Origin of the sequence: Streptomyces sp. NPDC012510 (assembly GCF_042955065.1) — a bacterium.
Classification (GTDB): domain Bacteria; phylum Actinomycetota; class Actinomycetes; order Streptomycetales; family Streptomycetaceae; genus Streptomyces.
In genome coordinates, this window is the sequence record NZ_JBIBEN010000031.1 from 1 (window position 1) to 83,624 (window position 83,624).

Consider the following 83,624-nt stretch of genomic DNA (forward strand, 5'->3'; position numbering starts at 1 on the left):
ATGTTCGGCCGTGCTGGCCTCGATCTCCTTCGCAAACGCGTTTTGCTGGCACGGTGACATCCTCCGCACCGGATCACAAGATCGTCGACAGAACCCTGATCTTGACGTTGATGGCGTCGACGAAGAGGACCGGGTAGACGCTGTCCAGCGGGCGGTTGGACCATTCCGCCATGCCGTCCATCACCTTGTCGGTGATCGTGGAGATGGTGGCCTTGGACACGCTCGCCCCGTAGACCTCAGCCAGGTGCGCGGAGATCTCTCCGCGGGTGAGCCCCTTCGCGGACAACGACAGCACCATCTCGCCCACGCCGGACAGCCTGCGCTGGCGCTTTTTGACGATGGCCGGCTCGAACGTGCCCGCCACGTCCCGGGGTACCTTGACCTCTACCGGGCCGACATCGGTCAGCACCGTCTTCGCCCTGGTGCCGTTGCGGGAGTTGCCGCTGCCCCGGCCCTCGGCGTCGTGCTTCTCATATCCGAGGTGATCCGTGATCCCGCCCTCCAGGGCGGACTCCAGCACCCGCTTGGTCAACTGCACGAGCTGGCCGATGAGTCCGGCCGTGCGGGCGAGCAGGGCGAAGGCGCGGAGCAGGTTTAGCGGAAGACCGAGGTCGGCGAGTGCGGCACCGCAGACCCCGGCGCCGTTGAGTGGCAGGGTGCTGCCCAGCACCTGGGGTGGACCCGGCGGATGGCCGCGAACAGCGACAGATGCGGGCTGAACAGCCCTTCCTCCGTGGCGAGTTGGAACAGCCTCGGAGTGCGGGGTCACCTTGTTTGTGGACGTGGTGTCCGAGGCCGGGGATGAGCCCCCGGGGTCGGCCCCGAATCCGTCCGTCGGAGAGCCGTCGATGTGAAAGGGACCGAGCACCGTCGCCGGAGTGGCCTCCGCCGAGAAGTGATGGTTCAGCTGGACGACGAGCGTGCTCAGACCGAGGACGTCGGAGGCGAGGATGAACTCCTGGCGCTTGTCGTCACTGATCCGGCCGGTCGCCGTGAGCCACTCGACGGCCGCCGCCCATTCCTCCTCCGTCAGCCGGACCTCGCGGGCGTACGCGTGCAGGTGCCGCACCAGCGCCGTCATCAGCTCGGCAACGCTGCAATGGGGTGACTAGGTCGGACTCATGTCCGCTGCCGAGAAACGAGTGGCCCGTCACCGACCGGTGACGGGCCACGGGACCGCGAGGATCGGAGAGGTCAGAACATCGTGTTGTCGTTTGCGGAGGTGGCCGGGACGTCCTGTACGACGTCCCAGTGCTCGATGATCTTGAGCTCGCCGTTCTTCTGCTTCTTGACCCGGAAGATGTCCACGACGGACTGCCCACGGTCCTCGGGACTGAGGCGGTAGTGCGCGTGGATGGCGACGTAGTCCTTGTCGGCGATGACGCGCTTGCGTTCCACGATCAGGTTCGGGAACTGGCGGAAGAAGTCGGTGAACTGCTCGCGCAGGCCGGCCGAGCCGCTGGGGATGGTCGGGTTGTGCTGGTAGTACTCCGGCGCGAGGAACCTGACGGCGTCGGGGTTCTTGTCGACGAGGAGGGTGTCGAAGTAACGGGTGGCGATCTTCTCGCTGAGAGGTGTGCTCCAGCGAGGGCCGCTGGGCTGGTTCGTGTGCGGGTTGCTGACCGTACCGAACATGTCGTTGCCGTTGACGGTGGTCGCCGGCACGTCCTGGACCGTGTCCCAGTGCTCGGCGATCATGCCGCTCCTGGGGTCGAAGCGGAAGATGTCGACCACGGCCGCGCCACGGGTGCCGGGCTCGAAGACGGGGTTGGAGTGCACCAGGACCAGGTTGCCCTGGGCGAGGACCCGCTTGACGTTGTACTGGTGGTCCGGGAAGCGCGCGGTCCAGTCGCGGATGAAGTTCTTGATCGCTTCCCGGCCGTTGGGGGCGGCCGGGTTGTGCTGGATGTAGTCCGCGCGGATGTTCCGGTCGGCGACCTTGAGGTTGCCCTCCTCGAAGAGCTGGGTGAGAACGTGGACGGCGACGCGCTTGTTGCGCTCCTGCGTGGCGGGGCTCGTGTGCGGGGCGTCGAGGCCGAGGGGCAGACCGCTGTGGGACGGCGCGGAGGCGGTGGCCGTGGCGGCAGGTGCGAAGCCGGCCACGGCTCCTACGGTCGCCGCGGCCAGGAGGGTGGCTATGGCCTTACGGGTCAGCCTGGTGGCGCTGTTCGACCGGGTGGTGCTGTACATGGAGGATCTCCAATGCGTGCGGACGGCGGTGAAACGCGTCGTTGGGCGTCTGGTGAGAGAGATGGGGCGGGAGTGAGGGGGCCCGTGTGGCCCTCCGGCCCGTATGGGTTCAGGCGCGCTCGAAGGTGAGGAGGAACTCGATGTCTCCCTCGTCCTCCACCGCGATCCCGCCGAAGTTGGGTGCGTCGATGCCGTAGTCGGCGAAGGTGACCGGAATGGAGCCATTGACCCGGAAGCCGTCGGCGGTGCGCTGGGCGTCGAGGTCGAAGGAGACGGGGTTGGTCTCGCCGTGGATGGTCAGCTCGCCCGTGGCCTCGGCGCTGACCTGCTCGCCCACCTCCGGCGTCGACCCGAAGTCGACGGGCTCGGTGAGCTCGAAGGTGGCCTCGGGGTACCGCTCGGTGTTCATGACCCGGCCGCGGAACTGGCCGTCGCGCTGGTCGGAGTCGCTCTTCACCGAGGCCAGGTCGACGGTGAAGGATCCGCTGACGGCCCGGTTGCCCTCGATCTCCAGCCCGCCGGTGACCTCCTCGGTGCGGCCCACCGCCGTGACGTTCTGGCCGAAGAGGACCTCGTCGACCCGGTAACCGGCCTGCGAGCCGCTGCCCACCCGCCAGGCGCCCTCGACACCCTCCTGCCCGGCCTGCTTCCCGGAACCTGAGGAACCCCCGGAGGAGTCCGAGTCTGGCGGGTTGTCGAGCGAGAGGGCGGCCGGTGGCTCGTCCTGGACGTAGTTGATGTAGATGTAGGGGCCCGCCGTGCCCAGCACGGCGGCGGTGGCCACACCGGCGATGAGCCAGCGCTTCCAGTGCCTGCGGATGCTGCCTGCCATGGTGTCTCCCTGAGTATCTGAAGATTTCAACTGAAGTTTCAAGTATTTGGTCGGGGGGCGGCCTGGGTGTAAGGGCTGGAAGGGCTGCTACGGGGTTTCCGCGGGCTCGGTCGAGGTCGGCGAGCGGCGTGAGGTCAGTTCAGGAGCTGCTCGGAGACCTGCCAGAGTCGCTCGGCCGCCTCCGGGTCCAGGGCGTGCGGCGCGACCCCGGTGTGGGTGCCCGGCTGGTGCGGTGGGGCCTCGTCGCAGTCCTCGAAGTACCGGCCGCTGATGCCGTCGAGCAAGGGTGAGGTGGCCAGCAGGACGGAGGTCGCGGCGCCCTGTTCGACCGATTTGAAAGACATCTCGGGCAGGGGCGTTCCTTCACCGAGGAGGGCTTGCAGGTGGGTCATGAACAGGCCCATCTGCTCCTCGTCCATATAGCGCCCCAGGTTGGTCCGGATCCCGCCGGGCATCAGCGCGTTGGCCGTGATCCCGTCGTCGGCCCATCGCCGTCCGGCCTCGACCGCGAACAGCACGTTGGCCGTCTTGGACTGTCCGTACGCCAGCCACGGGTCGTAGGGCCGCTCGGTGAAGTGGAGGTCGTCGAAGACGACGGGCGAGAACAGGTGCCCGCTGGAACTCACGGACACCACGCGGGCGCCGCCGGCCCCGGCGAGCGCGCCGTGCAGTTGGGTGGTCAGGGCGAAGTGCCCCAGGTGGTTGGTGGCGAACTGCAGCTCCCAGCCCTGGGGTGTGCGGCTCTCCGGGGCCGCCATGACCCCCGCGTTGTTGACAAGGATGTGCAGCGGACCCTGCCATGCGGCCGTGAACGCGCGGACGGATGCCGGATCGGTCAGGTCCAGCGCGGCGACCCGTACGCCTTCGTTGCCGGTGGTGGCCCGGATGGCCGCGGCGGTGCGGTGGCCCGCCTCGGTGTCCCGTACGGCGAGCGTGACCTCCGCGCCGGCGCCGGCGAGCGCCCGGGCGGTCTCCACGCCGATGCCGGACGCGGCCCCGGTGACGACGGCGCGGCGGCCCGTGAGGTCGATGCCCGCGATGACGTCGGAAGCCGTGGACCGGCCGGTGAACGGAGTGGTGATGCCTGGAGTCGTGGCCATTCTCGCAATGCTCCCTGTTTGCTACGCTCGAAGCGGAGGTGCCTCCGGTTGCTCGAACCTTAAACGGAGGGCCCTCCGATTGTCCAGGAGGAAGGAAAGCTGTGACCAGCAGCACACGTGGACTGCGCGCCGACGCGAGACGCAACCGGGAACGCCTGCTCGAAGCCGCGGGGCGCGCGTTCTCCGAGGTCGGCACGGACGCGTCCCTCGAGGCCATCGCCAAGGACGCCGGCGTGGGCATCGGAACGCTCTACCGGCACTTCCCCACCCGCGAGGCCCTGCTCGAGGCCGCCTACCGCAACGAACTCGCCCGGGTCTGCGACAGTGCCACCGAACTGCTCGCACAGCTCCCTCCCGACCAGGCCATGCGGCAGTGGATGGACCTGTTCATCGACTACCTGGCCACCAAGCAGGGCATGGCGGACGCGTTGAAGGCCGTCATCGCCTCCGGCGACGAGGATCCGTTCGCCGAAAGTCTGGAACGGATCAGCACCGCCATCAGCACCCTGCTGCACGCCGGGGCCGAAGTGGGAGTCCTGCGCTCGGACGTGGACCCCCTGGACGTCGGCTTCAGCCTCGGCGGTGTTCTGCTGATCACCAGCGACAAGGGGCTGCGCGACCGCGCGGGCCGCATGCTCGACCTCCTGCTCGACGGGCTCCGCCACCGCTCCGGCTGACGCGCCCCGGCGTGAAGGGTGTCCAGGACAGGCCTCGTCGCGCGGCACACCCGTGCCGGGAGTGGTGGGGCCGTCGGGCTCCGTTCGGTGGCGAGACCCGCACCGGAGGAGACTCGGCCCGCGGTCCACGCCGGACCGGGTCACACGCCCACGTCACCGGCGTCGGCCGGTCAGGACTGACGGTGAATCACCGGCTCAGGTTCTCGAACAACACCATGCCGGCCGCCGTGTTGGACGCGGGTACGTGGTACGTCTCGTGCACGCGTCGGATCCGTGGCCCCAACGCACCGCGCATGATCAGCCACATGATGAGTTCGATGCCCTCGGAGCCGGCCTCGCGGATGTACTCCTCGCGCGTCAGTGCGGCCAGCTTCACAGGGTCGTGCTCGATGGCGTCCAGGAACATCCGGTCGAAGTCCTGGTTGATCAGTCCCGCGCGGGCGCCCGCGAGCTGGTGGGACATGCCGCCCGTACCGAAGACGGCGACCTTGAGGTCCTCGGGGAAGGACCGGATCGCCTCGCCGAGAGCGCGGCCGAGGGCCAGGCACCGTGCGGCGGTCGGCTGCGGGTACTGGATGACGTTCACCAGGAGGGGCACCACCGCGCAGGGCCAGCGTTCGCCGGGATCGGGGCAGTACACCGACAGGGGAACGGTCAGGCCGTGGTCGACGTCGAGTTCCTGATAGACGGTGAGGTCGAAGGAGGCGTCGATCAGGCTGTTGACGAGGTGGTCGGAGAACTCGGGAGCGCCCGTGACCGCGGGCACCGGGCGGCTGCCCCATCCCTCGTCGGCCACCCGGTACGACTCCGCCGTTCCGAGCGCGAAGGTCGGCGTGACGCTCATGTCCACGGCGTTGGCGTGGTCGTTGTAGACGACGACCGCGATGTCGGGCGTGTGCCGGGCCATCCACTCCCGGGCCGGCGCGTATCCGTCGAACAGCGGCTTCCAGTAGGGGTCCTCGGTCTTCCCGCGGTCCATGGCCGCACCGATCGACGGCACGTGCGATGTGGCCAGACCCCATATCACCTCAGCCAAAGCTCCGCCCTCCCGCTTTCAGTGCCTGCGCGAACTCCTCGGTGGTCATGCCCGTGAACACCCCGCCGAGGTACTGCATGGATCTCTGGTCGACCATGGCGAGCTTGAAGACGTAGAAGATGGAGCCGCCCAGCTCCATCATCCGGTTCCAGTCCCGTCGCAGGACGGCGTCCCGCTGCTGGACCGTGAGCCCGTACGTCTCGCAGTACGCCGCTTCGTCGGCTTTGAACCTTTCCCGGTTCTCGGCCTCCTTGAGGGAACCGCAGAGCCGGTTGAGGGCCCGGGCGCGTCGGCTTTCCGCGGCGTCGAAGACGTAGGTGCCTGGGACCTGGGGTGTGATGCCGTTCATTCGTTCCTCTCCTCTCCCGTGGTGTCGCCGGTCAGTGCAGGAGCCCGCCGCCGTCGCAGACGAGTGTCTGGCCGGTAACCATGACCGCGTCGGGGGACGCGAGATAGGAGACGAGGCCGGCGAAGTGCTCCGGGGTGACGAACTCCTCGATCGCCTGTCGGCGCATGGTCGCGGCGAACACCTCGTCGTCGGAGTGCGCCCGGGTGCCAGGAGTGGCCACCTGCGCGGGTGCCACCGCGTTGACGGTGATCCGGTGCTCGCCCAGCTCGCGGGCCATCACCCGGGTCATGCCGATGAGTGCGCCCTTGCTGGCCACGTAGGCGATCTGGCCCGGCGCTCCCGTGAAGAAGGTGCGGGAGGCGACATTGATCACCCGCCCTCGATACGGGCTTGCGCTCAGCCAGGGCACACAGGCCTGCACCATGAGCAGCGGGCCGACGGCGTTGACGGCGAAGAACCGGTGCAGTTCCTCCGGGGTCGTCTCCAGCAGTGGTGCCCGGCCGGAGAGCAGTCCCGCGTTGTTGACGAGTACATCGATCCGGCCACCGCCGTACGTTTCGGCGATCTCCGTCACGGCCCGGCGGGTCGCGGCCGGATCTGTGACGTCGCAACGCCAGGCCCGGACACCCGGAATCGGGTCCGTGTCGTCGGGTTCGGCGATGTCCAGGGCGGCGACCGCGAATCCGTCCCCGGCCAGTCTGCGGGCGACGGCGAGCCCCAGGCCACCGGCGGCACCTGTGACCACCGCGACCCGTGGGCTTCGACCGTCAGGGCGCACGGTCATGGCGCCTTCTCCTGCGGATGGGTGGCGAGCGCCTCGACGGTGATGTCCATCCATTTCCACATGGGCAGGGAGACCAGGGCGTCGTGCAGTTCCGCCGGATCGGCTGCTTCGTACAGGCCGATGGTCGCGTTGCGGCCCGGAACCCGCCACAGCCGCTTGAGGATTCCCGACTCCCTGAGCTGCATGGCCCGTTCGCGCTCGCCCTTGCGCAGGCTCTCGCGTACGTCGTCAGGCGTGTCCGGGGGCAGCGTGTTCTCGGTACGGACGAGGAATTCCATGGGGCGTTCCTTCACGGGTCAGGCTGCCGCGATCTCCAGCAGCAGTTCGGCCAGTCGGCCCGGGGCGGTGACCATGGCCTCGTGGCCGGTGGCGATCTCGTGGACCGGCCAGCCACGGGCGGCTGCACGCTCGGCGTGCGGGGTGAACACCCGCATCCAGTCGGTGCACTCGATGAAGGCGCCGGGTACCTGGTCGGCCTTCCCGGTGAGACGGAGGGGTTCGGTGTAGGTCAGCCAGGGGTGTGGGGTCAGCCGGGGGCCGAGCCAGTCCAGGTCCGACTGTTCCTTGACACCCAGCACACTCAGCGAGCGCACCGGGATGAGCCAGCCGAAGCCGGGGCCGGCCACGGACTCCCGGTAGTGCCCGGCGATGCGTTCGGGAAGGAGGTCGATCGCCGCGTCCTTGTCGTCGCCGACGAAGGCGTCGAGGTGCACGCGCCGGGCCAGCCGGTCGGGGATCCGGTCCGCGACCCCGGTGACGACCTGGCCGGCGTAGCTGTGCCCGACGAGGACGACGTCCCGGGCGTCGTGGGCCTCGATCAGCGCCACGACGTCCTGGATGTGGGTGCTGAGCCCGATCTGCGGGCTGAGCAGATGGGCACGGTCGCTCACCCCGGTCAGCGTGGGGGAGTGCACTTCGTGCCCGGCCGCGCGCAGCAGCGGTGTGACGTGCCGCCATACCCATCCGCCGTGCCAGGCTCCGTGGAGCAGTACGAAGACGTGGCGGCCGCTCATACGGACGCCCTGCTGTGAGCGATGCGGGCGTCCTGCTGTGCGCGCTGTTCGCGGGCGAGCATCTTCACCACCGCACGGCGTCCGCGGAGTGCGGCGAGGTCGGACCTGATGCTGGACTCGGCGGTGCCGCCCGGATCGGTGGCGTACATGATCTCCTGCGCCTCCAGGGCGTCGACGTCCTCCTGCATCACGGCGAGTTGCTGCTCGTGCTGGAACTTCGTGAGCTCCTGGTCGTCGATGAGGTAGTCGCGGCCAAGTGCGTAGAAGTCGTGCGTCTCGTTGCCGCGCCCCGGTGTCATCCCGTAGAGCACCTTCATGTGGAAGCCGTCCGGCTCCTCGGTGCCGGTGGCCGCGACGCGGATATTGAGGACGAAGATGCCCGGAGGGTAGAAGTCGCCGTCCTGCCAGCGGTCCACAGGAGAGGTCAGCCCGCAGGACTTCTCGTAGAACGGAGGGGCGTCGATGCCGATCATGCGTCGGCTGAAGCCGACCCGGTCGCCGTCCACGGTCACGTCGATCGGGGTCGCGGCGACGGCCGCGTTGCCGATGCTCGTCGGATGCAGGAACGTCTCATGGGTGAGGTCGAGCAGGTTCTCCAGGAGCAGCATGTGCCGTGCCTTCAGCGGGACGACGCCGTGCACATGGGTCCAGCTCGGGTCGGTCAGCCACGAGGTGTCGGGCAGCAGGCCCTCGTCGGCCAGTTCCGGGTCCCCGGGCCAGATCCATATGGCACCGTCCCGCTCGACCAGCGGAAACCGGCGCAGTGCCGCCTTGGGGCGGTCGGCCTGCTCGGCGACCCCGACGCACACGCCCTGGCCGTCGAAACGGTAGCCGTGGTAGTCGCACTGGAGGGTTCCCTCGTCGTCCAAGTGGCCCAGGGACAACGGGTACTTGCGGTGGGGGCAGCGGTCCTCGACGGCCGTGACGGTCTGGTCGGGCAGCCGGTAGAAGCAGACGGGAATGTCCGTGATCCAGCGCTGCTTGAGTGTTCGGCCGATCTCGTCGGACCAGGCTCCCAGGTACCAGCCGTTGCGCACGTGCTGTGTCAATGTCATCGCGGGTCCTTTCTTCGGCGTCGGCCGTCCGGCTCGGGCGTGTGCCGGGTCGGTGATGGGTACTGAGGTGCACCGGTCCGCTTGCGACCCCGACAGGGCGCTGTCCGGACCGGGTTGGGGGTGTCAGAGATCCAGGACGAGGCGTCCGCCGCGCGCCCGGGAGACGCAGATCAGCATCGTGTCGTTCGCGGCGCGCTCGTCCTCGGTGAGCAGTGAGTCGCGGTGGTCGACCTCACCCTCCAGGACGGAGGTCTCGCACGAGCCGCAGATGCCTTCCTCGCACGAGGACAGGACAGGGACGCCCGCCTCCTCCACGGCCTTGAGGACCGACAGGCCGGGCGGCACGGTCACTGTGGTCCCGGACGCCCGCAGTTCCACCTCGATCGGCTGCTCGGCCGTGTCGTCGGCGGGCTGTCGGACGGCCGCCGCGGCGAACCGTTCGATGTTCAGCGCACCGGTCGGCCAGTCGGCGCAGTGCGCTTCGACCGCGTCGATGAGCCCTGCGGGGCCGCAGCAGTACACCAGCGTGGACGGGTCGGGATCACCGAGGAAGCCGGCGAGGTCGAGCAGTCCGTGCTCGTCCTGCGGCCGCACAGTCACGCGCTCGCCGTGGCCCTCCAGTTCGGACAGGAACGCCATGGAGGAACGTGTGCGGCCACCGTAGAGCAGGGACCACTCGGCCATGGCGGCATCGGCCTCGGCGATCATCGGGAGCAAGGGGGTGATGCCGATGCCGCCGCCGACGAACAGGTATCGGGTGGCGGGCCGCAGCGGGAAGTTGTTGCGCGGGCCGCGCACCCGAAGTTCGCCGCCCTCCTCGACGTGGTTGTGGATCCACTGCGAACCGCCGCGCCCGTCGGGCTCCCGGAGCACCGCGACACGCCAACGAGCCGTGTCTCCCACAGGGCCGCACAGCGAGTACTGCCGGGTGGCGCCCGTCGGCAGGACGACGTCGATGTGCGCGCCGGGCTGCCAGACCGGCAGCGGTTCGCCCGAACTCACCGCGAGCTCCAGCGACACGACGTCGTCCGCCACCGCCTGCCGGGCCAGCACCGTGACGGTGCCTTCGAACTCGGTGCCGCGCCGGGTCCCGGACGGCGTTCCGGCCGCGGCGGAACCGAGAGGGCGCGTGTCCGGGGCGGTGGCTGAGGGGCTCGTCACGTTCGTCATCTCCTCGGTACGGTCGGCAGGGCGGGCCGCCCGGTGTCGGTGGCGGCACGACCGACGCTAGCCACCGCGGGATGCCCAGGTCATCGCTCGAATGACCGGACCGGGGCGGCGTATGGTCGTGGCCCGGACTACGTCATCCGTCGCGCGGGCCGGGCATGTCGTCGTCCCTGCCTGCCCGCGGGGCCTGGTCGAGGTGGATCCGCACCTGGCGGTCGTCCTCGTTCCAGAGGGCTTCCACGACGGCGTGCAGCCGTTCGACGCCGGTGCGCCACATCACCACGCCGTGCCGGTCGTCGCGTGTGAGTGCGTCCTCGGGGACGGCCTCGGCCAACAGACTCCGGGGGTCGTACGTTCCGGCCGTTCCGTGCACCCTGTCGGTTTCGTCCGTGAACTGCACGTACAGAGACGTGTCGAGGAAGGGAACCCAGACGTGTGTGGCCGCGCGGGCACCCGTCGCGTTGTGCGCCGTCATGCCAGGACATCCGTCGTCTGCGGGTAGAGCCGCACGTACGCCTCTCCCATGGTTCCGTGTGCGAGGCCGAGGTTGGGTCCGGCGTTGCGCTTCAGCTGAACGCCGCGCCGCTTGGCGAGGTCGGTGTAGTAGTCCCACATGTGCTGCTGTGCGGCCAGGCACTCCATGGCCTTGCGCTTCCTGTCGAAGACGGGGGTGATGTCCAGCAGGACGTTCGGCTTGAAGTCGCACTGCTCCGGCTGGTGCGGCTCGAAGAAGAACACCGGGGGAGCGCCGAGCGGTTCACCTGGCGCGTCGTAACCGACCGCCTGGGCGAGTACGCGTGCCTGGAGCGCCATGCGGGCGGCGGCCGGATGGTCGCCGTTGTAGGGGTCCGTGAGGGTGTGGGTGAGGACGACCGCGGGATCCACCTCCCGGTACACGTGCACGACGCGGTCCACCAACTCCTGGGTCTCCGGCAGCGGGTAGTCCCCGGCGTCCAGGAACTCGATCTCCGCACCCAGCGCGGCCGCGGCGTTCGTGGCCTCGGTGCGGCGGAGTTCCTTGATCTCGTCCAGGCTCAGGCCGTCCCGCCAGGCACGGGCGGACTCGCCGCGCTCGCCGAAGCTCAGGCACAGCACCTTCGCGCGCTGACCGCGTTCGGCGGCCAACGCGATGGCGCCGCCGGCCCGCCAGACGAAGTCGCCCGCGTGCGCGCTGATCACCAGCAGCGCGCCTTCGGACGTGGTGGAGGTGTCGTGGCTCATCAGTACTCCTTGGGTCGAGTGGGTTGGGTGGGTGAGTAGAGGGAAAGGCAGGTGGGCCCCGGATGCGGGCCGGAGACGGCCGGGATCGCTGTCGGCGTGCCGGGGTGGAGAACTCGGACGTCGGCCGAACTCCCATGCCTTCGCACGGACTTGACCGATGGTGCGACGAAATGGATCAGCCAAGTTGATGTCACCATATATCCAACTTTTTTGTTGACAATGGTGTTTTCTTCATGAAGTCTCCTGACACCAACCCTGAGTATTTCGGAGGAGTTATGCGCGACCGCCACGTCGTTGTGAGGAACATCGCCCGGCCCGCTGCCGACGTCGTCGCCCGGCTCGCCGAGGCGGGGGTGTCCACGGTCCACGAAGCCATCGGCCGCCGCGGCTTCGCGGGGACCGGTCTGATGCCGAATCAGCGAAACGTGCGTGTGGCCGGTCCCGCGGTGACGGTCAGCTCCCACCCGGGGGACAACCTGATGATCCACGCCGCCGTAGAGGTCTGCCGGCCCGGGGACGTCCTGGTGGTGACGACCACCTCGCCGTCCACGGACGGCATGTTCGGCGAACTGCTGGCGACCTCCCTGGCCACCCGGGGCGTCATCGGCCTGGTCACGGGAGCCGGTGTCCGCGACACCGCCGAGCTGCGGGGCATGGGCTTCCACGTCTGGGCGCGGTCGGTGTCCGCGCAGGGCACGGTGAAGGCGTCCCCGGGATCGGTCAACGTGCCCGTGACACTCGGCGGAGTGAACGTTTCCCCTGGTGATGTCGTCGTCGCCGACGACGACGGCGTGGTCGTCGTGCCCCTCGCGGAGGCGGAGGAGGCGGCCGAGCTCGCGGAGAAGCGGATCGCCAAGGAGGCGGCCACCCGCGAGGTCCTGCGCTCCGGGACTCTGGGTGTCGACTATTACCAACTGCGCGCCAAGCTGGCCGACCTGGGTGTCGTCTATCAGGACTGACCGCACGCCCACGCCCCCGCTGCTGTGCCGCCGGAGCCCGCGCTGCCGACGGCACGGCGCCGGCAGCACGAGGGTGAGTACGCACCGCGACAGCGCCTGGTCGAGGCGGACCCCTGCGAATGGTTCGGCGCCGCCCGCGCCGACGTCAGGTCGGCTCGGCGGCAGCCGGCGGCGGAGGACCCGGTGGAGATCCGGCGCAATCGTGGCGCACGCGCCCGGGAGAGCAGCTCCGCCGAGGCCGTCCGGATCACCGAGGTGCGGATGGTCGTGGAAAACCTGATGGCCGCTCTTACAGAGGGTCAGCCGAGCGCAGGCCGAGGAACTGCGCGGCATCGGCACGGACATGGCGAAGGCAGTCGCCGACGGCGAACTGATGACGTACAGCGACCTCGACGCCCGTCCGCACGGCCGTGTGCGCGACCTCGCCGGCGATGACAGGGCCGAGCAGGTCCTCGAACGGCTGCGGGCGTAGACAGTCCGACACCGTTTCGTGCTCTCCCCGGTGCCGGGGCGGGCCCATGTGTCGCTGCCCCGGCACCAGCGGATCATCGCGGCGATCGTCACCAATGACCCGGCGGCGGCCGAAGCCGTCGCGCGGGACCATGTGGCCGGTGTGGTGGAGGCACTGCGGACGCGCGGAGCCCGCCAGGAACGCGCGAGCCGAGCCCGGCCGTGGCAGCAGACCACGGCGGACCCGCGGTACCCCCAGTGGCTTCCGCCTTCCGGGAACGGGAACGAGGCCCTTGCGTCCATCGGCTCGGGACCGAGGCCGTACGCCTCCTGCGGACCGGCGCTGCCGCTGGAACGCCGCGTGGACCGCCGCGTGGACCGCCGTACGGGCCGCGCGGCGGCGTGCTGGTCGGCCATGGCTGCTCGCACCCGACTGTCACACTCTGTCGCCCGCGTCGGACTCCTGGACGGTCTTCTTGGCCCAGGCGACTTCGAGCTTTCCGGTGGGGGTTCGGGGCAGGACGTCCGTCAGGACCACGGAGCGCGGCACCTTGTAGCCGGCGAGGCTCCGCCGAGCCCAGTCGCGCAACTCCTGCCCGGTGACGGTCGTGTCCGCCCGGACCGCCACGACGGCGGCGACCCGCTCGCCCCAGGTCTCGTCAGGGACGCCGACGACGACACAGTCGGTCACACCGGGGTGGGAGAGCAGGGCGTTCTCCACTTCCTGCGGGTGCACCTTCTCGCCGCCCGTGTTGATCACGCCCGAGCCGCGTCCGAGGAACCGGATCGCGCCGTCGGCCTCAAGACGGGCGAGGTCACCGGGGATGGCGTACCGGACTCCGTCGATGGTGCGGAACGTCGTCGCGCTCTTCTCGGTGTCCTTGTAGTAACCGAGCGGCATGGGCCCGCAGTAGGCGAGCATCCCGACGTCGTCACCGCCGGGTTCGACGAACCGGTCGTCGTCGCCGATCACCCTCGTCGCGGGCACGGGGAAGAATCGGGCGGGCAGGTCTCCGAGGGAGGAGGTGATCGCGAAGGCGAAAGGCCCCCCTTCGCTCGACGCGATGGCATCGATGACCGTGATCTCGGCTCGCTCGTGCAGTCGCCGCTTGAGCACGTCGCTGAGAGCTGTGCCGGAGCTGAGGACTCTGCGCACAGAGCGCAGAGCGTGCGGCGTCCCCGCCTGCTCCGCCCGCACGAGCTCGTCGACGAGCGGTCGGCACACGGCATTGCCCGCGACGATGACCGTCGCGACCCGCTGATCGGCGACCGTGCGCCAGACGTGCTCCGGGTCGAGCCCGCCCTGCCGCGCGGTGACCGCCCTGCCGCCCACCATCAAAGCGCCCATGGTGTTGAACAGTCCGGTGGCGTGCATCAGCGGTACGACGGGCATCGTGGTCGGCGCGCTGCCTTCGCGGTGTGCCTCGACCGCGATGGCCACGGCCTCGTCGAGCGTCGCCGGCAGCTCGGTGACACCGAGCGGATGGAAGATCGGCACCACCAGGGAGTGCAGCAGATCGCTCTGTCGCCACACCACGCCCTTCGGCTTGCCGGTGGTCCCGCCCGTGTACATGAAGAGTCGGTCGGATCCGGGGCGTGGCTGCGGCCTACGCGGTTCATGCGCCGCCAGCAGTTCTTCCAGCTCGGGTACGGCAGGCCCGGCCGGGCCGCCGGCAGGCTCGGCGCCGTCCCTCACGAGCAGCTTCAGCGTGCTCACATGGGCGGCGGCATGCGTGACCCGGGCGGCCAGGGCGCCGCTGAAGACGACCACTGCCGCGTCGGCGTCGGCCAGGAGTTCGGAGAGCTCCTCGCCGGTGTAGCGGTAGTTGGCGTTCACCGGTACGGCACCGAGCTTGAAGGCGGCGAAGACCGTCTCCAGGTAGGTGGCGCCGTTGTACAGGTAGCAGGCCACGGTGTCGCCCTCGCCGACGCCGGCCTCCTCCATCGCGGTGGCCAGCCGGGACGCCCGCTCGTCGAACTCGCGGTAAGTGATCTCGCGCGCTGGCTCCGTGATGGCGACGGCATGGGGCAGCGCATGGCACACCGCCTCCCAGATCGTGCCGATGGACACGTCCACGTCTCGGACCTCCTCGTCCTCGATGGCTCGCGCGGACCACATGATCGAGCAGGCCGCTCGTGCGGCCCCACGGACCCTTTCGGGGGAGTGAAACGGTCCGCGGGGCGCCCTTCCAACCTAGGCAGCCGCCCTCAGCAGGGGGAACGCGAGCATTGACTGAACCTGATCGGCGCTTCGTCCCGCCGATGAACAGGTCGAATGACGTAGGACCGCCCGGAATCCGCCGGGCTACGATGCTGTCCACGGTCGAGGGCAGACTGCGCGAGGGCACCGACGCCGTGGACTGCCCTGAGTCGGCTTCGTCCCCAGGCCGACCGACGCCTGCCGCGGAGGCACCCGGTTCCACGCAGCGTCCGCCTGGCACGGCGGGCTCCCGGGCAGGTTCATCGTTCGTCGACCATGAGGAGATCGGTCATGTCCGCGTCGCCGCTCGTGGGGTGGGACGACATCGCCGCCGCCGCGCCGGACGGCCTCGCTGTTCTGGACTGCGTGGGCCGCTTCGTTCGGCTGAACCCGGCGGCCGTCGCGCTGCTCGAGGCGGACTCGGAGGGTGAACTGATCGGTGGGCCGTCCCCGTTCACGCCGCCGGAGGGGGTCGGCGCATGCCGGGCCGGGCTGCTGGAAGCTCGATCGGACGAGCAGGTGGCCCACTGGGAGCCCGCATCCGGGCCCCGTCGCGAGTTCGCCTACCGGACCCGCAGTCTGCCGACCGACCCGAAGTTCACGGTGGTGTCGTTCCGCGACGTCACCGACGAATGGCATCGGCAGCGCAGGATCGCGGCGATCGCCCGGACGTCGATGGCGCTGGCTTCGGAAGGCTCGCTCAGCTCGACACTGGACGCCGTGGCCCGGCAGATCGTCCAGGCGGACGGCCTGGCCGGCGTGCAGATCCTCACCCTCGACAGCAGCGGCCGAGAACTGAGGCTGATGGGTTCCGCGGGGCTGCGGCACTGGGACGGGTTCCTCGACCGTCTCCTGGAGTGTCGTGACCGGGGCGCCCGGCTGTGCATGCTGGACACCCTGAGGGAGCGCAGGCCGATCGTCGTACCGCACCGATGGGCCCAGATCCTCGAGGACCCCGCCTGGGAACCGCTGCACGCGTACCTCGGGGAGCTGAACTGGGACTCTTTCGTCAGTGTGCCGCTGATGGCGCGCGGCCGCCCCGAAGGAGTGCTGAACGCCTACTTCGCCCCCGGCCAGGAGATCGGCAGCCGGACCCTGGAGTTCCTCGCCGCCATGGCGGAACAGGCCGCCCTCGCCGTCGACCACGCCACCCTGCTCCAGACGGAGCGTGAGGGTGCCCGCCGCAACGAGCGTCAGCGCCTGGCCCGCGACCTGCACGACTCGATCGTTCAGCAGGTGTTCTCCATCGGCATGCAGGCCAACGCCGTGGGAGTGCTGGGTGCGCGGGGCGAAGCGGTTTCCGCGGTGGCGGTCCGGAACTTCGCGGACGAAGTCGGGTCCCTGTCGCGGACCGTACTCGCCGATCTCCGGGCCATGGTGCACGAACTCCGTCCGTCCGCATCCCTCCGGCTCGGGCTGGAGGACGCGGTGACCACGCTCGTCAAGAGCACCGAGAACCGGACGGGTCTCAGCATCCGGCTGGAGTGCGGGCAGGAAGTGGACGCGGTCGAACCCGAACTGGCCGAGGACATGTACCGGATCGTCGCCGAGGCCATCCACAACGTGGTCAAGCATGCGGAGGCCACCGCCGTCACCATCCGCCTCGGTATACGCGACCACACGCTGACCGCCGTGATCCGCGATGACGGCCGCGGATTCGCTGACTCCGGCGGACGACGAGACGCGCCGGACAGCAAAGGGGGCCGAAGGACCGGTCCCCACCGGCACCACGGCTATGGACTGACGACCATGCGCGAAAGGGCGGAGCGATGGGGCGGCACCATGAGGATCAGATCCGGCGCGAGGAGCGGCACGACCGTACGGGTCGTCGCGCCCCTTCCGGTACGAGTGCCCCAGATGCCGCCCGCGGACTCGGAACGCGGCCGGAACGCTCCCTCGGCAGTCCCGCTCACGGAGGCGGAGCACTCCGCCCGGTCCGGGTCCTGATCGTCGACGACCACGCCGTGGTACGCCGCGGAATCCGCGCCTACCTCGAGGTCCTGGACGACATGGAGGTGGCCGCGGAGGCCGCGGACGGCCAGGAGGCGCTCACCAGGCTGGACGCGATGGCCGCGCACCGGGAACTGCCGGACGTGGTGCTGATCGACCTGCTCATGCCCAGGATGGACGGGGCCACGGCGATCGGAGCGATCAAGCAGCGTCACCCCGGTGTCCGGGTCGTGGTCCTCACCAGCTTCGGCGAAATGGAACGCGTTCACGCGGCGCTCGCCCAGGGAGCCGCCGGCTACCTGCTCAAGGACGCCGAAGCGGGTGAGGTGGTAGCCGCGATCCGCGCGGCCGCCCGGGGCGAGGTCTTTCTCGACCCCGCGGTGGCCAGGGGGCTCACCCAGGAGATCGTTTCGCCACCGACCGGGCTCGCCTCGCTCACCGGCCGGGAACGCGACGTGCTCGTCCTGGTCGCCGAGGGGCGGTCGAACCAGCAGATCGCCGACGAGCTGGTGATCAGCGAGCGCACCGCCCGCACCCACGTGAGCAACGTCCTGCGCAAGCTCCGGCTCACCTCCCGGACCCAGGCCGCGCTGCTCGCAGTACGGCAAGGGCTGGTGCCCCCGAAGGGCTGACCTCTGCGCCGACCGCGACGGATGTCCCGGACCGGACGGGACAGAGGTCGGCCACAGGTGCCGTCATCAGCGGGATCCTCACGGGCCCCGGCGTTCCTACGCTCAGAAGGACGCCGTGTCGACCAGCTCAGGAGGACATCATGCTCGACGGCAAAGCCGCCATTGTCACAGGTGCGGGCCGAGGCCTGGGACGTGCCTACGCCCGTGCCATGGCGGCGGCGGGTGCCTCCGTCGTCGTGAACGACCTCGACGCCGACGTGGCCGAGGAGACGGTTGACCTGATCACGGACGCGGGTGGAGCGGCTGTCGCGCATGTCGGGGCGGTCGGCGGTTCCGAGTTCGCCGACGGGCTGGTGCGGCGCGCGGTCGACGAGTTCGGCCGTCTCGATGTGATGGTCACCAACGCCGGTGCGCTGCGTGACAGGACCCTGCGCAACACCACCGACGACGACTTCGACGTCGTCGTCAACAGCCATCTGCGCGGTACGTTCACCTGCGGCCGCGCGGCGGCGGCCCACTTCCGGGAACAGGGCGAGGGCGGTCGGCTCATCCTGGTGGGATCGCCGGCGGGGCAGCGCGCCAGCTTCGGCCAGACCGCGTACTCGGCCTCCAAGGGCGCGATCGTCGCGATGACACGCACCTGGGCGCTCGAACTCGCGAAGATCGATGTCACCGTCAACGCCATCGTGCCCACCGCGCTGACCCGCATGGTGGCGACCATGCCCCGGGTCGGTGACCTGGTGGCGAAGGTCGACGCTGGGGAGCCCGTTCCCGACGCCGTCCGGCGCCAGGGGCTCGGATCGCCGGACGACGTGGCACCGGTCATCGTGTATCTGGCGTCGAAGGAGTCGGCCCACATCACCGGACAGGCCATCGCGGCGGGAGGCGACCGGATCGCTCTGTGGACGCACCCCGGTGAGGTCGAGGAGCGGTTCCGGCAGGACGGCTGGACCGCCGGATCAGTCGCGGAACTCTTCTCCGGCACCTATGCGGACCGGCTTCAGGACTTCAGGCCCACGCCCCTCGACCTGGCGGCCTTCGAGGAGGCGTGACGCGCACGCGGCCCCTCGACGGCCTGGTCCGTGCAGGGGGCAGTGGCTCCTCAGGCCTGCGGCACCGCGGCGACACGGGCGAAATCCGCACTGATGTCTCCCGCCGTCTGCAACAGCGGTGGCAGATGCTCCTCGACACGTCGCTCGACCGATGTCTCGGCCGCGTGACAGTTGACATTGAGCGCCGCGATGACCTTGCCGGAGCCGTCACGCAGCGGGGCCGCGACCGACCGGATACCGGGCGCCAGTTGCTGGTCCGTCAGAGCCCATCCCCGTGCTCGCACTTCGCGCAGGACCGCGTCACGTTCGCCGAGGTCGGGCTGCCAACACGGCGTCAGCCCCGAGCGGGAAGGCTCGGCGAGCACCTGCTTCAGCTCATCGGCCCGCAAGGCTGCCAGCAGTACCTTTCCCAGAGAGGTCTGCAGAGCCGGAAACCGCGTTCCGATCTGCACCGACAGGGTCACGAGCTTGGGGACAGCCACCCGGGCCACATAGATGATGTCCGATCCGTCCAGCTGAGCCACGGAGCACGACTCGCCGGTTCGCTCCACCAGGCGCTCCATATGGGGCCGCGCGATGTCCCACAGACCCATGGAGCGTACGTAGGCGACCCCGAGTTCGAGCACCCTGGGGGTCAGCGCGAACCCCGCCTCACACGAGCGGACATAGCCCAGTTCCTCCAGGGGCAGCAGAATCCTGCGGGCGGTCGGCCTGGCGAGCCCGGTGGCGCCGGCGACCTGACCCCAAACTGTCCGCCAGGCGGACCATTGTCCGGCAGGCGTCATCGCCCCTTCCTCCTCGCGCTTCCTGGTCATCGACGTCCGGCACGCCGAGAGGCGGGGAACGGCGCAGAGGCACGGAACGGCGGGGCCCACCTGATCCTCTGGAGAGTCACATGTCCGAAAGAGCCCACACCACACCGACGGAGACCGGGGCGGCACCTGTCCGTACCGGACTGCTCATCGACGGCAAGACCGTCGAGACCGAAGACTGGACGGCCGTCCACAACCCTGCGGCCCCTGATCAGACCGTCGGTCATGCCGCGGCGGCCACCGTTGAGCAGGCCCGGGCGGCGGTGGCCGCCGCGGACGCGGCGTTCCCCAGCTGGGCGGCGATGCCCGCACGCCGGCGAGCGGAGATCATCGGCCAGGCGCTCACCCTCCTCGACGGCAGTGAGGCCGAGCGGGCGGCCCTGATGACCAGGGAGAACGGCAAGGTCTCCTTCGAGAGCCAGGTGGAGATGGGGGTTTTCGTCGCACGCACCCGGGCGGCGATCGACCTGGCCGACTCCCTCGACCAGGTACGACGCCTCGACGGCCCTCCGCTGACCTCGCACATCCATCGGCTCCCTACGGGCGTGGTCACCGTCATCGTGCCGTTCAACTGGCCGATCGCCATCCTCGGGGCGAGCCTGCCGTACGCGCTGCTCGCCGGGAACACGGCCGTGGTCAAGCCCCCGCCCACCGTGCCGCTGGCCATGGTGCGCACGCTGGAGCTGTTCGCCGCGGGGCTCCCGGCGGGGGTGCTGAACGTCGTCACGGGCAGCAACGACGCGGTCGCCCCACTGCTCACCGACCCTCGTGTCCGAAAGATCGTCTTCACCGGCAGCACGGCCGCCGGCAAGCACATCATGGCGGCCGCCGCACAGAACCTCGCCTCGGTGACGCTCGAACTCGGCGGCAACGACCCCGCGATCGTCCTCGACGACGCCGTACTCGACCAGGAGCACATCGGACGGCTCGTCCAGGGCGCTTTCCTGACCAGCGGCCAGGTCTGCATGGCGGTCAAACGGGTGTATGTCCATCGCTCCCGCTACGACGAGCTCGTCGACGCGCTGACCTCCGCCCTCGACACCCATCGGGTGGGCGCGGGAACCGATCCCGCCTCGACCATGGGCCCGCTCAACAGCGCCGCCCAGCGCGACAAAGTCACCGCCATGCTGGCCGAGGCCGCCGACGCCGGAGCCGAGGTGCGCGAACGGGGCACCCTGGCCCCCGGCGCCGCCACCTCCGCCGGCCACTTCCTGCGTCCCGCACTCGTCCTCGACCCCGACCCCCGCTTGCGGATCGTCACCGAGGAGCAGTTCGGCCCCGCCCTGCCGATCTTGCCTTTCGACGACGTCGATTCCGTGGTGGACCGGGTCAACAACGACTGGTCGGGACTGTGCTCCTCGGTCTGGAGCGGCGATCCCGCCCACGCGGGCAGGATCGCCGAAAGGCTGCGTACCGGCACCACCTGGATCAACCACGCCAACGCCGTCGCGTGCGACGACCGGGCTCCCTTCGGCGGCTTCCGCCAGAGTGGCATCGGACGGGAGATGGGCTCGGAGGGTCTGCTCTCCTTCACCGAAGCGCACACCATCACGACGCACGGCTAGAAACGGCGAGTGCGGCTGTACCCCGCCGGCCTTGAGCGGGCGGGGTACAGCCGCACTCCGGCCGTACGTCAGAGCAACGGACCCCGCCCGCTTCGAGCGGACGGGGTCCGGCCGTACTCCGGCCGTACGTCACACCAACGGCACGGACACCGCGTTGTAGGGGGTGTTCTCGTCCCGGTCCGGGGTGGTGAAGCGGGAGTTGGGCAGGTAGAGCCGACCCTTGTACGCGGCGGCCGTGGTGGGCAGGTCGAAGCGGTCGTCCCTGATCACCCCGATCGCGGTGCCCCTTGTGCCCGACCGGTTGAGCCGGATCACGTCCACCTGGTTGAGGTTGGGCTGGACCACGTAGAGAGTGTGGCCGATGAGCACCAGCCCGTCGCCGCTGGGCAGCGTCGCGTCGCCCAGGTCCACCTTGCGGGCCACGCCGGTGCGGGGGTTGACGCGCATCAGCGATCCGCCGTCCGCGGCCGCGTTGGTGACGAGCAGTGCGCTGCCGTCGGGCGTGAGCGAGATGCCGTTGGACGTGAAACCGGACTGCACCCAGTCACCGCTCAGCGTGAGGCTCTCCGGGGCGCCGATGCGGCCCTGCCTGCCCAGGGGCAGCTTGAACAGCCGCGCGCTGAACGACTCGGTGAACCAAGCGGCGTCGCGGGTGAGCAGGACGTCGTTGACGAAACTGTTCTCTCCGGCGACCACGTGGTTGGCGAGCAGCGCACCCCTGTGGGCGTCGACGACCCGCAGTTCGCCACTGCTGCCGCCGGCCAGGAACAGCCGGCCCCAGGAGTCGGCCTTCAAGCCGACCGTCATGCGCCCCAGGCCGCGGTGGACGACCTTGCCCTTGCCGCTCGCGAGGTTCACCCGGTACACGCCGCCGGTGGCGATCGATCCGAAGTAGGCGTACGGCCCGGAGCCGATCGCGACTCCCTCCGGCCCCCACCCGTTGGGCAGCGAGAACTCCCCGGGCCAGGATCCGGCCGTGCCCGGGGCGGCCTGTGCCGTACCACCGATCAGGGCCGTCGCTCCCAGGGCGATGCCCGCGCCGAGAAGCTGCCTGCGTGCGAGAGAACTTGTCATCGATCGTCCTTCCACGGAAAACAAGACGGGCCGTGCCGGTCCGGCTGGGCTCCTGGATCAATTCTTGAGAGTTCAAGTACCCGTGCACAGCGACGAATGTCCTGACTCTCCTCGGTCCATCGGACGGAAAGGTGCCGCCCGGTGGGAGCACGGACCGCGAAGGCGCGCCACTCGACAGCAGGCCGACCTGACAAGGCTGAACGTCGCGCACGAGATACGTCATTCGTCCTTACTTCCAGCGCTCGCCTCCCGGCTCTCTGTCCAGGCCGTCACCGCTGGGCCATCATCCGAAAACCTGCCGGTCGCAGAGGCGCGACCGGCGCGAGCACGGTGACGGCTGAGCGCCGCACCGGGAGGGCGAGCGGGCATGAGCGTGCAGCGACCGCACATCGAACCGGGCAGGCTGTTCATCGGCGGAGAGTGGCGGGACGCGGAGTCCAAGGAGCGGCGCGACGTCATCGACCCGTCCACCGGCAAAGTCGTCACCACGGTCGCGGAGGCCGACGGGGCCGATCTCGCCGCCGCGGTGGCCGCCGCCCGCGAGGCCTTCGACGCGGGGCCGTGGACCCGGACGCCCGCCCGCGAGCGCGCCCGTGTACTGCACCGAGTGGCCGATCTGGTGCGCGAACGGGCGGACGAGATCGCCGCCGTGGAGAGCCTCGACGTCGGCAAGCCCGTCTCACTCAGCCGAGCGGTCGACGTGGAGACCGTGGCAGAGACGTACGAGTACTACTCGGCGCTGGCGCAGTCGGTCGACGGGGCCACGCGAGAGATCCCCATACCCTCCCACGCCTACACCCGCAGGGAGCCCATCGGCGTGGTGGGAGCGATCACCCCGTTCAACTTCCCGTTGATCCTGAGCACGTCGAAGTTCGCCCCCGCCCTGGCGGCCGGCAACACCATCGTCCACAAACCGGCCGACGAGACCCCTCTCAGCGCGCTGCTGATGGCGGAGATCCTCGCCGACGCCGGCGTTCCCGCGGGTGTGGTGAACGTCGTCACCGGCAGCGGCCCCGTCCTGGGTGAGGCACTGCTGCGTCATCCGGGCGTCGACAAGATCGCCTTCACCGGGTCGACGAGGGTCGGCCGCCTGGCGGCGAGCACGGCCGGCGAGCAACTCAAGCCGGTCACCATGGAGTTGGGTGGAAACGCGCCGCACATCGTCTTCGAGGACGCCGACGTCGGGAAGGCGGTCGGCGCGATCATCAAGGCCTTTGTCTTCAACACCGGACAGTTCTGCATGGGCGGACCCCGGCTGCTGGTCCACCGGTCCCTGTACGACACCACGCTGGGCATCCTCGCCGACGCGGTTCCGGCGGTCCCCGTCGGCGACCCCTTCGACCCGGCCACCGTCGTCGGGCCGATGGCCGGCGAGCGGCACGTGGAGAACGTCGAGCGCTTCGTGAGAGCGGCCGTCGAGGACGGCGGCCGCGTCGTCGTCGGCGGCGAGCGCCTGGAACTCAACGGCGGTTACTACTTCAAGCCCACCGTCATCGCCGGCCTGGACAACGACGCCCGCACCGTCCAGGAGGAGATCTTCGGCCCGGTGCTGACGGTTCAGCCCTTCGACACCGAGGAAGAGGCGATCGCGCTGGCGAACAGCACGCCGTACGGACTCGCCGCCGGTCTGCAGACCTCCGACCTGGCGCGCGCCCACCGGGTCGCCGCACGACTGGACGCCGGCATCGTCTGGGTCAACGACTGGGCCATGCTCGATCCCGCCGTGCCCTTCGGCGGCGTCAAGCAGTCCGGCTACGGACGTGAATCCGGGCCGGAGGCGCTGCAGGCGTACACGAGGACCAAGTCGGTCGTTATTTCCCTCGCCTGATCCCTCGACACGGCCCGCTCCGAGCGCCCGGCCACTGCCGGCGGTTCTTCCCGGCCGGATCTGGCCGGGTGAACTCTCCGTCCCCGGCTCTCAAGAGCCGGAGGTGAGCCGGGGGCACGGCGGCCTGGCAGTAGGCGTTGTCGCCCGGGCCGTGGACGCCGCCGTGGAAGGTGACCCGGTACGGGCGGTTCGGCGCGAAACGGCGGGCGGTGGTGAAGCCGACCGCGTCCTCTTGTGCATGCCGTTGACGACCCGGGCGCTCAGGTACCGGCGCAGACCGTGGTCGGTGCGCAGGTCTGAGGAGGGAACGGGCGGTGAGGTCGGCGCGGGAGCAAGGCGGTGGACTGCGCCGGTGGACCGCCCTCGACGGCCTCGGCTCCTGCCTGAGCGGCGTCACTTTGCAGGAAGGTGATCCCGTAGCTATCGTCATACTCAACAATGCGACTAGGTGACTAGTTGTACAGCGATGGCCGTGTGCCACTTCCATCAGCAGCGTTGACGAGAGGCGGTCGGCCCCGTGTCGAGCAGTGGGTATCTGCGCTATGTCGCCCTGGGTGACAGTCACACCGAGGGGCTCGGGGACGGCGACGACTTCCGTGGTCTTCGGGGCTGGGCGGACCGGCTCGCCGAGCAGGTCGCCCACCACAGCCCCGGCCTGCTCTACGCCAACCTCGCGGTGCGCGGCCGCAAGGCCGGTCAGGTGCGCGCCGAGCAACTCGCTCCGGCTCTCGCGATGCGGCCCGACCTCGCCACCGTGGTGGCTGGGGTCAACGATGCGTTGCGCCCGAGCTGCGACCTCGACGAGGTGGCCGGCCACGTTGAGGCGATGTTCGCCGCCCTCACGGCGCAGGGCGCCACCGTCGCGACCCTCATGTTTCCCGACGTCGGGCGTATCACCCCGTTGGCCCGCCCGATCGGTCACCGTGTTCTCGCACTCAACGCGCGCATCCGGGAGGCCGCCGACCGCCACGGCGTGGTGGTGGCGGAGACGGCCGCGCACGCGGCGGCGACCGATCCGCGGTTGTGGAGTGCTGACCGGCTGCACGCCGGCCCGCTGGGACACGCGCGCATCGCGGCTGCCGTGGCCCAGGCGCTCGGTCTGCCGGGCAGCGACGACAAGTGGACCCTTCCCCTTCCGGCCGAGGGGACAGACAGCTCTGTCTGGAGGACCGTGGGTACCGAAGTGCGCTGGGCCGGCACCTTTCTCGGCCCCTGGGTCGGCCGCCGCCTGCGTGGCCGCTCCTCCGGCGACGGCCGCCAGGCCAAGCGGCCGGCGCTGCTTCCGGTGGCCGCGTCCGCTGGGGACACCTCCCCAACGGTGTGATGCTCTGGCTTGCGGCGACGCCGGCGGCTCCTCGTAGCGACATGGGCACGCTGCGGATCCACAGCCTGCTACTGCGGCGACCGATCTCCTGCGACGCCCAGGGCGACGCCGGACTGCCCCGAGCGTGGGCGGGGCCGCCGCAGTCAGCCGTCGGCCCGGAGCGCGGCCGTGCGCTGTTCGAGCCTGCGCAGCGCCATGTCCCCCCACTGGAGGTTCTCCCGCTCGAACGACATCCCGCGCAGCAGGGTGAGGTACGGGCCGATGCGCTCGGCCTCGGCGAAGTACGCCTCCTCAGAGCGCCCGTCGAGCAGGCGCTGCCGGAGCCTCTCGTAGCGGGCCAGCTTGGCGGTGGCCCACTCCATGCGCTCGGTGATGGCGGTCCGGACTGCTTCCATGTCGCCCGCGTCCAGGCACTGCACCTTGACCAGCAACTCGTCCCGGATCACCGCCGGTTTGCCCAAGGGCTCGGCGGTGTAGGCGTGAACGGCCTTCCGCCCGGCCTCCGTCAAGGAGAACAATCGCTTGTTGGGGCGGCGTTGCTGCTCGATGACGCGGGCCGTGACGAGTCCTTCGGCCTCCATGCGCTCCAGCTCCCGGTAGAGCTGCTGAGGCGTCGACATCCAGAAGTTGGCGACCGTCGCGTCGAACGCCTTCGCGAGGTCGTACCCGGACGCCTCGCCCTCCAGCAGCGCGGCCATCACCGCGTTCCGCAAAGCCATGGATGCAAGCTAGCAGATTAATCAACAACGTGACTAATAGTCACCTCTTCCGCTGTGGACAAGCCCTAAAGGTCCCTCTACTCTCCAACACACCTATTCACATTTCTGAGTATCAAAGGTGGGTTCATGCATCCCTTCCGCAAGGCCGTCGAGAGCGGCGACCTGGACGCTGTGGCCGCTCTGCTGGCCGACGACGTCGTCTTCACCAGCCCCGTCGCCTTCAAGCCGTACCCGGGCAAGGCCATCACCGCCGCGATCCTGCGATGCGTGCTCCGGGTCTTCGAGGACTTCACCTACATCCGTGAGATCGCCAACCCCGACGGCCGCGACCACGCCTTCGTCTTCACCGCCACCGTCGCCGGCAAGCAGCTCCAGGGATGCGACTTCCTGCACTTCGACGACGACGGGAAGATCGACGAGTTCACGGTGATGGTGCGCCCGCTCTCCGCCGCCCAGGCGCTCGGCGAGGCCATGGGCGCCCAGTTCGAGCAGATCGCCCGAGAGGCCGCCGGACAGTAGCCACGACGACGGACTTCGACGCGGTGGTCATCGGCGCGGGACAACGCCGGACTGACCGCCGCCACCCGCAACGCTGGGACCGCGCACCCTCCTGGCGGAGCGCAACAACGTCCCCGGCGGCTGCGCCACCTCCTTTCGACGAGGCCGCTTCGAGTTCGAGACGGCGCTGCACCAGATGTCCGGAGTCGGCCTGGAAGTCCAGCCGTACGCGCTGCGCGGGCTGTTCGAGAAGCTGGGCGTCGCTGACTCACCGTAGTTCGTCCAGGAGTACGACCTGTATCGCGCCGTGGTACCCGGCCGGCACGAGGTGCCCCTGCCCGCCGACTGGGCCGGCGCCGTGGACGCCCTGGAGGACGCCTTCCCCGGTAACCGCGCCCGTGTCGAGCGTTTCTTCGCGCTCGCCAGGGACGCGGCCCTGAAGACCGCAGACGTGAAGCTGGATCTGGCGTACCGGATGGCCCGCAACCACCACAACCCGATGGAGCCGGCCGGCGCCGTCGCCCGCTGGGACGGCGACCAGCTCACCCCATCGGAGAAGACGGCTCGCCGACTCCCTCATGGCGTCGGCCCCCGGGGCACTTCGGTTCGCAGACCATGGCCAGTGTCGGCTCCGCCGTTCAGGACGGCGGCGACAAACTGCGCAAGCAGGCCATCACGCTCGTGGTCAAGGACGAAGGGTCACCGCTGCACGGCGTGCCGACCCGTCGACGTCGTGGTACGCGGCGGCCGACTGCACGTCAACGCGGTCTTCAACGCCACCGGCCGCCGGATCCGTGCACTTCCCCGCACCCCCGAAGCCCTGCTCTGAACGCCTGTGCGGGCCCCCGGTTATGCCGTGAAGCTTTTCATGAAGCTATTCGTCTAGGGACCTAAGTGGAGTCGTGACAGCGACACCAGATCCCGTGGCGGCCTGGATGCAGGCGTGGCGAGCGGAGCTGCCCGAGGTCCTGTTCGCCTCCTCGGAGCTGAGCAAGCGAATCATGTTCCTGTCCGCGGCGCTGGACCGTGTAACACGGAGCGACCTGGCCGAACTCGGTCTCACGGTGGCCGAGTTGGACGTGCTGGTGACGTTGCGCAGGGCTGGTGAGCCGTACCGCATGAAGCCCAATCAGTTGGCCCGCGCCCTGATGCTCTCCACTGGTGGTACGACCAACGTCACTCACCGCCTGGTGGCCCGCGGCGCCGTCCAGCGGGAGGACGACCCGGCCGACGCCCGCAGTACGTGGATAAGGCTGACATCGGACGGTATCGCGCTCGCCGAGCGTGCGGTCCTCGCCATCTCGGCCGAACACGACGCATTCTTCGAGGGCGTGCCCCCAGAAGTCATCGAGGCGGCGACCACGGCGCTTCGAGACCTCATCGCCGCATGCCCGAGCCTGCTGCCCCGTGGCTCAACGGCGCGGGCCGCCCGAGCACAGGGCAAGGTCTGAGGTTCGTAGGGAGGGGCCCCGTGTGTTTATGAGCGAGGTCCCTCAGGCCGGACCCCGGGTATGTCGAGCGGATCGCCATCGACAAGTTCACCCAGAGCCACCCCGTCCAGATGGCCGACAACTGCAAGTTCCTCGTGCTGTCCACCGAGGACTTCGCCCTGCCCGATGCCGGCAGCATCACCTTCTCCGCCTCGATCGCGGCCGAGGCGATCAACGCGACGCCGTACGACTACCGCGACGGCTTCGCGGCCTTCGTACTCTGCGATCCAGTGGGCGGCCGGGTCTACGACCTGTGCACGAGCGGCGAGACCGTGTTTGCGATCAGTGAACACCTGGCGTACCCCGGGGTCACGTCACCCTTCACCCGTGTGGTGAGCGACCCGCTGTTCGGCCCGTCCGCGACGCCCGGTCGGTTCCACGACTGCGAGATCACCCTCGACACCGCCGCCAAGCGTGTCACCTGGAAGATGGACGGAAAGACCATCCACGAAGAGCTGGTCGCCGAGCTGCCCACGTCACTCAAGATCGGCATGGGTATCTTCACCGTGCACCCGTTGACCGATGGTGCCGGCACGTCCCTGCGCGGACAGGGACTCACCGCCGGCTGGCGCGATCTCCGTGTCCACAACTGAAACCACGCCTGCAGCGGTACCTGCTCGCACCGGAGCACACGGTGGGAGGACGGGACTCGCCCGCCGATCCAAGATGGTCGGGGCGCCCGGAGTCTGAAGTTTCCCCGTGATCTCGGACACGTGATTGTTATGCCGCGAGGGCGTGCTGATGCCGCTGCCTGGTCTGGGCCGGGGTGAGGTAGCCGAAAGTCCGGTGCTTGCGCAGGCGGCGGCGGTTGTAGAAGGTCTCGATGAAGGAGAAGACCTCGGCGCGGGCGGTGGCCCGGTCGGGCCAGGTACGGGTGCCGATCTCCTCCTTGAGCAGGGCCCAGAAGCTCTCCGCGGCAGCGTTGTCGAAGCATGATCCGGTCCGTCCGCAGCTCCGCCGCAGCCCCAACTTCCCTATTCGTTCCCGGAACTGGGCCGACGTATATTCACTGCCGCGATCGCTGTGAACCACGCAGCCGGGCTCCAGTCCGCCCCGGCCGTGGGCCATGTCGAGAGCGTCGACGACGAGTTCGGCGCGGTGGTGGTCGGCCATGGCGTAGCCGACGACCTCGCGGGTGGCCAGGTCCAGCCAGCAGGCGAGGTAGAGCCAGCCCTCGGCGGTGGGCAGGTAGGTGATGTCGCCGACCAGCTTGGCCCCGGGGCGCTCGGCATGGAAGTCGCGGCCGATCAGGTCCGGGGCCGGCTTCGCCTTCGCATCCGGGCGAGTCAACGAACGCCGCCTGCGCCGGGTGACGCCGCGGATGTCGCGCTCACGCATCACGCGGGCGACGCGCTTGCGGTTCACCCGCCGGCCCAGGCGGCGCAGTTCGGCGTGGATGCGCGGGACACCGTAGGTGTGCCGGGAAGCGATGTGCACAACGGTGATCTCGTGCGCGATCGCGTCGTCGGCGGCCTGCCGGGCACGGCGGGCGGCCTCGCCCTCGCGCCAGGCGTAGTAGGAGGAGCGGGCAACCTTCAGCACACGGCACAGCAGGACGATCGGGTAAGTCGCCTTCTCCGCATGGATCAACCGGTACAGCTCGTTCACCGGTCGTTCTCCTTCACGAAGAAGGCCGTCGCTTTTTTCAGGATCTCGATCGTCTGCTGCTGTTCGCGGACCTCCTTGCGCAGCCGCTTGAGCTCCTCACGCTCGGCGCTGGTCAGCTCACCGGACTCGCCCTCGCCCCGGTCTGCCTGCGCCCGGCGGTACCAGCCGCGCAGGGACTCGGAGCTATACCGAGTTCCCGGGCGACGGCGGTGACCGTCTTGCCCGAGGAATCGACGAGCGCGATCGCGTCCCGCTTGAACTCCTCGGTGTACCGCTTCGTGTACTTGCTTCCCACCTGGTGCTGCTTCCTCTGGAACCTCAAGATCCCAGTCTCCAGGTGTCCACGATCAAGGGGAAGCTTCACCGCACGGTGCCACCCGAGGAACGGACACAAAGGCTGTGAGAGGAGGCGGACCGTCATGCTGAGCAAGGTTCCGGTCGCCTACAAAACGACGAACGGGTCGACCGCGAGGGTCGCGGAGGCCGTCGCCGACGTCCTGCGCAGGGAGGGACTGACAGTCGAGGCGATGCCCGCCGGTCCGTGACGAGTGACGAGTCTGGAGTCCTTTGACGCCGTGGTGGTCGGCGGAGGACTGTACGCGGGGCGCTGGCACAAGGACGCTCGGCGCTTCGTCCGGCGGTACGCCTGCGGAACACGTAACGTTCGGCGGTTGCCTGGACGAGGGGCCAAGGGATTCATCGCCCGGAAAATCGTCTCCTCCGGGAAGGGCGGGGACTTCCGCGACTTCGATCGGATCGAGGTGTGGGCCGCGCGCCTCGGCGACGAACTCGTGAAGGAGTCGCACGGGAGCTGAACCGGACGAGCGGTGCCCGTTTCCGGTGGCCGCGTCCGGTGCGCCGATGGGTGGCGGCCTGAACCGTGCGGGCGCCGTCCCGACACCCGGGTCCAGTGGCCCGTGCACGTTCGGGAGGCGGCCGCCCGCGGGGCGATCAGGCCCGCTCCTCCGGAGCGGTCGTCTCCGAGCCGCCCAGGTCCAGGCGGAACGGTGGGTACGCGTCGGTCATCAGAGTGGCGTACGCGGCGACCCGCAGGACCCATCGGTTGAGGCCGAGGAGTAGGTCGAACAGATCCTTCGGATACTTCTCGGTGAAGGCCAGGATCACGGCCGCGATGACCGTCAGAACGCCGATCAAGCCGCCGGACCACCAGCCGACGTGGGAGCCACCGGTGAAGAAGGCGATGACCAGGTAGTGCGGGATGGCCAGCAACCACCACTTCACCAGCACCAGGCCGCGGGAGAGCCGTTCCGGGCGGGCGATGTCCAGCCGTGCCGGGTAATCCGGTTCCTCCCCCAGACTGAACGGCGGGTAACGGTCGGTACCCAGCGTGTCGTACGAGTAGTAGGCGACCCGCCAACTCCAGCGCATCACTCCCAGGTTGAAGTCGAACAGGGCGCGGGGGTAGCGCTCGGTGAACAGGATGGCGAAGAACGCGATCACGGTCACCACGGTGAAGGCGATCCAGAGGAAGAACAGCACCACGTAGTGAGGAATGGAGAGGATCCACTTCACGAGCCACAGCCATCGGGACAGTGGCGAGTCGATACGTGCGTACACCCGGACCGGGCGGTCCGGGAATCCCACCAGGGTCGTCATGATGATCAGCTCCTTCGCCCCGGCGTATGAGTCGCCGGGTGGGCTCATGACCAGCCTGGCCGCTTCCGCGTGACGCCGCGAGGGCGGTGCGGGCCCGCCCGGGGACGGCGGCCGGACCGGTGCACTCAGGATGTCCATGGGCCCCGCCTCCCGTGTGGGCCCGGCCTCCCGTGCGGGGCCCACGTCCGACCGTCAAGGCGCCGACCGAAGCGAGTGCCACTTCCTCCACCGGGTGGCCGCGCGACGGTCAGCAAGTCGAGTTGGCCCGGGTGAGCAGGCCCAGTCGCCATGGCAGGCTGTCGTAGTCGTCGCCGGCGTCGGCGTCGGCGTCCTCGCCCTGGTACAGGTACCGCAGCTTGCGGGCCGGGATCGTGAGCGTCTGGCCGCAGCCGGCGTCGGGCCGCGATTTCGAGCATCCCGCATGGGTCGTATGCGTGCCAGGGTCCCGTTGTGCGCCACGCCATCCGCTGTCTTCCCACCCCCGACGGTCCGGCCACCGGCTCCACCGCCGACGGGCTTGCGCATCACGCGGGCACCGTCCTGCGCCGTCCCCGGTTGAGCGGGGTGCGCCGCGGCGGGATGCTGGGTGAAGCGCCCGGGACGCAGGACGCGACGTCGTGCTGGGGCGCGGCAGCTACGAAGTCGGGATACCTGTCATGGACAACGAACCCGGCGCGACCACCGGAACAGGGGGCGCGGGGGTACCGGAGGACTTCGCGGTCGTCATCGACGCCGGCGGAGCCCTCATCGCGTGCAGCGCCGGAGCCGCGCGGCTGCTCGGGTACGAGCCCGAAGAAGTGGTGGGTCGGTCGGTAGCCCCCCTGCTCACCACGAAGCTGCCCTACGCGTTGCGGCGCCACCTGACCGCCGGTGAGCCGTGGACGAGCTATGTGGCGCTGCAGAACCGGGACGGCGACCGTGTCACCCTGCGGCTTAGGGGCACGCCGCTGGTGTGCGGGTCCGCCAGCACGTGCTGGGTCGTCACCCCGGCGGCGGTGACATACGCCGCCGGGGTGACCGACGTGGGGACGGCGGAACTGTGGAACCTCACGCTCGCGCAGCTCCCGGTGCCGGTGGCCGTCTACGACCGCGAGGCACGGTTCGTGGCCTGCAACCAGGTGATGAGCCGTGCCATGGGGCTGACGCAGGAGGAGATGAGGGGCCTGACACTCTGGGAGATCTATCCCACCGAGCCCATGGATGAGATCGATCGCCTTCAGCACCAGGTCGCGCGCACCGGTGAGATGATCTTCCGTGAGGAGCAGCCTTTCCGAGCCTCCGGTGAGGTCCGCGATCACGCGTGGTCGCTCTTCCTCTCCCCGCTGAAGGACCCGTCGGGCGCGGTGCTGGGACTGTCGGCGTTGGTGATCGACATCACCGAGCAGTACTGGGCCCGGCGTCGCCTGGCGGTGCTGAACGACGCCGGCGAGCGCATCGGCCGCACCCTGGACGTGACCCGGACGGCCGAGGAACTGGCCGAGGTGGCGGTGGCGGGGTTCGCCGACTTCGTCACCGTCGACCTGCTGGAGTCGGTCGTCCAGGGCCACGAGCCGCGACCTGTACCCTCCGACACACCCGTCGTCTTCCGCCGTACCGCGCAACGGTCGGTCCTCGCGGGGTGCCCCGAAAGCGTGGTCGCCGCGGGCGACACCGACGTCTACCCTCCCGGCTCCCCACCGGCCCAGGCGCTGATCACCGCCCAGGGCGCCTACTACGGTGTGGGCGACCCGCTCCTGCGCGCGTGGTCGACGACCTCTCCCGCCCGTGCCGAGAGCGTGAGGAGGTACAAGATCCATTCGGTGATGATGGTGCCGCTGCGCGCGCGGGGCGTCACCCTGGGGGTGATGCACCTCCTGCGGCACCGTACCGCGGACCGCTTCGGCCAGGACGATCTGGTGCTCGCCGAGCAGATCGCCGCCCGGGCGGCGGTGAGCATCGACAACGCCCGCCGCTACACCCGTGAGCGGCACACCGCGCTCACCCTCCAGCGCAGTCTGCTGCCCGAACGGTTGCCGCAGGCGCACGCGTTGGACCTCGCCCACCGGTACTTCCCCGCCGGTTCCGGCGAGGAGATCGGCGGCGACTGGTTCGACGTCATCACGTTGTCCGGGGGCCGGGTGGCGTTGGTGGTGGGAGACGTCGTGGGCCACGGCGTGCACGCCTCGGCCACGATGGGCCGCCTGCGCACCGCGGTGCGGACCCTCGCCGACGCCGATTTCACACCCGAGGAGCTGCTCACCCGGCTGGACGACCTGGTCATCCGCCTCGACCGGGAGGAAGGCCCGGAGGCGCGACGGCAGGCGGACGGTGCCTCCGGAGAGGTCGGGGCCACCTGCCTCTACGCCGTCTACGACCCCGTCGCCGGCCGATGCGACATGGCACGGGCCGGACACCCGCCGCCCGTCCTGGTCACCTCCGACGGCACCGCGCGCTTCGTGGAACTGCCCGCCGGGCCACCGCTCGGCCTGGGCGGGCTGCCCTTCGAGGCCGCCCGGATCGACGTGGACGAGGGCAGCCTGCTCGCCTTCTACACCGACGGCCTGATCGAGGCCCCCGGCCGCGACATCGACGTCGGCCTCGACCTGCTGAGCGAAGCGCTGCGCCGCCCGGCCGCCGACCTGGAGGAAACCTGCGACGAAGTGCTGCGCAAGGTACGGCCCACCCCCTCCACGGACGACATCGTCCTGCTCCTGGCCCGCCCCTCCCGTCTCGGCGCGGACCGGGTCCACACCTGGCGGCTGCCCGTGGATCCCGCGGCCGTCGCCGGGGCCCGGAAGGTGGCGAGCGAACAGTTGGCCGAGTGGGGACTGGTCGAGCTGGAGTTCACCACCGAGCTGATCGTCAGCGAGTTGGTCACCAACGCCATCCGTTACGGCACCGCCCCCGTCGAGCTACGGCTCATCCGCGCCGACGCGCTCATCTGCGAGGTCTCCGACGGCAGCAACACCGCCCCGCACCTGCGGCGGGCCCGCGTCTTCGACGAGGGCGGACGCGGACTGCTGCTCGTCGCCCAGGTCGCCGAGCGCTGGGGCAGCCGGCAGAGCACCACGGGCAAGACGATCTGGGCCGAACAGCCACTGCCGGACGAGCATCCCAACGAGGACGACGACCGCCACGGGGCGAGAGAATGAGGCGACTGACGCGACACTCGTGGATCAACTCCGGGGAACGGGCCCGGCCGGTCACCCGACGCGGAGCCTTCCCGCGTCCGATCCCGGGCGCCACGGTGGCGGAAGACCGCCGCCGACCACTCCACTGCGGCCGCGCTCGGGAGGAGTTGGTGGCATGTCACTCACCGGTGCCGCCGACGCCGACCCGCTCGGGAGTCGTAGGCATGCGAGAACTCCCGGGCGCGGTGGCCTGTCACCGGTCCATGCGACAGACCCGGTGCGACGGCGACGGCGACGGCGACGGCGTCGGCGAGGACGCGGACGTCCGGGCGCCGAGCCGCACGGGCGCACGGGCCGGGACGATGTCACCGTCCAGGGCGGCAGTCACGTCCACCGAGGCCTCCGCCGGTGGCGGGCTGCCGGCTCCGGTTGTGGCCGACGTGGCCGACGTGGCCGACGTGGGCGAGGTGGACGACATGGCCGCGCCGGCCGTCGGCGGCAAGCGGCACCGGACGGTCCCGGCGTGCGGTGTCCCGCGGACAGAGGTATGACTGACAGGAAGCCCGGAGGCGCGGGCCCAGGACGCATCCTGTGTTGCCGCTGGAAGGAGCGTCCGGTATGGCTGAGCGAGGGACCCGGGCCGGGGACGGCCGTCCGGACGGTGTCTCCGCTGCGCCTGGTGGCCTGCTCGATCTGCTGCGGGTGGCGGCCCTCGTTCTGCGCAGCGACGCCCGGATCGCGCTGTGGAGTCCCGAAGCCGAGTCGATGCTCGGCTTCTCCGCCGCCGAAGCGTTGGGCCGGGACGCGGGCGTGCTGCTGGTGGCCCCGGAGAACCGGTCCCGGGCACGCGAGCTGTTCCGGAGCGTACGCACGGGCGCTCGCTGGGCGGGAGTCTTTCCGCTGCGGCACAAGGACGGCTCGACGCGCCGGGTGGAGTTCCGCACCATGCAGTTGCGCGACGCGGACGGCGACATCCTCGCCCTGGGCCTGGGCACCGACGCCGAGACCGTACGGAACGTGGAACGGGACCTCGCCCTCTCCCACATCCTGGTCCGGCAGTCGCCGGTGGGTATCGCGGTGTTCGACGCCGACCTGCGGTGGCTGCGCGTCAATCCGTCACTGGAACGGATGAACGGAGTGCCTGAGGAGGCGGTGCTGGGGCGCCGTGTCGGCGAGGTGCTGCCGGCGCTCGATGTCGAGGCCATCGAGTCGCGGATGCGGCAGGTCCTGGAGACCGGTGAGCCCCTGCTGGACCAGCAGACGATCGGCCGGACGGCCGCGGACAGCGAAGACCACGCGTACTCGGAGTCGTATCACCGACTGGAGGACCCGAACGGACGCGTGCTGGGTCTGGCCATGGCGATACTCGATGTCTCCGAACGACAGCGCGCGGCCGCGGAGGTCGCCGAGGCGCGGGAACGTCTGGCCGTGATCGCCGAAGCCGGAGTCCGCATCGGCACCACGCTGGACCTGCGCCGGACGGCAGGGGAACTCGCGGACGTGGCCGTTCCGCAACTGGCCGACCTCGCGGCCGTAGACGTACTCGACTCGGTCGTGCGCCTCGGCGGCACGGCCGCGGTGCGGGCGGACGACTCCCTCGACTTCCAGGAACTCGCCCTCAAGGCGCGCCGACCCGGAGATGCGTTCAGCACCAGGGATCCGGTCGGCGAACCGGTCTCGTACGACTCGTCACGAGTGATCACCCAGTGCGTACGAGAGGCGCGGCCGATCCTGCTGCGGCACGTGGACTACGCGGCGCTACGCCGTATCGCCAGGGACGACGCCGCCGTCGAGGAACTGCGGCGAGCCGGAGTCCACTCCTACCTCGCCGCTCCCCTGACAGCGCGCGGCGAGGTGCTGGGCACGCTCAGTCTGTGCCGTACGGTCAATCACCGGCCCTTCGACGACCAGGACCTCACCCTCGCCGCCGAACTGGCCGCGCGCGCCGCGATCTGCATCGACAACGCCCGGCTCTACGGGCGCGAACGCACTACCGCGCTGACTCTCCAACGCAGTCTGCTGCCCCAGGAACCGCCGCACCAGGGCGGCATAGAGGTGGCCTCGCGCTATCTGCCCGCTGGCAGCGAGGTGGGCGGGGACTGGTTCGACGTGCTGCCCCTCAGGGGCGACAAGGTCGGCCTCGTCGTCGGCGATGTGATGGGCAAGGGAGTGCACGCTGCAGCGATCATGGGACAGCTTCGCACCGCCACCCGCGCCCTGGCCCGGCTCGACCTGCCTCCGGCCGAGCTGATGGACCACCTCGACGGCATCGCGGCCTCGCTCGGTGACTCCGACACGCTGGCCACCTGCCTCTACGTCGTCTGCGACCCGCGGCACGGCCGGTGCGAGGTCTCCCGCGCGGGCCACCTGCCACCGGCCATGGTGGCCCCGGACGGCCGAGCCGCGTTCCTCGACGTCGCCGCCGGAGTGCCTCTGGGGGTGGGTGGCGTGCCGTTCAGTGCCGTCGAGCGGGAGCTGCCCGAGGGCGCACTGCTCGTCCTGTTCACGGACGGCCTGGTGGAGAGCCATGACATGCCCGTCGACGCCGGACTGCGGAACCTGCTGCAGCTTCTGGACGGCACCCGTCTTCCCCTCGAGGAGACCTGCGACCTGCTGCTCGGCACCCTGAAAGGGGAACCCGACGACGACGTGGCCCTGCTCCTCGCCCGGCACAGACCGTGAGGCGCGCCGGAGCGTGCCGGAACCTCCGTCGGGGGGTGGCGGGCACGGCGCCCCGGCGGCGGGGCCGGTCAGCCGGGCCCGCCGGCGCCGATCTCCGGTCCTCGATCTCGACGGTGTGCCGCTGCCCGTCGCCGACGCCGTGCTGGACGAGTCCGCCGTCCGGGGAGTCGACGAACAGACGACCAGGCGACCAGGCGAACGGGTGAACGGGTGAATGGCGGGCCAACGTCCGTCTGGTGGGCCTGTGGTCGGACGGAGTGACGGGAAACCAGGCCGGCTCGACGACACGCTTCGAGGAGGTGCGGCCCGAGCCGGGTCGCCGGCGCCCACCCGTTGCTCGTACCGGCACGTGAAGCACGGTGGCGGCGCACGCCGGACCTGACGTACGCCTGTCTGCCACCGTACGCCCATGAGCGGTACGGCCGACCGGGCCCCGCACCGGCCGTGGTCACCCACCACCCACGGCTCACCGGCACCCTCCTGCGCTGTGTTCCCGCACGTCCGCGTCGGCGGCCGCCGCCCACACGCATCCTCCGCGCAGTGTCACGGCTCGGCCCCGGCACCGCCCGGCGCCGTACAAAGTCAGGAGACAGCTCGCCATACTGGACGGGCCAGGGTCTGTCTTGCGGATCAGGTCGGCTGCGGGCCGCGACGCCCGACGGCCGCGACCACCACCCTGATCCTCGGGACGGGCCCCAGGGGAGGGCGGGTTCGTGGGGACGGGGGCGATCGTTGGCGATGGCGGAGACCAGGCTGATCCAGGGCCGGTACCGGCTGCTCGATCTGATCGGGCGCGGAGGCATGGGCGAGGTCTGGCGCGCGAGGGACGAGTCACTGGGCCGGCAGGTCGCGGTCAAGTGCCTGAAGCCCGTCAACGCCCAGCCAGAACAGTCCTCCACCCGTGTCCTCAGGGAACGCTTCCGGCGTGAGGCGCGTGTCGCGGCCGCCCTCCAGCACCGTGGGGTGACCGTCGTCCACGACTTCGGTGAGTCGGACGGAGTGCTGTTCCTCGTCATGGAGTTGTTGGAGGGCCGCAACCTCAGCCAGCTCCTGGAGGACAACAAGCACCATCCGCTGCCCGTCCCCGACGTCGTCGAGATCGCCGACCAGGTGGCCGCAGCCCTCGCCCACACCCACCGACAGGGCATCGTCCACCGCGACCTGAAGCCCGCCAACATCATGCGGCTCACGGACGGAACCGTGAAGATCTGCGACTTCGGTATAGCGCGTCTCGGCCGTGACGCCACCTTCACCTCACGACTCACCGGCACCGGCATCACTATGGGCACCCCGCACTACATGTCGCCGGAGCAGATCAGCGGTAATCACGTCGACCGGCGCAGCGACCTCTACTCCTTCGGTTGTGTGCTCTACGAGATCACCACCGGGGTGCCGCCGTTCGACCTCGACGACGCCTGGGCGGTCCTCATGGGACACCGCGACACCGCGCCCCGCCCGCCGCGCAGTCACCGCGACGAAGTGCCCGAGTACCTGGACCGGATCATCCTGGACCTGCTAGCCAAGGAGCCCGGTGAACGTCCGTACGATGCCCGCGTGTTGGGCCACAGGCTCGTGGAGGGACGCCGGGCCGACGCCGCGGTCCCCGCCCCCGTGCCGCCCGCCGCGCCGCGATCTCGCCCGGCCCCCGGCGCCACTCCGGACAGCCCCTGGTCCTGGTCCCGGTCGCGGCCCGAGCGGCCTCTGCCGTGCGAACCCCGTCCGCCCTCCCGGACCCGTGGCACGACCACCGGCCCCAAGGCCACCGGCACCGCCGTCGGACCGGTCCTCACCCCGCCGGACGCCTCCGCCGGGCTCACGGGGGAGTGGATCGTCCGTTCCGCCACCGGGCCTGTCGAGGAACCCTTGCCCCCCTGGTGGCCCACGCCGTCGACGGAGTTGCTCAGCACGCTGGCCGGGAGGCACGACGCGGGCCTGAGTCTGGGACGGCTCGGCCGCTGGACGGAGGCCAATGAGGTGCACCGCGCGGTCGCCGCCGAACGCGAGCAGGCCCTCGGCCCCGACCATCCCGACACCCTCTCCAGCCGCTACGAGGTCGGCTTCACCCTCAGCCGTACCGGACGCCCCGCCGACGCGCTGCACGAGTTCACCCATGTCGCCCGCGCCCGCGAGCGCCTCCTCGGCCCCGAGCACGCCGACACCCTCGCCGCTCAGCAGGAAATGGCTTATGTGATGGGCCAGTTGGGCCGTCACTTCGAGGCCCACCAGGCCTACACAGCCGTCCTCGCCACCCGTGAGCGCATCATGGGGCCCGAGCACCCGGACACCTTGCGCTGCCGTCACAACCTCGCCTTCAACCTCAGCAGGCTGGGTCGTCCGGAGGACTCGTACCGCATGGCGAGCGAGGTCGCCGACGCCCGCGCCCGTGTGCTGGGCCCTCACCACCCCGACACCCTCGTCACCCGGTACGAAGTCGCCTACGCGCTCGGTCAGTCGGGCCGATGGGCCGAGGCGCTCGAGACCTACCGTCAGGTCGCCGAGTCACGCGCCCAGGCGCTCGGCCCCGACCATCCCGACACGCTCGCCGCCCGCCACGAGGTCGGGATCAGCCTCGGCAGGCTGGGCCGCAGCACCGACGCGCTGACCCTCTACCGCGCCCTCGTCCACGACCGCACCCGCGTCCACGGCCCCGTCCACCCCGAGACGCTGCGCGCCCGGCACGGTCTCGGTGTCAACCTCGGCCGCCTCGGCCGCTGGGAGGAGGCCCTCGCCGAGTCCCGCGACGTGCGCGCCCTGCGTGAACGCCTCCTCGGCCCGGATCATCCCGACACCCTCGTGAGCCGCCGCGAGGTCGCCGTCGGCCTCGGCTGGCTCGGCCGCTGGGCCGACGCGCTCACCGAATACCGCCGGGTCGCCGACGCTCGCGCACGCGTCCTCGGCGCCGATCACCCCGACGCCCTCGCCAGCCGCAACGACGAGGCTCACTGCCTCGAACAACTGGGCATGGGCCGGGAGGCGGTGGAGCTCTACCGACGAGTGGCGGCGTTACGACAACAACGGGCGCCCGGCGGCCACTGACCCCGCCGCGCACGGGGACCCGTGAGTGGCGAAGGCTCCGAGGAACGGCGACCGCACGGGGTGTCCGGCGCATGCTGAGCGGCCGGCGGGGCGGCCCCGAGTCCCCTCCCCGGGCGTTGATCCACCTGACACGCATCCCTGGCCGATCCCGATCATCGCGTGTTACCAAGAGGCATGCCTGCCACCCCCTCACCTGCCGCACAGCCCGGACGCCCGGCCGCAGTCCGCTCACGTGACACCTACGACGCCGTGATCGTCGGTGGCGGTCACAACGGACTGGTCGCCGCCGCCTATCTCGCCCGTGCCGGGCGCTCCGTGCTGGTGCTGGAGCGGCTGGACCACACCGGTGGCGCCGCCGTGTCGACCCGCCCCTTCGCCGGGGTGGACGCCCGGCTGTCGCGGTACTCGTACCTCGTCAGCCTGCTGCCCCGGAAGATCGTGCGGGACCTCGACATCGATTTCCGCGTCCGTGGCCGTACCGTCTCCTCGTACACCCCCGTCGAACGCGACGGTCAACCCACCGGCCTGCTCGTGGGCGGTGGCGAGCGCCGCACGCGGGAGGCGTTCGCACGGCTGACCGGTTCCGGCCGTGAATACGGGGCCTGGCAGCGCTTCTACGGGATGACGGGCCGTGTCGCCGAACGGGTGTTCCCTACGTTGACCGAGCCCCTGCCCACCCGGGACGAGCTGCGCCGGCGCGTCGACGACGCGGAGGCGTGGCGGGTCCTGTTCGAGGAACCGATCGGCGAGGCCGTGGAGGCGACCTTCACCGACGACCTCGTACGCGGTGTCGTCCTCACCGACGCGCTCATCGGCACCTTCGCGGACGCGCACGACCCGTCGCTGCGTCAGAACCGCTGCTTCCTCTACCACGTGATCGGCGGCGGCACGGGCGCCTGGGACGTGCCCGTCGGCGGCATGGGCGCCCTCACGGACGCGCTGGCCATGACCGCGCGCGACGCCGGTGCCGTGATCGCCACGGGACACGAGGCACGGCGGATCGCCACGGACGGCCGGTCGGCGGAGATCACCTACCGGACGACCGAAACGGAGGGCACGGTCTCCGCACGCCACGTGCTGGTGAACGCCTCGCCGCAGGAACTGGCCGCCCTGACCGGCGATGAACCGCCCGCCCCTGCCGAGGGCGCCCAGCTCAAGGTGAACATGCTGCTCAAGCGGCTCCCGAGGCTCCGCGACGAGTCCGTCGACCCACGCGAGGCGTTCTCCGGGACCTTCCACATCGCCGAGGGGTACGACCAACTGGCTGCCGCCTACGCACAGGCCGCCTCCGGAAACCTGCCCGAGGCACCGCCCTCCGAGATCTACTGCCACTCCCTCACCGACCCGACCATCCTCGGCCCCGATCTGGTCGAACAGGGCTACCAGACGCTCACCCTGTTCGGTCTGCACACCCCCGCGCGGCTCTTCGAGACCGACAACGACGCCGTACGCGAGGAACTCCTCACGGCGACCCTCGTCCAACTGGACGCCCACCTCGCCGAACCCCTCGCCGACTGCCTGGCCACCGACGCCGACGGCCGCCCCTGTGTCGAGGCCAGGACCCCCCTCGACCTCGAACGCGACCTCGGCCTCCCCGGCGGCAACATCTTCCACCGTGACCTCGCCTGGCCCCACGCGCAGGAAGGTGTCGGCCGCTGGGGCGTGGAGACCCGCCACGCCAACGTCCTGCTCTGCGGCGCGGGCGCGGTGCGCGGCGGCGGGGTGAGCGGCGTCCCCGGACACAACGCGGCGATGGCGGTCCTGGAGGAGTACGGGCTCGGCGGCGCAATGTCGTAGCCGCCGCCGGATCAGCGGGTACGGGGGTGGGGACGTCCCGACAGCGCCGCCGTCGCGAGGCGAACCCACTCCGCCCCGCGATGCCGTGACGACCTTCCTGGCCGACGGTGGCCGTCCAGCCCACCGCCGCTATCCGCCCCGCGCCGGGCAGTAGACCCGACTCGGGCAGCCCGTGCGGTGTCCCTCTGTGCTTCGTCAAGGGAAACGGGCTGCGTGACCACTGCCTGCCAGGCAGCATGACAGCGTGCCCGATCTGTTGTGGGATGACCTTGGATGGCCGGCCGGGTCGATGTTGGGGTCGGCGTCGAAATCGAAGTCCCGCGCAGGAAGTTGTTCACGGTCGTCATGGTGTGTGCGTTCCAGGCGGTGCTCATCACGTCGTCACCGTCCAGGTCGGGCTGTCGCCGCCGAGTCCTGCGCGATGGGCGGTTCTGCAAGGGCATCTCTCCCCCCGCTATGGGGAGAAGTCGCGTATGGGCAAGGGGAAACAGATGCGGCAGACGGATCAGCGGGACTACGAACAACTACTGGATCTCGCCGTGCACGTGTTGGAAACCCGGCGACCGGAGTTGATATGGCCTCGCATCGCGGAGGAGCTCGGCCGCGCTCTGGGTGGTGCGGCTGTCGTCATGAAGGACGGGGACTGGACCGAGAGCGCCGGCCACGTACGAGTCTGGCAGCCGGGTGCGTCGTCGGAGTACACGGCCACTCCCGACACCGCCCGCTGCATACGCCTGGGGTATCCCCTCGGCCAGCATTACGCCGCAACCGCCGACCGCACACCGATGACGGCGGAGCAATTCGTGGGCAGCCGCCAGTGGTTCCACAGCGAAACCGCCAGTGTGATGCGCGAAGCCTTCGGTACTCGGCACCTGCTCGGCCTGCCCCTGCGGGGCGTCGGCTCCGTACACGGCTTCGTCATCCACCGGGCAGGCCAGGGCTACACCAGCCGGGACAGCGAGTACGCCCTTCGAGCGCAACCCCTTCTCACTGCCGCCGCCGCACACCACGCGGCCCTCGAACGCCACCTCTCGCCCCGCCACGGCACGGACCGGGATGCGCCCGCCAACGTCGCGGAAGGACTCGGCCTGACGCCGAGAGAGGTGACGGTGCTCGAACTGCTTGCCGACGGCCTGTCCGCCCGCGCCATGGCCCACCGACTCACCATCTCCGTACGCACGATCCACAAACATCTGCAACAGCTGTACCGAAAGCTCGAGACGAACGACCGGCTCACCGCCGTCCTGCGGGCACAACAACTCGGCCTCCTCCCGCGCGACGACGAATAGCGTTGTGCTGGAGTGTGCCGAGGTCGATGTGCGACGAAGCCATGGTTCGTCCCGGAGCCGTGCGCGGACGAGGTCGATCCGGCAACGGGGCTGGCCGGCCCCGACGGTTTCGACCGGGCGGGCATGCGCGTGAGGGCCACCGCAGGGCGCGTGCCGAGTCCATCGGCCAGTGCCGCGGTGGCCCCCGTACAGTGTGCCGTTCGCTACGGCAACGGGCGGGTTACCACCACTCGGAGCAGCGGACGATGTTGTTGGAGTTGAGCGAACCGCACACCCGGAACTGGTAGTCAGGGTCGGTGCTGGTGCGCTTGAACGGGGTCGTCAGGCTCTGCCCGATACTCTGCACGGTGAACGGGCCGCACTGTAGCCAGGGGCGGATCGGGGTGCCGGGAGGGCCTCCCTGGTCCCAGCCGTCGGCCTTCCAGTCCATCCAGACCTTGTCACCCGGGAACGTGACACCGCTGATCTTCCCGAAGGCGATCTGTTGCCCCGCGTACACCCCCTTCTCCAGGGTGATGACGATACCGCTGCCCATGTCGATGCTGCGGGGCTTGTGCGTGTCGCCGGAGGCGTTGTCAGGGTGGTCGCGGAACCCGCGGGCGCCGCCCGTGCAGTCCGACGCTGCGGCCTGGGCGTTCCCGGCGGCGCTAGCCATGACGACACCGGCCGCGAGGGCGCTGACCGCCGTGAAGGACGCGAGTACGGAACGCAGTTGACGCATTGAGCGCATGTCGATGATGACCTTTTCCGCTGGTTGACGAGAGCGGCCTCAGCCGCGCCAGACCTTGACATGGGTGACGGCGTCGTTGAGCGTGTCGCCGACGTACCGAACGTCTCCGGTGAAGGAGTCGTTGCCGCGCGGACCGCTCATGAAGGACTTGGTGCAACCGCCCATCACCTGGAACGACGTCAGGTTGTTCGACCACCACGTACTCGGGTCGAAGGTGTAGCCGGCGGAGTCGCACGGGCCGTCGTAGCCGTAGATGCGGTCGTACACACCGCCCCAGTCGCGGTGCTCGGACCAGATCATGAGTTGGGTGGCGGCGGACGGTGCCGCTCGCTCGGCACGGTCGCCCGCGTCATGTCCCGTGAAGCAGGCACGCGAGCGGACCGTCGACTCCTGCTCGCCGTGCTCAACTCCGTTCAGCACGGTGACGCAGTGCGTCGCGCCCCCGTGCTGCTCCGCAGCGGTCGCGGTTGGCGCGAGGACGCTGAGGCAACCGGTGGCGGCGAGTGCACCGGCGAGTACCGCACCGCCGCGACGGCGATGTGACGGCGTGGCGCCAGGCACAGCTCTTCCGGCCGCTGTTCTTCGGAACATATGTGGTTTACCCCCTTGATCGGCGGACCGCAGGTCGTTGGTCCCTCGGTGACCGATCATGGCGCGGCCCGGGCATCCGGGCCATGGGGAGAAGTACGTATGGACAGCAGCGGGTTACCGCGGATCCGCACAGTCCACTCCGGGCTCTCGGGAGAAGCCTGCTTGTCCAGCCGGCTCCGCTGCGGCCCGCCGTCTCCGGCGGTCTCGCCCCGGACTGGCAAGACCCCCGCCCGGTGCCAGTACCCGCCCACCGAACCGGCGACGGCTCTGCCCCACCCACCCCCCGTCGAACACGCCGGCACACCTCGCGGGGTGAGCCCTCGGCAAAAACTGACGGTACATCAGAATACCCCTTCCCTCGTCCGGAGGACTACGGCATCCTGCGCTCCATGCAGACGGAGCTGAGCAACAAACTCGGAGTCCAGTACGCCGTCTTCGGCTTCACGCCGTTCCCCGCGGTCGCGGCTGCCATCAGCCGGGCCGGCGGCTTCGGCGTGCTCGGCGCGGTCCGCTACACGGCCCCCGACGACCTCAAGCGCGACCTGGACTGGATCGAGGCCCACGTCGACGGCAAGCCGTACGGACTGGACGTGGTGATGCCGGCCAAGAAGGTGGAAGGCCCGAAGAACCAGACACTGAGCGAGGCCGATGTCGAGGCGATGATCCCCGAGAGCCACCGGCAGTTCGTCAAGGACACCCTCGCCCGGTACGGTGTGCCCGAACTCGCCGAGGGGGAGGCCTCCGGCTGGCGCATCACCGGCTGGATGGAACAGGTCGCCCGCACCCAGCTCGACGTCGCCTTCGACTACCCGATCCGGCTGCTCGCCAACGCGCTCGGCTCGCCACCGGCCGACGTCATCGACCGCGCCCACGAGCAGGACGTGCTCGTCGCGGCGCTCGCGGGAAGTGCCCGGCACGCCCGCAAGCACGCCCAGGCGGGCATAGACATCGTCGTCGCCCAGGGTTATGAGGCAGGCGGCCACACCGGCGAGATCGCCTCCATGGTGCTCACCCCCGAAGTCGTCGACGCCGTCGATCCGTTGCCCGTCCTCGCCGCCGGAGGAATCGGCAGCGGACGGCAGGTGGCCGCCGCCCTCGCGCTCGGCGCCCAGGGCGTCTGGCTCGGCTCCCTCTGGCTGACCACCACCGAGGCCGAACTGCCCTCGCCCCGGCTGATCGAGAAGCTGCTCGCCGCCGGCTCCGGCGACACCGTCCGCTCCCGCGCCCTCACCGGCAAACCCGCACGCCAGCTCCGTACCGAATGGACCGACGCCTGGGACGACTCCGCCGGGCCCGGTGCCCTCCCCATGCCCCTGCAAGGGCTGCTCGTCGCCGAGGCGGTCTCGCGCATCCAGAAGTACGAGGTGGAGCCGCTGCTCGGCACGCCGGTCGGGCAGATCGTCGGCCGGATGAACAGCGAACGCAGCGTCCAGGCCGTCTTCGACGACCTCACCCGAGGCTTCGAGCAGGCCGTGGAGCGTGTCAACCGGATCGCCGGAAGGAGCGAGGGACAGTGAGCCAAGCCCCCCAGAGCCAAGCCCCCCAGAGCCAAGCCCCCCAGACCCAACCCCCGCAGGGCTTCTGGGCGCAGGCCACCGCCGACCCCGACCGTACGGTGCTCATCGCCCCCGACGGAGAGGAATGGACCGCGGGACGTCTGCACGTCGAGGCCAACCGGCTGGTGCACGGGCTGCGCGCGGCCGGACTGGGACGCGGCGACGCCTTCGCGGTCGTCCTGCCCAACGGCGTCGAGTTCCTCACCGCCTATCTCGCCGCCACCCAGGCCGGCTTCTACCTCGTTCCCGTCAACCACCATCTCGTCGGCCCCGAGATCGCCTGGATCGTCTCCGACTCCGGCGCCAAGGTCCTCATCGCCCACCAGCGGTTCGCCGACGCCGCACGCCACGCCGCCGACGAGGCCGAACTGCCCGGCAGCCACCGGTACGCGGTCGGCCCGGTCGACGGCTTCCGCCCGTACGCCGAACTCCTCGACGGGCAGCCCGGGTCGGCTCCGGACGACCGCACCCTCGGCTGGGTCATGAACTACACCTCGGGCACCACCGGCCGCCCCCGGGGCATCCGCCGCCCCCTGCCCGGCAAGCTGCCCGAGGAGTCCTACCTCGGCGGCTTCCTGGGCATCTTCGGCATCAGGCCGTTCGACGACAACGTCCACCTGGTGTGCTCGCCGCTGTACCACACGGCAGTCCTGCAGTTCGCCGGGGCGTCCCTGCACATCGGGCACCGGCTCGTCCTCATGGACAAGTGGACGCCGGAGGAGATGCTCCGCGTCATCGACGCCCACCGCTGCACGCACACCCACATGGTGCCCACCCAGTTCCACCGGCTCCTCGCGCTTCCCGGGGAGGTGCGCGCCCGCTACGACGTGTCGTCCATGCGGCACGCCATACACGGGGCCGCGCCCTGCCCCGACCACGTCAAACGGGCCATGATCGAGTGGTGGGGCGAATGCGTCGAGGAGTACTACGCGGCCAGTGAGGGCGGTGGCGCCTTCGCCACCGCCGAGGACTGGCTGAAGAAGCCCGGCACGGTCGGCAAGGCCTGGCCCATCAGCGAACTCGCGGTCTTCGACGACGACGGCAACCGGCTGCCGCCCGGCCAACTCGGCACCGTTTACATGAAGATGAGCACCGGTGGCTTCTCGTACCACAAGGACGAGGGCAAGACGCGCAAGAACCGCATCGGCGACTTCTTCACCGTCGGCGACCTCGGCCTCATCGACGAGGACGGCTATCTCTTCCTCCGGGACCGCAAGATCGACCTGATCATCTCCGGCGGCGTCAACATCTACCCCGCCGAGATCGAGGCCGCCCTGCTCACCCACGCCGCCGTCGCCGACGCCGCCGCCTTCGGCATCCCGCACGACGACTGGGGCGAGGAGGTCAAGGCCGTGGTCGAACCGGCCCCCGGATTCACGCCGGGACCGGCGTTGGCCGAGGAGATCCTCGCCCACTGCGCCCGCCGACTAGCCGGGTACAAGCGCCCGAGGAGCGTCGACTTCACCGAGGCGATGCCCCGCGACCCGAACGGCAAGCTCTACAAGCGCCGGCTACGGGAGCCGTACTGGGAGGGCCGGCCGAAGACCGTCTGAGGCGTCCGCCGCGGACCTCGCACTGATGTGGTTCTCCGCCGCGCGCAGACCTCAGGGCTTGCGCGCGACCCCGCCCACCGCGATCACATCGCCCGACCGGTCGGCACCGTCCGGGTCGGGGCGCCAGTCGTTCAGGGGCACGACCCCCGGCGCCAGCAGCTCCAAGCCGTCGAAGAACCGGACGAGTTCGGCCGGAGCGCGCAGGTGGTAGGGGACCGCGCCGCTCTCGTTGTAGCGCCGGGTGGCCTCGGCGTTGGCCGCGTTGGTGTCGACGCTGTCGTTGAACGCGAAGTAGCTCCCCGACGGCAGGGCGGCCATCAGTGCGCCGATGATCGAGCGCGCCTGCGCGTGGTCGGCGATGTGTCCGCTCACCTGCATCATCGTCAGCGCGACCGGCCGGGAGAGGTCCAGCGTCCTCGCCGCCTCCCGCAGAACGGTCTCGGGGTCGTGCAGGTCGGAGTCGATGTAGTCGGTCGCGCCCTCGACCGTGCTGGTGAGCAGGGCCCGCGCATGGGTCAGGACCAGCGGGTCGTTGTCCACGTAGACGACCCGCGCGTCCGGTGCCACCCGTTGGGCGATCTCGTGAGTGTTGTCCGCCGTCGGCAGACCGGTGCCGATGTCGAGGAACTGGCGTATCCCCGCCTCACCGGCGAGGAAGGTGACGGCCCGGCCGAGGAAGGCCCGGGAGTCGCGGGCGAGGTCGGTGATACCGGGGAACACCGCGCGGAAGGCGTCGCCCGCCGCGTGGTCGACCGGGTAGTTGTCCTTGCCGCCCAGCCAGTAGTTCCAGATACGGGCCGAGCGCGGCACCGTCGTGTCGATCTCGGCGGTCGTGTCCGTCTCGGGACGTAACGAGTCCTGTGCCATCGCGCGGCGGCCTCCTCAAGGGGGAACGAGTGATATGCCATGGGCATGGTGCCGCCCCGGAGGGGGCGGCACCACCACCTCTGGCTCAATCGCGCACGTGGACCACCCTCAGCTGCGGCGAGGACAGGATGTCCTTCTCACAGAAGCGGGACGTCACCCACCTCTCCGCCGAGAACAGCCGGGTCTGGTCCGCGTAGTGCGGCGAGTCGGGGTTGGAGGACTGTGAGTACGTCAGCAGTGTGCGGGCCACCGGGCAGCGGCTGCCGTCCCAGCCGACCGCCTGGACATGGCTGGATCCCATCGAGACCTCCGGGTAGCCGCCCGCGGCCGGTCGCCACGGCGCCTCGATCTTGTTCCACACGCCCAGTGACTCCGTGCCGCCGGACACCGGGACGCGTTGCCCGTCGCGTACGACGAACTGGTGGTCGCCGAGCTTGGCGTCCAGCGCCGTGCCTGCCGCCCGCAACTCCGTCACCGTGTCGGCGAGGGCCGTGGCGAAGCCGGGCGCGTCGGTGTTGAGGGTGTGCGGGGTGTGGACCGGGTCCGCCGCCGAGAACGGCACCTTCCAGAACTCCGCACGCGGCACCACGGCGTTCAGCCGCCGCCAGAACCGGTCGAAGAGCAGCGCGCCCCGACTGGCGGTGTCCATGGTCCGGTCCCACGCCGCGAACACACCGCACGCCTCCGCCACCTCGACGGCCTTGCCGTCACTGCCGGTCGCCGTACCGCCCGGCAGAGCGGCGCACGCCCGAGCCACGTCCTCGACAGCGAGGTCGGCCGCCGGCACGCGGTTCGCGAACTGCTGCCGCTGGAGGTCCCGCACGGTCAGACCGCCTCTGTCCGCCATCGCCGCCACGTCCTCGACCGCGCCCCGGGTCCGCATCGACCGCTGGGTCCCGACGGTGCCGAAGACCCGCTCGTACCCGGTCAGCGGCTGGTCGGCGTTGGCCAGCCACGCACTGTCGTTGGAGTTCTCCGCGTACGGCGCGTCCTTCAGCGTCGGCATCCTCGCGGGGCCGAAGATCCCCGGCTGCACGGCGTCGGTGTCGCTGCCGAGCGCGCAGTCACCGCGTGAGCCGTCGAGGACCGCCACGCCCGCCGCCGGATACGTGGCCCTGCCCAGCGGTGTGGAGCAGCGGGCCGCCAGGTCGTCGGTGATCCGGGGAAGAGTCTGCGACTGCGTGAACAGGGTGTGCCCGGCGGAGTCGGCCGCGACGGTGTTCACCCAGGGCAGCCCCTGGTGCCGGGCGAGCGTCTTGAGGACGTCCGCCGTGCCGCGCGCCTTGGCGAAGCCCAGCGAGGTGTCGGCGAAGCGCATGTTCACCGCGTTGAGGTCGTTGAGGGCGTACGCGGTACCGGCCGTCCAGGGCAGGGGGAGGTCGGCGCCGAGCGAGGTGACGACCGGGCCGTACCGCGTCCACCACTGGGTGCGGGTGACCGGGGCGCCGTCCTTCACCCCGACGGTCACGGTGCGCTCGGTCATCCGCTCCGGCTCGCCGTCCACGAGATACGCCGTCGGGTCGGCCGGGTCCAGCGTGAGCTGATGGATGTTCATGGGGACGCCGGTGGCGACCGTATGGCTCCAGGCGACCTTGGCGTTGAACCCGATCTGGGTGATCGGTGAACCGAGCAGCGCGCCGCCCGAGACGTTCAGTTCCCCGGGGATCGTCTGCTGCGCCTGCCAGAAGCGGCGCCCGCCCGCCCACGGGTAGTGTGGGTTGCCCAGCAGCAGACCGCGGCCGTTCGCCGTGGTGTCACCGCCGAAGGCGACCGCGTTCGACCCCATGTCCGCGTTCGCGGCGGAGAACAGCTCGCTCGCGGCCCGGGCGGCGGTCCTCGGATCCGGTGCGGCCGCCGTACCGGCCGGGGCACCGGAGGCGGGCGGCCGGGCCGTGGTGATCGCGTCCACCAGCCTCCCCTCACCGCCCAGCACGGCGAGGGCGTACGCGCGGGAGAACACGTCGAGCGTGGTGACCGGGCGCACCCAGGCGGCACCCCGGCAGGCGGGGTCGGTGATCCGGTTCTTCCTCAGCCACGCGTTGTACCCGGCCGCCCAGCCCCTCATCAGCTCCTTGACCTCACGGCTCGGCCCGAGCGGCACCGGCTGGTCGAGCAGCCGCTTCACCGTGCCCGCCTCCCGGACACCCCGGAAGTAGAGGTCGCTGGTGAGGTTCCTGGTGGCGGAGGAGAGCGAGAAGTCGGGTGCCGCGTCCGGCCCGAAGTGGCGGGAGCGCTCGCCCTTCACGGTCACGAACCCGTCGGCGAGCACACACACCTGGTCGGCGGCCTGCGCCCACCCGGTGCCGAAGCCGAGGTTCGCGTAGTCCTTGCCGACGATGTGCGGAACGCCGTACTCGGTATAGCGGATCACGGCGGACAAACCACCGTGGGACGGGCCTTGCCTACCAGCCCGCTCGCCGTCGGCGGCGGCGGTGGCCGACGGCAGTACGGCCGAGGCGGTGAACAGGGCGACGACCGAGACCACGAGCTGTCTCAGACGGGTGCGCATGGAGCCTCCCAACATCATCGGGGAAGGGACGGTTGAGCGTGTCGACACAGATGTGCGTAGTCCATGTGTGTGATGGATCTTCCCTCTGGTTGACTCGCGCCCCAGGGTCGGAGTTGAGCCACTTCACGCCATGCGTGCCGGATTCCGGCCATGCGGGTGGTGTGCTTGACCTCGCTCGCGCGACGGACCGAGGATCGCGTCAGAACGGACTGAGGAGCGGACGACATGACGGCTGGTCGCAGCGTGACGGTCGACGGGACGTTGCGGCGCAGCGCCCGACGGACGCCCGCCCGCGTCGCGATCCACTACGGCGAACGGTCCTGGACCTACGCCGAACTGGACGACGCGGTCTCCCGAGCCGCCCGCGCGCTGCGCGACACCGGGCTCCGGCCGGGGGACCGGGTCGCCGCCTACGGCCACAACTCGGACGCCTACCTCGTCGCCTTCCTGGCAGCCGCCCGCGCCGGCCTGGTCCATGTGCCGGTCAACCAGCACCTCACCGGTGCCGACCTGTCGTACCTCCTCGACCAGTCAGGCAGCACCCTCGTCCTCACCGACCCGGACCTCGCCGGGAACCTCCCGGACGGCACCCGCACCCTTCCGCTGCGCGACGCGGACGACTCGCTCCTCGCACGGCTGGCCGCCACGGAGCCGTACGACGGTGAGGAGCCCCGCGCCGAGGATCTCGTCCAACTCCTCTACACCTCGGGGACGACGGCGCTCCCCAAGGGCGCGATGATGACGCACCGCGCGCTGGTGCACGAGTACCTCAGCGCGATCACCGCCCTCGACCTCCAGGCGGGCGACCTGCCCGTGCACTCCCTCCCGCTCTACCACTCCGCGCAGATGCACGTGTTCCTCGTGCCGTACCTCGCGGTCGGCGCCACGAACACGATCCTGGAGGCACCCGACGGCGACCGGATCCTCGACCTCGTCGAAGAGGGCCGCGCGGACAGTCTGTTCGCCCCGCCCACGGTGTGGATCGCGTTCGCCGACCGCCCCGATTTCGACACCCGTGACCTCAGCGGCCTCCGAAAGGCGTACTACGGGGCGTCGATCATGCCGGTGCCCGTCCTGGAACGGCTCAAGGAGCGGTTGCCCAAGCTGGCCTTCCACAACTGCTTCGGCCAGAGCGAGATCGGCCCCCTGTCCATGGTCCTCGGCCCGTACGAGCACAAGGGCCGCATGGACTCCTGCGGACGACCGGTCATGTTCGTCGAGGCCAGGGTCGTCGACGAGAAGGGCGAGGACGTGCCCGACGGCACCCCCGGCGAGATCGTCTACCGGTCGCCGCAACTCTGCGAGGGCTACTGGGAGAAGCCTGAGGAGACCGCGGAGGCCTTCCGTGACGGCTGGTTCCACTCCGGGGACCTCGCCGTGCGTGACGCCGACGGGTTCTTCACCGTGGTCGACCGGGTGAAGGACGTCATCAACTCCGGTGGTGTACTGATCGCCTCACGTCAGGTCGAGGACGCGCTCCACACCCATGACCGGGTCGCCGACGTCGCGGTGATCGCCCTGCCCGACGACCACTGGATCGAGGCCGTGACGGCGGTCGTCGTCCCTCGCGGCGAGGTCACGGAGGACGAACTCGTCGCCCACGCCCGCGAGCGGCTCCCCCACTTCAAGGCGCCGAAGAGGGTGCTGTTCGTGGACGAACTGCCGCGCAACGCGAGCGGCAAGATCCTCAAGCGGGAGCTGCGGGACCGTTTCGCGATGACCTGACCTGACCTGACCTGGCCCTCCCGCTGGCCCGCGCGTGAGAACCGCGTTGCGGTGGGCGCGGCGCGACGCGAAGATCGACACCATGCCGACCTTCACCGCACGCGACGGGACCGAACTCGCTTACCACCTGCGCGGCGAGGGCGACCCACTGGTCGTCCTCCCCGGCGGCGCCATGCGCGCCTCCGCCTATCTGGGCGACCTGGGCGGGCTGACCACCCACCGGCGCCTCATCCTGCTCGACCTGCGTGGCACGGGTGACTCCGCGATCCCCGCCGACCCGGCGACGTACCGGTGCGACCGGCAGGTCGACGACGTGGAGGCACTTCGCGCGCACCTCGGCCTGGAGCGCATGGACCTCCTCGCGCACTCGGCGGGCGGCAACCTGGCGCTTCTCTACGCGGCCCGGCACCCCGAGCGGGTGTCCCGGCTGGCGCTGATCACGGCCACCCCCTGGGCGGTGGGCCTGCCGGTGACCGTCGAGGACCGCCTGTCCGCCGCCCGCATCCGCGCGGACGAGCCGTGGTTCGAGGAGGCGTACCCGGCCTTCGAGGCCGCCTGGACCGGCCGGGGCCCCTTCGACGACGCCATGATGCCCTTCTTCTACGGCCGTTGGGACGACACCGCCCGTGCCCACATGGCCGCCGAGGAGGACCAGACCAACGAGGAGGCGTCCGCCCTCTACGGGTCCACAGGCGCCTACGACCCTCCCGCGACCCGGGCCGCGCTTACCGGCCTGCCGGCCCCGGCCCTCGTGTTCGCGGGCGAACTCGACACCGGCCCCACCCCCGACCTCGCCCGCCGTACGGCCGAACTGCTCCCCGGCGCGCGGTTCACGGTCCAGCCCGGCGGCGGCCACTTTCCCTGGCTCGACGACCCGGAATGGTTCGTACGGCACGTCATGGCCTTCCTCACCGAACCCTGAGCCGCGCCCGCGCCCGCGCCCGCGCCCGCGCCCCGCACCCGAACCCCGCACCCGAACCCCGCACCGGGCGCGAGCCGGCTTCCCTCCCAGGAGCCCGATCAGGCTCCCGGGCGGACCCGGCCGTCCGCCGCCGACGCCACCGACCGTGCCCAGCGGTAGTCCGCCTTGCCACTGGGGGAGCGCTGGACGGTGTCGGTGAGTACCAGTTGGCGGGGGATCTTGTAGCCGGCGAGGCGGGTGCGGCAGTGGGCCTGGACGTCCTCCAGGGAGAGGCGGGCGGCGCCCTCGCGGAGCTGCACCACGGCCGCGACGTGGTTGCCCCAGCGGGCGTCCGGCACCCCGGCGACCAGCGCGTCGTACACGTCGGGGTGGGCCTTCAGGGCCTGCTCCACCTCCTCCGGGTACACCTTCTCGCCCCCGGTGTTGATGCACTGCGACCCCCGGCCGAGGACCGTGACGACACCCTCCTCGTCGATGGTCGCCATGTCGCCGAGGAGCACCCAGCGCTCGCCGTCCCGCTCGAAGAACGTCTCGGCGGTCTTCCTCGGGTCGTTGTAGTAGCCGAGGGGCACATGGCCACGCTGGGCGACCCGGCCCGGCACACCGACCGGGACGGGCTCGTACGTCGCCGGATCCACGACCTGCGTATGGGAGTGGACCCGGATGCGGAAACCGTCACCCGCGCCCGAGTCCTCGGTCGCCGTGCCGTTGAAACCGGACTCCGACGACCCGAAGTTGTTCAGCAGCATCGCGTGCGGCACCAGAGCCTGGAACTGCCGCCGGACCGTCTCCGACATGATCGCGCCCGAGGACGACACGCTGAACAGGGACGAGCAGTCGGTGCCCTTCATCGGGCCGTTCAGCGCGTCGATGAGCGGGCGCAGCATCGCGTCGCCCACCAGCGACACACTGGTGACCTTCTCCCGCTCGATGGTCCGCAGGGCCTCCTCGGGCACGAACTTGCGGTGGATCACGACCCGTTGGCCGAAGTTGAACCCGATGAACGCCGTGAGCGTGGAGGTGCCGTGCATCAGCGGGGCGGTGGGGAAGAACGTGATCCCGTCACCCCCGGCGGCGACTCGCTCGGCCAGCTCCTCCGGTGCGTTCACCGGCTCACCGGTCGGCGCGCCTCCGCCCAACCCCGAGAAGAACAGGTCCTCCTGACGCCACATCACACCTTTCGGCATGCCCGTAGTGCCGCCGGTGTAGATGATGAACTGGTCGTCGCCCGAACGTGCCGGAAAGCCCCGCTCGGGCGACGCGGAAGCCTCCGCCTCGGTGAAGCCGGCGACCTGGAGCGCGGGCGCGTCCGACGCGGGGGAGCCCACCCGCACCAGATGCCGCAGCTTCTCCGTCCGGGGCCGCGCCTTCGCCACCCGCTCGGTGAACTCCGCGTCGAAGACCAGGCCCACCAGATCCGCGTCCCGGTAGAGGTAGACCAACTCCTCCTCGACGTAGCGATAGTTGACGTTGACGGGCACGATCCGCGCCTTCAGGCAGCCGAGCGCGGTCTGTAAGTACTCGACGCCGTTGTAGAGGTGCAGCCCCACGTGCTCACCGGGCTCGATGCCGTTGTCGAGCAGATGGTGACCGATCCGGTTCGCCGCCGCGTCCAGCTCCGCATAGGTGAGCCGGCGGTCCGCGCCCGTACCGGGGATGTCGAGGTACGCGAGCGCCGCGCGGTCGGGGGCCACGTCGACCACCGACTCGAACAGGTCGGCAAGGTTGTACTCCACCGCGCTCCTCCTGACCTCGCTGCCCCTCGGTTGCCGGTCATCAGAGCAAAGGGCGGCACAACTGTGAAGAGTCTCCGCACAGAAATCTGACTGTCTGTCAGAAAACCCTTGAAGTGCCGACCCGCCTCCTGCAACCTGTTCTCGTTTCCTGTGGACGGAGGACACCGGATGGGCGGCACAGAACACCTCACCGTGCGGCGCGAAGGCGCCACACTGGTGCTCACGCTCAACAGGCCCGAGGCCAAGAACGCGCTCTCACTGCCGATGCTCGTCGGCCTGTACGACGGGTGGGTCGAGGCCGACGAGGACGACGCGGTCCGCTCGATCGTCCTCACGGGAGCCGGCGGCGCCTTCTGCGCCGGAATGGACCTCAAGGCCCTCGCGGGCGAGGGCATGGAGGGGCAGCAGTACCGCGAGCGGCTCAAGGCCGACCCGGACCTGCACTGGAAGGCGATGCTCCGTCACCACCGGCCGCGCAAACCCGTCATCGCCGCGGTCGAGGGCCACTGCGTCGCCGGCGGCACCGAGATCCTCCAGGGCACGGACATCCGCGTCGCGGGGGAGTCGGCGACGTTCGGGCTCTTCGAGGTGCGGCGGGGCCTCTTCCCGATCGGCGGGTCCACGGTCCGTCTCCAGCGGCAGATACCGCGCACCCACGCGCTGGAGATGCTGCTCACCGGGCGGCCGTACTCCGCGTCCGAGGCCGCCGGGGTCGGGCTGATCGGGCAGGTCGTGCCCGACGGCACGGCCCTGACGAAGGCGTTGGAGATCGCCGAGCGGATCAACGGCTGTGGGCCGCTCGCGGTGGAGGCCGTGAAGGCGTCCGTGTACGAGACGGCCGAGATGACCGAAGCGGAGGGGCTGGCCGCCGAGTTGAAGCGGGGGTGGCCGGTCTTCGACACGGCCGACGCGAAGGAAGGGGCCCGTGCCTTCGCCGAGAAGCGGCCGCCTGTTTACAAACGGGCGTAGGCCTTGTGTCGGGGGAGACCGGTCGTGTTCGGCTGCGGGACCGGTCGGTCGTGGCTGGTCGCGCAATTCCCCGCGCCCCTGAAGGACGGGCGCGTGTGCGTGCCCCGATACGAAGGAGACAACCCACTGTGTCCGCGATACTCAAAGCCCCCCTCACCGTCGAGTTTCCCTTCACCCGGTCCGTCGGGCCCGTGCAGAGCGCGTTTCTCACCGGGCTGCGGGAACGCGTCGTCCTCGGTGTGCGGACCGGTGACGGCAGGGTTCTGGTCCCGCCTGTCGAGTACGACCCCGTCACCGCCGAGGAGATCCGCGAACTGGTCGAGGTCGCGCCGACCGGCACCGTGACCACCTGGGCCTGGAACCACCGGCCGCGCCGCGGGCAGCCCCTCGCCACCCCCTTCGCCTGGGTGCTGGTACGGCTCGACGGCGCCGACACGGCCCTGCTGCACGCCCTCGACGCCTCCGGCCCCGATGCCGTGCACACCGGCATGCGGGTCCGGGTCCGGTGGGCCGAGGAGCGCTCCGGTGCCATCACGGACATCGCCTGCTTCGAGCCGTACGACGGTGAACCGGGGGAACCCGCGGGCCACAGCGGCGAGTTCGAGGACGCGATCACCGGGATCGTCGCCCCCGCCCGCCTCGACTACACCTACTCACCCGGCCGCGCCCAGACCGGCTACATCAAGGCCCTCGGCGACCGCCGCACCGTCGGCGAACGGTGCCCGTCCTGCCGGAAGGTGTACGTCCCGCCCAGGGGCGCCTGTCCGACCTGCGGGGTGGCCACGGCCGAACAGGTGGAGGTGGGGCCCGGCGGGACGGTCACCACGTTCTGCATCGTCAACATCAAGGCGAGGAACCTCGACATCCAAGTCCCCTACGTCTACGCACACATCGCCCTCGACGGCGCCGGCCTCGCCCTGCACGGCCGGATCGCCGGCATCCCCTACGACCAGGTGCGCATGGGCCTGCGCGTCGAACCGGTGTGGACGGAAGGCGCCCGCTATCCGGACCACTACCGGCCCACCGGCGAACCCGACGCGGACTACGACACGTACAAGGAGCTGCTGTGACGCGCGAGGCACCCCGAGCCGCGGACGGACGTGACATCGCCGTCGTCGCGTTCGCCCAGACCGACCACCGCCGCACCAGCGACGAGTTCTCCGAGGTGGAGATGCTCATGCCGGTGCTGCACGAGGTCCTGGAGCGGACCGGGCTCAAGACCGCCGACATCGGGTTCACCTGCTCCGGTTCCAGCGACTACCTCGCCGGCCGCGCCTTCTCCTTCACCCTCGCCCTCGACGGCGTGGGCGCCTGGCCGCCGATCTCCGAGTCGCACGTCGAGATGGACGGGGCGTGGGCGCTCTACGAGGCCTGGGTGAAACTCCGGACCGGGGACGCGGACACCGCGCTCGTCTACTCGTACGGCAAGTCCTCGCCCGGCTCCGTGAGGGACGTCCTCACCCGGCAGCTCGACCCGTACTACCTGGCCCCGCTGTGGCCCGACTCCGTCGCCCTCGCCGCCCTCCAGGCCCAGGCGCTCATCGACGCGGGGACGACGGACGAGCCGGCACTGGCGGCCGTCGCGGCGCGCAGCCGTGCGGACGCCGCCGCCAACTCTCATGCCCAACTGCGGGGTTCGGTGCCGCAGGGCGAGTATCTCGTACGGCCCCTGCGCACCGGGGACTGTCCGCCGATCGGCGACGGCGCCGCCGCCGTGGTCCTCGCGGCGGGGGAGCGGGTCCGGGAACTGTGCGAGCGGCCCGCCTGGATCCGGGGCATCGACCACCGCATCGAGGCCCACGGCATCGGCGTACGCGATCTGACCGACTCGCCGTCCACCCGCCTCGCCGCCGAACGGGCCGGCGCGTTCGAACGGCCCGTGGACACGGCCGAGTTGCACGCGCCCTTCAGCTCCCAGGAGGTGATCCTGCGCGAGGTGCTCGGACTCGACGACAGCGTGAGCGTCAATCCGTCGGGCGGGGCCCTGGCCGCCAACCCGGTGATGGCCGCCGGACTCGTCCGGATCGGGGAGGCGGCCGCCCGTATCCACCGGGGCGAGTCCGATCGGGCACTGGCGCACGCCACTTCGGGCCCCTGTCTGCAACAGAACCTGGTCGCCGTACTCGAAGGGGATCCACGATGAGCAAGGAGCCCGTGGCCGTCGTAGGCGTCGGCCAGACCAAGCATGTGGCGGCGCGCCGGGACGTGTCGATCGCCGGACTGGTCCGCGAGGCCGCCCGACGGGCGCTCGACGACGCGGAGCTGACCTGGGCCGACATCGAGGCCGTGGTCATCGGCAAGGCGCCCGACTTCTTCGAGGGCGTCATGATGCCCGAGCTGTATCTCGCCGACGCGCTCGGCGCGGTGGGCAAGCCCATGATGCGGGTGCACACGGCGGGCTCGGTCGGCGGATCCACGGCCCTGGTCGCGTCGAGCCTCGTCGCGGCCCGCGTCCACGGCACCGTACTGACCCTCGCCTTCGAGAAGCAGTCCGAGTCGAACGCCATGTGGGGCCTGTCCCTGCCCATCCCGTTCCAGCAGCCGCTGCTGGCCGGCGCGGGCGGCTTCTTCGCCCCGCACGTCCGGGCGTACATGCGGCGCAGCGGCGCCCCCGACACCGTCGGCTCCCTGGTGGCCTACAAGAACCGCCGCAACGCGCTCAGGAACCCGTACGCCCATCTCCATGAGCACGACATCACCCTGGAGAAAGTCCAGGCGTCACCCATGCTGTGGGACCCGATCCGTTACTCGGAGACCTGCCCGTCCTCCGACGGGGCCGTCGCGATGGTGCTCACCGACCGGGCGGGCGCGGGCCGCGCGCCCCGGCCCGCCGCGTGGATGCACGGCGGCGCGATGCGCAGCGAACCGACGCTGTTCGCCGGCAAGGACAGCGTCTCTCCGCGTGCCGGGCGGGACTGCGCGGCCGACGTGTACCGGCAGGCGGGGATCGCGGACCCGCGCCGCGAGATCGACGCGGTGGAGATGTACGTGCCGTTCTCCTGGTACGAGCCGATGTGGCTGGAGAACCTCGGTTTCGCCGACGAGGGGGAGGGCTGGAAACTCACCGAGTCGGGCGTCACCGAACTGGACGGAGATCTTCCGGTCGACATGTCGGGCGGGGTGCTGTCCACCAATCCGATCGGCGCCTCCGGCATGATCCGTTTCGCGGAGGCGGCACTCCAGGTGCGGGGGTTGGCGGGAGAACACCAGGTCGAAGGTGCCCGCCGGGTGCTGGGGCACGCCTACGGCGGCGGATCGCAGTTCTTCTCGATGTGGCTCGTGGGCGCCGAGCCACCCACCTCCTGAACCTCCCCCTCGCGTGGCCTGTCGGCACTGGTGGTCGATCGCTAGTCTGGCGGGCGGACGACGAACCGGGAGGAGCACGGACGTGGCCGAGAGCACCATGGAGCAGCGATCGCTCGACGGCTGGCACAAGCCGGCGGAACTGGATCTCAGCAACGCGGACTGGCGGTCGAGCAGCCAGGGACGGGGAGATGTCCAGATCGCGTTTGTCGAGGGTTTCATCGCCATGCGCAACAGCGGCAGCCCCGAGAGCCCCTCGCTGATCTTCACCCCCGCCGAGTGGGGCGCCTTCGTGTCGGGGGCCCGGGAGGGTGAGTTCGACCTGACCTGAGGGATACATCGGGCGCACCCCTCCGTGGGGGCGGCATTGGCAAGGCCCAGGCGGGCGGCTACGGCGCCGGCTCTCCAGCCGCCGCGGCCGAGGCGGCCCGGCTTTCGGGGAGGAGCGGGCTTCGAGGAAGCCGGCGCCCGTCGATCACCCGCTGTCGGGTCTGCGGCCCATTGCCGAAGGCCGCCTCCAGCCCGCGACACAGGGCTGGGGCGAGAAAGCACGCCCACGAGCCGCTAATGGATGGGGTCGTGCCTATCATTAGTCCATGGAGTACTCGACCAGCGTGGACGCGCGGCTCGTCCTGGATCTCGTCCTGACCGTTCGCCACGACGGTGACGGCGGGATCGCCGACGACCTGGCCGACGCCGCGGGGCTCGCCGCCTGGGTGCGGGGGCACGCGGACGTCCTGCCCGGCGTCGGCTCCCTCGGCGACGAGGCCGGCCTCGTCGCCGTACGTGATCTGCGTGCGGCCGTCCGGACCCTCTTCGCCCACGCCGTCGGCCCCGGCGAACCAGGCCCGGCCGACGCCCCCCGGCTGCTGCCGGTCCCCGAGGCCCTGGCCCGTCTGAACGCCGCCGCCGCGCTTGCCCCGACCGTCCCGGTGCTCACCTGGGCCCCCGACACCGAACCGGTCGTGCGCCATGAACCCACCGCCGGCGAGGACGCGCTCACCGCCGCCCTCGCCCGTGCGGCCCTCGCCTTCCTCGCGAGCCCCGAACGGCGGCGGCTGCGCGCCTGCCACGCACCACGCTGTGTGCGCTACTTCCTCAAGGAGCACCCCCGCCAGGAGTGGTGCAAGCCGTCCTGCGGCAACCGCGCCCGCGTCGCCCGCCACCACGAGCGGCACAGGAAGATGGCGAGCTGACGCCCGGCCCGAAGAGCTCCCCGTCCCGAAGCTCCCTCGGCCCCGCCGTCGGACGACACGCCGTACCATTGCGGCATGTCCTTCCTCCGCCGCCGCAGCGCCACCCCCGCCGGGCCCGATTTCGACGTACTGGCCATGGACCCGGGCGACTGGCCGGGCAATCTCGGTGCCGGTCTGCTGCCCGCCCCAGACGGCAGCTGCCAGGGCGTCTTCCTGCGCTACGACCTCTACGGCGGCCGAGGCCCCGCGATGATCATCGGTAACCTCCCGGAGGGCTCCCCGGCCCGTGAGGTCTCCGACGGCGAGATCCCCTTCGAGGTGGCCCAGTTGCTGATCGCGCTGGAGAACGAGGAGGACATCACCGTCGTCGGCTCCGAGGACATCCCGGTGATGCAGGGCGACAACCTGCTGATCGTCCGCCGCCTCAAGCTCTCCGAGTCCCGGATCTCCTGCGTCCAGTTCGACCGCAGCGACAAGGTCCTGGTGACCATCGCCGCCTGGGACCGCCCCATCACGGACGACCTCTACGCGCTGCTCAAGCCGCTCCCGGCGGAACTGTTCCAGCAGGGCTGAGAGCACGCACACGACGCACGACGCTCGCAGGGGCCGAGGCCCGAAGAGGTCGAGGATCGAAGAGGTCGAGGATCGAGAAAGGGCCGGGTGTGGACCCGGCCCTTCTCCGCGCTCGGCCCTTCTCCGCGCTCTCCGGGGCCACCTGCCGCTCACCCGGCCGGCAGCACCCGCACATCAGCCGCCCGCACGAACGCCACCCGGTGGCCGAACTGGATCTCGTAGTACGCGTCCTTGCCGACCACGACCCGGTGCCCGCTCGTGTCGAAGGTGACGGCGTAGTAGTACTCGCTGGGCACCAGGCCCCCGGTGACGTACTTCTGCCCCTGGAGGAGCTTGTACGGCCATGGGGACACCGCCTGCGCGGGCACACCCGCCGGGTACGCAGACGCCTCCGGGTAGGCGCGGCCGTACACCGGGATGTCCGCCAGGCCCTCCCGGGGCGTCACGACCAGTCCGGCCGCGCCGACCGCTGTCGGCTCCGCCTTCGGGTTCTGGAACCAGGCCTTCTGCCCCAGGAACCAGATCGCCGTCCAGTCGCCCTGCCGCTCCGCCACCGCGTACTGCTGCCCGGTGGAGACCCGGGAACCGAGGTCGTTCACCCCGGTCGTCGAGCCGCTGCCGTCCGGCCGCAGCCCGATGTCCTTGACCAGCGGCGAGGTCACGTCGGGCCGGCTGTAGAGGCGTACGGCGCTGGATCCGTGCACCGCGCAGGTCGCGCCGCCGGAGCCGCAGCCGGTGAACACGGGCCGGTTGGTGGCGTAGTCCGGCAGGACGGTGACCATCGTGCTGTCGCTGCCGGCCGTCGCGCCGAGCGGCTTGCCCAGCAGCTCGAAGTAGTGCCGCCAGTCCCAGTACGGGCCCGGGTCGGTGTGCATCCCCGGGATCGTCGCCGTCGTCGGACCGGGCACGGTGTCATGGCCCAGGATGTGCTGCCGGTCCAGCGGAACGCCGTAGTTGTCGGCCAGGTACCGCACCAGCCGCGCCGACGACCGGTACATCGCCTCCGTGTACCAGGCGTCCGGCGAGGTGAGGAACCCCTCGTGCTCCAGACCGATCGAGCCCGCGTTGACGTACCAGTTGCCGGCGTGCCAGCCCACGTCCTTGTGCTTGATGTGCTGCGCGATGTGCCCGTCCGTGGAGCGCAGCGAGTAGTGCCACGACACGTACGTCGGGTCCTGGACCAGTTCGAGAGTCGTGTCCCAGTAGCCCTCGGTGTCATGGACGACGATGTACCGGATGGGCTGCGAGTTCGGCCGGTCGGCCAGGTCGTGGTTGCCGTAGTCGTTGTCGCCGAACTCCTGGTACGGCGCCGGGATCCACTCGCAGGACACCGTGGTCGGGCACTGGGCACCGGCGGCGGCCGTGCGCAGCCCGGCCCGCGCCAGCTGAGCGGTGTCGGGGGAGAGGTCCGGGTCGGCGGCCAGGGCTACCCGCTGGCCGGAGTCCGTGACACGTTCGGCGCCGGCGCGGATGACCGCGAACACGTCGTTCGCGTACGCCGCAGCCGTGGTCCGGTCGTCGGCGCCCGAGAAGCGCGCCACCGCCCCGTACCAGTGGGCCGGATCGGCGCTCGGCCGCGCGCCGAGCTGTCGCTGTGCGGCGGCGAGCAGCGCGGCACCGCCCGCCACGTTCGCCGCGGCGTCCGTGCGCAGCTTCCGCGCGGGCAGACCGGTCAGCTCGGCCGCCTGCGTCAACGTCCGCAGCCGGGCCGGGAGTTCGGTGGGTTCCGGCAGCTTCGCCTCGGGTGCCGGGAGCGGGCGGGACTCGTCGCCGCGTGGGTCCTCGTCGCCCTCGCTGTGGTGCGGGGCCTCGGCCAGGGCCGTGCGCGCGTCGGTGAGATGCATGGGCCCGTAGCCGCCGGTCACACTGGGCGCGCCGCCGTGCGCGTCCCAACGGGACTGCAGATACGAGACGCCGAGCAGAACACTGCGTGGTACGCCGTACTTCTCGGCCGCGGCGGTGAACGCGCCCTGCAGACCGGTGGGGGCCGAGGACCGGCTCTCCGGCGGGGCCGCCCCCAGCAGGGGCAGGAGCAGGACGGCGGGAGCGACCGAGAGCGCCGCTCTACGGGCACGTCTGGGACGCGGGGTGGGCCTGCGGTCGGTGGGGGATCCTCGCAAGGCTGCCTCCTCTGACGGTGGGGCGTTGGCGGGGCGGCAGACCTGGGGCTCCTCCAGCCGGGCCAAGCCGAGCCTGGGGGAGGGCGTCCGTGCTGTCGGTCGGCCGACGATCCGTCAATCATGCCCCCAGGAGACCGCTTCCCCGGTGATTGCCGGACGCATCGGGCCACCCCGGGGCATGACGAAGGTCCGCGGCGCCGCCCCTTGCGCAGGCGTACCGCGGACCTCCGTATCCCCTCAGCGAGTGCCGACCGCCGCCCGCACGGCCTTGCGCGCAAGCTGGCAGTCGTCGTGCAGCCGCCTGAGCAGCAACCGCTGTTCCTCGCCGGACGGCGCGGCAGCCGGGTGGGCCGGGCCCGGTGCCGCCGGGCCCGCGTCGCGCATCGAACGCTGCACGGCCGTCTCGTAGGTACGGATCTCACGGGTGAGTACGAGCATCAGGTTGACCAGGAAGGCGTCGCGCGAGGCCGGGCCCGCCGACTGCGCCAGCTGACTGATCTGACGGCGCGCCACGGGGGCGTCCCCGAGGACCGCCCACAGTGTGGCCAGGTCGTATCCCGGCAGGTACCACCCCGCGTGTTCCCAGTCCACCAGCACTGGACCGGCCGGTGAGAGCAGGATGTTCGACAGCAGGGCGTCACCGTGACAGAACTGGCCCATGCCCTGACGGCCCGCCGCGTGCGCGATGCCGTGCAGCAGCTTCTGCAGATCGCCCATGTCCCGGTCGGTGAGCAGCCCCAGCTCATGGAAGCGGGAGATCCGTTCCGCGTAGTCCAGCGGGGCGTCGAACGTCCCCGCCGGTGGCCGCCACGCGTTCAGCCGGCAGATCGCGCCGAGCGCCGTCCGGATGTCGGCGCGCGGTGGCGCTTCCACCGGGTGCCGTTGCAGGGCGGCCACCCTGCCCGGCATCCGCTCGATGACGAGGGTGCAGTTGTCCGGGTCCGCCGCGATCAGCCTCGGCGCCCGCACCGGCGGGCGGTGCCGGACGAACGAGCGGTAAGCGGCTATTTCGTGCCTGAGCCGCTCCTCCCAGATGGAGGAATGATCCAGTAAGCACTTGGCGACGGCCGTGCTGCGCCCTGTCGTACCGACGAGCAGCACCGAGCGGCCGCTGCGGCGCAGCACCTGGACCGGAGCGAACTCCGGACAGATGCGGTGCACCGAGGCGATCGCCGTGCGCAGCTGCACGCCTTGAGGGCCGGACAAGTCGAGTCTCCCGCTGAGCGGTTGGGTGCCGAGCCCCGGAACGCGCCGGGTCCGGCCGCCACCGAGCACCGGGGTCGCCGTACGCGTGGGGTCGAGGTAGGGGCCGCCGCTGCCCGGCTGGCGGGGGTGCAACGACCGGGGAGGAGCGGACACGGAGGACGATGCTGCGTACATGGGGGAAGACAGATCCCTTCGTGTGCCGGCGATGTCACGCGCCGCCCGCCCCGGCCGTCCGGGGGACACCCTGGGGAGTGCCCGTCGGGGCGACCGGGTCGGGGTGGCGCTTTCCTACCTGACACCGGATGGCCCGTGGCACACCATCTAGCGCACCCTGGCGAAGCCTGGCGAATAGTCCCCCAGCAACTGACAGCGGGCTACATTCAACTCAGCCGAGAACCTGGGGGCTTGACGTGAGCGGACAACCCAACACCCGACTCTCAGACCTGTTCGGCCTCGCCGGCTGGTCGAAGGGAGAGCTCGCGAGGATGGTCAACCGGCAGGCGGCGGCCATGGGCCACCCCCAGCTGGCGACCGACACCTCACGGGTGCGGCGGTGGATCGACATGGGAGAGATCCCGCGCGATCCGGTGCCACGGGTGCTGGCGGCGCTGTTCACCGAGCGTCTCGGCCGTGTCGTGACCATCGGGGACCTCGGTCTGGTCCGGCACGGGCGTACGGGGAAACGGCAGGGCGGCGGGAATGTGGAACATCCCGACGGTGTGCCGTGGGCGCCCGAACGGACTGCGGCGGTCCTCACCGAATTCACGGGAATGGACCTCATGCTCAACCGACGCGGCTTGGTGGGTGCGGGCGTCGCGCTCACCGCGGGACCCGCACTCAGCAGCGCCATGCACGACTGGCTGCACACCGACCCGGCCCTCGCGGCCGACGCCCCCGACCTCGACCACCCCCTGCACGCCGACCCCGCCGGGTTCGACCGTTACGAGGCCGCCCCCATCGGGTCGCAGGAGATCGAGGAACTGGAGCGCTCGGTCGAGGTGTTCCGGGCCTGGGACGCGGCCCGCGGCGGCGGACTGCAACGCAAGGCTGTCGTGGGACAGCTCAACGAGGTGGGAGGCATGCTCTCCTACCGCCACCCCGAACATCTCCAGCGACGCCTGTGGGGCGTCGCCGCCAACCTCGCCGTCCTGGCCGGCTGGATGTCGCACGACGTCGGCCTCGAACCCACCGCTCAGAAGTACTTCATCATCGCCGCCCACGCCGCCCGGGAGGGCGGCGACCGGCCCCGCGCCGGCGAGGCCCTCTCCCGGGCGGCCCGACAACTGGTGCACCTCGGCAAGCCCGACGAGGCGCTCGACCTCATGAAGCTCGCCCAGTCCGGCTCCGGCGAGCAGGTCCTGCCCCGCACCAAGGCCATGCTCCACACGGTCGAGGCCTGGGCGCAGGCGTCCCTGGGCAAGGGCCAGGCCATGCGCCGGACCCTGGGCCAGGCCGAGGACCTGTTCGTCTCCGACCGGGGGGATGTGCCGCCGCCCAGTTGGATGCAGATGTTCAAGGAGGAGGACCTCTACGGCATGCAGGCGCTGGCCTACCGCACACTCGCGGAGCACGACCCGGCCGCGGCCAAACAGGCCCAGCACTACGCGGAGAAGGCCCTCGAACTACGTGTCGACGGCCGGCAGCGCTCGAAGATCTTCGATTTCCTGTCCATGGCCTCGGCCTGCTTCATCGCCGACGACCCGGAACAGGCCTCCAACTACGCCCGGCTCGCACTGGCGGCGATGGGCTCCAACTCGTCCCACCGCACCTGGGATCGGCTGCGCCAGATGTACCGGCTCACCGGGCAGTACTCCAGCTATCCGAAGATCCAGGACCTGCGGGAGGAGATCAAACTCGCCCTGCCCAAGACCCAGTCGAAGAACAAGGGCGACATCGCCCCGGTGTGAACACCTGGGGGCCGCCCTCAGGACCGACCCTGGCGACGAGCCTCAGGAACTGACCCTGGCGACGAGCACACAGGCGTCGTCCGCGCGCTCGGTCTCGCCGAACTCCTCCACCACTGTCCGCACACATTCCTGGGCCGTACGCGCCGCACCGAACCGTGGGGCCAGGTCCAACAGCCGCTGGACGGCTGCCTCTCCGTCCCGCCGGGGGACCAGTCCGTCGGTGTGCAGGAGCAGCAGATCGCCCTGTTCGAGGGACACTTCGGCCTGCCCGTAGACGGCACCCGAGGTCGCACCGAGCAGGACACCGTCCGGCGGTGTCAACACGCGCCCCGTCCCGTCGCGGAACAGCAGCGGGGCGGGGTGCCCCGCCTGTGCCCAGACGAGGGTGCGGGTCGATGGTCGGTAGCGGCAGCACACCGCGCTGCCCAGCGCCGGTTGCACGGTGGCGTCCAGTAACTGGTTCAGGCAGGCCATCAGCCGGCCGGGCTCGGTGCCGGCCACCGCCATGCCGCGCAGCGCGCCGATCAGCATCGCCATGCCCGAGGTGACGGTGACGCCGTGGCCGGTGAGGTCGCCCACGCTCAACAGACTGTCACCGCCCGGCAGTTCGAGGGCGTCGTACCAGTCGCCGCCGATCAGGGCGCTGGTCGAGCAGGGCAGGTAGTGGGCCGCCAGGTCCAGGCACGCAGGGCCCTGCTGCGGGAGCCGCAGGGAGCCGCGCCACGGTGGCAGCACGGCCTCCTGCAGCTCGACCGCGAGCCGGTGCTCGGCCTGCGCGATGTGCCGTTGGCGGTGCAGCGAGTCACGGGTCTGGCTCACCGCACGCTGGCTGCGCCGCAGTTCGCTGACGTCCCGCAGCACGGCCCACATCGAAGCCGTACCGCCGTCGTCGTCGAGCACGGGCTCGCCCATCATGTGCACGGTGCGCACCGCGCCGTCGGGGAGCACGATCCGGAACTCTCCGTCGATGCGTTTGGCGTCGATCAGACAGTCCGTGACCATCGCCGTGAGCTTCGGCCGGTCCTCGTCGAGCACCAGCGACGGCAGTTCGTCGAGGGTGAGCGGCGGGGCGGTGGGGTCGCGGCCGAGGATCTGGTACAGCTCCCCAGACCAGCTCGCCTCGTCCGTCAGAAGGTTCCACTCGGCGCTGCCGACCCGGCTGAGCAGCGATTCACACCGGGGCGCCGGGGGCGGCGCGACCGGGGTGTCGGCAGTGGCCTCAGGGGCGGGCGGCGGTACCGGGCCGTCCCGTAGCTGGGCCAAGTGATCGTCCAGATCATGGAGTTGCCGTAGCGCCAGGTCATAGAGGGCGCGCTGCCAGCGGCCCTCGGGGTCCGCTGTGTCGGCGTGCGCGTCGCGCCGTACGGCGTCCATGTCGCCCCGCAGCCGCCGCGTCTGCGAGATGAGCGCGTCGACCGTGCCGCGTCGTGGCGGCTGGGCGGCGGGACGATCCGCAGAGAGGTGGGACGGCATCACGTACTCCGATGGGGGACGGTACGACCAACGCTGACGTAAGGGCCGATTACGACTGTTGCACAGCCCGCGACGCGCTGTAAGGGATTTGGCAAGACACGATACGGTGGTGCTTCTGGCATATGCCACCGTCCTTGCGGGTGGGCTTCTCCGTGGCAAGTCCGTGCCCGCCCGAGGGTGTCAAGTCGTAGTGATCGTACGTGACTTGACGGGCGGTCGGGCCTCTTCACCTGTCTGTCATTCCCGTGTTCGAAGGGCATATGTGCGAGCCCTCTCGATTGTGTGGATCGTGACATGGGTCACAGCGATGAATCCATGAAGCCGCGTCATGCGAAAGCCCTCCGCGAGGTCGAGAAGGCATGTCGGCGCACCGGCCGGCCCGCACCGCAGGAAGAGCTTCACCCGAAACGGAGACCGTTCATGACCGTCACGCTGGAACAGCCCGCCCGCGCCCTCCTCGTCACCGACGAGGACCGGGAGATCCCGGTGCCCGCGAGCCTGCGCTATTCCTCCGACGACCCGCTGGCCGTGCACCTCGACTTCCCGGCCGACATCTCGCTCAGCGGTGACAGGGTGACGTGGACCTTCTCCCGCGACCTGCTGGAAGGAGGGGTGATGGCTCCCGCCGGCACCGGTGACGTGCACATCTGGCCCTGCGGCCGCTTCCGCACGGTGGTGGAGCTGCACTCCCCGTACGGCGTGGCGCTGCTCCGGTTCGAGAAGGCGGCACTCCAGCGGTTCCTGCTGCGCAGCTATGCCGTCGTGGCCGCCGGCCGGGAGGAAATGGGCCCGGCGGTCGACCGTGGCCTGGCGTCCCTCCTCGGCGGTGTCTGACACCGCCGAGGAGGGCCTCGGTGCGGGCGGGCCGGGGTTCAGTACCGCAGGACGCCCGCGATGCCCCGGGCCTCGCCGAGCGTGCCGTCGGGGACGAAGCGGACCTCGGCGCCGGTGTCCAGGCACCGCTCGACGATCTCGTCCACGATGTCCTCGCGGACATCGAGGTCGCCGCTGTCCGCCGGGACGAGATGACCGCCGTCGCTGTCGGCCCGGACGGTCGCCCGGTAGTTCTCCTCCACGGCCAGGAGTTGGATGCGCCCCTGCTGGGCGTTCTGCCGGACCTCGTCCACCCCGGCCGCGAACGCCTTGCGTCCACGGGCCGCCTCCAGTCGTCTGGCCACGGTGTCGACGTTCCTTCGGTCCTCGTCGGCGACCACGGGGCGCACCGCCTGCCACACCGCGTCGGGAGTGCCGTGCGCGAGCCCGCCGTGCGGGACGTGGGTGGCGTCCTTGGTGACGGTGCCGATCTCGTCGAGCAGGGACAGCGCCGCCGTCTCCCCGGTGACGTACAGCGGCCGGGGGCGCGTGCTCAGTACACGGGCGAGGGCCGTGTCGGCCTCGCGCAGGAAGTGGCGGGTGTCCTCGTCCCGGAAGGCGGACGGCAGGTCGCCGGTCCGCTCCTGCCGCTCGGCGTCGAAGTTGTCGCGGTCCCTGGTCAGCGGGAAGCCGCCGAGCCGTGCCTCGGTGACACGGTCGCCGCCGCCGTTCCACAGCGTGACCCGGTCCGAGGAGACCGACAGCACCCAGAACGACCGCTCGGCCACCTGTGCGGCCACCAGGTTCCGTGTGAGGAAGGTGTCCGAGAGCACCACGCGCTCCGGCACGGGGCGGGCCAGTGACCAGACCTGGTGCTCACCGGGCGCGGCGAAGATCACCAGGCCGTCCTCGGCGTGCGTCAGGTCCACCTCGGCCACAGCCTGGTCGAGCTGCTCGGCGACGTCGGTGCGCCGTTCCCGCGTCACCGCGGGGTCGTGCTCCAGCCGCTTCTTCGCCTCGGCGACGACATTGCGCAGCCGGACGGGATCCTGGGCGTTCTCGGGTTCCCGGCGGTGTGTCGGCGTCAGCACCGACACCGCGGGATAGGGCCGCGGACGGCGCAGTTCGGTGAGGGTCGCGGGACTGAGGGCATGCTCCATGACTTCACGATAGGACTGATTCCCGTACCGGGCATTTGGGGTAACCAGGGCCGTCGGTGCGTCCGCCCGACGTCCGCGGGCGGACAAGGGCCGAGCCCGTCGGCGCGCCCCGGTGGCGGTGCGCGACGACGGGCTCCTCAGTGCTGTGCGCCTGCCGCCGGAGTCAGCCGACTTCCTTCTTCAGCGCCTTGTCGGCGGCGGCCTTGGACGGCTTCCACCAGGTCGTCACCGGCTCCCAGACCTTCACCTTCTTCGTCGCGCCCAACTGCTTCACCGTGAACGTACGGCCGTTGAGGTTGGGGTTGGCCGACACGGTGATCGTGCCGACGCGGCGCGCCTGCGGGTCCTTCAGGTCGGCGATCGTGCGGACCGCCGCGTACACCGTCTTCCCCGCGCCGACCTTGTACGGCCCGCTCTCGCCCGAGGGGACCGGCAGGGCCGAGCCGTCGAGGTCACCGAACGTGACGACGGGCAGACGGTCGATCGTGCAGGTACGGGTGCCGGTGTTCTTGACGGAGATGTGCACGATCCTCGCGTCCTTCGCCTGCTTGGCCCCCAGCTTCAGGACCTTCGCCTTGCAGACCGGAGTCTTCGCGGCCGGCTGGGCGGCCATGCCCTGCGGGGCGCCCGCGAGGAGCAGCGCGGCGCCGGCGGTGGCCGCGGTCGAGAGCGTGAGGACGGAACGAATACGCATCGGTGGAATCCCCCTGTTTTGGTTATGTACGGGTACGGCACGCCCAAAGTGACGCACACCCAGTGTGACGTGCGAGATGCGCGCGGGGTTGTACCCAACACGTCCGTGTTACAGGCCCGTTGCTCATTCGTCGGCCACGCATGAACTTCCGTCGTCCGGCAGTGACCCGAAGAGCAGGAAGTCGTCGACCTTCTCGTGCACACACTTCGAAGACCCGTAGCCGGTGTGCCCCTTGCCCTTGTGGTCGAGGACGACCGCCGGGGATCCGAGGCGCTTCGCCGTCTCCACGGTCCAGCGATAGGGGGTGGCCGGGTCGCCCCGGGTGCCCACGAGCAGCATTTTCGGGGTGTCGACGTCCCGCACCTCCTCGCGGACGAAGTCGGTGCCCGCGGGGCGGCCGTAGCACATCAGTACCTGGGTGAGCCGGTACCGGCCGAAGACCGGGGACGCGTCCTCGTACTCGGCGCGCAGGTCGTCCAGGTCGTCGGTGATGTGCTCGGCGGTGGGCCGGTCGGGGTCGTCGGCGCAGTTGATCGCCATGAGCGCGGCGGGGGAGTTGTCCAGCGGGACGTCCTCGGCGTCGACGAGGCCGGCGTCCGGGGTCGGGCTGGCGGACGGGCCGGGATCCACGGGCTCGTGCGGGCGGGCCGGAGCCGCGGACCGGCGCGGGCCGCTCGGCGGCGGGGCGAAACCGCCACCCGTGAGCGCCACGACGCCCCGGGTGTCGCCGTCGTGGACGAGCATGTTGAGCGCCTGGGTGAGCGCCGGCCACATCTGCTCGCTGTAGAGGGCGTGACTGATGGCTCCCACCAGGTCCTGCCCGGAGAACTCCTGCCCGAGGTCCGTCGGCACGGGGTACTCGTCCAGTGACTCGACCAGCGCGACGACCTGCTCACGGGCCGAGCGTGCGTCCTCCCCGAACGGGCATGTCAGCTCCTCCTCGGTGCACGCCTCCAGATAGTCCTCCAGCGCCCGCTGCTGCCCCTCGGCGCCCACCAGCCCCTGCTCGGTCAGCGGCTCGGTGAGGGAGTCCACCCCGTCGAGGACCATCCGGCCCACCTTTTTCGGGAACTGTGCCGCGTACACCGCGCCCAGCCGCGTCCCGTAGGAGAAACCGAGGTAGTTGAGCTTCTTGTCACCGAGGGCGGCGCGCATCACGTCCAGGTCGCGGGAGGCGTTGAGGGTGCCGATGTGCGGCAGCACCGGGCCGGAGTGCTTCGCGCAGGTGTCGGCGGCCCGCCGCAGGCGCTCGAGCGCGGCCCGCGGGTTGTCCACGTCGTCGCTGCCGGTCGCCTCCAGCGCCTCGTCGGTGCCCTCGCCGCAACTGACGGGGGAGGAGCGGCCGACTCCGCGGGGATCGAAGGAGACCAGGTCGTAGCCGTCGGTCAGATCCATGTAGTTCTCGCCCCCGTAGGCGAGTTCGGGCACGCCCGGGAGGCCGGGGCCGCCGAGGTTGAGCAGCAGCGAACCGCGTGAGTCGCCCGTGGCGCGGTAGCGGGCCATCGCGAGGTCGAGGGTGCCCGCCTCGGGGCGGGCGTAGTCCAGCGGCACGGTGACCTTGCCGCACCGCAGGTCCTTGGGCACCTCCATGCCCTCGCACGTCGACCACTTGATCTTCTGCTGGTAGAAACGGGTCAGGTCGGGCTGCTTGTCGTCCTTGTCGGCGCCGGCGCCCGCCACCGTGGCTGGCAGGCCGGCCCCCAGCAGGGTCAGTGCCGCCACCGCGGCTCCGGCGAGTGGGCGCCGTCTGTGCGTGGACCGCATGCGTGCCTCCAGGGACGCCCGGCCAGGGCGGCCGGGGACAACCCCCGGATCACGATAGGCGGGCCCCCGCGGCCACGCCTCCCGGCGAGCGGGACACACGGAAGTGCCGTAGCTTGCGCCGCGCCGATGCCGCACGGTCGACCGCGGCCCGTCGCCCGTACGTGTGAACCGGCTCGTGGAACAGGCCGGTCGCCCGGCGGAATCGGCCGTCTCCGACCTCGCGGACGCGCTCGGCTCTCGGCGAGGATGCCGCGGGGGAGACGGCCGACCACCGCATCCGCGGCCGCACGCCGGCTGCGCCCCGCGACCAAAGCGAAGGAGCGCTCGGATGACCTTTTCCGGCCGACGGGACCTCGACGTCACCAGGGCCACGCCTGACGACTGGGCCGTGGTCGCCCGATGGGCGGGGAAGGAGGGCTGGAACCCCGGGCTCTCGGACCCGGCGTGCTTCTTCGCACAGGACCCCGAGGGCTTCTTCATCGGCCGAGTCGACGGGGAACCGGTCTCCTCCGTCTCCGTCGTCACCTACGGCGACGCCTACGCCTTCCTCGGTTTCTACCTCGTACGGCCCGATCTGCGCGGCCACGGCCACGGCCTCGCCACCTGGCGGACCGCCCTCGTCCACGCGGGCAGCCGCACGGTCGGCCTCGACGGCGTGGTCGCCCAGCAGGACAACTACCGGCAGTCCGGTTTCCAGCCCGCCCACCGCACCTTCCGTTACACGGGCGTCGTCCCCGAGGCGGCCGTGCCCGCCGATGTCCGGCCCGTCGAGGACGCCCGGTCCGTGGCGGCGTACGACGACGCCTGCCACCCCGCCGACCGCCCCCGGTTCCTGGAGCGGTGGCTGACCGCCGACGGCCACCGGGCCCTCGCGAGGGTCGTCGACGGGCGGCTCACCGGCTACGGCGTCATCCGGCCCGGCCGGGACGCCCTGCGGATCGGTCCGCTGTTCGCCGACACCGCCGCGGACGCCCGAGCTCTCCTGACCGGACTGGCCGCCGAGGCGGCGGGCCGCGAGCTGGCGATCGACGTACCCGAGCCGAACGCGGCCGCCGTGGCACTGGTCGAGGAGTACGGCCTGACGCCGTCCTTCGAGACGGCCCGGATGTACACGGGGCCGATCCGGCCGTACGCCGAGGAGCGCGTCTTCGGGGTCACGACCCTGGAGCTCGGCTAGGGCCCTTCTGCTGGGTCTCCGTGGTGGACGGAGCGGCGTCGCGCTGTCTGAACGCCCACTCCATGCGCGGCTCGACGACACAGCGGAGCACGGCCCGCACGGGGGAGGTGCACAGCAGGGTGATGCCGCCGACCGCCAGGGCCGTGACCGTGAGCTCCCCCAGCGGGGTGTGCAGCCACTCGACCGCGTACCACTCCCGGAAACGCGCCCACTTGATCACGAAGCCGTGCAGCAGATAGCCGTACATGGTCCCCGCGCCCAGCGCCGTGAACCACAGGTGTCGGCGCGGCACCCAGGCCAGGAAGCAGGCCGTCAGCAGCACCGCCAGGACGAACAGGGCGGGCGTGGTCAACAGGCCCGCCCAGCGGGACACGCCCTGGCCGGTGACGCTGCCCCGGTGGTAGAACCAGCCCGCGTCGAACCACGGCGCCACCAGGTACGCGGCCAGGAGCGCCCCCAGCCCGACCGGGAGCAGACCCAGGCGTACGCGGCGGGTGCGCAGCCGGTCGAAGTGGTCGGCCCGCAGGGTCAGCCCCAGCACGAAGAACGGCAGAAAGCCCAGGACCCGCTGGATGGAGACGTCGCCGCCGAGATCAGGCGAGACCGCCGCCAACATCGCCAGACCCAACGCGACCGGCAGCGGGTGACGCAGCATCAGCCACAGCGGAGTGGTCAGCCGCCAGATGAAGAGCGCGACCAGGAACCACATCACGTACCAGGGGTCCAGCAGACTCAGCGGATAGCCCGGGTCGTCCTGCGCCCACCGGTAGAACAGCGTGTACGCCGTCTCGAACACGACGTAGGGCAGGGCCACCCCCGTCAGCAGCCGCTTGAGCCGGCCGGGTGCCATGTCGAAGCTGCGCGAGAAGTAGCCCGAGATCAGCGCGAAGGCCGGCATGTGGAAGGCGTAGACGGTGAGATACGCCGCCGTCGCGGCCCGGCTGCCGTACGTCAACGGCTCCCACGCGTGCCCGCACGCCACCAGGACGATGGTGAGGTACTTCGCGTTGTCGAAGTACGGATCCCGCGAGGTCCGCTTCGGTCGCGGCTTCTCCCGGTCGGGTGGGGCCGCTGGGCCGGGGCGGGGGTGCTGCACCACGTCTTCGGGCATGGGTGAAAGATCTCCGGACAACGACGACGGAACCTGGACCGCCTGCCCCGTCCCGCTGTTCTCAGTCGTCGTCGACGGCATCGCCGGCGGTTTTGGCGTGGAACCGACGGTGCAGGGCGTGCACCTCCCCGACCAGCTCCGGCACGGGGCCCTCGACCGTCACCCCGGGCGCGATCTCCCGCACGGGCAGCGTGCGCACCGGCGGTGCGGGAACACCCAACTCGCCCAACCAGAGCGCGAGTTGTTCGGACGACGCGACGTACACGATACGGCCGAGGCCCACCCAGGCGTGGGCGGCCGCGCACATCGGACAGTGCTCGCCCGAGGTGTACACGGTCGCGGCGGCGCGCTCCTCGGAGGTGAGGCGGGCCGCTGACCAGCGGGCCAGTTCGAACTCCGGGTGCCGGGTGCGGTCGCCTCCCGCCACCCGGTTGTGGTCCTCGGCCAGCACCGTGCCGTCACCGCCGACCAGCACCGAACCGAACGGCTCGTCGCCGGCCTGAAGCGCCTCGGCCGCGAGCTCCACACAGCGTCGTAGGTACACCAGTTCGGTCTTGTCCACCATGGTCGTATGCACCCTCCTCGGGGATCGATCGGCCGCGTTCAGCGGGCCGCACCTTACGTCGTCCGCCCGGTGAGCTGCCCTCCACCGCGTGAGAGCCGCATGAATTTTGTTGCCAGAGTGAACGACTGATGATGGAGTGAGCTCATGGATCATGCTGCTGTGCTGGCACTGTTCGACCGGGACATGCGGGAGGGCGCCCGCCCTGACGGGCCCGGGGCCCGTGTCGAGCGCGTGGGCGGGGTGGTGCGCCAGGTCGGTTCCGAGAAGGGCTGGAGCGGTGTCGTCTGGTCCGATTTGGACGAGGCGGGCGCGGACGCGGCGATCACCGAGCAGATCCGGTACTTCTCCGGCCTCGGGCGCGACTTCGAGTGGAAGCTGTATGGCCACGATCTCCCCGTCGACCTGGGGCAACGCCTGCGCGCGGCGCGGTTCACCCCCGCTCCGGAGGAGACCCTGATGGTCGCCGAGGTCGCCGACCTCACCCTCGACGTCGAGCCGCCCGAGGGAGTACGGATCCTGCCGGTCACCGACAGTGCGGGGGTGGACCTGGTGGCCGAGGTCCATGAGCAGGCCTTCGGCACGGACAGCACTCGCATGCGCCACCAGTTGCTGGCCCAGCTCACCGGCGACAGCGAGTCGGTCGTGGCCGTCGTGGCCCTCGCCGGTGACCGGCCCGTGAGCGCCGCCCGGATGGAGCTGCTCCCCGGTACGCGTTTCGCCGGTCTGTGGGGCGGTGGAACCGTCGAGGGCTGGCGCGGCCGAGGTGTCTACCGGGCCCTCGTCGCGCACCGTGCCCGCGTCGCCGCCGACCGCGGCTACCGCTACGTCCAGGTCGACGCCCTGTCCCGCAGCCGCCCGATCCTTGCGCGCCTGGGCTTCGAGCCGCTCACGACGACCACGCCGTACGAGTACGCGGTGGGAAGCGCCGCGGCGGCGTGACGGCGGCGTGGCGGCGGCGCGATGCGGGTCGGCGGGCCGTGCCGGGGTGTCACAGGTCGAGCTGGTACTCCAGCGCCGTGTGCGTGGGCCGGTAGCCGAGCGCGTCGTTGACGCGGCGCATGGGTGTGTTGTTCTCCGCGGTGTCGGTGAGGAGGGCGAGGCCCGAGTCCAGGCCGCGGGCGTGGAGGATCGCCTTCGCCTTCATCCAGAGGCCCAACCCGAGGCCCCGGTGCTCGGGCAGCACGGCCGTACCGTAGTGCTGGCCTTCGCGGCGGCGGCCGTTGATCGTGTCGCCGTTTCTGTCGCTGTCGCTGTCGCTGTTGCCGTCGCCGGGAAGGACCAGCTCCGAGAAGCCGACGATGGTGCCGCTCGACGAGTGCACCGCCGCCACCGTGTACAGCGTGTCCCCACGTTTCGCGATCGCCTCGGCCGCCGCCACGACCCGGTCGACGTCCCAGACCACCGTCCCGTAGTCGGTCTCTCCCATGGGCATGTCGTCCATCGCGCGGCGCGAGGCCGCGTACGTGAGGGCGAGTTCGGGAGGGACGACCCCGGTCCAGGCCGTCAAGTGATGGCCGGGACGGGGCTGTTGCACGATCCGGGAGAGATGACCGGGGTCGGTTTCGACGAGTTCGAGCCGGGCGTACGTCAGGGTCAGCACCTTGCGGAAGCCGCGCGCCGCGAGGAATGCGTCGCCGGGGGAGCCTTGGGCGGCCTGGGCGATGACCGACCTGCGACGCTCACCACGGGCCGTGACGACCGCCGCGTCGAGCAGCGTGGTGCCGACGCCCTGCCGCCGCTCGGCGGGGTGCACGGCGATGTCCAGCTCCGCCAGATGGGTCTGCCCCTTTGTGGTGAACAGCCGCAGGAAGGCAGAACCGAGCGGTGTGCCGTCCGTCGCGGACGCCAGCCAGGCCAGACGGTGGCTCGACGGGGTGACGGCGGGGTCGGTGAGCCGGGTGATGCGGGCGGGCAAGAGGGCTCCGGTGCTGGTCGACGGACGGATGGCGCGGCCCGGCGACGCTAGCCGCCGAGCACGGCGACCCACAATGGATTTTCCTTGGCCGGCGGCTGCCGTTTCTCCGCGGATCCGGTTGAGCTGGAACTCTAGTCGCGCATCAGGCCGACCTGCTGTGCGGTGACGAACACGTCTGCCCCATCGTCCATGCCGTTCGCGATGTGGTGGGCGACGGGGTGGAGCCGGGAGGCCTCGGTGATGGCGATGATGTAGCGCAGCATGCCGCGCGCCTGGGTGGTGCGGTCGGTGCCGCGGATGCCGAGGTCCCTGAGGCTGTGCTCAAGGCTGAACGCGCTCAGGTTGACGGCGGTCAGCGACTGGTCCGCGACGCGGGCGAGGGCGTCGTGGCCTGCCTTGCCGAGGAACCAGTTGTCGTCGGTGGCGTCGTCCTCGTGGGGGACGTCGGAGGCGAGGTTCAGGACGAAGTTGTGCGGGGTCTCCCTGGAGCAGAACCGTACGACGGAGAAGTCGCTCAGCCGTACGATCGCATGCACCGTGGGGCTGTGGTCGCCGCTGCTGATCACGATGGCGGCGAAGTTCCGCGTCTCCGTGTCGTCGGTGACGACGACGTCCACCCCGGTGTCGACGCCGGGCATGACGTGGCCGTTGGCCGAGGTCTTGGCGAGGTTCCGCAGCTCTTCGAGCATGGTCAGATAGGCGCCCGAGCCGCGGTTGATGTACCAGCGGACCTGTGGGAAGTGGACGTGTTTCCCGCTCGCGACGGTCTCGGCGTCGCTCGTCATGGGGTCCGCCGCCGCCGAGGCGGATGTGTCGGTGTCCCCGGACCTCAGCATGATCACCAGGACTCCGAGAAGGACGGACAAGACGACCGCGATGAGGACGCTGGTGGGCATGGTGTGCTCCGGTTGTTCGACGTGCAGCGATGTTCCCGACCGACGCTCACAGCCGGGGGGGTGTCGGGCAGGCCCCTTTCGCCACCGCGTACAATTCCGGAGGAGCAAGTTCCACATCATATGTTCGGATATGACGTGTCGTCGCCACACGCCTCTACCACCGGTGACCGGCACCTCGTAGGGGACCCGCAGTTCCGTGACCACGTGGAAAGCGGCGCTGCCGTCGGCGCGGAAACCGTCCTGCTGCCACAGGTCGAGCCATGCACGCTCCAGCAGCGGGTAGCGAGAGTTGTACAGCATGCCGAGTCCGACCTCGGGGGCCGCATCGCCCTACCGGCCCCGCGGCGCACAGCCGGCCGTCATGGACGCACGACGACGGTCCATCCGGGGTTGTAGGTGTCCGGCACCGGAAAACGTGGCCAGTCGCGCGCCCAGCGCGGTGGCTTCCGCTCGCGAAGGACCAACGCACTGGGGTGCGCCGGGGGATCCGTCTCCATGACGGTGCAGCCCGCGGTGTGGGCGATGGGAATCGTCGAAGTGTTCCCCGCGAGGACACACGGCGGGTGCACCCCGTGCTCGCGCAGTACGGAGGCGATCCGGTCCCAGTCCCCGCGGGCCCGCTGCTGAATGCCCGCATGCGTGTGGACGAGACCGGCCTGGATGCCCCAGTGCCCGAGGAGTGCCAGGGCGAGCACCGCGGCCGTCGGCAGCGAACGGCGGGTGCGGGCCCGGTGGACGACGGCGAGGAGCCCGACAGCGGCGGGGAGCGCCAGCAGGGCGTAGGCCGGCAGCAGGAACCGCGGCGCGGCGTAGGGGACGAGGAAGAGATACGGCGATGCGGTAGCCACCGCCACCGCCACCGCCAGCCACAGTGGTGCGGCGGACCGGCGCGCCCGGCGCTCCGCCCACAGCCCCAGGCAGACCAGCAGCGGCAGCAGAACCCACCACTCCGTCACGGCCAGCCGTACGCTGTCGCCCGCACAGGGACGGCACAGCAGCGGGCCGTCCAGCGCGGTGAGATGGGCGCGCAGGGAGAAGACGGCCCGCAGACCGCCCTGGACCTCGTCAGCCTCCGCGAGCCGGTTCCGCACCCCGCCGAACCGCACCTCGGCCTCGACGACCCAGGGCAGCGCACCCGCCACGAGTCCGGCCGCCACGGCCGACAGACGTTCCCGGAGGCGGCCGTGGTCACGCAGTGCGGGCATCAGTACGGCGGCCAGGAGCAGCGGCACGGCGACGGCCACACCATCGTTGGGCCGCATCAGGGTCACCACCGCCAGGCCTGCCGCGACACCCGCGTACCGGCGACGCGGCGCGAGGAAACAGCCCACCGCGGCCGTGGCACCCATTGCGGTGTAGTGATTCGGCATCGCGGAACCGGCGTAGAACAGAGTGATCCACAGGCTGCCGTACAGCACGGCCGCCACCCACACCGCCGCCGGGCGGTGCGGGATCCGCAGCCAGGGTCGGAATCCCAGCCAGAGCGCACCGCCGGCCAGTAGGAGCAGCCACACCCTGAGCAGCGCCGTCGAGTCGCTCCAGGAAGCGATCGGAGCGAGCAGCAGGGGGACCCCACGGGTACGCGGGGCGCTGAACGGGGTCGCCGGACCGTACGATCCGAAGCGGCTGGCGTACACGATCTCGTCCCAGCCGAGCGGCAGTGTGAGCGGAACGAGGACGGCCGACAGCAGACAGAACCCGGCGGCCACGATCCACAGCATGCGCTGGGCCGAGGCCGTTGTGCGGTCCGCGTTCATCCGACCCGGCCCAGCTTGCGCCGCCCGCGACGCACCGCTGCGCGGGCGAGGATGCCTGCGGTGGCGGCGAGCACGGTGGCGCGGCCGCGCCACTCGGCCGGGCCGGGTGGTGGAGGAGCGGACAGCCCGGCCCGCTCCTTGACCAGTGTGCTGAACAGGCGCTCGTAGCGGTCGGCGACGCCATCCGGGGTGAATCGTTTCGCCGCATTGACCCGGGCGGCCCTGCCCATCTCCGCACGCCGTCTGTCGTCCCGCATCAGTGCCAGCAGCGCGTCGGCCACGGCCCCGGTGCTGTCGCGCGGGACGAGACAGCCGTCCACACCGTCGCTGATGATCTCGCCGGGCCCGTGGGGGCAGTCGGTGCTCACCACGGGCAGGCCGCAACGCATGGCCTCCACGATCGTCATTCCGAACGACTCGTGCGCGGAGGTCACCGCGGCGATGGAGCCCTTGACCCACTCGGCCTCGATGGGAGTGGCCGAACCCATCAGGAAGACCCGGTCACCCAGGTTGTGGTGGGTAATCCGGTCGGCTATCCGGGCTCGCTCCGCGCCGTCTCCGTAGATGCGCAGGGACCAGTCGGGGCAGACCGCACCGGCCAGGGCGAACGCGTCGACCAGCATCTCGTACCGCTTGACGCGGGCCAACCGTCCCGCCGCGACGACGACCTTGGCCGCGGCGTCGGCCGGCGGCACCAGGGGTTCGGGGACGCTGTTGGGGATGGCCAGCACCCGGGTGTGCGGCAGCAGTCGCATGCCGCGCCGGTGGTCGCGCGCGTCGGCCTCGGTCATGGTGACCAGCGCGTCGAGGCCGCCGTACCAGCGCTGGAGTTCCGTCCGCAGCCGGTGCGGGTGGTTGTCGTGGGTGAGGTGCTCCTGGCCGACGCGTACGGCATGTCGTGGCCCGAACCGGGCCAGCAGCGCGTTGAGTCCGGCCCTGGTGCCCACGACGACGTCGGCGTCCGTCTCCTGGAGCCAGTCGATGACCCGCTGCTCGGCGAGCCAGTGGTACTGGTGTGAGCGGCTGTCCCCCTTCGGGAAGAACACTCCGGCCCGCCGGGCGAGAGGGTCCGCCGCGTCCGCGGATCCCTCGCGCCGGTCCACCAGGGCCCGCAGCGGCACCTCCGGCGACCGCCCGAGTCGTGGTTTCTCGCGGTGCCGGAAGACCGACACGAGTTCCACCTGGTGTCGCCCGGCGAGCGTGTCGGCGAGCGTCATGGTCGTCCGTACGGTGCCGCCCATCGCGTAGGCGTTGTGCAGCAGGAAGGCGATGCGCACGTGCGGCGTCCCCGTTTTCCCTGTGATGTGGCTGGTCAGTGTCAAGGTGTTCGCCTTCGGCAAGGCGAGCGCACCCGTGCCGGCCGGAGTCGGCGGAAGCGGGCCTCGTGCGGCGCGGCCACGCTCGCGCTCCGCGGGATGCCCAGCGGGCCGAGAGCTGTGGCGAGGACCGACAGCGGCAGGGTGGCGACGACCGCACCGACGGTGATCTCGCGGGTGCGGCGCGGCGGCTGTCGAGGCGCTTCCGATTCGGGGAGCGTCATCGCGCCGGTGGAAGACATGTGCTCTTCTCCGGGTGACTCAGGGTGCCGGAACCCGGCCTTGCCGCACCGACGCTCGCAACCGGAATGTTGTTTGGCACGTCCCTTCTGCCAGGCCGGACAATCCTGTGGGCGGTTGCGGACCGGCCGGCGGCAGAGGCTTCTGCCGCCCCTTCCCGCTTCCGGGACGCCCCTTGAAGTGCTTGCCCGGCGCCCGCGTACTGTTCTCGGCTCCGGGCGACCAGACGTCCGCCATCGCCTCACGCTCTGGGACGTCGCCGAAGGCCGAGTCCGTATGACACCGGACCCGGCAATGAGGACTTCGGCCGAGGCGGGATCACGTCGGACCGTCGGCATGGCCCTGTCCCTCTCGCGCCTTCTGGTACCACCCCGGCAAGGGCTCCACGGGTGTTCAGCTCAACACCCCGGTGATGAACTCGGCCGGCACGGTGAAGGGCAAGTTGTACTGGGCGAACTGGAAATACCGACCCGGCCACTTTCGTGATGCACGGAGACGGTCAGGGGCAGACCCGTCGGTACGGCCGGTCCGGAACGCAGGTGCGCCACTGCGCCCGGGTCAGCACCGTGTTCCCGGCACGGGAGCAGACAAGGGACACCGCTCGGTCGGGATCCACGATGTATTCCGTTCCTACCGCCGTCAGCCCAGGTAGCGGGCGGTGATCTCCGACGCGGCGTCCACGACGATACGTCCCAGCTCGGCCGTGCGGGCGGGATCGAAGCGGGAGCCGGGCATGGAGGCGGCGACGGCGGCCAGGGGTGAGCCACCGGCGTCCAGGACAGGCGCGGCCACGGCGCACACGTCCGGCCGGTACTGGTTGTGGTTGACGGCGTAACCGCGCTGCCTGACGCGACGCAGTTCGGCACGCAGTTCCGACGGGTCGGTGATGGTCTCCTCGCCGTACCCCTCCAGCACGCCGGCTGAGAACTGGTCGATCTCGGAGTTCGGCAGATGGGCGAGGACGGCCCGTCCGGCCGCGGTGGCGTGCAGGGGTGAGGTGTCGCCGATGGTGTGGAAGGTTCGCACGGGGTGGTCGGAGTCGACGCGGTCCACCACGACCATGCAGTGCAGGGCGTCCGGCACCGACAGGTGGATCGTCTCGTTGAGGGCGTCGCGCAGGCGGACCATCGGTTCGTGGGCGGCGGCGAGCAGGCTGGAGCCCTGCAGGGCGGCGGGCCGCACGGCGAGGACGCGGGCTCCGATCTCCCAGCGGGTGGTGTCCTTGCGGTTGGCCCGCAGCCAGCCGGCCTCGGCCAGTGTGACGAGGCTGCGCTGCACGGTCGACTTCGGTAGGCCGAAGATTTTCGTCAGCTCCCCGACGGTGACCGGCTGATGCTGGGCGACCGCCTCCAGGATGCGCAGCGACCTTGTGACGCTCTTCATCTCCATCTGGGGCCTCGCGGTTGGTCAAACGGCTCGGTCTCGCCTCGTGACTCCCTCGCGGAGCCTCAGGCATGCTCATGACTCATGCCGGATACTAGCACTACATCCCACGATGTGGCACGACTGGGGGCCGGGCGTCTGGTCGGCGTCGAGGAGATGCGACATTCACCGCCCGCGCGGCGATGGACAGCAGTGGTGCCCTGAACTTGCTACCAAGCCGCGCCGCACAGCCGCTCGTGCCCGGCCCCTCCCCTGGTCGGGCGCAGGGCGGTGACTGCCGTGCGTACGCAGGTCGGCCCCCCACGCGCGTGCGTGAGGGGCCGACTTCGCCGTGCGAGTAAGGGCTTCCGTCTGGCGTTCAGCCGCGACGGCGGCCCGTGATCTCCGCGGCTGCTTCGACGACCATGCGGCTCCACTCGGGCAGCCGTTTCACGTCGAAGCGGGACTCCGGCATGGAGACGGCGATGGCAGCGAGCGGGGAGCCGTCCTCGTCCAGGACGGGCGCGGCGATGGCGCAGACCCCGGGCCGGTACTGATTGCGGTTGACCGCGTAACCGTCGGTGCGGATCCGGTCCAGCTCCGCGCGCAGTTCGTCGGGGTCGGCGGGCGTGGTGTCGCTGAAACGCTCGAGCCCCTGCGCGATGAGCTCCTCGACGTCCCGCTTCGGCAGGTGGGTGAGAATCGCCCGTCCGGCCGCGGTGGCGTGCAGGGGTGAGGTGTCGCCGATGGTGTGGAAGGTTCGCACGGGGTGGTCGGAGTCGACGCGGTCCACCACGACCAT

The 83,624-nt window shown here is 70.7% G+C and carries 75 protein-coding genes and 3 pseudogenes; 37 read left to right on the forward strand and 41 right to left on the reverse strand.

The window, feature by feature from the left end:
- Window positions 1-94: 94 nt before the first annotated feature.
- From ACFY9I_RS37820 to ACFY9I_RS37840, 5 genes and pseudogenes are all read right to left on the reverse strand, one after another.
- Window positions 95-592, reverse strand: a pseudogene (locus ACFY9I_RS37820) (transposase); the annotation flags it as partial.
- Between the two features lie 300 nt (window positions 593-892).
- Window positions 893-1,081 (reverse strand): annotated as a pseudogene (locus ACFY9I_RS37825) (dioxygenase); the annotation flags it as partial.
- 113 nt (window positions 1,082-1,194) lie between these two features.
- Entirely contained in the window at window positions 1,195-2,190 is a 996-nt protein-coding gene (locus ACFY9I_RS37830; protein WP_391010660.1) for a nuclear transport factor 2 family protein, read from the reverse strand.
- Between the two features lie 109 nt (window positions 2,191-2,299).
- The gene (locus ACFY9I_RS37835; RefSeq protein WP_391010663.1) at window positions 2,300-3,022 is read right to left on the reverse strand and encodes a YceI family protein; all 723 of its coding nucleotides are present in this window, start codon (window positions 3,020-3,022) and stop codon (window positions 2,300-2,302) included.
- A 134-nt stretch (window positions 3,023-3,156) separates the two neighbouring features.
- Window positions 3,157-4,122, reverse strand: a complete 966-nt coding sequence (locus ACFY9I_RS37840) for an SDR family NAD(P)-dependent oxidoreductase (protein WP_391010666.1) — start codon at window positions 4,120-4,122, stop codon at window positions 3,157-3,159.
- 101 nt (window positions 4,123-4,223) lie between these two features.
- Here ACFY9I_RS37840 and ACFY9I_RS37845 point away from each other — a divergent pair, with 101 nt between their 5' ends.
- Window positions 4,224-4,799 (forward strand): TetR family transcriptional regulator, encoded by a 576-nt coding sequence (locus ACFY9I_RS37845; protein ID WP_391010669.1) that lies wholly within the window; start codon window positions 4,224-4,226, stop codon window positions 4,797-4,799.
- A gap of 187 nt (window positions 4,800-4,986) precedes the next feature.
- Here ACFY9I_RS37845 and ACFY9I_RS37850 read toward each other — a convergent pair whose 3' ends face one another.
- From ACFY9I_RS37850 to ACFY9I_RS37890, 9 genes are all read right to left on the reverse strand, one after another.
- Entirely contained in the window at window positions 4,987-5,826 is an 840-nt protein-coding gene (locus tag ACFY9I_RS37850) for a class III extradiol dioxygenase subunit beta (RefSeq protein ID WP_391010882.1), read from the reverse strand.
- Between the two features lies 1 nt (window position 5,827).
- Entirely contained in the window at window positions 5,828-6,184 is a 357-nt protein-coding gene (gene ligA, locus ACFY9I_RS37855) for a protocatechuate 4,5-dioxygenase subunit alpha (protein ID WP_391010671.1), read from the reverse strand.
- Window positions 6,185-6,215: 31 nt separating this feature from the next.
- Entirely contained in the window at window positions 6,216-6,968 is a 753-nt protein-coding gene (locus ACFY9I_RS37860; RefSeq protein ID WP_391010674.1) for an SDR family oxidoreductase, read from the reverse strand.
- Window positions 6,965-7,246, reverse strand: a complete 282-nt coding sequence (locus ACFY9I_RS37865) for a muconolactone Delta-isomerase family protein (RefSeq protein WP_037692017.1) — start codon at window positions 7,244-7,246, stop codon at window positions 6,965-6,967. The genes ACFY9I_RS37860 and ACFY9I_RS37865 overlap by 4 nt, the downstream gene beginning before the upstream one ends.
- Before the next feature lie 18 nt (window positions 7,247-7,264).
- Window positions 7,265-7,981 (reverse strand): alpha/beta fold hydrolase, encoded by a 717-nt coding sequence (locus ACFY9I_RS37870; RefSeq protein WP_391010677.1) that lies wholly within the window; start codon window positions 7,979-7,981, stop codon window positions 7,265-7,267.
- Complete coding sequence (locus tag ACFY9I_RS37875) at window positions 7,978-9,036, reverse strand: Rieske 2Fe-2S domain-containing protein (RefSeq protein WP_391010680.1); 1,059 nt, start codon at window positions 9,034-9,036, stop codon at window positions 7,978-7,980. The genes ACFY9I_RS37870 and ACFY9I_RS37875 overlap by 4 nt, the downstream gene beginning before the upstream one ends.
- A gap of 123 nt (window positions 9,037-9,159) precedes the next feature.
- Window positions 9,160-10,197, reverse strand: a complete 1,038-nt coding sequence (locus tag ACFY9I_RS37880; protein ID WP_391010683.1) for a 2Fe-2S iron-sulfur cluster-binding protein — start codon at window positions 10,195-10,197, stop codon at window positions 9,160-9,162.
- 142 nt (window positions 10,198-10,339) lie between these two features.
- The gene (locus tag ACFY9I_RS37885) at window positions 10,340-10,678 is read right to left on the reverse strand and encodes a hypothetical protein (RefSeq protein ID WP_391010686.1); all 339 of its coding nucleotides are present in this window, start codon (window positions 10,676-10,678) and stop codon (window positions 10,340-10,342) included.
- Window positions 10,675-11,424 (reverse strand): PIG-L family deacetylase, encoded by a 750-nt coding sequence (locus ACFY9I_RS37890; protein WP_391010689.1) that lies wholly within the window; start codon window positions 11,422-11,424, stop codon window positions 10,675-10,677. The genes ACFY9I_RS37885 and ACFY9I_RS37890 overlap by 4 nt, the downstream gene beginning before the upstream one ends.
- Before the next feature lie 275 nt (window positions 11,425-11,699).
- On the opposite strand from ACFY9I_RS37890, the gene ACFY9I_RS37895 reads away from it, so the two are divergent.
- Window positions 11,700-12,383 (forward strand): 4-carboxy-4-hydroxy-2-oxoadipate aldolase/oxaloacetate decarboxylase, encoded by a 684-nt coding sequence (locus tag ACFY9I_RS37895; protein ID WP_391010692.1) that lies wholly within the window; start codon window positions 11,700-11,702, stop codon window positions 12,381-12,383.
- 343 nt (window positions 12,384-12,726) lie between these two features.
- Window positions 12,727-12,855, forward strand: coding sequence for a hypothetical protein (locus ACFY9I_RS37900; protein WP_391010695.1), 129 nt, complete (start codon window positions 12,727-12,729; stop codon window positions 12,853-12,855).
- Window positions 12,856-13,269: 414 nt separating this feature from the next.
- Here the strand turns inward: ACFY9I_RS37900 and ACFY9I_RS37905 are convergent, their stop codons facing one another.
- Entirely contained in the window at window positions 13,270-14,910 is a 1,641-nt protein-coding gene (locus ACFY9I_RS37905) for an AMP-binding protein (RefSeq protein ID WP_391010698.1), read from the reverse strand.
- A gap of 414 nt (window positions 14,911-15,324) precedes the next feature.
- On the opposite strand from ACFY9I_RS37905, the gene ACFY9I_RS37910 reads away from it, so the two are divergent.
- From ACFY9I_RS37910 to ACFY9I_RS37920, 3 genes are all read left to right on the forward strand, one after another.
- Window positions 15,325-16,980 (forward strand): ATP-binding protein, encoded by a 1,656-nt coding sequence (locus tag ACFY9I_RS37910; protein WP_391010701.1) that lies wholly within the window; start codon window positions 15,325-15,327, stop codon window positions 16,978-16,980.
- 17 nt (window positions 16,981-16,997) lie between these two features.
- Window positions 16,998-17,615 carry a response regulator transcription factor gene (locus ACFY9I_RS37915; protein ID WP_234441052.1) on the forward strand — a complete coding sequence of 206 codons (618 nt, stop codon included), beginning with the start codon at window positions 16,998-17,000 and terminating at the stop codon, window positions 17,613-17,615.
- Window positions 17,616-17,755: 140 nt separating this feature from the next.
- Complete coding sequence (locus ACFY9I_RS37920; protein WP_327725669.1) at window positions 17,756-18,667, forward strand: SDR family oxidoreductase; 912 nt, start codon at window positions 17,756-17,758, stop codon at window positions 18,665-18,667.
- A 50-nt stretch (window positions 18,668-18,717) separates the two neighbouring features.
- On the opposite strand, the gene ACFY9I_RS37925 is transcribed toward ACFY9I_RS37920, so the two are convergent.
- Window positions 18,718-19,452, reverse strand: a complete 735-nt coding sequence (locus tag ACFY9I_RS37925) for an IclR family transcriptional regulator C-terminal domain-containing protein (RefSeq protein ID WP_391010706.1) — start codon at window positions 19,450-19,452, stop codon at window positions 18,718-18,720.
- A gap of 110 nt (window positions 19,453-19,562) precedes the next feature.
- Between ACFY9I_RS37925 and ACFY9I_RS37930 the strand changes: the two genes are divergently transcribed.
- Window positions 19,563-21,044: an aldehyde dehydrogenase family protein gene (locus ACFY9I_RS37930; protein WP_391010709.1), complete on the forward strand. Its 1,482-nt coding sequence runs from the start codon at window positions 19,563-19,565 to the stop codon at window positions 21,042-21,044.
- A gap of 129 nt (window positions 21,045-21,173) precedes the next feature.
- Here the strand turns inward: ACFY9I_RS37930 and ACFY9I_RS37935 are convergent, their stop codons facing one another.
- Window positions 21,174-22,118: a superoxide dismutase gene (locus tag ACFY9I_RS37935; RefSeq protein WP_391010712.1), complete on the reverse strand. Its 945-nt coding sequence runs from the start codon at window positions 22,116-22,118 to the stop codon at window positions 21,174-21,176.
- A 367-nt stretch (window positions 22,119-22,485) separates the two neighbouring features.
- On the opposite strand from ACFY9I_RS37935, the gene ACFY9I_RS37940 reads away from it, so the two are divergent.
- Together ACFY9I_RS37940 and ACFY9I_RS37945 are read left to right on the forward strand one after the other, a co-directional pair.
- On the forward strand, window positions 22,486-23,946 hold the full coding sequence (locus tag ACFY9I_RS37940) for an aldehyde dehydrogenase family protein (RefSeq protein ID WP_391010714.1): 1,461 nt from the start codon (window positions 22,486-22,488) through the stop codon (window positions 23,944-23,946).
- A 517-nt stretch (window positions 23,947-24,463) separates the two neighbouring features.
- Entirely contained in the window at window positions 24,464-25,270 is an 807-nt protein-coding gene (locus tag ACFY9I_RS37945) for a GDSL-type esterase/lipase family protein (RefSeq protein ID WP_391010717.1), read from the forward strand.
- A gap of 143 nt (window positions 25,271-25,413) precedes the next feature.
- On the opposite strand, the gene ACFY9I_RS37950 is transcribed toward ACFY9I_RS37945, so the two are convergent.
- Window positions 25,414-25,989, reverse strand: coding sequence for a helix-turn-helix transcriptional regulator (locus ACFY9I_RS37950; RefSeq protein WP_391010720.1), 576 nt, complete (start codon window positions 25,987-25,989; stop codon window positions 25,414-25,416).
- A 126-nt stretch (window positions 25,990-26,115) separates the two neighbouring features.
- Between ACFY9I_RS37950 and ACFY9I_RS37955 the strand changes: the two genes are divergently transcribed.
- From ACFY9I_RS37955 to ACFY9I_RS37970, 4 genes and pseudogenes are all read left to right on the forward strand, one after another.
- Window positions 26,116-26,508, forward strand: a complete 393-nt coding sequence (locus ACFY9I_RS37955) for a nuclear transport factor 2 family protein (RefSeq protein ID WP_391010723.1) — start codon at window positions 26,116-26,118, stop codon at window positions 26,506-26,508.
- Window positions 26,509-27,078: 570 nt separating this feature from the next.
- Window positions 27,079-27,247, forward strand: a pseudogene (locus tag ACFY9I_RS37960) (xanthine dehydrogenase family protein molybdopterin-binding subunit); the annotation flags it as partial.
- 142 nt (window positions 27,248-27,389) lie between these two features.
- Window positions 27,390-27,938 carry a MarR family transcriptional regulator gene (locus ACFY9I_RS37965; protein WP_391010726.1) on the forward strand — a complete coding sequence of 183 codons (549 nt, stop codon included), beginning with the start codon at window positions 27,390-27,392 and terminating at the stop codon, window positions 27,936-27,938.
- Between the two features lie 77 nt (window positions 27,939-28,015).
- Window positions 28,016-28,570, forward strand: coding sequence for a DUF6081 family protein (locus ACFY9I_RS37970; protein WP_391010885.1), 555 nt, complete (start codon window positions 28,016-28,018; stop codon window positions 28,568-28,570).
- 127 nt (window positions 28,571-28,697) lie between these two features.
- On the opposite strand, the gene ACFY9I_RS37975 is transcribed toward ACFY9I_RS37970, so the two are convergent.
- Window positions 28,698-29,585 carry an IS3 family transposase gene (locus ACFY9I_RS37975; protein ID WP_391010729.1) on the reverse strand — a complete coding sequence of 296 codons (888 nt, stop codon included), beginning with the start codon at window positions 29,583-29,585 and terminating at the stop codon, window positions 28,698-28,700.
- Window positions 29,586-29,697: 112 nt separating this feature from the next.
- Entirely contained in the window at window positions 29,698-29,907 is a 210-nt protein-coding gene (locus ACFY9I_RS37980) for a transposase (protein ID WP_391010732.1), read from the reverse strand.
- A 97-nt stretch (window positions 29,908-30,004) separates the two neighbouring features.
- Between ACFY9I_RS37980 and ACFY9I_RS37985 the strand changes: the two genes are divergently transcribed.
- Together ACFY9I_RS37985 and ACFY9I_RS37990 are read left to right on the forward strand one after the other, a co-directional pair.
- The gene (locus tag ACFY9I_RS37985) at window positions 30,005-30,130 is read left to right on the forward strand and encodes a hypothetical protein (RefSeq protein ID WP_391010735.1); all 126 of its coding nucleotides are present in this window, start codon (window positions 30,005-30,007) and stop codon (window positions 30,128-30,130) included.
- Between the two features lie 126 nt (window positions 30,131-30,256).
- On the forward strand, window positions 30,257-30,400 hold the full coding sequence (locus tag ACFY9I_RS37990; protein ID WP_391010738.1) for a hypothetical protein: 144 nt from the start codon (window positions 30,257-30,259) through the stop codon (window positions 30,398-30,400).
- 136 nt (window positions 30,401-30,536) lie between these two features.
- On the opposite strand, the gene ACFY9I_RS37995 is transcribed toward ACFY9I_RS37990, so the two are convergent.
- Complete coding sequence (locus ACFY9I_RS37995) at window positions 30,537-31,202, reverse strand: DUF4389 domain-containing protein (protein ID WP_391010741.1); 666 nt, start codon at window positions 31,200-31,202, stop codon at window positions 30,537-30,539.
- Window positions 31,203-31,858: 656 nt separating this feature from the next.
- On the opposite strand from ACFY9I_RS37995, the gene ACFY9I_RS38000 reads away from it, so the two are divergent.
- From ACFY9I_RS38000 to ACFY9I_RS38030, 7 genes are all read left to right on the forward strand, one after another.
- Complete coding sequence (locus ACFY9I_RS38000; protein ID WP_391010744.1) at window positions 31,859-34,333, forward strand: SpoIIE family protein phosphatase; 2,475 nt, start codon at window positions 31,859-31,861, stop codon at window positions 34,331-34,333.
- A gap of 203 nt (window positions 34,334-34,536) precedes the next feature.
- The gene (locus ACFY9I_RS38005; RefSeq protein ID WP_391010747.1) at window positions 34,537-34,863 is read left to right on the forward strand and encodes a hypothetical protein; all 327 of its coding nucleotides are present in this window, start codon (window positions 34,537-34,539) and stop codon (window positions 34,861-34,863) included.
- A 67-nt stretch (window positions 34,864-34,930) separates the two neighbouring features.
- Window positions 34,931-36,994: a SpoIIE family protein phosphatase gene (locus ACFY9I_RS38010; protein WP_391010750.1), complete on the forward strand. Its 2,064-nt coding sequence runs from the start codon at window positions 34,931-34,933 to the stop codon at window positions 36,992-36,994.
- Between the two features lie 13 nt (window positions 36,995-37,007).
- Complete coding sequence (locus ACFY9I_RS38015; RefSeq protein ID WP_391010753.1) at window positions 37,008-37,208, forward strand: hypothetical protein; 201 nt, start codon at window positions 37,008-37,010, stop codon at window positions 37,206-37,208.
- Window positions 37,209-37,732: 524 nt separating this feature from the next.
- Window positions 37,733-40,030, forward strand: a complete 2,298-nt coding sequence (locus ACFY9I_RS38020; RefSeq protein WP_391010755.1) for a tetratricopeptide repeat protein — start codon at window positions 37,733-37,735, stop codon at window positions 40,028-40,030.
- Between the two features lie 174 nt (window positions 40,031-40,204).
- Window positions 40,205-41,827, forward strand: a complete 1,623-nt coding sequence (locus ACFY9I_RS38025; protein ID WP_391010758.1) for an FAD-dependent oxidoreductase — start codon at window positions 40,205-40,207, stop codon at window positions 41,825-41,827.
- A gap of 491 nt (window positions 41,828-42,318) precedes the next feature.
- The gene (locus tag ACFY9I_RS38030) at window positions 42,319-43,116 is read left to right on the forward strand and encodes a LuxR C-terminal-related transcriptional regulator (protein ID WP_391010761.1); all 798 of its coding nucleotides are present in this window, start codon (window positions 42,319-42,321) and stop codon (window positions 43,114-43,116) included.
- Between the two features lie 220 nt (window positions 43,117-43,336).
- Here the strand turns inward: ACFY9I_RS38030 and ACFY9I_RS38035 are convergent, their stop codons facing one another.
- Together ACFY9I_RS38035 and ACFY9I_RS38040 are read right to left on the reverse strand one after the other, a co-directional pair.
- Complete coding sequence (locus ACFY9I_RS38035) at window positions 43,337-43,846, reverse strand: hypothetical protein (protein ID WP_391010764.1); 510 nt, start codon at window positions 43,844-43,846, stop codon at window positions 43,337-43,339.
- Between the two features lie 39 nt (window positions 43,847-43,885).
- Complete coding sequence (locus tag ACFY9I_RS38040; protein WP_391010767.1) at window positions 43,886-44,266, reverse strand: hypothetical protein; 381 nt, start codon at window positions 44,264-44,266, stop codon at window positions 43,886-43,888.
- Window positions 44,267-44,826: 560 nt separating this feature from the next.
- On the opposite strand from ACFY9I_RS38040, the gene ACFY9I_RS38045 reads away from it, so the two are divergent.
- The gene (locus ACFY9I_RS38045) at window positions 44,827-45,954 is read left to right on the forward strand and encodes a nitronate monooxygenase (RefSeq protein WP_391010770.1); all 1,128 of its coding nucleotides are present in this window, start codon (window positions 44,827-44,829) and stop codon (window positions 45,952-45,954) included.
- On the forward strand, window positions 45,951-47,546 hold the full coding sequence (locus ACFY9I_RS38050) for an AMP-binding protein (protein WP_391010773.1): 1,596 nt from the start codon (window positions 45,951-45,953) through the stop codon (window positions 47,544-47,546). The genes ACFY9I_RS38045 and ACFY9I_RS38050 overlap by 4 nt, the downstream gene beginning before the upstream one ends.
- 51 nt (window positions 47,547-47,597) lie before the next feature.
- On the opposite strand, the gene ACFY9I_RS38055 is transcribed toward ACFY9I_RS38050, so the two are convergent.
- Together ACFY9I_RS38055 and ACFY9I_RS38060 are read right to left on the reverse strand one after the other, a co-directional pair.
- The gene (locus ACFY9I_RS38055; RefSeq protein WP_391010776.1) at window positions 47,598-48,413 is read right to left on the reverse strand and encodes an SAM-dependent methyltransferase; all 816 of its coding nucleotides are present in this window, start codon (window positions 48,411-48,413) and stop codon (window positions 47,598-47,600) included.
- An 85-nt stretch (window positions 48,414-48,498) separates the two neighbouring features.
- On the reverse strand, window positions 48,499-50,922 hold the full coding sequence (locus tag ACFY9I_RS38060; protein WP_391010779.1) for a penicillin acylase family protein: 2,424 nt from the start codon (window positions 50,920-50,922) through the stop codon (window positions 48,499-48,501).
- A 225-nt stretch (window positions 50,923-51,147) separates the two neighbouring features.
- On the opposite strand from ACFY9I_RS38060, the gene ACFY9I_RS38065 reads away from it, so the two are divergent.
- Window positions 51,148-52,647 (forward strand): fatty acyl-CoA synthetase, encoded by a 1,500-nt coding sequence (locus tag ACFY9I_RS38065; protein WP_391010782.1) that lies wholly within the window; start codon window positions 51,148-51,150, stop codon window positions 52,645-52,647.
- An 82-nt stretch (window positions 52,648-52,729) separates the two neighbouring features.
- On the forward strand, window positions 52,730-53,569 hold the full coding sequence (locus ACFY9I_RS38070; protein WP_391010785.1) for an alpha/beta fold hydrolase: 840 nt from the start codon (window positions 52,730-52,732) through the stop codon (window positions 53,567-53,569).
- 98 nt (window positions 53,570-53,667) lie between these two features.
- Here the strand turns inward: ACFY9I_RS38070 and ACFY9I_RS38075 are convergent, their stop codons facing one another.
- Window positions 53,668-55,305, reverse strand: coding sequence for an AMP-binding protein (locus ACFY9I_RS38075; RefSeq protein WP_391010788.1), 1,638 nt, complete (start codon window positions 55,303-55,305; stop codon window positions 53,668-53,670).
- Between the two features lie 168 nt (window positions 55,306-55,473).
- Here ACFY9I_RS38075 and ACFY9I_RS38080 point away from each other — a divergent pair, with 168 nt between their 5' ends.
- The 7 genes from ACFY9I_RS38080 (at window position 55,474) to ACFY9I_RS38110 (ending at window position 61,346) form a co-directional block, all read left to right on the forward strand.
- Window positions 55,474-56,274: a crotonase/enoyl-CoA hydratase family protein gene (locus ACFY9I_RS38080; protein ID WP_391010791.1), complete on the forward strand. Its 801-nt coding sequence runs from the start codon at window positions 55,474-55,476 to the stop codon at window positions 56,272-56,274.
- Between the two features lie 128 nt (window positions 56,275-56,402).
- A complete protein-coding gene (locus ACFY9I_RS38085) occupies window positions 56,403-57,344 on the forward strand; it encodes an OB-fold domain-containing protein (protein ID WP_391010794.1) in 942 nt (313 codons plus the stop codon).
- The gene (locus tag ACFY9I_RS38090) at window positions 57,341-58,417 is read left to right on the forward strand and encodes a thiolase domain-containing protein (protein WP_391010796.1); all 1,077 of its coding nucleotides are present in this window, start codon (window positions 57,341-57,343) and stop codon (window positions 58,415-58,417) included. The genes ACFY9I_RS38085 and ACFY9I_RS38090 overlap by 4 nt, the downstream gene beginning before the upstream one ends.
- A complete protein-coding gene (locus ACFY9I_RS38095) occupies window positions 58,414-59,580 on the forward strand; it encodes a thiolase domain-containing protein (RefSeq protein ID WP_391010799.1) in 1,167 nt (388 codons plus the stop codon). The genes ACFY9I_RS38090 and ACFY9I_RS38095 overlap by 4 nt, the downstream gene beginning before the upstream one ends.
- Window positions 59,581-59,662: 82 nt before the next feature.
- Window positions 59,663-59,908, forward strand: a complete 246-nt coding sequence (locus ACFY9I_RS38100) for a DUF397 domain-containing protein (RefSeq protein WP_338899985.1) — start codon at window positions 59,663-59,665, stop codon at window positions 59,906-59,908.
- A 265-nt stretch (window positions 59,909-60,173) separates the two neighbouring features.
- Window positions 60,174-60,773 carry an ABATE domain-containing protein gene (locus tag ACFY9I_RS38105; RefSeq protein WP_391010802.1) on the forward strand — a complete coding sequence of 200 codons (600 nt, stop codon included), beginning with the start codon at window positions 60,174-60,176 and terminating at the stop codon, window positions 60,771-60,773.
- A 75-nt stretch (window positions 60,774-60,848) separates the two neighbouring features.
- Window positions 60,849-61,346: a hypothetical protein gene (locus tag ACFY9I_RS38110; RefSeq protein ID WP_391010805.1), complete on the forward strand. Its 498-nt coding sequence runs from the start codon at window positions 60,849-60,851 to the stop codon at window positions 61,344-61,346.
- A gap of 149 nt (window positions 61,347-61,495) precedes the next feature.
- Here ACFY9I_RS38110 and ACFY9I_RS38115 read toward each other — a convergent pair whose 3' ends face one another.
- Window positions 61,496-63,466, reverse strand: coding sequence for an N-acetylmuramoyl-L-alanine amidase (locus tag ACFY9I_RS38115; protein ID WP_391010808.1), 1,971 nt, complete (start codon window positions 63,464-63,466; stop codon window positions 61,496-61,498).
- Between the two features lie 237 nt (window positions 63,467-63,703).
- Window positions 63,704-64,846, reverse strand: a complete 1,143-nt coding sequence (locus ACFY9I_RS38120) for a phosphotransferase (protein ID WP_391010811.1) — start codon at window positions 64,844-64,846, stop codon at window positions 63,704-63,706.
- A gap of 236 nt (window positions 64,847-65,082) precedes the next feature.
- Between ACFY9I_RS38120 and ACFY9I_RS38125 the strand changes: the two genes are divergently transcribed.
- Window positions 65,083-66,579 (forward strand): hypothetical protein, encoded by a 1,497-nt coding sequence (locus ACFY9I_RS38125; RefSeq protein WP_391010814.1) that lies wholly within the window; start codon window positions 65,083-65,085, stop codon window positions 66,577-66,579.
- Between the two features lie 42 nt (window positions 66,580-66,621).
- On the opposite strand, the gene ACFY9I_RS38130 is transcribed toward ACFY9I_RS38125, so the two are convergent.
- Window positions 66,622-68,052, reverse strand: a complete 1,431-nt coding sequence (locus ACFY9I_RS38130) for a SpoIIE family protein phosphatase (RefSeq protein WP_391010817.1) — start codon at window positions 68,050-68,052, stop codon at window positions 66,622-66,624.
- A gap of 420 nt (window positions 68,053-68,472) precedes the next feature.
- Between ACFY9I_RS38130 and ACFY9I_RS38135 the strand changes: the two genes are divergently transcribed.
- Window positions 68,473-68,886 carry an SsgA family sporulation/cell division regulator gene (locus ACFY9I_RS38135; RefSeq protein ID WP_391010820.1) on the forward strand — a complete coding sequence of 138 codons (414 nt, stop codon included), beginning with the start codon at window positions 68,473-68,475 and terminating at the stop codon, window positions 68,884-68,886.
- A 38-nt stretch (window positions 68,887-68,924) separates the two neighbouring features.
- On the opposite strand, the gene ACFY9I_RS38140 is transcribed toward ACFY9I_RS38135, so the two are convergent.
- The 3 genes from ACFY9I_RS38140 to ACFY9I_RS38150 form a co-directional block, all read right to left on the reverse strand.
- On the reverse strand, window positions 68,925-70,025 hold the full coding sequence (locus ACFY9I_RS38140) for a chemotaxis protein (protein WP_391010823.1): 1,101 nt from the start codon (window positions 70,023-70,025) through the stop codon (window positions 68,925-68,927).
- A 163-nt stretch (window positions 70,026-70,188) separates the two neighbouring features.
- Window positions 70,189-70,719 (reverse strand): DUF4232 domain-containing protein, encoded by a 531-nt coding sequence (locus ACFY9I_RS38145; RefSeq protein ID WP_391010826.1) that lies wholly within the window; start codon window positions 70,717-70,719, stop codon window positions 70,189-70,191.
- A gap of 123 nt (window positions 70,720-70,842) precedes the next feature.
- Window positions 70,843-72,483, reverse strand: coding sequence for an alpha/beta fold hydrolase (locus tag ACFY9I_RS38150; RefSeq protein ID WP_391010829.1), 1,641 nt, complete (start codon window positions 72,481-72,483; stop codon window positions 70,843-70,845).
- A gap of 328 nt (window positions 72,484-72,811) precedes the next feature.
- Between ACFY9I_RS38150 and ACFY9I_RS38155 the strand changes: the two genes are divergently transcribed.
- A complete protein-coding gene (locus ACFY9I_RS38155; protein ID WP_391010832.1) occupies window positions 72,812-73,660 on the forward strand; it encodes a GNAT family N-acetyltransferase in 849 nt (282 codons plus the stop codon).
- On the opposite strand, the gene ACFY9I_RS38160 is transcribed toward ACFY9I_RS38155, so the two are convergent.
- A complete protein-coding gene (locus ACFY9I_RS38160) occupies window positions 73,638-74,771 on the reverse strand; it encodes an acyltransferase family protein (RefSeq protein ID WP_391010835.1) in 1,134 nt (377 codons plus the stop codon). The genes ACFY9I_RS38155 and ACFY9I_RS38160 overlap by 23 nt on opposite strands.
- A 61-nt stretch (window positions 74,772-74,832) precedes the next feature.
- Complete coding sequence (locus ACFY9I_RS38165; protein WP_391010838.1) at window positions 74,833-75,336, reverse strand: deaminase; 504 nt, start codon at window positions 75,334-75,336, stop codon at window positions 74,833-74,835.
- Window positions 75,337-75,480: 144 nt separating this feature from the next.
- On the opposite strand from ACFY9I_RS38165, the gene ACFY9I_RS38170 reads away from it, so the two are divergent.
- Window positions 75,481-76,275 carry a GNAT family N-acetyltransferase gene (locus ACFY9I_RS38170; protein ID WP_391010841.1) on the forward strand — a complete coding sequence of 265 codons (795 nt, stop codon included), beginning with the start codon at window positions 75,481-75,483 and terminating at the stop codon, window positions 76,273-76,275.
- A 49-nt stretch (window positions 76,276-76,324) separates the two neighbouring features.
- Here the strand turns inward: ACFY9I_RS38170 and ACFY9I_RS38175 are convergent, their stop codons facing one another.
- The 7 genes from ACFY9I_RS38175 to ACFY9I_RS38205 form a co-directional block, all read right to left on the reverse strand.
- On the reverse strand, window positions 76,325-77,251 hold the full coding sequence (locus ACFY9I_RS38175; RefSeq protein ID WP_391010844.1) for a GNAT family N-acetyltransferase: 927 nt from the start codon (window positions 77,249-77,251) through the stop codon (window positions 76,325-76,327).
- A gap of 131 nt (window positions 77,252-77,382) precedes the next feature.
- Window positions 77,383-78,147 (reverse strand): ribosome-inactivating family protein, encoded by a 765-nt coding sequence (locus ACFY9I_RS38180; RefSeq protein WP_391010847.1) that lies wholly within the window; start codon window positions 78,145-78,147, stop codon window positions 77,383-77,385.
- 359 nt (window positions 78,148-78,506) lie between these two features.
- A complete protein-coding gene (locus ACFY9I_RS38185; RefSeq protein ID WP_391010850.1) occupies window positions 78,507-79,904 on the reverse strand; it encodes a hypothetical protein in 1,398 nt (465 codons plus the stop codon).
- Window positions 79,901-81,181, reverse strand: a complete 1,281-nt coding sequence (locus tag ACFY9I_RS38190) for a glycosyltransferase (protein ID WP_391010888.1) — start codon at window positions 81,179-81,181, stop codon at window positions 79,901-79,903. Before ACFY9I_RS38190 ends, ACFY9I_RS38185 begins: the two co-directional genes overlap by 4 nt.
- 41 nt (window positions 81,182-81,222) lie before the next feature.
- The gene (locus ACFY9I_RS38195; RefSeq protein ID WP_391010853.1) at window positions 81,223-81,462 is read right to left on the reverse strand and encodes a hypothetical protein; all 240 of its coding nucleotides are present in this window, start codon (window positions 81,460-81,462) and stop codon (window positions 81,223-81,225) included.
- Window positions 81,463-82,099: 637 nt separating this feature from the next.
- Entirely contained in the window at window positions 82,100-82,843 is a 744-nt protein-coding gene (locus tag ACFY9I_RS38200) for an IclR family transcriptional regulator C-terminal domain-containing protein (protein WP_391010856.1), read from the reverse strand.
- 358 nt (window positions 82,844-83,201) lie between these two features.
- Window positions 83,202-83,624: IclR family transcriptional regulator C-terminal domain-containing protein (locus tag ACFY9I_RS38205; RefSeq protein ID WP_391010859.1), on the reverse strand; the 423-nt coding region annotated here is incomplete at its 5' end.

What these genes read in the sequence shown, in the direction of transcription:
- ACFY9I_RS37830 (WP_391010660.1), bottom strand. Translation starts at nt 2,190, where the DNA reads ATGTACAGCACCACCCGGTCGAACAGCGCCACCAGGCTGACCCGTAAG.
- ACFY9I_RS37835 (WP_391010663.1), bottom strand. Translation starts at nt 3,022, where the DNA reads ATGGCAGGCAGCATCCGCAGGCACTGGAAGCGCTGGCTCATCGCCGGT.
- ACFY9I_RS37840 (WP_391010666.1), bottom strand. Translation starts at nt 4,122, where the DNA reads ATGGCCACGACTCCAGGCATCACCACTCCGTTCACCGGCCGGTCCACG.
- ligA (WP_391010671.1), bottom strand. Translation starts at nt 6,184, where the DNA reads ATGAACGGCATCACACCCCAGGTCCCAGGCACCTACGTCTTCGACGCC.
- ACFY9I_RS37860 (WP_391010674.1), bottom strand. Translation starts at nt 6,968, where the DNA reads ATGACCGTGCGCCCTGACGGTCGAAGCCCACGGGTCGCGGTGGTCACA.
- ACFY9I_RS37865 (WP_037692017.1), bottom strand. Translation starts at nt 7,246, where the DNA reads ATGGAATTCCTCGTCCGTACCGAGAACACGCTGCCCCCGGACACGCCT.
- ACFY9I_RS37870 (WP_391010677.1), bottom strand. Translation starts at nt 7,981, where the DNA reads ATGAGCGGCCGCCACGTCTTCGTACTGCTCCACGGAGCCTGGCACGGC.
- ACFY9I_RS37875 (WP_391010680.1), bottom strand. Translation starts at nt 9,036, where the DNA reads ATGACATTGACACAGCACGTGCGCAACGGCTGGTACCTGGGAGCCTGG.
- ACFY9I_RS37885 (WP_391010686.1), bottom strand. Translation starts at nt 10,678, where the DNA reads ATGACGGCGCACAACGCGACGGGTGCCCGCGCGGCCACACACGTCTGG.
- ACFY9I_RS37890 (WP_391010689.1), bottom strand. Translation starts at nt 11,424, where the DNA reads ATGAGCCACGACACCTCCACCACGTCCGAAGGCGCGCTGCTGGTGATC.
- ACFY9I_RS37895 (WP_391010692.1), top strand. Translation starts at nt 11,700, where the DNA reads ATGCGCGACCGCCACGTCGTTGTGAGGAACATCGCCCGGCCCGCTGCC.
- ACFY9I_RS37900 (WP_391010695.1), top strand. Translation starts at nt 12,727, where the DNA reads ATGGCGAAGGCAGTCGCCGACGGCGAACTGATGACGTACAGCGACCTC.
- ACFY9I_RS37910 (WP_391010701.1), top strand. Translation starts at nt 15,325, where the DNA reads ATGTCCGCGTCGCCGCTCGTGGGGTGGGACGACATCGCCGCCGCCGCG.
- ACFY9I_RS37920 (WP_327725669.1), top strand. Translation starts at nt 17,756, where the DNA reads ATGCTCGACGGCAAAGCCGCCATTGTCACAGGTGCGGGCCGAGGCCTG.
- ACFY9I_RS37925 (WP_391010706.1), bottom strand. Translation starts at nt 19,452, where the DNA reads ATGACGCCTGCCGGACAATGGTCCGCCTGGCGGACAGTTTGGGGTCAG.
- ACFY9I_RS37930 (WP_391010709.1), top strand. Translation starts at nt 19,563, where the DNA reads ATGTCCGAAAGAGCCCACACCACACCGACGGAGACCGGGGCGGCACCT.
- ACFY9I_RS37935 (WP_391010712.1), bottom strand. Translation starts at nt 22,118, where the DNA reads ATGACAAGTTCTCTCGCACGCAGGCAGCTTCTCGGCGCGGGCATCGCC.
- ACFY9I_RS37940 (WP_391010714.1), top strand. Translation starts at nt 22,486, where the DNA reads ATGAGCGTGCAGCGACCGCACATCGAACCGGGCAGGCTGTTCATCGGC.
- ACFY9I_RS37950 (WP_391010720.1), bottom strand. Translation starts at nt 25,989, where the DNA reads ATGGCTTTGCGGAACGCGGTGATGGCCGCGCTGCTGGAGGGCGAGGCG.
- ACFY9I_RS37955 (WP_391010723.1), top strand. Translation starts at nt 26,116, where the DNA reads ATGCATCCCTTCCGCAAGGCCGTCGAGAGCGGCGACCTGGACGCTGTG.
- ACFY9I_RS37985 (WP_391010735.1), top strand. Translation starts at nt 30,005, where the DNA reads ATGCTGAGCAAGGTTCCGGTCGCCTACAAAACGACGAACGGGTCGACC.
- ACFY9I_RS37995 (WP_391010741.1), bottom strand. Translation starts at nt 31,202, where the DNA reads ATGACGACCCTGGTGGGATTCCCGGACCGCCCGGTCCGGGTGTACGCA.
- ACFY9I_RS38000 (WP_391010744.1), top strand. Translation starts at nt 31,859, where the DNA reads ATGGACAACGAACCCGGCGCGACCACCGGAACAGGGGGCGCGGGGGTA.
- ACFY9I_RS38005 (WP_391010747.1), top strand. Translation starts at nt 34,537, where the DNA reads ATGCGAGAACTCCCGGGCGCGGTGGCCTGTCACCGGTCCATGCGACAG.
- ACFY9I_RS38010 (WP_391010750.1), top strand. Translation starts at nt 34,931, where the DNA reads ATGGCTGAGCGAGGGACCCGGGCCGGGGACGGCCGTCCGGACGGTGTC.
- ACFY9I_RS38020 (WP_391010755.1), top strand. Translation starts at nt 37,733, where the DNA reads ATGGCGGAGACCAGGCTGATCCAGGGCCGGTACCGGCTGCTCGATCTG.
- ACFY9I_RS38025 (WP_391010758.1), top strand. Translation starts at nt 40,205, where the DNA reads ATGCCTGCCACCCCCTCACCTGCCGCACAGCCCGGACGCCCGGCCGCA.
- ACFY9I_RS38030 (WP_391010761.1), top strand. Translation starts at nt 42,319, where the DNA reads ATGCGGCAGACGGATCAGCGGGACTACGAACAACTACTGGATCTCGCC.
- ACFY9I_RS38035 (WP_391010764.1), bottom strand. Translation starts at nt 43,846, where the DNA reads ATGCGCTCAATGCGTCAACTGCGTTCCGTACTCGCGTCCTTCACGGCG.
- ACFY9I_RS38045 (WP_391010770.1), top strand. Translation starts at nt 44,827, where the DNA reads ATGCAGACGGAGCTGAGCAACAAACTCGGAGTCCAGTACGCCGTCTTC.
- ACFY9I_RS38055 (WP_391010776.1), bottom strand. Translation starts at nt 48,413, where the DNA reads ATGGCACAGGACTCGTTACGTCCCGAGACGGACACGACCGCCGAGATC.
- ACFY9I_RS38060 (WP_391010779.1), bottom strand. Translation starts at nt 50,922, where the DNA reads ATGCGCACCCGTCTGAGACAGCTCGTGGTCTCGGTCGTCGCCCTGTTC.
- ACFY9I_RS38065 (WP_391010782.1), top strand. Translation starts at nt 51,148, where the DNA reads ATGACGGCTGGTCGCAGCGTGACGGTCGACGGGACGTTGCGGCGCAGC.
- ACFY9I_RS38070 (WP_391010785.1), top strand. Translation starts at nt 52,730, where the DNA reads ATGCCGACCTTCACCGCACGCGACGGGACCGAACTCGCTTACCACCTG.
- ACFY9I_RS38080 (WP_391010791.1), top strand. Translation starts at nt 55,474, where the DNA reads ATGGGCGGCACAGAACACCTCACCGTGCGGCGCGAAGGCGCCACACTG.
- ACFY9I_RS38095 (WP_391010799.1), top strand. Translation starts at nt 58,414, where the DNA reads ATGAGCAAGGAGCCCGTGGCCGTCGTAGGCGTCGGCCAGACCAAGCAT.
- ACFY9I_RS38105 (WP_391010802.1), top strand. Translation starts at nt 60,174, where the DNA reads ATGGAGTACTCGACCAGCGTGGACGCGCGGCTCGTCCTGGATCTCGTC.
- ACFY9I_RS38110 (WP_391010805.1), top strand. Translation starts at nt 60,849, where the DNA reads ATGTCCTTCCTCCGCCGCCGCAGCGCCACCCCCGCCGGGCCCGATTTC.
- ACFY9I_RS38120 (WP_391010811.1), bottom strand. Translation starts at nt 64,846, where the DNA reads ATGTACGCAGCATCGTCCTCCGTGTCCGCTCCTCCCCGGTCGTTGCAC.
- ACFY9I_RS38130 (WP_391010817.1), bottom strand. Translation starts at nt 68,052, where the DNA reads ATGCCGTCCCACCTCTCTGCGGATCGTCCCGCCGCCCAGCCGCCACGA.
- ACFY9I_RS38135 (WP_391010820.1), top strand. Translation starts at nt 68,473, where the DNA reads ATGACCGTCACGCTGGAACAGCCCGCCCGCGCCCTCCTCGTCACCGAC.
- ACFY9I_RS38140 (WP_391010823.1), bottom strand. Translation starts at nt 70,025, where the DNA reads ATGGAGCATGCCCTCAGTCCCGCGACCCTCACCGAACTGCGCCGTCCG.
- ACFY9I_RS38145 (WP_391010826.1), bottom strand. Translation starts at nt 70,719, where the DNA reads ATGCGTATTCGTTCCGTCCTCACGCTCTCGACCGCGGCCACCGCCGGC.
- ACFY9I_RS38150 (WP_391010829.1), bottom strand. Translation starts at nt 72,483, where the DNA reads ATGCGGTCCACGCACAGACGGCGCCCACTCGCCGGAGCCGCGGTGGCG.
- ACFY9I_RS38155 (WP_391010832.1), top strand. Translation starts at nt 72,812, where the DNA reads ATGACCTTTTCCGGCCGACGGGACCTCGACGTCACCAGGGCCACGCCT.
- ACFY9I_RS38160 (WP_391010835.1), bottom strand. Translation starts at nt 74,771, where the DNA reads ATGCCCGAAGACGTGGTGCAGCACCCCCGCCCCGGCCCAGCGGCCCCA.
- ACFY9I_RS38165 (WP_391010838.1), bottom strand. Translation starts at nt 75,336, where the DNA reads ATGGTGGACAAGACCGAACTGGTGTACCTACGACGCTGTGTGGAGCTC.
- ACFY9I_RS38170 (WP_391010841.1), top strand. Translation starts at nt 75,481, where the DNA reads ATGGATCATGCTGCTGTGCTGGCACTGTTCGACCGGGACATGCGGGAG.
- ACFY9I_RS38180 (WP_391010847.1), bottom strand. Translation starts at nt 78,147, where the DNA reads ATGCCCACCAGCGTCCTCATCGCGGTCGTCTTGTCCGTCCTTCTCGGA.
- ACFY9I_RS38185 (WP_391010850.1), bottom strand. Translation starts at nt 79,904, where the DNA reads ATGAACGCGGACCGCACAACGGCCTCGGCCCAGCGCATGCTGTGGATC.
- ACFY9I_RS38195 (WP_391010853.1), bottom strand. Translation starts at nt 81,462, where the DNA reads ATGTCTTCCACCGGCGCGATGACGCTCCCCGAATCGGAAGCGCCTCGA.
- ACFY9I_RS38200 (WP_391010856.1), bottom strand. Translation starts at nt 82,843, where the DNA reads ATGAAGAGCGTCACAAGGTCGCTGCGCATCCTGGAGGCGGTCGCCCAG.